Below are 86586 nucleotides of genomic sequence, written 5' to 3'. Positions count from 1 at the left end.
CGGCCCCCGGCGGGGGGGCGGGGGGGGGGGGGGGGGGGGGCGGGGGGCGCGGGCCGGGGGGGGGGGGGGGGGGGGGGGGGGGGGGGGGGGGGGGGGGGCCCGGGGCCCCAGAGCCGCCCGGCCCAGCCCCCCGCCCCCACGCCACCCGGTCCCACCCCGGCCGGCCCCGCCCCGGCCGCGTCCCGGCCCCCGGCCCCGCCCTGCCCCCCACCTCCCCTCCCCCGCCTCCCGTCCCATCGGGGAGAATGGACGTCGTCACGTACGGCTTACGGCAGGAGAGCGTCCGCGGTGTCCCAGAAGCAGGAAGTCCCGTCGGCCGGCGGCGACCGTCTCGACCTCCAGGCCGACTGCGGCAGCTGCTTCGGGCTGTGCTGCGTCGCGCTGCCCTTCGCCGCCTCGGCCGACTTCGCCGTCGACAAGCCCGCCGGCAAGCCGTGCGGCAACCTCCAGCAGGATTTCAGCTGCGGCATCCACGCCCGTCTCCGCGACAAGGGCTTCTCCGGCTGTACGGTCTTCGACTGCTTCGGTGCCGGGCAGAAGGTCTCCCAGGTCACGTTCGGCGGCCGGGACTGGCGCGGCGCGCCGGGTTCCGCGCGGCAGATGTTCGACGTGTTCCCCGTCATGCGGCAGCTCCACGAACTGCTCTGGTACCTGACCGAGGCGCTGTCCCTGCCGCCCGCCCGCCCCATCCACAAGGATCTCCGGCGTGCGCTCAAGGAGACCGACCGGCTCACCCGCGGCAGCGCGGAGGCGCTCGCCGAGGTGGACGTCGCGGCCGTACGGCAGGACGTCAACGCCCTGCTGCTGCGTACCAGCGAGCTGGTCAGGGCTGGCGTTCCCGGCCGTAAGAAGAACCACCGGGGGGCCGACCTGATGGGCGCCCGGCTCAAGGGGGCCGACCTGCGGGGCGCGAATCTGCGCGGGGCCTATCTGATCGCCGCCGACCTCAAGGGCGCCGACCTGCGTGCCGCCGACCTGATCGGGGTGGACTTCCGCGACGCCGACCTGAGCGGCGCCGACCTGACCGGCAGCATCTTCCTCACCCAGGCCCAGCTGAACGCGGCCAAGGGCGACGCGGCGACGAAGCTGCCGCCGACGCTGAGCCGCCCCACTCACTGGTAGCGGCTGGTAGCGGCAGGTAGTGGCTGGTGGCGGCTGACAGCGACCGGTAGCGGGGTGGGGGCTCAGGGCTGCGATACGGACCGGCCCGCGGTCCCTGCTTCTTCTTCCCCTCGGGCCCCGTCCGTCTCCGTCTCCTTCTCCTTCTCCATCCCCTTCTCCGTCTCCTCCTCCGGAACCAGCCCCAGCGCCACGTCGCGTGCCGCCTCCGCCTCGCGGCGGAAGAGCCGGAACCACATGAAGAGGACGAACCCGGCGAAGACGAACCATTCGCCGGTGTAGCCGAGGTTCTGGAACGCCTTCAAGTCCAGCCCGCTGCCCTCCGCAGCCGCCGGCGGCACGGCCCGCAGCGGGGCCTGCGCGTCGGTGACGGTGACCCAGGCGTCGTAGACCTCGTACGGCACGATGTTGACCAGCGACGCCGCGCTGATCATGCCGAGCTGCCCCTGCGGCAGGCCGCCGCCCGCGTGGACCCCGTCCGTGCCCTGATTCTCGGACGCCTGCAGGGCACCGGTGACGGTCACCTCGCCGCTCGGCGGCGCGGGCACCTTGGCCCGTGCCTCCCGCGCGTCCGCGTCGCCCGGCAGCCAGCCCCGTACGACCGGGAGGGCCTTGCCGCCGTCCGTACGCAGCAGCGTCAGGACGTAGAAGCCACGCTTCTCGTCCAGGGTGCGGTCCGGTACGAGCAGCTGGTGCGCGGTGTCGTAGCGGCCGGTCGCGGTGGCCTGGCGGCCGGAGGTGACCTTGTCCACCGGCAGCAGCTCGTCCAGCGGCCTGGGCGTCGCGGCCTTCGCCTCGGCGGACCGGTCCTCCTGCTGGTGGTGCGTGTCGACACGGTCCTCGAAGCGGCCCAGCTGCCAGCTGCCCATGAAGACGCAGAAAGGAATCGCCAGTACGGCGAACACGTTGATTCCCCACCACCGCGGGGTCAGCAGGAATCGGTACACATCGCCAACGGTACGGGGAGCGCCACCGGGCCCGGACGGCGGGGCCGTTCCGCTCCCGCCACAGCCCGGCCCGCCACAGCCCGGTCCGCTACGGCCCGGTCCGCTACGGCACGCCAGGGTCCGGCCCACCACGGCACGGTCCGCTACCGCCCGCCGGCGCGGCCCGGCCGCCCGGGCAGTGGGCCGCCGGTGGGCCGCCAATGGGCCGCCGGGCGCTACTGGGCCGGCAGCGCCCCGGTCCGGTAGACCGTTCCGGCGCAGGCGTCCGGGATCTTGACGTCGGCCGCCGCGGGCTCCCCGGCCTCCGGGGTGTGGTTGAGGACCACGCCGCCGCCCGACGGCTTGGAGCCGCCGTTGCCGGGCGACCCTTCGTTGCCGCCGGCCTGGCCGCCGCCCGTGGTGCTCGCGACGCCCTCGCCGGAGGACGACGAGGAGGAGCCGGGGGACTCGCCGGGGTTCTTCGGCGGGGCCGGTGTCGGCGTGGTGCCGGGTCCGGCGCAGCCGGAGGCACCGCCGCCCGCCGCCGGGACCCACGCGAACTTGACCTCGTACGCCTGGCCCGGCTTGAGCACCAGGTTCTCCGGCGTGGTGATCGGGTCGGGCAGGCCGGGGGCGTCGTCGCCTGCCGTGTGGTCGACGACGGGGACCTTCGAGCTGCTCGTGCCGCCCTGGGGGACCACGCCCACCTCGCCACCACCCTCGACCGAACACGCGGTGTCGGAGGTGTTCACCACCCGGAACGAGCCGTAGACGCGGCCCTTGGAGTCGGCGGGGCCGACCGAGCTGACACCGTTGCCAAGCTGTGCGCGCGAGCAGGCGGGCGAGGTGACGTCCATCGTCCCGGACGGGTCGGGGGTGGTGCCCCCGGCGCCCGGCGGCTTGCCGTTCTTGCCCGGTTCCTTGCCCGGCCCTGCGGTCTTGCCCTCGTCGGACTTCTTGCCGCCGTGGCCGGACGGCGGCTTGCCGCTGCGCTCCGTGCCCTCGCCGTGCTCGCCCGAGGTGCCGCCCGGTGTGCGCTGCGTACTGGCGGCGTTGGCGGGCCGGTCCTCGGGGCCGTCGGCGAAGTCGGCCACCTGCACCATCGCGGGGATGGAGGTGCCGCCGAGCAGGACGGCCGCGATCGCGCCGACCACGGCGTGCCGACGCCGGCGGCGCCGGGCCGGTACCGCGCGGCGCAGCTGGTCGAGCGAGTCGGGGGCGGGTTCCAGGTCGCCGACGGCGGACCTGAGCAGCCGCCGCAGCTCGTCCTCGCCCACGCCGGAGCCGCTCGCGCCGGAGCCACCCATACCGGAGCCACCCATGCCGGGACCGCCGAAGCCGGGGCCGGCGTGGCCGAGGCCGTCGTCGCCCTGGCCGGCGTTGCGGCGTTCCTCCGGGTTTTGCTGTTCTCCCTGCTGGTGCGGTCGCTGCGGGTTCTCGGCGTTACGTGGGGCCTGCGGGTCGTGCGGGTCCTGCGGGTCGTACGGGCCGAACTGCTTGCCACTCATGCGGGAGCCTCCATGGCGACGCGCAGCGCCGCGATACCCCGAGAGCCGTACGCCTTCACCGAACCGAGCGATATCCCCAACGTCTCGGCGACCTGGGCCTCTGTCATGTCCGCGAAGTAGCGCAGCACCAGGACCTCGCGCTGCCGGCGCTGCAGCCCCCGCATCGCCTTGATCAGCTGATCGCGCTCCAGCAGGTCGTACGCGCCTTCCTCGGCGCTCGCCATGTCGGGCATCGGCTTGGAGAGCAGCTTGAGCCCGAGGATGCGGCGGCGCAGGGCGGAACGGGAGAGATTGACGACTGTCTGGCGCAGATAGGCGAGGGTCTTTTCGGGATCACGCACCCGCCCGCGGGCGGAGTGCACCCGGATGAAGGCTTCCTGGACGACGTCCTCGCACGAGGCGGTGTCGTCGAGGAGCAGCGCGGCCAGTCCCAGGAGCGAACGGTAGTGCGCGCGGTAGGTCTCGGTGAGATGGTCGACAGTCGTGCCCGCAGCCATCGCGTCGTCAGTATCCCCACGCTGGGAGGAGATCTGCGCGGGCTGCGCGGCGGGCCACGGGGCGATCACCGGCATGCCTCCGGGCATGCGGGGCCGCAACGGGCGCACCGCTGCGCCACCGGAGCCCCCTGGGGCGATCGTGATCCCGAGTACCTCTGCCACGCCTGTTGGACACGTTTCCCCCCATCAGGGTTGTACGCGTAAGACACCGCTTTTGATGGCGAGTCGAATGCCCTCATGCGTACCAGCTCTTCCCCAATACCCCATTTGTCCCGCAGGTCCATGGATGCCCTTGAGGGGCGGCCACAGAGACGCCCCCCACCCAACTGCCGGTTGCAGCAAGGGGGGAGCGAATAGTCGAACACACCGTCGGACCAGTTCAAGTGGTTTGGACCAACGATCCGCTCACAGGACCTTCACACTCCACTCAAGGTATCTCCTGTGCGGATCAGCGACAGCACCAATCGGGGCAGAGCCCGTCGTGAAATGCAACATCGCCGCGGGGAACGACGCTTCCCGGCCACCGGGCGGCGACTACCGGCCACGGCGCCCCGCCGCCGGTTACGCCGCCATGTCCGCCGCGATCACTTCGGCGATCTGCGCGGTGTTCAACGCCGCGCCCTTGCGCAGGTTGTCCCCGCACACGAAGAGCTCCAGCGCCCTGGGATCGTCCAGGGACCGCCGCACCCGCCCGACCCACGTCGGGTCCGTACCGACCACGTCGGCAGGCGTGGGGAACTCGCCCGCCTCCGGATCGTCGCAGACCACGACGCCCGGCGCGGACGCCAGGATCTCGTGCGCCCCGGCAACCGTGACCTCGTTCTCGAAGCGCGCGTGCACGGCCAGCGAGTGCGCCGTGATCACCGGCACCCGTACGCAGGTCACGCTGACCCGCAAGGCGGGCAGCCCCAGGATCTTGCGCGACTCGTTGCGTACCTTGAGCTCCTCCGAGGACCAGCCGTCCTCCTGGAGGGACCCGGCCCACGGCACGACGTTGAGCGCGACCGGCGCCGGGAACGGCCCGAGCGTGTCGCCCATGGCCCGCCGCACGTCGCCGGGCGTGGTGCCCAGTTCCGTACCGGAGACCGCGGCGAGCTGGGACCGCAGCGTGTCGACGCCCGCCGTGCCCGCCTCCGAGGCGGCCTGGTACGAGGAGACGACCAGTTCGCTCAGCCCGTACTCGGCGTGCAGCGCGCCCAGCGCGACGATCATCGACAGGGTGGTGCAGTTCGGGTTGGCGACGATGCCGCGCGGGCGCACCCGCGCCGCGTGCGCGTTGACCTCGGGGACCACCAGCGGCACGTCCGGGTCCAGCCGGAACGCGGCGGAGTTGTCCACGACCACCACGCCCTTGGCCGCGGCGACCGGCGCCCACTGCACGGCGACCTCGTCCGGTACGTCGAACATCGCGATGTCGATGCCGTCGAAGACCTCCTCGCTCAGCGCGAGGACCTCGACCTCCTCGCCCCGCACGGTCAGCTTGCGGCCGGCCGAACGGGAGTGGGAGTCCCCCCTGCCCGAACGCAGCTGAGAGCTCGGGGCGGCGATGAGCCGGATCTCGCCCCAGACGTCGGCCCGCTCGGAGAGGATGCCGAGCAGGACCGAGCCGACCGCGCCGGTGGCGCCGACGACGGCCAGATGCGGCTTACGGGCCGCGCGGTCACCCGCGCGGCCCGTAGCCGTACCCGAGAAGGGGGTCGTCATCGACCGGTGCCGCCGTACACCACGGCCTCGTCGCTCTCGCTGTCGAGACCGAAGGCGCTGTGTACGGCCTGCACGGCCTCCTTGACGTCGTCCGCACGGGTGACAACCGAGATGCGGATCTCGGATGTCGAGATCAGCTCGATGTTCACGCCCGCGTTGGACAGCGCCTCGAAGAAGGTCGCCGTCACGCCGGGGTTGGTCTTCATGCCCGCGCCGACCAGCGAGATCTTGGCGATCTGGTCGTCGTAACGCAGCGAGTCGAAGCCGACCGACGGCTTGGTCTTCTCCAGCGCCGCGATGGCCTTGCGGCCCTCGTCCTTCGGCAGCGTGAAGGAGATGTCGGTCAGCCCCGTCGCGGCGGCCGACACGTTCTGCACGACCATGTCGATGTTGACTTCGGAGTCCGCGATGGCGCGGAAGATCGTCGCCGCCTCGCCCGGCTTGTCCGGGACGCCGACGACCGTGACCTTCGCCTCGGAGGTGTCGTGCGCGACGCCCGAGATGATCGCCTGCTCCATGGGCTGGTCCCCTTGCGGTTCGTTGCTGACCCAGGTGCCGCGCAGTCCGGAGAAGGACGAGCGGACGTGGATCGGGATGTTGTAACGACGTGCGTACTCGACGCAGCGGTGCAGCAGCACCTTGGAACCGGAGCTGGCCAGCTCCAGCATGTCCTCGAACGAGATCCAATCGATCTTCCGGGCCTTCTTCACGACCCGGGGGTCGGCGGTGAAGACGCCGTCCACGTCGGTGTAGATCTCGCAGACATCCGCGTCCAGCGCCGCGGCCAGCGCGACGGCGGTGGTGTCCGAGCCGCCCCGGCCCAGCGTGGTGATGTCCTTCTTGTCCTGCGAGACGCCCTGGAAGCCGGCGACGATGGCGATGTTGCCCTCGTCCACGGACGTCTTGATGCGGCCCGGCGTCACATCGATGATCCGTGCCTTGTTGTGCACGGAGTCGGTGATGACACCGGCCTGGCTACCGGTGAAGGACTGCGCCTCGTGACCGAGGTTTTTGATCGCCATCGCCAGCAAGGCCATGGAGATCCGCTCTCCGGCGGTCAGCAGCATGTCGAACTCGCGCCCCGACGGCATCGGGGACACTTCCTGCGCGAGATCGATCAGCTCGTCCGTCGTGTCGCCCATCGCGGAGACCACCACAACCACCTGGTTGCCGTTCTTCTTGGCCTCGACGATTCGCTTGGCAACGCGCTTGATGCCCTCGGCATCCGCAACGGATGAGCCGCCGTACTTCTGCACGACAAGGCCCACGTGCGCTCCTCGCAACTGTCTCTTCGGGAGTTTCCTCCCGGACCCCCGGATATGGGGGTACTGCGGTCGGCTCAGTCTAACGAGCAGGCGGAATCCGCCTCGCCAATACCACATGGTGAGACATAGCGCTCACGTCACGATCGTCGTGGACCGGCGTGGGCGCGCCGTTGCGCCCGCTCGGCCAGCACATGCCCGCTTCTCACAAGGGCACACGGAAAGGTAAGCCAGGTCACACGGGACCCGGCGCCCCCTCGTACGGCCCCGGTGGGCCCCGCCTCAGACCTCGTACGGCCACGCTGGACCCCGTCGAGCCCCGCCTCAGACCTCGCGCAGCCCCAGCGGCCCGGCGATCTCCGCCGCCATGACCTTGCCGGCCTCCTCGGCGAGCCGCTCCTCGTCGCCGTCCACCGCGCCGCTGTCCGTGTCCAGGCCGTCCAGCTCGTCCAGCGGCTGGTCGAGGCGTACGTGGGCGACCAGCGACTGCAACGCGCGGAGCGCGGCGCTCGCCGTCGGCCCCCAGTTCGACAGGTACGAGAACTGCCACCACCACAGCGCCTCGCTGACCCGGCCGGCGCGGTAGTGCGCCAGGCCGTGCCGCAGGTCCGTGATGAGGTCCGCGAGGTCGTCGGAGATCCGGCACGCGACGGGCGCGCTGCGCGGCACATACGGGTCGAAGACCTCGGAGTACACGTCCACCGGGTCCAGCAGCCGCGCGAAGCGCTCGCGCAGCTCGTCGACGTCCGGCTCCGGGCCGACGTCGGGCTCGTACCGCTCGTCCGGCACGATGTCCTCGTGCGCGCCCAGGCGGCCGCCGGTCAGCAGCAGCTGGGAGACCTCCAGCAGCAGGAACGGCACCGCGCTGTCCGGCTCGTCGCCCTTGGCGACCTCGGTGACCGCGACGATGAAGCTCTCGATCGAGTCGGAGATCTGTACGGCGAAAGAGTCCGGGTCCTGCGTTGCGTTGTGGAGCGTGGCATCAGACATCGAGAAGTCTCCTCCCTTCGAAGGCCCGCCCGAGCGTGACCTCGTCGGCATACTCCAGATCACCCCCGACGGGCAGACCGCTGGCCAGCCGCGTCACCCGCAGGCCCATCGGCTTGACCATGCGCGCGAGGTACGTGGCCGTGGCCTCGCCCTCCAGGTTCGGGTCGGTGGCCAGGATCAGCTCGGTGATCGTGCCGTCCGCGAGCCTGGCCAGGAGTTCCCGTATCCGCAGATCGTCGGGGCCCACGCCCTCGATGGGGCTGATCGCCCCGCCGAGCACGTGGTAGCGGCCGCGGAACTCCCGCGTCCGCTCGATCGCCACGACGTCCTTGGGCTCCTCCACGACGCAGATGACCGCCGGGTCGCGGCGCGGGTCCTGGCAGACCCGGCACTGCTCGTCCTGCGCGACATTGCCGCACACACTGCAGAACCGGACCTTCGCCTTGACCTCCATCAGCGCGTTCGCGAGCCGGCGTACGTCGGTCGGCTCGGCCTGAAGAATGTGGAAAGCGATCCGCTGCGCGCTCTTGGGACCGACGCCGGGCAGCCTGCCCAGCTCGTCAATCAGATCCTGGACCACGCCTTCATACACGGAACGTCTTCTCTCTCTTCTGCCGTGCTGCGTACGCTAGTTGGCTCCTCCCCGAAATGGGAGACCAATCCCTCTAAGTCTTCGGCCCCGAAACCACGGAACCGCGGTCCCGGACACGGGGCCGGAGCCGTTCCCGGAGCCGGCGCCGGAGCCGTTGCCGGCTCTGCCGCCGGCTCCGCGGCCCCTCCGGCTCAGAACGGGAGGCCGGGGATGCCTCCGCCGCCGCCCAGCCCCTGGGCGAGCGGGCCGAGCTTCTGCTGCTGGAGCTGCTGAGCGCTGGCGTTCGCGTCCCGTACGGCGGCCAGGACGAGGTCCGCGAGGGTCTCGGCGTTCTCCTCGGCGGTGCCCGCCTCGGGGTCCACCGCCTTCGGGTCGATGACCAGCCCCTGGAGCTCGCCCGATCCGTTCACGGTCGCCTTGACCAGGCCCCCTCCCGCCGAACCCTCGACGGGGGTTTCGGCCAGCTCCTGCTGGGCCGCCGCGAGATCCTGCTGCATCTTCTGGGCCTGCTGGAGCAGCTGCTGCATGTTGGGCTGACCACCGGGGATCACTACGTGACTCCTGCCGTACGACAACGATTGGTGCGGTAGCCCGAGCCTACGTGCTCGAACGGCGCTACGCCCTACGCCGTACGGAGGAGCACGAGTGTGCGCCGGGTCACCGGCGCGGCGCCACCCGCTCAGTGCTCGTTGTTGAACTCCTCGACCACCGTCGCCCCCAGCTCGCGGACGATCAGGTCGTGGCCGCTCAGCGCGGAATCGACCAGGTCAGGGTCGTCCTCGGCCGGCATGTCGTCCTCTATCGACACCGACGAGGGCTCCGGCTCCCGGTACCCGGCCCCCGCCGCCGCGCCGCCCGGGCCACCCGAAGCACCGGATCCGTACGATCCGCCGCTCCCGCTGCCTCCGGCGCTCCCGGAGCCCGCGTAGCCGCCACCGGAGGCCGCGTAGCCGCCGCTGGAGGACCCTGCCGGCGCCACCGCCTGCCGCGCCGCCTGTGCGCCCTGGCCGCCGCCACCCGTAGCGCCGCCACCGGCTTCGTACCCGGAACCGCCGTCGTACCCGCCGGCGCCTCCGGAGGGGCCGCCCTGGGCCCCCTGGCCACCGGCCGCACCGCCGGCCTGCGACGGAGCCCCGGAGGCACCGCCGAAACCACCGCCGCCGCTGTTGCCAGCGAAGCCGCCGCCGAAGCCGCCCTGCGGCGCGCCGCCGCCGGAACCGCCACCGCCGGGAGGATTGGCGCCCCCGGACGGGTCGACGATCGCCTCGACCTTCCACTGCACGTTGAACTTCTCGGCCAGCGCCTGCCGCAGCACGTCCTCACTGCCGCCGTTGGCGAAGCTGTCCCGCGCCCCGGCGTTCGGGAAACCGATTTGCAGCGTCGTGCCGTCGAACCCGGCGACCTGCGCATTCTGGCTGAGCAGGATCCAGGTGAAGCGGCGCCGCCCCTTCACGGCCTCAAGGATCTCCGGCCACATCTGCCGCACCTGAGCGGCCCCCTGCGCCATTCCGCCGCCCTGCTGGGGCTGCTGCGACTGCTGAGGCTGCTGCTGCGACTGCTGGGGCTGCTGTACGGGTACGGACTGCGCCGGCGCGGACGGCGCCCCGCCACCGCCACCGCCACCACCAGGGGCGCCCTGCCCCGGGGCCGCAGCCGAAGGCCACCCACCGGGCTGGCGCGCGGCCGCACCGCCCTGGGTCTCCTGCCCCGGCCAGGCCCCCGGCCGCTGTCCGGCGCCGCCGCCCTGCCCAGGCCAAGCCCCAGGCTGCGACTGCCCCGCACCAGCACCGGCACCGGCACCGGCACCGGCATTCGTACCCATGCCCGGTCCGGCTGCCGGCCAGGCGCCAGGCGCGGAGGCGGCCTCGGGAGCACCCGCAGGCGCCGACTCCCGCGGCCCTGCCGACTCCCGCTGTCCTGCGGAAGGGGCAGGCGCGGCCGGCGCGACCGGCGCGGCAGCCTCGGAAGGCGCCCCCGCACCCGCCCCGGCTACCGCTCCGGCTCCGGAACTCGTCCCCCGCACCGCGGCACGCGCCGCGGCGGGGCCTGCCGGGCCCGCCGGCGGCCCGGCCGGCGGCGCGACCGCATGGCTCCCCGGCCCCGGTACGTACTCGACCGCGGGCCCGCCGACCCCGCTGGTCGCCACCGGCCCGCCGAGGCCCAGCCCGGCCGTGCTCGCGCCGCGCTCCAGACGGTCCAGGCGTGCCTGAACCGAGCGCTCGTCGTCGTACGCCGCAGGCAGCAGCACCCGCGCACAGATCAGCTCCAGCTGGAGCCGCGGCGATGTGGCCCCCCGCATCTCCGTCAGCCCCGCATTGACCAGATCGGCGGCCCGCGCCAGTTCAGCTCCCCCGAACACCGAAGCCTGGGCCTGCATCCGCTCCACCACGTCGGCGGGCGCGTCGATCAGGCCCTTCTCCGCCGCGTCCGGCACCGCCGCCAGGATCACCAGGTCCCGCAGCCGCTCCAGCAGGTCGGCGACGAACCGCCGCGGGTCGTTGCCGCCCTCGATGACCTGGTCCACGACCTCGAAGGCCGCCGCGCCGTCCCCCGCCGCGAACGCCTCCACGATCGAGTCCAGCAGCGACCCGTCGGTGTACCCGAGCAGAGCCGTGGCCATGGCATATGTCACACCGGCGTCGCCCGCCCCGGCGAGCAGCTGGTCCATCACCGACATCGAGTCCCGCACGGACCCGGCCCCGGCCCGCACGACCAGCGGCAGCACGCCCTCGTCGACCGGAATGTCCTCCTGCCCGCACACCTCGCCCAGGTACTCGCGCAGGGTCCCCGGCGGCACCAGCCGGAACGGATAGTGGTGCGTACGCGACCGAATCGTCCCGATGACCTTCTCGGGCTCGGTCGTCGCGAAAATGAACTTCAGATGCTCCGGCGGCTCCTCGACCACCTTGAGCAGCGCGTTGAAGCCCGCCGACGTGACCATGTGGGCCTCGTCGATGATGTAGATCTTGTACCGGCTGCTGGCCGGCCCGAAGAACGCCTTCTCCCGCAGCTCACGCGCGTCGTCCACACCACCGTGCGAGGCGGCGTCGATCTCGATCACATCGATGCTCCCCCGCCCGTTCCGGGCGAGATCCACGCACGACTGGCACTCCCCGCACGGGTCGGGAGTGGGACCTTGCTCACAGTTCAGACAGCGCGCCAGGATCCGCGCACTGGTCGTCTTGCCGCAGCCACGCGGGCCACTGAACAGATACGCGTGGTTGACCCTGTTGTTACGCAGGGCCTGCTGCAGCGGATCGGTCACGTGCTCTTGCCCGATGACCTGAGCGAAGGTCTCGGGACGGTAGCGGCGGTACAGCGCAAGGGACGACACGCATACGACGATATCGGCCCCCACTGACAACCGGGCCGCCCCCGATCCCCGAAACGCAAACGCCCCCCACGCACCCGCCAGAGCTCACTTACCCTTGCTGCCTTCCGGCCCTGGGGGAGTTCGGTGAGATAGCGCCACGTGAGGGGCTGCGCCCAACACTAGCGGATCCCCCGCCCAACACACGACCCCGCCCCACCCCAAGATCACTCCCCCACCCCCGCCACCCGACCGTGTTCGCGAGCACCCCTCAACGTCTTGTATTGTTTGCGGCGGAGGATTCGCCTAGTGGCCTAGGGCGCACGCTTGGAAAGCGTGTTGGGGGCAACCCCTCACGAGTTCGAATCTCGTATCCTCCGCCAGTGCCTCACCGGGCACTACGTCGAAGGCCCCTACCGTCCGCGGTGGGGGCCTTCGTCGCGTTCCGCCTCAGTTTCCGTCTCAGTTGACCGCTGAGGCGCCTCCCGAGCGGCCGTCTCTCCCGCCACCCTCGCGCTCCGACCCGGGCCCGCCCCAGAGCGCATCCCCGACCTGATTGGCGACCTGCTTCAGGAGCGGGCCCGTCACGTACATGTACCGAGCCCGCATCCGGGCCGAGCCGCCCGGCTCCCAGCTCATGATCGCGTCAACGATCACGTCCGGGACTCCCAGCAGAAGGAGGACGATGCCGGCCGCGTGACGAGCGTCATGAAGCCGTCCATCCCGTACACCCGCGTCCTCCAGCAGTCGCTTCCACCAGTGGAAATCAGTGTTCGGATTGAGCGGCCCACCGGCCGGCTGGGCAGAGACATACCCCTTGCCCTCCCACCCCTCCCCTTCACCTGGCGCTCGCGCTCCTGCTCCTCCTACTGCTTCCGAAGCGCAAATATCGGACGCTTCCTTCGACCCCCTTTCACGGAGATCTCCGGGCGCGCACTGCGGGTTTGCGCAGTTCTGCCGGTGCAAGCAGGCATGGGCGAGCGACACAACAGGCTTTTAAGGCCTCTTGCCCTCCACATGTCGTCAACTCCTCTTGAGGACTTATGCTGAAACCGTCCAACGATCAGGGACGGTGAGCACCACATGGCCAAGAAGTACGAGCGGATCGCTGACGAACTGCGTCAGCACATCCGCGCAGGCCAGCTGAAGCCGGGAGAGCGTCTGCCGGCGGAGACCACACTCGCGAAGCAGTACAAGACCAGCGTGCCGACGATGCGCGACGCGCTGGGTGAACTGCTGGCCGAGGGGTTGATCGACAAGCGGCACGGGGTCGGCAACTTCGTCCGTAAGCCGCCGCCGCGTGTGGAGCGCACCAACGAGCGTCACCAGTGGGAGAAGGACCGGGCGCGCGCGGCGCGGAACGAGCGCGAGCAGACCGGCGCCACCGAGCACGACACTGGACTCACCGTCTCCGATCTCGTCTTCAAGGCCCAGTACCGCGAAACGAAGGCCGACGAGGACCTGGCCGCCGCCTTCGCCGTCCCCGTAGGCACCCGGCTGCTCGAACGCGTCTACCGCACCTACCCCCGCGACGAAGACGCGGCCTTCAGCCTCGTGTGCTCGCACCTCGTCCACGACGTGGTGGCGGCCAACCCGGACCTCCTCGACGAGTCCAACGAGCCGTGGCCGGGTGGCACGCAGAGCCAACTGCACACCATCGGCATCGAGGTCGACCACATCGTCGAGCGGATAACGGCCCGGCCTCCGACAGCAGAGGAGGCCGAGGAGCTCGGCCTCCAGAAGGGCGTCTCCGTGATCGTGCTCCGCAAGATCTCCATCGACACCGAGGGACGGGTGGTGGACGTCTCCGACGTGATCATGCCCGGCGACCGCACCGAGCTGGTGTTCACGACCCGACTGGACCGGTGGTGACGATGACGAACCTCATCACAGTGATCACGGCCGTCCACCCGCCGGCCGCGAAGTACCTGGCCGACGCGTACAAGTCGCTGACCGAGCAGCAGCTGCCGGACGGCTGGGACTGGCAGTGGGTGATCCAGGAAGACGGCGAGACCGATGCCGTAACGCCCCACCTGCCCGACGACCAGCGCATCTCCTTCGGCCAGGGCCGACAGGGCCGCGCCGCGGTCGCACGCACTCTGGGCCTGTCCCGCGCCGAGGGCGAGTACGTCAAGGTCCTGGACGCCGACGACATGCTGACCCCGGGCGCCCTGGCACGCGACCTCCAGGCCCTCACGTCCGACTCGACGCTCGGCTGGGCCACCTCCCGCGTACTGGACCTCCTCCCCGACGGCTCCACCGTCGGCTTCGACCAGGACCCGCCAAAGGGGCCGATCGAACGCGGCGCAGTCCTCCAGCACTGGAAGGCCCACAACTACCGCGCCCAGGTCCACCCGGCGACCCTCTTCATGCGCCGTGACTTGCTCCTGGCGCTGGGCGGCTGGATGGCCCTGCCGGCGAGCGAGGACACGGGCCTGCTGATGGCGCTGAGCGCGGTCAGCCGCGGGCACTTCTCCGCTGAGACGGGCCTGCTGTACCGGAAGTGGCCGGGGCAGGCTACTAACCAGGCAGCTCACGTTCATGAGGGGGAGCGGGAGGCGCGGTTCGCGGTTGTGGAGGCTCGGGCTCGGGTTCTGGCAACTATGGGCGATTGGCGCTACTGAACCGCATAGTTACGACCGTGGAGCGGCTGTTGGGGTGAAGCTCACCCTAACAGCCGCTCTTCGTTATTCCGCTCCGCCACGTCCTGATGTCGGCACGACAATGCCATGTCGCGGTGGCCATTTGGCTTTGCCTGGGGCCAGGCTGGTGGTAGGCCCATGGCCTCCTGGCCCTTGTTTCCGGTGCCGCCCGGCGTTATGGCCACGCCCCCATCGTGCCGCTGTCCCTGTTAAGGCGGGGTAATGGTTCCACCCTCTCCGCCGGGCCGGGATCTTGTCACTGTTAGGCTGCTGAGCCCGTATGGCAGGTAGGTGCAGGAGAAAAAGGGAGGGCTCTCTTGCCGGGGACTTTCAAAGTCGATGTGCATGAACTCGGCTCCATCTCGCGGAAGCTCGACGAGAGCGTCACCGGAATGCAGGCCGTGACGCGCAAGATGGATCAGGCTACCGCAGGGCAGCTAGGGCATGACTCTTTGGACTCCGCCTGTTCAGACTTCCAGTCGAAGTGGAAGTACGGCATCGGTCAGATCGCGGATCTGGCGAACTCCATACGCGGATCAATAGATGCAACTGCAGAATCCTACCGGGCGTGCGAGACGGGAATTCAGCAGGCGCTCTCAAAGGGAAGTGAGGGAATTGTTTCCCCTGCTCCGTCCCCGACGCATTCGACATCCACTTCTGCATCGCGAGTCTTCGGGTAAGGGAATCCATGAGCGGCGGCGGCAAGATACCTTCCGAGGCGGCAGGGTTTCCAGGACTCGGGTTCGATCCAGCCCCCGGCAGCCTATCGGCGGTGCGAGCACTCGCGGATCAGTCGTTTGAGGCGCACCGAAACTTGAGTTCGGTCTGGCAGACCCTGAATTCCATTACTCGTGGCGGAGACAAGTGGAGCGGACTTGCCGCGGACGCATTTTCCGCTAAGGTGAAAGAACTGCCGAAGCTCGTCGACTCTGCGACTCAAAGCTTCTATGACTGCGGTTACCAGCTCAATGAGTGGTCCGCGAAGCTGTCGAGCATGAAGTCCCGGTCAGCGGACCTGGAGGCCCGTGCGGTAACCGCCCGTTCGCATGTGCGGGACGCAGAGGAGAACCCGAGCCTGGGGCTGGCAGGGCAGACATTCGACACCGATGAAGAGCTGCACAGTGCCGAGCGGCGGCTGAACCAGGCGGTAAAAGAGCTTGATGCTGCCAGGAGCGCTCTCAACACGCTCATCGAGGACGCGAAGCGGCTCAAGCACCAGCATGACGAGGCTGGGGAAAAGATCGCAGAGGCCGTCCGCAAAGCCTCCGAAGCAGCCCCCGACGAACCAGGCTTGCTGGACCGAATCGGCGACGCCGTAAAATCACTGGCCGAGGCCAATTCCCTTCTCGCCCATCAGGCGTGGGATTGGGTGAAGAACCACGCCAATGCCATCGCCGCTGTCGGTGACGTCCTGTCTACGGTCAGTGCCGTCATCGGCGCCGCCGGAGTAGGCATCGCTGCTCTCGGCCTCGTCTTCCCTCCCTCCGAGATCGTTCTCGTACCGCTGACTGCCGGCATGGAGGTCGTATCGTCCGGTTTCGCGGCAGGGGCGCTCGTGCTGCACGGCACCGCTCGTATGGCGGGCGGCGAAGACGTGGTGTCGAACCGGACGTTGATACAAGACGGGTTGGGCACGATCCCGTTCGGTGGCGCCGTTCGCGTCGGAGGAAAACTGGGCACCGCAATCTTCAAGAGTCGTGCGGCGGACGCAGCCTCCAACTTCGGACTGGTTGACTCCTGGGCAGGGCTGTTCGGAGATCCATCCGTGTTCGAGAACTTCAAGCCGACAAACCGTCGTCAGGCCATGGAGCTGGGGCTTCCCGGTGGTGGCGGACTCATGTTGGTTGCTCTGGAGAACGCGTGGAAAAAGGGAAGCACGAAAGACCAGGACAGCACCGGTGGCGGGTGAGGTACGAGCATGAATGACGAGACGGCAGCAGCACGTTTCGACGGACGCCAGGCTGTCGAAGTCGTCTTCACCGGATTCGGAGCGATGCGTGCTGATCGAGTCACCTGGATCGGCTCGGAGCTGGGCTATGCCCTCAGTGCCGATGAGCCGTACGGACGAGGACAGCGTCGTCTTCTCTTCACCCGTGACGACAGTCCGGCAGCCCGGCAACGTGCCCAAGCGACACTGGATCGCGTGCGGGCGGCCGGCTCGTGGAGCGCCGTCACTCATCCTTGGTCAGGGCCAGGGAGCGTTCCTCATATTCCGTCCGCCGCCAACCCGCCGCTGATCCACCCGGAGCAAGCTGCGCGTGCGCAGAGGCAGGTCAAGGCTTACGAGGGATGGCACCCGGCTCAGCTGATCACCGTGTGTTGCGTCTTCGCCGCCGGGTTTTTCGCACTGGCGTGGGCCGTTCGTGAGACGGTGCCGGTCGCAATAGGCTCCTGCATCCTGGGCATTCTGTGCCTGGCCGGGACCGCTCTCGGACCGCGGTACACGAGAAACTGGCACCAAAGGAATCTGCGTCTGCTTGACCGTTTCCGTCGTCAGCAGGCAGCCCAGTTCCCAGTCCCGCCCCCTTCCCCTGCTCCTGCGAGTCCGCGCCATGACCAGATGGGAAGCTAGAGTTGGAATTCATCGCACCTGCCGGTTTCACGGAAATTCCTATAGGGATGACTCCTGAGGAAGCGCGAGAGGAACTCATCTCGCGCGTGTCACGGGAAGCGCTCGAAGCGAGGCCCGTAGCCTACGAGAACCTTGTGAGCAACCTGCAGAAGGTATCGCAGGCACTCGAAGAGTCCGGGACGCTGTATGCAGGCACCTGCCTGCGCGCCTACGAAGGCGAACTGTCCCTCGGCACCTTGCTTGTTACGGTAACGCCCTTCGCGTTCGGAGATGCGGCAGTGGCGGCAGACGGTATGGTGCGATCCCTGATCGCCGCACGAGGAGATGGCTGGGCCGGAACCGTACTCGATACGCCTGTCGGCCCAGCTGCTGTACTGACTGGCGTAAACGGCTTCGTAATCCCCGCTGAGACATCAGAATCGGGAGAAGAGCTGAACCTGCCGATGGCAGAAATGCAGGTGTACCTTCCCGTACCAGAGGGCGTAGAGAGCCAGGAGCAGTGTCTCGTCTCCTTCAATTTCACGACGCCGTGTGAGGGCCACTGGGAAGCATACTGCTCCGACATCGTGGCATTGCTGAACAGCGTGACGTTCGACGAGCCGGACCACACTCTGCCCGAGGGAGGCCCGCAGCCCACCTCTCCGAGTTCGTCTGTGCCCTCACCGCCGGCGCAGCCCTTGCCCGGTGCGACACACGCTGATGGCAAGGCACCCGCGACGCCCTTCGGCTGAAGCCTTGGTGAAGTCGGGTTGATGATGTGCTGGGGCCATCGGAGCGGCTATCGTCCCGAAACTACGGCAAGTATTCGGCGTCAACGCGGGAGAAGAGCAACTCGCTCTCCTCGGTGATCGGCTCCCGCCACCGGACCGGCACCGCTGCTTCGCGTCGCAAGGCTGCCGGATAACGGCTGGCGGTGTAGTCGTTCGGAAGGCGGTACATGTGGAACCCGTTCGCCCGCAGCGCGCCCAGCAGTTCCTCGGCCGATTCCCCGAGTTCGAGCATCCGCTGCGGCGTCACCTCGATGGCCAGCTCCGCGTCGGGCCGAAGCTGGTCGAGCAGCGGGACCAGCCCCCGTACAACGGAGCCCTCAGCCCCCTCCACATCGATCTTGATCACCCGCGCTCGCGCGAGCTCATCAGCGCTGAGGACATCCGACAGCGGCTGAGCTGCTACTTCGAAGGTGGACTCGGCCTCGCCGGCATACGGCACGATGCTGTTGGCACCCATGTTGTGGGAGCTCGCGAGGATGAAGGTGAGCATCTCCTCGCGGTCCGAGATCGCGGCATTCACCGCACGAACGTTTCCGCACCCGTTGAGCGCCACCTGCTTGCGCAGCACGCGATGGAAGTCGGGGGACGCCTCCAGAGCAACCACAGCCCCCTTCTCGCCGACCAGCCGCGAGGCGAGCAGGCTGTAGTAACCGATGTTCGCGCCCACATCCACGAAGACGTCGCCCGGCCGGAGACGACGCTCCAGCCATCGCGTCAGGTGCGGCTCCCAGACCCCGAAGAGGTAGATGTACCGCTGGATCAGGTCCTGGGTGTCGGTGACGAAGGTGGCGCCGAAGCGCGTACGGGCTCGGCGGATGCGCGGATGGTCACGCAGACCGGCGTTCAGGTAGGACTCCACGATGCCGGCCTTGCCGAGCGTGCCGGGGGCGTAGCGCACGTACCAGCGGGAGAGGTCCAGCTTGAACTGCGTGAGGAGAGAAGTCACCTGAGCCCCCGAAGAAGTTGAGCCGGCCGAGCGGATCCGGATCACCCTACGTACGGTGCTCGATCGGGATCTCGTAAACGATCTCGCAGTACGCGTCCGGCACGATGATGTCCGCCGTTTCGACCGGCCGGCCGTCCTCCGAGATGTAGGTACGCCGGATGTGCGTGACCAGCGCGCTCTTCGGGATGCCCAGAAGGTTCGCCTCCGCGGCAGTGGCTTGCCGGGGCTCCGGCCGCTCGACGGCGTGAGTGATCACCACGCCGATGGCGGCCATCCGCTCGATAACGCCTCGGCCGGCGTACGGTCCGCCCTCGGGCAGCACCACGATCGTGCCCTCGGTGATGCTGTACGGCTCCCAGCTGGTCGACAGCTGCACCGGCTTCCCGTCGGCCAGGAACTCGTAAGCCGTGCGGACGCACAGGTCGCCCTCGGCGATGCCGAGCCGCGAGGCGATCTCACGCGGGGCGGGCACCTTTGCTTCGGTGCTGTGCTCCCACGTACCGTGCTTCCCGAGCCCCGCCATGTCGGCGCGGAACGGCGATCCGCCGCGCTGCTCCCGCGACGAGGACCTGACCATGCGCAACCGCTGACGCGGCTCAGCAACGTAGGTGCCGGAACCGGCGCGACCCTCCAGCAAACCCTGCGCGATCAGCAGCTCCTGCGCGCGCCGGATGACGTTGTCGCCCACCCCGTACTCGCCGGCGAGCTGCGCGCGCGACGGCAGCCGGTCACCGGGGGACCAGTCGCCGTTGGCGATGCTCTGCCGGAGCCGGTCAGCGACGGCGAGGTACGGAGGCTGCTCAGGCATGTAGCAAATCTAGTCCACTAGCTCTATTCTAGTTAACTAGCTTCATAGTGAGTGATCCATCTGCAACGGAGAACCCGCCGTGCCTGCACCTGCATCCCGAGCGCAGGACATCGCGGCACGGCTCACCGCCGCCGGCTACGAGCCCCACGTACACCGGCGCCTCACCCGGATCCACGTCGTGACCAAGGTGCTCGGCGAGCCGTCCCCGACCCGCTGGCAGGCCCTCCTTGCCACATTAGACCGCGCTGATCGATTCGGCCTTCGGGGGAACGAGCACGGGCTCACCGCCTGGGCCCTCGTCTGAACGATGCCGTGTCGACAGCCCCCAACAGACGCAGAGGACGGCACTCTTCCAGCCGCTGCACGGTTGCTTTTCGAGAGCGCCCCCGCCCTGCAGCATCGCGTCCGCTTGCCGACCGTGCGGCACGCGCTGAACGTTCTGCAGGTGGAGGGGCTGATCGAGAAGCGCCACGGGCGAGGCAATTTCGTCCGAGCCAGTGGGCCAAAGGATCGAGTACGCGAACGACCGAAACCATCGGACCGCTCAGCCTCCCCGCCCCACCGGCTCTTCCCTGGAACGTGCGCTCCGCGACTCCCCAGAGGTCACCGTCAGCTGCTGCGAGGTGCGGGCCAACGACGAGCTGGCGTCGCGGATGAACGTACAGGTCGAGACGCGACTGCTTGAGCTCGTCTACCGCGGCCGGCGCCCGAAGGAAGAAGCTCCGTACAGCATCGTGCGCTCCTACCTGCTGTACGCGATGGCGCCCCCGGCGCCGGCGGAACTCGGCATCTCTCCCGGCGTGGCGGTGATCGCGATTCAGCGCACGTCGTACGACGCGCGCGGCACGGTGGTGGAGACGGCTGACCTGGTGATGTCGGGGGACCGCGTGGCGGCGGTGTACTCCACGCCGTGCGCGCGTACGCGTCAGCCCTGCTGAGGTATCACCGTTCCGGCGGCCGTACCGGGATCAGCCCCCGGTACGGCCGCTCTGACGATCAGCGGCCCCGGTCCGGGGGCCTATAGCGGTGCCGCCAGGGCGAACCGAGGCACACCCCTCGGTCGTCAACGCGTCCTGTCGAGGTCCAGGTCGAGCATCCGGATCGCGTTCCCGCGGAGGACCTTGTAAGCCACGTCCGGCGGCATCCCGGCGACGTGCTCCGCGGCCACCTTCTTGGTGTGCGGCCACGTCGAGTCGACATGCGGATAGTCGGTCTCGAAGGTGGCGTTGTCGACGCCGACCGTTTCGATCGACGCGACGCCGTGCTTGTCGCGGAAGAAGCAGCAGAAGATCTGCCGGTAGTAGTAGGTGGAGGGCGGCTCGGGGATCAGGTCACGCACGCCGCCCCACGCGCGGTGCTCCTCCCACACGTCGTCCGCGCGCTCCAGGGCGTACGGGATCCACCCCATCTGCCCTTCCGCGTACGCCAACTTCAGCCTGGGGAACTTCACCAGGACGCCACTGAAGAGGAAGTCCATCATCGACGCCATGGCGTTGTTGAAGGACAGCGAAGCTTGCACGGCAGGGGGAGCGTCCGGCGAGGCGGCCGGCATCTGCGACGACGAGCCGATGTGCATGCACACCACCGTTCCCGTCGCCTCGCACTCCGCGAAGAACGGATCCCAGTAGCCCGAGTGGATACTCGGCAGCCCCAGGTAGGTGGGGATCTCGCTGGAGGTCACGGCGCGTACCCCTCGGGCAGCGTTACGCCGAATCTCCTGCACTGCCAGGTCGACGTCCCACAAGGGGATCAGACACAGAGGAATCAGCCGCCCGCCGCTGTCTCCGCACCATTCCTCCACCATCCAGTCGTTGTACGCGCGGACGCACGCCAGGCCGACTTCCTTGTCCTGGGCCTCGGCGAAGGTCTGGCCGCAGAAGCGGGGGAAGGTAGGGAAGCACAGCGACGCTTCGACGTGGTTGAAGTCCATGTCCGCGAGGCGTGCCTTCGGGTCCCAGCAGCCGCGCCGCATCTGCTCCCGGGTGATGCCGTCGAGTGTCATCTCGTCCCGGGAGAACCCGACGGCCGCGATGATCCGCTTGTACGGGAAGAGGTCTCCCTCGTACCGCCACCAGTCCGTCAGCTGGCCGGCCGGATCCGTCGTGAACTTGTACTTGCCTCCGATGTACGCCAGCTCGCCGATACCGGCGGTGAACGGCTTCGGCCCGAGATCACGGTACTTCGCGGGCAGCCAGGTCTCGAAGAGGTGAGCCGGTTCGATCACGTGGTCGTCCACGCTGATCACGCGGGGGATGTCGATGGTCTCGGTGGTGCTGTTCGTGTCCTTCAAGCCGTTCGTCTGGCCAGTCATGAGGCCCCTCTCAGCGGTCGCCGCGTCGGCGACGTACCTGACGACCCGTCAGTTCGAGGGTATAGACGTCCTCGCCGACCAACAAGCCGCCGCCAGCCCCACCTTCACGGCGACGGCGCGCCGCTGAGCACCACTGCGCGGGCACCCGATGCCCCGACGAAGGTGCAGCCGGCCGCGGAGAGTGAAATCTCAAAGAGGAGTGGCAGAAGCGCCGCCACCACCCATGCAAGTTAACTAGCTTCACATTACGTGATTGATCTGCGATGAAGCTGCCGCCTGTCACCACCGAGCACCCACGTAAACCTGCGGCGAGCAGCGCTCTCGGATCACTCAAGCCGCAAGCTCCACGGCACCTGATCACAGAGGCCCCCGCGGCCGCGGCGAACGGCCCGGGGGCGTGGCCAACCTGAGAGTGCAGGTCAACATGCCGCACCGTGCCGCTCACTTCATCAAGTCGCTTTTTCAGCGGCTGCTCCCCAGCCAAGGGCGCCATCGCGCCGACGCCACCTGACGCCTCCAAGCCGCAGATCCCGCGCCGACCAGCCGCCACCCGTCAGACCCACCAATCATGTCCCGCTACTACGCGACGAAGACGTGGCCCTCTTCCGCCCGTACCTGATCGCGTACGAGGAACAGGAAGAAGAGCGACACCAGCGGCAACGTCGACGAGCCCTGTGGCTGGCCGTGCACGGCATCGACGTCGGCCCGTATTGGATCCGTGGTGTGCAGGTGGCGACATGAGCACCGCATCAGGGCTGCGCCTGCTCCCGTGGTCCGGCCCGAACGGACAACGCTGCTACGTAGCGACGGACGGCACCCCCGGCTTCGTATCGCGCCTGGCAGACAGCTACGAGTCACAGACAGCCGCGGCGAACGGATCCCCGATCGGGACGATGACGACGAGCCCGACGACGACCTTGAGGACTCCGCGCGGTCGATTGGGGAGCCGGCATGAGGTCGACCTACCGCTTCACCGAGTGGACGTTGAGCGCTGTCCCGGGCGCCGAGATCCGGTAATACGGGAAGTGCCTGGAATGCTTCGCCCAGTCCACCGACACCGAAGCATCGGACGATGCACAGCTCTGGTGCCTGAAGCACGCCGGCCTCTCCAGATGCACCAGGTACGAGGTCGTCGCCTTCCAGCACTTCGACGCCCACCCCGCTGACAGCCCCTCCACCGCACAACCCAACTGAGGGCCGACCGGGGGCCGCCGTGCCAGCACGGGCCTGGCCACCCCCCGGGTCTCCAAACCTCTCGGCGCGCCTGCTCGGCGGCCCACCCGCTGAGCGTCGTCACCGAGACACCACCGGCCGAGGGGCGGCGTCGGCCCAGCCCGGCGACGGCAGCCCGGTTTCCATCTGTGTCCCCACTGGAAACCGGGCTGCATCACGTTGAGCCCCGCCCACATACCTCGACCACCTTCCCCTCCCCAGCCGCAGGCTTACGTCGCCCGACCCCCGCGCGACCCGCCGCACTCATAAACTCCTCAACACGACAACACAAGTTCCGTGTCTGGGGGATGGCTTGGGGACCACTGAGCAGTTCGTGACGATCGCTGCCGTACTCCTGGGTGCGATGAGTTCGTACGTGGCGAACTTCCTCATGGAGCGGAGCCGCAACAGGTACCAGCTCAAGACCCGCTGGGACGACAAGAAGCTCAGCGCCTACGAGACCTACATCGACCGCATGCGAGCCTGCATCTTCCTGGCCGCCCAGCTCTACGAACAACGCGAGGGCATGCGCGAAGCAGAGAAGCCGGAGCAGGAACTGCTCGCCGACGTAGCGGAGGCAGGACGCCTCCGAGGCAGAGCCTTCGAACGCGTCATGCTGCTGGGCGGCGACGACGTCGTAGAGGCAGCCCACGAACTCAACGCCGCAGCCCTAGAGGTCGACTGGCAAGCCGCAGGCAAGACGGCCGGCACCTTGCAGCAGTGGCGAGACCGAAACCGAGCGGTCTTCCGCGCCATCAACGACTTCCACGAAGCAGCTCGGGAAGACCTCGGTGTCCAAGGCAGCGTCAGCGGCAGCAAGCATCCGGAACGCGATCTCCTCCTTCCACCTCCCCGACCGGAGCGAGGCAGCACCGGGACGTAGCCGGCATTGACGGCCTTGGTTTCATCCTTCGTCGCGAATGCAAGGTGCCTGGCTTCGCAATCACACGTAGCTCGACTCCAGTCGGCCTTGCACTCCTACTAGCGCCCCACTCGGGACCGACCGACATCCGTGACGCGCTCAGCAAGCAGCCACTTACGCAGTCGAACGCGTAGGTCGTGGCTGGAGTGAAGAAGTTGGCCAACCATGCCGGTGGTGCATCTAGCCTCCTGGGTAAAGGGCGAGGCTTTCGCACAACTACGGGATGTACCGTGGCAGAGGGAGTGGACCAGGTGATCCGAAGTATCTACAACGCGGGACGCCGGTCGAGTCGGCTGAACACCTGGGGGCCTCCAGTTGCCCGGTCTGCCAGCAGCGGAGAGCAGTTGATGCCCGTGTGATCGTCTCAGTTTCCGTCTCATTCAGCTCCGTACGGCGGTGTTCACGGACGTGCGGAGCTGTTGGGCTCCCGAGAACTGCGAACGCCTAAGGATACAGATGGAGGCTCCCGTAAGCGGTCTATCTCCTGCCACCAGACTTGGAAAGCGTGTTGGGGGAAACCCCTCACGAGTTCGAAGCTCGTATCCTCCGCCAGTGCCTCACCGGGCACTACGTCGAAGGCCCCCACCGCCCGCGGTGGGGGCCTTCGTCGCGTTTCGGCTGGTTGTCCGCGTCCCGCGCGGCAGGGCGTCTTCCGGTCCTCGGTGGGTTTTCGCTGCCTCGCGTGCGTGTTAGTTGGGCGTTAGCGGGGCGGCAGTCTGGCGGTAGTGGCTCCGATCAGGGTGGGTGTCGTACGCAGGAGAGAGCGACACCGACTTCCCCAGGGGGACCCGACATGAGCGCCAACACCACTGCCCGCGCCACTCGCCGCCGTACCCTGCGTGTGGCCGCCGCGGCTCTGACCGCAGCTGCCGCGCTGTCCCTGACCGCGTGCTCCGGCTCGGATGCCGCCGCCTCCAAGTCCGCCGGCCAGTCGGGGGCGGGCGCTGCCGCGGAGGCCGGTGGCGCGAACCCCGCTTCCGGAGCGCAGGGCACCGAGGCCCAGCCGGACAACGCCAAGCCGGGTTCCGGCGAGGGCACCTCGTCCCGCGCCGGCTCCGGCAGCTCCGGGGGATCCGGCGGCTCCGCCCCGTCCCGTGCCGGCTCCGGGGGTGGTGCGGCGAAGAGCGCAGGGAAGAGCAAGTTCTGCCGGACGAGCGAGCTGAACATGGAGGCCGTGGACAGCTCGCCGGACCACGAGACTGGTGACGTCACCGTTCAGATGACGAACAAGGGCGGGAGGACCTGCTCGGTGACGGGTTTCGCGGGCGTCGACCTGAAGGACGCCGACGGCACCTCCGCCCCGGTCCACCGCGGCGGTGAGCAGCCTCGCATCACCGACCTGAAGGTCGGCGACACCGCCACCTTCAGCATCTCGTACAAGGTCGACTCCAGTGGCGACAGCCTCGCGTCCCCGACCAACATCATCGTGACGCCGCCGAACGAGACCCACAGCGTGTCGCTGAAGTGGCCCGCGGAGGCGCTCAAGCTGGCCGGCCCGTACGACGAGAAGATCAAGGTCCACCCGGTCGGCATCGCCAACTGACCACCGCGAGGAACACGGCACGTCTCTTGCGGGCAGCACGAGGCCCCCGCGCGGTGCCGGGGGCTGTGCCTGGCGACGATCCGCCCGGCTTCGGGCCTCCACGGTCGCCGTACGCGCGAGGGCCGGCGGTGCGGCCCGGTGCGCCGGTTGCCTGGGGTTGGCGGCGAAGTTTCTGTCTTAGGCTGGTTTCGCTGGGGGCGTGTGCGACGTGTACGACTCGTCGGTGCCCCTCGCCCCCCCTCTCTCACTGGTCAGGGCAGTTTCGGCGGGCGGTGGGCGGGTGGGAGGCGGTCCAGTAGGGCCCATAGTGGGTGCGGTCCCGCGGCCCACTGGCTGAGCAAGTGGCGGTCGACCAGGTGGATACGGTGCTGCCGTCCCCAGGGGGTGGCCTTCGAGGAGAAGCGGCCGTTGGTCAGGACGACCGCGATGTCCGCCCCGTGGATCTGCCGGGCGGTGCCGTTGACCTGTTGCAGCACGCCGACGCCGACGGCGGAGCCTCGTTCTCCGTCCCGGCGGTGCTTGCACTGGATGGCCCAGACCCGGCCGGCGGGGTCGACCGCGCGTACGTCGCAGGCGTTGTCGCCAGCGCCGCCGAGCCGCTCGGCCGTGCAGCCGTCCCGGCGCATCAAATCCCGTATCGCGAACTCGAACACACGGTGATCCAAAGCGTCGATCTCGGCGATGCGCAGCCGCAATGCCCGGGCGCGGATGCGTGCCCACTCGGTCCGCCGACGTGCCTGCCGTAACCAGAGGCCGCCTGTGCCGAAGGTCAGTAGGACAGCGAGGAGCAGTACCCACCAGTGCGCTAGCAGCCACTGCCCGACAGCGACGACCAAGCCCACCGCCGCGGTCGCGACGACCGCGGCCGCGAGCGCAACGGCTGGCTGGTCCTGCTTCCTTGGGCGGCGGCGAGCCGGGCGACGATGTGCGGTGGCCCGTACTGGGCGGCGGCGGCTCGTCATGTCGTACCTCCCCTTTTGGTAGCGATGCTCGGCACGGGGATCGCGCCCCCAGTCGTGGTGCGACCATGGATGATCTCTTTCGGTGATTACTCCGTCGCCGGTGGCGGCGGTCAGAACTGGTCGCGACGAGACGGGGCTCTCCATGACACTGCCACTCGCCTTCACCCGCCATCCGGACGCCAAGCGTTACGAGTTGCGTCCTCGGGGGGCCGCTGTCGTTCATGTGCGGCGGGGCGTGCCAGGTGGGTGGGCGCTTCCTGGAGGGTGTAAGCCTCGGTTCTTTCTTGCCGCCGACCCTGCTGGTGCCTCGCCGCTCGCCGTGGTCGTCCGGCAAGGCGGTGGGGATGGGGGTGGGGATGGGGGCGGGGGTAGGAGTGGGGGTGGGGGTGGGGGGCTTCTTGTGCTTTCGCCGGAGTGTGAGCTCTTGGCTGAGTTGCGGTTGCCGGCCAGGAAGAAGCGGTGGCGGGCTGCTTGCGAGATACGCCTGCCCGACGGGACGGTGTTGCGTGGGCGGGAGGGGACGGTTCCGTCGCTGATTTTGTATGCGTTGTTGTTGCCGTTTGTCCTGGCTTATCTGGTGGCCCTGACGCTTTCTGATTCTCCCGCCGATGCCGTCAACGCTCCGTTGCGTACGGCCTGGAAGCGGCCGGGTGAGGTGTTCGGGCGGGCGGCTTTGACCGAGTCCGCGCGTGGCCGGTTCCGGGTCCGGGGTGGTGGGGCGGGGCTCGATCACCGGGTGGCGTATGCGCAGGCGGTGGCGAAGTATTGGGAAAGGTGAGCAGGAAGTACGCATAAGAGACAGCAACCCCCGTGTCACGGGTGGCGCCCGTGACACGTACCGTTGTCCGCACCTTTCAAGGGATGCCGCTTGACCACGTCTTGACCTTGCCTTGACTAAGCCATGACAACGGATCGGGGGAGATCTGTGCCTGAGCAATTCACCGCTGCTCAAGAAGCCCTGCACAAATTCGCGAAGAGTTCCGACAAGCGCGCGGAGAAGCTGCGGGAGATTCGCAGCAAGCTGGCCTCCCACTCGCTGAACCAGGAGGCGTTCGGCAAGCTGCCGGAGGCCGGCGAGCTCTACACGGCCTACTCGGAGCAGAGCGAGGACTGCCTGGAGATTCTCCAAGCGGCGGCGACGCTGGAGGAGAAGGTCAGCGAAGGCGTGACCGAGACGGCGCGTGCGTACCAGTCCGACGAGGACGAGACCGTACGGACGATGGAGCACGTCCAGGGCGGGGCCGGGGGTGCCCGATGAGTGGGGTGGCGTCGGGGGCGCTGGGTGCCTACAACAAGGTCAACGACTGGATGAGCGGGTTCGACTCCGCCGTGGACGCCATCATGCGTCCGCTCGTCGAACCGCTTGCCGAGCACCTGGAAGCCGTCACCGGTGACGACGAGGGCATCGCGGAGGCCGCCAAGCTCTGGCGCGACCAGGCTTCCGAGCTCCGCGACCTGATCGCCGACCAGCGCCGGGACCGCGCTGACCTCGCCCACGAGTGGACCGGCCAGGCGGCCGAGGCGTTCCAGGGGCACCTGGCGGAGATGGAAGCGGGCCTGGAGCAGGAAGCCGCCGACATGGACGCCGTCGCCGACGTCCTGGAGCAGGCCGGTGCGCAGGCCAAGCTGGCCGAGCAGGTCGTCGAGACGCTGATCCGCGAGCTGATCGAGTGGGCGATCATCGAGCTCGCGGTGGCGCTGGCCACCTCGATCATCACGGTCGGCGCCTCGGCCGCTGCCGCCGCGGCCACTGCCGTGGCCCAGGCCGGCATCGTTTCGTCCCGTATCGCCAGAATCCTGCATGAACTGGCATCGGAACTCAAGGCTTTCGTCAACATCATCAAGTTGCTGAAAAAAGCCAAGAAGATGTCGAAGGTCAAGAAGATCAAGCCTTGGACGTGGCACCACCTCAGGGACCCGCTCGAAGCCGAGAAGTTCTTGAAGGCAACGGTTGCCAAGAAAGCGCTGAAGCCATTGAAGGGGGCCGTCCGTATCGGCATGGGCGGCCTGGGCTTCTCGGGCGATCCGACGCAGGCCCTCGGGCCGATCGCCCAGGCAGGCGCCGAAAAGCTCGACGACATGATCGACGGTGACGGTGGCGGGGGCGGCAAGTCCGGTGGCGGGGCGCAGCGGCACGGGGACGTGCACCTGCCGCCGGCGTCCGACTTCGACCCGTCGCCCACCGGGCGGATACCGGCCGGGCACCCCGAGCCGGGCGTCAGCGGGCATCTGAGCCCGCCGCCGCGGGCTGGGGTGCCCACCAACCCGATTCCCGCCAGCCCGGACCCGCTCGATCGTTACCAGGAGCCGGCGCCGGAGCCGATACCGGCGGCCGACCAGGACATCCGGTTGGTCTCCCGCCCCGCGTCCGCCCAGCAGCCGCGCGACCCCGGCAACCCCTTCGGCTGAGCCGGGACCGGAGGATCAGGGCGCACGGCCGGGGGGCGTACGGCCGGGACGTACGGCCGGGGCGCACGCGCGCCGTGCGTCCCCGCCCCCGCCCCGCCTCCGGACCCGCCCCGCCTCCGCCCCCGCATCGGCCCCGCACAGAAGGAGAATGGCCGCGTGATCGACCACGAGACGCCCTGCCGGAAGTTCCTCCAGCCCGGCGAGGTGCTGCTACAGAGCGAGCAGTACGAGGTGTACCCGAATCTGCCGCTGGTCCCCGCGCATCTGCGGCTGCCGGCGAAGCAGTCGGCCTTGGAAAAGCGGATACGGGGTGTGCTGGGCAACGTCCTGAACAAGGCGTCCCGGCCCATCGAAGCGATCAGCGACAACCGGTTCACCAACCACCGGGTGACCCGCGTCGTCGGAAACGTCGCGGAGGGGATCAGCGAGGCGCAGGAGAACTTCGACGACGCCGTGGGCGACGCGGCCGAGCGCATGATGTACGGCAAGCCCATGGAAGGCGACTGGACGAGCATGGCCGGGCGCTTCCACGTCCAGGTCACCAACGCGGGCGGTTCCCCCAGGCACCAGGCGATCACCGACCGGCGGCTGTTCGTGCTCACCGACCACGCCCACGGCTGGCGGGCGCGGGAGCCCGAGCTGACGCTCGCCGTGGAAGTGCCGCGCCAGGACATCGCCGAGCTGCGGCCCAGGCCGCGCGCGACCCTTCCCCGCGGCCGTTTCGACCTGGTCTTCGTGGACGGGTCCTGGATCGCGCTCTGCTGCTCGTTCCAGAAGAGCATGGAGTCGCTGGTGAATGCCTTCTACGGCAGACACTGATCCACGGCAGGCGCTGACCCCGGGCCCGTCATCGTCATCGCTGCCCCATGACGGGGTATCCGCCCAGCCATGGGTGAGATTCTGGTCGGTACGTGTTCCTGGACGGATTCCGCTCTGGTTTCCAGTGGGTGGTATCCGTCGGGGCAGCGGGACGCGGAGGGGCGGCTGCGGTATTACGCGGGCCGGTTTCCGGTCGTGGAGGTCGATGCCTCGTATTACGCGTTGCCCAGTGTGCGTAACAGCCGGCTGTGGGCCGAGCGGACTCCGGACGGGTTCCGGTTCGACGTGAAGGCGTTCTCGTTGCTCACCGGGCATCCGACGCGGCCCGGGGCGCTCCCCGCCGACCTGCGGGACGGCGTATCGGGGACGGAGCTGCTGGACGAGGTGTGGCAGCGGTTCCGCGGGGCGGTGGAGCCGTTGCGGGAAGCCGGGCGGCTCGGCACCCTGCTGTTCCAGTTTCCGCCCTGGTTCGGGCCGGGCGCGCGGGCCGAGGCGTTCCTTGAGGCGTGCCGGGCGCGTACCCGGGGGTGGCCGGTGGCCGTGGAGTTCCGGCATCCCGGGTGGTGGCGGGACGATCAGCAGGGGTGGACGTCCGCGTTGCTGGCGGATCTGGGGATGTCGGCCGTCGCCGTCGACATGGTGCAGACGCTGCCGGTTTCGATACGTCCGGTCACTCCCGTGACGGACGGGCAGCTGGCGGTGGTGCGCTTTCACGGGCGTAACCCCGCGTGGGGGTCCGGGAGTAAAGAGGAACGGTTCCGCCACACCTATGCGCGGGAGGAACTGGCGGAGTGGGTGCCGCGGTTGCGCGGCATGGCCGAGAAGGCCGACGAAGTGCACGTCCTGTTCAACAACTGCTGTGCCGACGCGGCCGTACGCGCCGCCGAGTCGATGGGGGAACTGCTGGCAGCGCCGTCCGGGACGGCGTGACGGGGGGCGGGGGTAGCGCGCGAATGCCCCGGTCGTCCCCGGCGGGCGGGGGATTTCGGGATGGCGGGCGGGAAAAGTGGGAAATCTTCCTCCACTACCTCTTCCCCCCACATTCCCCCCACCGAGGAGCCCGTCATGCTGCATGGTGTCGACGTTTCCGCCCACAACTCCTCTTACGAAGCGAAGGGCTTGGACTTCGTCTTCATCAAGGCGACCGAAGGCCGTTCCTACGCCAGCCCGCACCGCGCGGACCAGGCCGCCAAGGCCCGGGACGCCGGGTGCGTGGTCGGCTTCTACCACTTCCTGTGGCCCGGGAACATCGAGGCGCAGGCGGAGTACTTCGTCGGGAAGTGCGGCGCCAAGGAGGGTGATCTCCTCGCCGCCGACTGGGAATCGACGAGTTCCGGTACGCATGCCAGCGGCGCGCAGAAGGACCAGTTCCTGCGCGCCGTGAAGAAGTTGCGCCCGCACCACCGCGTGCTGCTGTACACCAACGTGTCCTTCTGGACAGGGCACGACACCACGTCGTACGCCGGGGACGGGCTGTGGATCGCCGACTACGTCAGCCCGGGAAAGCCGCGCATCAAGGGGAAGTGGCTCATCCACCAGCACACCGACCGCCCGCTGGACAAGAACGTCGCGCGGTTCGAGAACCGGGCGGCGCTGAAGAAATGGGCCGCCGGGGGGAAGGAGTGAGGGCGGCAGCCTGGCCGACCGCAGGCGTACGTGGTCACATACACGTGATCACGTGTATGTGACCAGGCGCATGTGATCAAGCATGTGTGATCAGGTGTACGTAGTCGCGTGATCAGGCGCACGTAACGACGGGGGCATACCGATGAAAGCCGCGATCTATCTCGCGCATCCGCGTCCTGGCAGCTTCAACCACGCGGTGGCCGATGCCGTCGCGGCGGAGCTGGGCAGCCGTGGCTGCCGGGTCGTCGTGCACGACCTGTACGCCGAGGGGTACGACCCGCTGCTGCCGGCGGACGGTACGGAAACGGTGCGGGAGGCCGGGGAGCCGGACGACGCGTGGACGGCGCGGCACCGTGCCGAGGTGGCGACGCTCGACGCCATGGTGTTCGTCCACCCGAACTGGTGGGGCATGCCGCCCGCCGTCCTGACGGGCTGGGTCCAGCGCGTGCTCGTACCCGGCGTCGCCTACAAGTTGGGGACGGCGGACGGCGAGCCCGTCGGCCTGCTGCGGGCCGGGCGGGCGCTGGTCCTCAACACGTCCGACACTCCGGCCTGGCGTGAGGAGAGCGAGTTCGGCGATCCGCTGGAGCGGATCTGGGCCGCGTGTGTCCTGCCGTACGTGGGAGTGACGGACGTACGGCGGCACGTCTTCCGTACCGTCTCCGGTTCCACCGACGCACAACGCGCAGCCTGGCTGGCGGAGGCGCGGGAGCAGGCTGCCGGGTTGCTGTCCTGAGGGGACCCGCGCGTCCGTAGATCAGGCGTGTGGGCCGTGAACCGGTCGGGGTCCCCGGGGCGATAGACGGGACGTGAGACTGTTCCGCCCCGTGGGGGGAGACCGAGACGACGACGGCGGCGGTGCCGGCGAGGATGACGCCGTGCTGCTGCGCGCCGTCGCCCGCGGTGACCAGGGCGCGCTGGCCGCCTACTACGACCGGCACGCCGGCTGGCTGCACGCGCGGCTGACGCGGCGCTGCGCGGACCCGGAGACGGTGCGCGAAGTGCTTCAGGACACCTTCGTGACCGTGTGGCGGTCGGCGGGTTCGTATCGGAGCGGTGCGCGGCGGGGCGGTGAGTCCGGCGGCTGGCTGTGGGTGATCGCGGCACGGCGGCTGGTGGACGCGCAGCGGGCGTACGCCAGGGCGGACCGCGTCGGACAGGAGCCGCCGGCACCGGCGCCGTCCGCCGAGGAGCACGCGTTGGCCGGGCTGGAGTACGGGGATGTGGGCACCGCCCTGCACCGGATCTCCCCCGAGCTGCGCGAGGTACTGCGCGCCACGGTCATCGACGGGCTGACCACCCGCGAGGCCGCGCGCCTTCTCGGCATACCGGAGGGCACGGTCAAGACCCGCGCCATGCGCGCACGGCGCGAACTGCGCGCCGCCCTGGCCCAGTTGGACGGCTTCGAGGTCCCGTTTGGAGGGCTCGCATGACGCGTACGCGAAATGACCACCGAAGGGACCCAACCGGTTCCGCTTGGCATGTGGATGCGGTGACGAGCGCCCGGTACGCCGACGGGACGCTCTCCGAGCCGGTCGCGTGGTCCCTGGAGAAGCATGTGGAGGGCTGCTCCCGGTGCGCGGCCACAGTGTCGGCTGCGGTCCGCGCTACAGCACCCACGGGGGTGGTGCTGGACGAGGTCCGGGACGTGCTGCTGGCCGGGGTGGGGAGCAGCGGTAAGGCTGCTGCTGGGGGGCGTTCTTCGGTGCTGCCCCAGCGCTTCGCCCGCGTCCTGTGGGCCGCCGGGCCCGCGCTCCGGGGATCGTGGCTGGTCGCGCTGCTGGTGGTGTGCGCGGGGGCCTTCGGGCTCGCGTTCGGGGCCGGGTTCGCGGGGGCGCGGCCGCTGCTGCTAGCGCTGGCGCCCGTGCTGCCGGTGGCGGGGGTGGCGTTCTCGTACGGGCCGTACGCCGACCCGATGTACGAGATCTGCGCCGCGTCACCGTCCGGCGGGCTGCGGCTGCTGCTGACCAGGACAGCGGCCGTGCTCGGTGTGTGCCTGCCGCTGCTGACCACGGCGGGTGCCTTTCTGCCGGGGGCGCCCGGACTGCCGGGCGTGGCGGCCTGGCTGCTGCCGGGCCTGGCACTGACGCTGGGCGCGCTCGTCCTCGGGTCGTACGTCGGGTGCCGTACCGCCGCCGGGGTCGTCGCGGCGGGCTGGGTGTCCGCCGTGTCGCTTCCGGTGATCGCGGCGCAGCCGGGGGAAGGCGGCGCCGGCAGGTTCCCGGTGGCGGCGCTCGCGGAGCAGCTGGCCCGGTACCTCTCGGGGGGTGCCGCGCAGGGCGCTTGGGCCGCGGCGGCCGCACTGTGCGCGGGGTTGCTCCTGCTGCGCCGTAACCGGCTGGAAAACCTATGAGTACGGAGAGCCTTTGTGAGTACGGAGAACCTGTGAGTACGGAGCCCATCGTGGACGTCGCCGGGCTGTCCGTCCGGCACCGCGGGACCGTCGCACTCGACCGTGTCGACCTCGGCCTCGGCCCGGGGGTGCACGGCCTCCTCGGCCCGAACGGCGCGGGCAAGACCTCCCTGATCCGGGTCCTGGCGACGGTTTCCCGGCCCACCGCCGGACGCGTCAGGATTCTGGGCCACGCGTTGTCCGGCCACCGCGAGCTGACCGCCGTGCGGCGCCGGATCGGTTATCTGCCGCAGGACTTCGGGTTCTATCCGGGGTTCACCGTGCGGGAGTTCGTCGCCTATGTGGCGTGGTTGAAGGAGGTACCCGCCGCCGAGGCCGGGGCGGCGGTCGAGCGGGCCGTGGCGCGGGCCGGGCTGGCGGACCGTATCGACGCCAGGATGAGGTCCCTGTCGGGCGGGATGGTGCGGCGGGCCGGTATCGCGCAGGCGATCGTGAACGATCCGGACGTGCTGCTGCTGGACGAGCCGACCGCCGGTCTCGATCCAGAGCAGCGCGTCGAGTTTCGGGCGCTGCTGCGGGAGTTGGGGGAATCCGGGACGGTGGTCGTCTCTACCCACCTGGTGGAGGACGTGGCCGTGGCGTGCACCGGGGTCACGCTCGTCGAGGGTGGCCGGGTGGTCTATCGCGGCACGCCGGCGTCGCTCGCGGAGCGGGGCGCCGAGGGCGGCCCCGGAGGGCCGGAAGGGGCGGCTGAGCTGGGCGGCAGCCCGGCCGAGCGCGGGTACACCGCGATCCTCCGCGCCCACCGCGCCGCGTCCGCCACGTCCCCGGGAGCAGGCCGATGACCGCTCCCGCCAGCCCTTCACCAGGTCGAGGCGCCCGCCGCCCGCACCATCCCCTCGCCTCCGAGGCGCGGCACGGCAGCGCCCCCTGGGCCGCGCTCGCCGTCTTCGTCGCTCTCGCCGTCACCATGGCGTCGAAGGCGAAGTGGTGGCAGGGCAGTTGGAACGAAGCGCAGTTCACGCTGCACACTGCGGCCACACTGCTCGGCGGGCCCCTCGCCGCCGCCATCGGGTGCCGGCACGGCGGGCGGGAGCGCCGGGCGCGCATGGACGGCCTGCGCGACTCCGCCGTACGGAGCCCGCTCGCCCAGTTCGCGGTGTCCGTGCTGCCCGTGACCGTGGCTGTGGCCCTGGGTTACGCGCTCGCCGCTGCCGGGACGCTGCTGGCGACGTGGCCGTATACGTCGGCGGGCCGCCCCCGCGTGCTGTTGCTGGTGGGGGACGCGTTGTTCCTGGCCGCCGCGACGGCGGGGGCCGTGGTCGTCGGGCGGCTCGTACGGTGGCGGCCGGCTGCCGTCGTACTGGCCGGTCTCACCTACGTGGCGCTCGCCCTTCCCGACTATCACGGCTCGGCGGTCCGGTTTCTCAGCCCGGCCGTGAACGGCGGGGTCGGTGAGGCGCTGCCGGTCTGGTGGCAGCCGTTGGCGATGGCCGGGTGGGCGGGCGGGGTCGCCGTGGCGGCGGTCCTCGCGTACGCCGCTCGCCGGCCGTCGCACCGCTGTTTCGCGCTCCTCCCGCTGGCCGTCGCGCTCTCGGCCGCCGTGCTCCTCGTACAAGCGGGCGGCCGCGCCTGGCAGCACGACCCGGCCGCCGGGCGCCAGGTCTGCGACGACTCGACCCCGCGCGTGTGCGTCAACGCCCTGGACCAGGGCCTGCTGCCGCAGGTGTCACGGGCCCTGTCCGGTGTCACGGGCCGTCTGGCCGGAGTACGGAACGCTGCGGTCCGCTTCGAGGATCTGCCGCGTGCGACGCGCCCCGACGAGGCTCAGCTGCCGCAGCTCTTCCTGGGCCAGAGCGTCGTACGGGGCGAGCTGACCGATCCGGAACGCTTCGCCTGGGAGGCCGCCGCCGGAATGACGTCGCGCCGCCTCGACGTCTGCGGAGACGCCGACCTCGCCCGGTTCGGCCGGATCGACGACGCCGTACGTGACTGGCTGGCCTCCAACGGGTACAGCGAGCGCCGGCGCGCGTACTGGGCGCGGGCAGCCCGGGAAAGCGGCGACGGCCGGCGTATCGCGTCCGTGGAGGCGGACGCGCGGGCCTTCGGCCACCTGGCTTCCATGGACGACGAGCGGCGGCGGGACTGGCTGAGCCGGTACTTCGCCTCGGTGGGGAGCTGCGACGCGCGGAAGGTGCCGCAGCTGTAAGAGGCGCGGGCCCTCACCCGGTGGCGAACGGGGTGGCCGCGTCCCGGTCGTAGGCGAGCCGGCCCGCCGTGTAGGTGGCCCGTACGGCACGGTCGTCGCCGAGGACGAGGAGGGCGAAGAGGAGGTCTTCGACGTCCTCGGCACGGGCGGCGCGGTCGGCCAGGAGCGGCGTGGCGCGCGGGTCGAGGACGGTGAAGTCGGCCTCCTGGCCCGGGGTGAGCGAGCCGATCGTGTCACCCAGGCCCATGGCCTCCGCGCCGCCGCGCGTGGCGAGGTAGCACGCCTTGACGGCGTCGAGGGGGTGGCCGCGCAGCTTGGCGGCCTTGTGGGCGTCGTGCATGGTCCGCAGCAGGGCGAAGCTGGTGCCGGCGCCGATGTCGGTGCCCAGGCCGACCGTGAGCGGGTGGTCGCCCTCCTTGGCCTCGCGGAGGGGGAAGAGGCCGCTGCCCAGGAAGAGGTTGGAGGACGGGCAGTGGGCGACGGCCGTCCCGGTGCGGGCGCAGCGGTCGCGTTCGGCGGGGGTGAGGTGGATGCCGTGCGCGAGGACGGTACGGGGGCCGAGCAGGCCGTAGTGGTCGTAGACGTCCAGGTAGCCGTCGCGGTCGGGGAACAGGGAGCGGACCCAGGGGGTCTCGTCGCGGTGTTCGGAAACGTGGGTGTGTACGAGGGTGGTGGGGTGGGCGGCGTGCAGGGCGTGGGCGGCTTCCAGCTGTTCCGGCGTGCTGGTGGGGGCGAAGCGCGGGGTGACGGCGTACAGGTTGCGGCCCGTGCCGTGCCAGCGCTCGATGAGGGCGAGGGACTCCTCGTACCCGCGCTGCGCGGTGTCGAGGAGGCCGTCGGGGGCGTTGCGGTCCATCAGGACCTTGCCGGCGGCGATGCGCAGGTCGCGCCGGGTCGCCTCTTCGAACAGCGCGTCCGCCGAGCCGGGGTGTACGGAGGCGAAGGCGAGGGCCGTGGTGGTGCCGTTGCGCAGCAGCTCGTCGCAGAAGGAGGAGGCGACGCGGCGGGCGTGACCATCGTCGGCGAACCGCTGTTCGACGGTGAAGGTGTGGTCCAGCCAGTCGGGCAGCTGGTTGCCGAAAGTGGCGACGGCCTCCTTCTGCACGTAGTGCGTATGGGTGTCGACGAAGCCGGCGGTGACGAGGTGGCCGGGGTAGTGGACCGGCTCGATGCCGGCGGGCAGCCGGTCGCGGAGGGCGGCGTACGCGCCTGCGGCGGTGACCCGGCCGCCCTCGCAGATCAGCAGGCCGTCGGGGTCGTGGGCGAGGGCTGATGCGTTGCCGGTGCGGAAGGGGTCGGCGCGGAAGCGGACGAGGGGGCCGCGGACGGCGGAGGCGGTGGGCGGGGTCGTGGTCATGGCCGGTCGCGTACCCGTTCCGGCGGGGGCGGATTCGGTACGGACGGTCCGGTACGGGGCCGGGGCGCGTCAGCGGCGGGGGCTCCGGTACAGCCGAACGGGTCGGGTATCGGCCGGGGACGACAGAGGCGGGGGTCGCGGCGGAAACACTGTGACCGGACGGTGCCGGGCGGGACCGGGCCGGTGCCGGGCCCTGGGCCGGTCCGGCGGCCGGCCGCGACAGCCGAGGAGCAGAGGGACAGGGGCCGCATGGGTGGGCGTACGGGACAGGGAACGGGCCGCCGGTCGGGGTGGTACGCGGTGCGGGCCGCCGTGGCGCTGCTGATCCTGGCGGGGCTCGCGGCGGGCGGTGCCGCCGACGCGAAGTCGGCGGGCATGCCGGTACGGGCGGGGCAGTTGGAGGCTTACCGCGCCGCGCAGGCCGTCCGTACGGCCGAGACGACCAGGGCCACCGTCATCCGGCTGGTCAACCGGGAGCGCGCGAAGGCCGGCTGCCGTCCGGTACGGGCCCACCGTACGGTCACGAGGGCCGCCCAGCGGCACAGTGACCACATGGCGCGCGAGGGCTCGCTGTCCCATCGGGAACGCGGCGGTTCCGGGCCCGGCAGCCGGCTCTCGGCGGTCGGGTACGACTGGCGGCGCGCGGGCGAGAACATCGCGCGCGGCCAGCGCGGCGCCGCCGCGGTGACGCGGGCGTGGATCCGCAGCCCGGAGCACCGGGAGGTGCTGGCCGACTGCTCGTTCCGGCACGCGGGCGTGGGCGTCAACGGCGGCACCGGCGGGCGCGGCCCGTGGTGGACGCTGCTGCTCGCCGCCCCGGCCTGAGGGGCTGAGGAGCTGAGGAGCTGAGGGGCTGTTTGCGAGCCCGCTGGAAGGGAGCGCTACCTCAACACTTTGAGGAAATCTGCTTGCCCGCCCCCGGGATACCTGGTGTCACCGGGGGATTGGTTGGCCATGTATTCGATGCCGGGGTCATCATCCGGGGCTTCATTGCCCTGTCGGTTGCCGGGAATATCGGCCCCGCCGCAGTGGTTCAGCGCGGCGATGAACGGAACCTCCCCGAGATTGTTGCTCACAGGCCCGTTCCCGGCCGTGGTGGCTCCGCTCGTGCGCGCGTCCGGCTGGTTGGCGCACAGCGTGCCGAATGCCGGCGACAGGAGGACACCAAGCCCGCCGGCTGACGCGCAGGGCACGGTGGCCATGCTCACGCCCGTCACTGCGGCTGTAAGGGCGAACGCGGACATGGCCTTGTGTGCGGTCATGGCTCCTTAACGATTCCTTCACCATGAGGACACCACCGGCGACACCGGGTTTCGATCCCGATTGGGCCTTTTGCCACGCATTCGGAATGAAGCACGCGAGAAGACTCCCTCTCCCCTGTTTCGCTTGCTTGGAGTGCACTCCAAGGCCATAGCGTCGAGGGCCTGCCCGTATCTATCCCAGGAGCATTTCTCATGCGACAACGCAAACTAGGGCAAGACCTCGAAGTCTCGGCTCTCGGACTCGGCTGCATGGGCATGAGTTTCTTCTACGGTCAGCCCCAAGACACAGCCGAGATGACGAAGCTGCTGCGGACGGCCGTCGACCACGGCGTGACTTTCTTCGACACTGCCGAAGTCTACGGCCCGTTCACCAATGAGGTCCTGGTCGGCCAGGCACTGGCACCGGTCCGCGACCAGGTGGTGATCGCCACCAAGTTCGGAATCAGGCACGGCGAGCACGGGCCGACCCCGATGTCCGGGGTCGACAGCAGACCCGAGCAGATCCGCCGGGTGACCGAAGCCTCGCTCAAGCGCCTGCAAACCGAAAGCATCGACCTGCTCTACCAACACCGCGTCGACCCCGACGTGCCCATCGAAGACGTGGCCGGCACGGTCAAGGAGCTGATCGCCGAAGGCAAGGTGAAGCACTTCGGCTTGTCCGAGGCCGGTGCCGCGACGATTCGTCGCGCCCACGCCGTGCAGCCGGTAACGGCACTTCAAAGCGAGTACTCGCTCTGGATGCGCGAGCACGAAACCGAAATAATTCCGACCTTGGAGGAACTGGGCATCGGTCTGGTGCCCTACAGCCCGCTCGGCAAAGGTTTTTTGACCGGCAAGATAGATTCCAGTACGACGCTGGCCGACAACGACCTCCGCCGCCTGCTTCCGCGCTTCAGCCCTGAAGCACGGAAAGCCAACCAGGTGCTGGTCGACCTGTTGCAGCAGATTGCCGACGACAAAGGAGCCACGCCGGCCCAGATCGCGCTCGCCTGGGTGCTGGCGCAGAAGCCGTGGTTCGTGCCGATCCCCGGCACCACCAAGCTGCACCGCCTGGAAGAGAATGCGGGCGCACTCGACGTCGAGTTGACCACCGGCGACCTGCACCGGATCGAAGAGGCCGCGGCCCGCATCCGGATTCAGGGCGAACGTCTCCCTGAGCAATTGCAGTCACGGTTCGGCCGCTGAAATCCGGACCGGGCCAGGAAGACAAGCCGAGAGCCCGAGCGTCCTGGGTCGCCGCCCCGGCCGGAGCGGCGACCCAGGCCCTCAGTTGGGGGTCGGCGCCGCGGTGCCGTCCGTGTTGCGCGGCGATGCGGCCGCCGCGGCGGTCTGGCGCGGCCGGGTGGCCCGTTCCGCCAGTTCGCCGAAGAGCAGGCCGAAGACGGTCCACAGGACGAGCTGGACGGCGAGCGCGGAGACCCGGAACTTCCACAGCAGCAGGGCGGGGAAGTCGGCGGGCAGTTCGTTGACGGCCGGCAGGAACGCGTAGGCGAGGCCGACGGCCACGGCGAAGGCGGCCAGCGCCGCGACCGTCGCGTACCAGGCGCCCAGGCGCGGAGCGAGCCGCTTGCCGAGGATCACCGCGGCGATCGTCAGCAGCACGCTGAGGGCGATCATCAGGAAGTACAGCGCGGTGCGCTTGCCGATGGAGTCGGGGTCGCCGACCGACGGCGGGTTGGCCGGGTATTTCAGGAACGGTACGAGGTAGACGGCGGCGAACGCGGCGCCCGAGAGCAGCAGCGCGGTGGCGCGGGGCCCGAAGCGGCCGGCGCGTCCCAGCGCGAAGCAGTAGGCCAGGGCGGCGATCCCGCCCAGCGCGACGCCGTACACCAGGACGCCGGTCGCCAGGCCCGCGGTGGACTGCACCGCGCGGCTGACGACTTCGGCCTCGTGTTCGTGGGCGTGCGCGTCCTCGAACGCGATGGCGGCGTCGACCTGGGGCTCGCCCAGCAGGTAGGCGACGAGCAGGGCGAGCAGGCCGGCGGCGAGGCCGGCCAGCATGCCGCGCACCAGGAGGGATCTGACGGTGGCGGAGTTCATCTGCGGGCTCCCGGTCAGTGGCAGGGGAAGCCGAGCAGGTGGCGTCCGTCGTGGACCCACTCGTGCACGTCGGTACCGGAGAGCAGGGAGGTGGCGCCCTGTTCGGCGCCGACGAAGTAGAGCAGGACGAGCATGAGGATGCCGCCGAAGACCGCCCAGGGCAGTACCGTCCTGACCGGCAGGGTGGCGGGCGCGGCGGACGGGGCGGTTGCGGCGGGGCCGGTGGTGGGCGGTACGGCGGACTGGGCCATGTCGAAGCCTCCTGGGGGAACTCGCGTCCCGGTCGGTGGGAGTCGTAACGACAGGACGGGTCTGGCTCACCCGGCGTCCCCGTACTCCGTACGGGACCGGTCCGGGCTCACAGTGGCGCGACCGCGCCGGAATTCCACCGGCTTCCGTCATGTCATCGTCAATATCATCGGGAACGTACCGCGTGGCGGCGGCGGGGAAAAGGCCCCGCGGGTCGGCGTACGGATGCATGGTGGCGGTCGCGCGCCCCACTGTTGCCCTGGTGCGCCACCGGGATTTCCGCATTGGAAGAGGTGCCCATGACAACTCGGGTGATGTTGCTCTCACCCTCCTTCGACGACGCCCTGCGCACGGTGCGCTTCCCGGCCGGCGAACCGCTGACGCCGGACGGGCTGCGCCGCGCCCGCGCCGTACGCGCCGCGGCCGCCGCCCTGCCCGCCGACCGGGCCCTGACCTCCCCTTCCGCGCGCTGCCGGGAGACGGCCGAGGCGCTCGGCCTGCGGGCGGTGCCCGACCCCGGCGCGGCCGGGTGCGCGATGGGCCGCTGGCGGGGGCGCGCCCTGGAGGACGTGATGGCCGCCGAGCCCGCGGCGGTCGCGGCCTGGCTGTCCGACCCGGACAGTGCGGCACACGGCGGCGAGACGCTGACGCGGCTGCTCGGCCGGGTGGCGGACTGGCTGGCGGGCCTCGCGGCGGAGGGCGGCCGGGTCGTGGCGGTAGTGGAGCCGGACGTCGTACGTGCGGCCGTGGTCGGCGCTCTGGGGGCCCCGCCGTCGTCCTTCTGGCGGGTGGACGTACCGCCGCTGACCGTGACGGAGCTGAGCGGGCGTGACGGGCGGTGGAACGTCCGCGTGGCGGGAGACCTCGGGCACGGAGCGGCGCCCCAGGCGCCCCAGCAGACCCAGCCTCCCCAGGCGCCCTAAGAGAGCGCACCGGCCGCCGTATCCTGGACGGAACCGGTTATTGCACATCACTCGCAATAACGGGTCCGGCGGGAATCGGGAACGAAGGAGCGGTGCGGTGGCATCTCCAGGCTCTCCAGTGGTGCTGGGGATCGAGTCGTCCTGTGACGAGACCGGGGCCGGTCTGGTCCGGGACGGGAAGCTGCTCGGGCACGCCGTGGCGTCGAGCATGGACGAGCACGCGCGCTACGGCGGCGTCGTACCCGAGATCGCGGCCCGCGCGCACGTCCACTCCCTGACGCCCGTCGTGCGCCGCGCGCTCGACGACGCGGGCCTGACCATGGCCGACATCGGCGCGGTCGCCGTGACCACCGGCCCCGGCCTCTCCGGCGCCCTCCAGGTCGGCCTGGCCGGCGCGAAGGGCCTGGCCTACGGGCTGGGCGTGCCCCTGTACGGGGTGCACCACCTCGCCGGCCACGTGGCCGCCGACACGTTGGAGCACGGCCCGCTCCCCGACCCCTGCATGGTCCTCATCGTCTCCGGCGGCCACACGTCCCTCCTCCTCGTACGGGACCTCGCACGCGACCCGATCGTGCACCTCGGCGACACCCTCGACGATGCCGCCGGGGAGTGCTTCGACAAGGTGGCGCGGGTCTTCGGCCTGCCGTATCCGGGCGGTCCGGCGATCGACCGGGCAGCGCGCGAGGGCGACCCGAAGGCCGTCGCGTTCCCGCGCCCGCTGACCGGGCCGCGCGACGACCCGTACGGCTTCTCCTTCTCCGGCTTGAAGACGGCCGCCGCGCGCTGGGCCGAACGGCACGCCGGCCAGGAACTGCCCGTGGCGGACGGCGCGGCCTCCCTCCAAGAGGCAGTAGCCGACGTGCTGACCCGCAAGGCCGTCGCGGCCTGCAATGAGCACGGCGTGGGCACTCTGGTGGTGGTGGGCGGCGTGGCCGCCAACTCGCGCGTGCGGTCTCTCGCCGAGGAGCGCTGCCACGCGGCGGGCATTACGTTGCGGGTACCGCCCCTGCGGCTGTGCACGGACAACGGCGCGATGATCGCCGCCGTCGGTGACCTCCTCGTACGGGCGGGCGCCGAGCCGGCTCCGCTGGACCTCTCGATCGACCCGTCGGCGCCGCTGGAGTACGCGGTCCTGCACCCGGTCGCCAGGGCGGCGCAAGCCGCCGCGTAACGGCCGCAGCGTCCGCCACCCCTCCCCCGACCGCCCCGGAGCCCCCTTTGCGTACCGCCGAGATCCGCACCCGCTTCCTCGACTTCTTCGCCGAGCGCGGCCACACCGTCGTCCCCAGCGCCCCGCTGCCGACGCCGGACCCGACGCTGCTGTTCGTCAACGCGGGCATGGTCCCCTTCAAGCCGTACCTGACCGGCGAGATGGCGGCGCCCTGGCCACGGGCGACCAGCGTGCAGAAGTGCGTGCGCACCCTGGACATCGAAGAGGTCGGCCGCACCACCCGGCACGGCTCGTTCTTCCAGATGAACGGCAACTTCTCCTTCGGCGACTACTTCAAGGAAGACGCCATCCGCTTCGCCTGGGAGCTGTCCACCACCCCCGTAGCCGACGGCGGCTACGGCCTCGACCCCGACCGCATCTGGGTCACCGTGCACCACACCGACGACGAGGCACGCGACCTGTGGCGGCGGATCGCCGGCCTGCCCGAGGAGCGCATCGTCTCGCGCGGTGACGAGGACAACTTCTGGTCGATGGGCGTGCCGGGACCGTGCGGCCCCTGCTCGGAGCTGTACTACGACCGGGGCCCGAAGTACGGCCGGGCGGGCGGCCCGGAGGTGGACGAGGACCGGTACATGGAGTTCTGGAACCTCGTCTTCATGCAGTACGAGCGCGGCGAGGGCACCGGCAAGTCCGGCTACCCGATCCTCGGCGAACTCCCCCGCCGCAACATCGACACCGGCATGGGCCTGGAGCGGATGGCCACCCTCCTCCAGGGCGTCGACAACCTCTACGAGATCGACGAGACCCGGCCCGTCCTGGACCGCGCCGCCGCGCTCGCCGGCGTCCGCTACGGCGACGACGAGCAGAACGACGTACGGCTGCGCGTCGTCGCCGACCACGTCCGTACGGCCCTCATGCTGCTCGCCGACGGCACCACGCCCGGCAACGAGGGCCGCGGCTACGTGCTGCGCCGCATCCTGCGCCGCGCCGTCCGCTCGATGCGCCAGCTCGGCTACGAGGACCGGGCCCTGCCGGAACTCCTCGCGGTCGCCCGCGACTGCATGGCGCCCAGCTACCCGGAGGTCGCCGAGTCCTACGACCGGATCGCCGACCAGGCCGCCGGGGAGGAGGACGCCTTCCGCGCGACGCTGCGCCAGGGCACCGCGGTCCTGGACACCGCAGTCACCAAGGTCAAGGCCGAGGGAGGCCGCTCCCTCCCCGGCAAACAAGCCTTCCTCCTCCACGACACCTACGGCTTCCCCATCGACCTCACGCTGGAGATGGCCGCCGAACAGGGCGTACAGGTGGACCGCGAGGGCTTCGCGGCCCTCATGCGCGAACAGCGCGAACGGGCCCGCGCCGACGCCCGCGCCCGCAAGTCCGGCGGCGCGGTGGACACGTCGGCCCTCCGTACGGTCCTGGACGAACACGGCCCCACCGACTGGCGGGCCTGGGACACCCTGGAAACCGACTCCAAGGTGCTGGCCGTCCTGGGCGCCCAAGGGCCGGTCCCCGTGGCCCGCGAGGGTGACATCGCCACCGTCATCCTCGACCGCACCCCCTTCTACGCCGAATCCGGCGGCCAGGACAGCGACGCGGGCCGCCTCTCCGGCACCTCGGTCGAGGCGGAAGTCCTCGACGTGCAGCGCCCCCTCCCCGGCCTGGTCGCCCACCAGGTACGCATCACAGCGGGCGAACTCGCCCTCGGCGACTCCCTCCACGCCGCCGTGGACCCCGAATGGCGGCTCGGCGCCCGCCAGGCCCACTCCGGCACCCACGTACTCCACGCGGCCCTCCGCGAAATCCTCGGTCCGACAGCCCTCCAGTCCGGCTCGTACAACCGCCCCGGCTACCTGCGCCTGGACTTCCCGTGGCGCGGCGGCCTCTCCGCCACCACCCGCAGCGAGATCGAGGAGGCCGCCAACCAGGCGCTGCGCCGCGACCTCCCGGTGGGCGTGAAATGGATGACGCTCCCGGAGGCCAAGAAGCTGGGCGCACTCGCGCTCTTCGACGAGACATACGGCGAAAAGGTACGGGTCGTCGAAATCGGCGGCGCCTGGTCGCGCGAGCTGTGCGGCGGTACGCACGTCAGCCACGCGTCCCAGGTGGGCGTCGTCGCCCTCACCGCCGAATCCTCCGTCGGCGCCGGCATGCGACGCCTGGAAGCCTCCGTCGGCATCGAGGGCTTCGGCTACCTCGCCCGCGAACGCGACCTGGTCACCCAGCTCGCCGACCAGCTCCAGGGCCCGCGCGCCGAACTCCCGGACCGGGTGGCCGCTTTGCTGGAGCGCCTGAAGGCGAGCGACCGCGAGAACCAGCGCCTGCGCCAACAGGCCACCGCGGCGCACGCTGCCTCTCTGGCCGACTCCGCCGTCCAGGCGGGCGGCTTCCGGGTGGTCACGGCCACCGCCGACGGCGGCGCCGACGAGGCCCGCGCGCTGGCCATGGCCGTACGCGACCGGATGCCGGCCGGACAGCCCGCCGCGGTGGCCGTCGGCTCGGCCACGGACGGCAAGGCGGCCCTGGTAGTAGCCCTGAACAAGCCCGCCCGCCAGGCTGGCAGCTCCGCCTCCGACCTGGTCAAGCGCCTGCTGAACGGGCGCGGCGGCGGCTCCCCGGAACTGGCCCAGGGCGGCGGCCTGCCGGCCGATCAGCTGCCGGAGACGCTGGCTGCGCTGCCGGGGCTGCTCGGGGGCCAGTGACGGGGGTGGGCGGTTCCGGCCTGGGACCGCCCACCACACACCCGGCTAGGGAACGTCCCCGTCCCGCCCCTCCCTGTCGAGCACGAACCACACGCCCTTACGGGAGCGGGTTTCGGTGTTGGGCCGGTAGATGCCCCAGCGCGTCGCCAGGCACTCGACAAGGAACAGCCCCCGCCCCGAATCCCCCTCGGAAAAGACGGGCAGGCCGAGGAGCCGACTGCGCGGGGCGTCGTCCCACACGGCCACGCGTACGTAATCGGGGTTCACGGCCACATCGATGCGTACGACGGCCGTCCGGGTGTGCCGGTACACGTTCGTGACCAGCTCGCTGACCAACACCCGGGCGTCATGGGCCAGTCCGCCGTTGCCGGCAAGGTCAACAGGTCGGCCACCACGCCCCGGGCGATTATCGGCGCGGTGACACCGTTGGGCAGCTCGAACCGGAACGAGCGACGTACGGCTGGCCGTTCAGGGGATGCGAGAGTCATGGCTACGTCTCCCAACGCGGTGTGACGCGCTGCGCGCCGCCGTGGCTCTGACCGCACAGGCGTGGTCGAACTGGCGCCTGAACGGCTGCACTTCGGTGGCCCGGCGTGCGGCGCGATGCTGCTTGGACCATAGGGTGCAATCCTGTACCGGTACAGCCCTGTAACTCGAAAGAGTTCTTGTAGGTGGACCTCCGCCGCCGTTCCCGGCACACTCAGGGATGACAAGGGGAAGGGACACATGCCACCGAGGGACAACCCGACCGCCCGACAGATTCGACTCGGTGTCGAGCTTCGGAAGCTGCGCGAGCGAGCCGGAAAGACGGCGCGCGAGTCCGGTGGCCTGCTTTCCACTGACGCGGCCCGCATCAGCAACATCGAGGCCGGGCGGCTCGGAATCAGCGAAGAACGCATTCGCCGCCTGGCCACCTTCTACCAGTGCGACGACAAGGCCCTCATCAACGCCTTGTGCGAAATTTCGGCCGAACGCAGGGGAACGCACTGGTTCGACGATTACCGGGGCGTCCTGGCCCCCGGGTGGCTGGACATCGCCGAACTGGAATTGCATGCGACGGCGATCCGCTCATTGCAGTCGACCACCATGCCCGGCCCGTTCCAGACCGAGACCTACGCGCGAGCGCTGTTCGAAGGCGTGACGCCGACGTTGCCACCGGACGAGGTGGAGACCCGCGTCGAGCATCGGCTCAAGCGGCGAGCGACTTTCGAGGGGCCGACACCGACCCCATACACGGCAATCCTGCACGAGGCCGCCCTGCGCATGAGGTTCGGCGGGCGCAAGGTCGCACGCGATCAGCTTGAGTACCTCATAGAGGTCTCACACTCGACCACGGTGACCGTACGGGTAATCCCGTTCACGAACGAGAGGTTCATCGAGGTCACTCAGCCGGTCATGTACGCACACGGAACCGTTCCGCAACTCGACACCGTGCAGATCGATGCGGCGTTCGGCGGCAGGTTCCTCGACGCAGAGGCCGACTTGAAGAAATACGACGACTTGCTCGACATTGCCCACCGCGCGTCTCTCGACGAAGCAGAGTCGAGACGGCTTACCCACCGCATCGCAAAAGAAATGTGAGGCAGACGGACGTGAACACAACCGCCGCGATCAATTGGCAGAAGTCCTCCTTCTCCGGGGGTGGAGGGGAAAACTGTGTCGAGGTCGCGCTGTACGAGGGCAACGTCATGATGCGGGAAAGCGACGAGCCCGACAGCACGATATCGACCACTCGTACGAAGATGGCCGCGTTCATCGCGAGCGTGAAGAACGGGGAGTTCGACAACTCCGGCAACTAGCTTCACCCCTCGCACACCAGTACGCCGCGAGCACGCCCCCGCCCAGCCAGGTGGGGGTTTTTGCTTACACCGGTCTGCATGTTTGTACCGGTACACCCTTGCAGGTTGATTTCGGGTGGCGCTACGTTCGCCATACGTCGCCGCCCCTGAGGGAGCGGGCAACGTCATTCAGACGAAAGGCAATACCGTGACTCAAGAGCTGGTAACGCCATGGGGAATGTCACGACTCGCCCCGTACCCGAACACGACACAACTCCCGTACAGCAGCGTGGATATCAACCCTGCCTCGCAGACCAGTCGATACTTCACCGTCGACGGTCTCCGGCTCGACATGCCCAAGCACGGCACGGGCACGGACACCGCGCCCCAGACGCAGACCGGCGCCGACGGCGGAGGGAAGAACCCTCCGGCTCCCCTGGACGAGGACCTGGTCCACGACACCGACTCCGACTGACGTGGGTACGGCACCCGTACTCGTCGTCACCGCCCTCGGTGCTGTCACCGCGGACCTGGTGATCTCCGAACTGCACGGGCGCGGCACCGGTGTTGTGCGGCTCGACCCGAGCGTCGACTTCCCCGCCGGCGCCCACATGGCCGCCGCCTATAGCGGCACAGGCGTCGGCGGCGGCCTCCACGGCACCATCTGCACGTCCACGCGGCGACTGGACCTGGCAGCCGTGCGGTCCGTCTACTGGCGGCGACCGACTCCGTACGGCAGCACCAGCTCTCACGTACCCGCCGCGACGCGGTTCTCCAACTCGCAGGCCGGGGCCGGATACACCGGCGTCCTCGCCTCACTCCCCTCGGCTTCGTACGTCAACCACCCTTGGCGGAATCGCGCCGCCGAATACAAGCCCGCCCAGCTCGCCGCCGCCGCGCGGACCGGCCTCACCGCCCCGCCCACCCTGGTCACCAACGACCCGCGCGCCGCACGCCGTTTTGTCGACGAGCACTCCCCCGCCGTCTACAAACCCGTACGCGGCGTCCACCTCGCCGCGGAGGACGGCACCGGCCGGACCATCTGGGTCAAGACCGTCTCCCCGGACGAGATCGACGACCGGGTGAGCGCCTGCCCGCACCTCTTCCAAGCGCGCGTACCGAAGGTCGCCGACATCAGACTCGCCGCCGTCGGCGACGAAGTCTTCGCCACCCGCATCGACAACGCCGGCGAGCACCTCGACTGGCGCCAACGCCAAGACCTGCTGACCTTCACACCCGTACCCACGCCCCCAGTCATCCGTAAGGCCGTACACGCCTACCTCGACGTCTTCGGCCTGTCCTTCGGCGCCTTCGACTTCGCCCTGACCGCGGACGGGCAATGGGTCTGGCTGGAGACCAACCCGAACGGCCAATGGGCCTTCGTCGATCCCCCCACCTGCGCGGCCATCACGGCCGCGCTCGCCGACTGCCTGCAGAAAGGCACCACCCCATGACCGACCCCGGCGCCCGGCGGCGCGCCCTCGCCGAGCGGCTCGTCGCCGACGAGTGGCTGCGTACGCCCGCGTGGCGCACGGCAGTTGAGGCCGTACCGCGCGAGGCGTTCCTCGGGCCTGCCATCTACCGGCCCAGTCAGCCCCCGGGCCCGACCACATGGATCCCGGTCCGCCGGGACCAGGCCGGCCCCGACCAGTGGTCGTGCTGGGCGAACCAGAACACCACATGGGTAACGCAGATCGACGGCGTGCTCGCCGAAGACGCCTCGGCTCCCACGCAGGGCGCGCCGACGTCGTCCTCGACCCTGCCCGGGCTCGTCGTGCAGATGATCGAGCAGGTCGGCGCCGAGCCCGGCGACCGGGTGCTGGAAATCGGCACCGGCACCGGTTACTCCACGGCCCTCCTGTGTGCCGTGCTCGGCGCACAGGACGTGACGTCCATCGAGGTCGACCCCCGCGTCGCCGAGCGGGCCCGCAAAGCCCTCGCCACCCTCGACCAGCATCCGCACCTCATCGTCGGCGACGGCCTGCTCGGCCACCCCGGGGACGGCCCGTACGACAGACTCGTAGCGGCCTGCTCGGTCCGCCACATCCCCCACCGCTGGCTACAGCAGGTACGACCCGGCGGCACCGTCCTGGTCACCTTGGGCGGCTGGATGAGCGGGCACGGTCTGGTGCGGCTCACCGTGGACGACGAGGGCGGCGCGTCCGGCAGGTTCCTGCCCGGCTACACCTCCTTCATGATCGCGCGCCCGCACGATCACCCACCGCACGGCACCATCGAGCTGCTGCCCGGCAGCAAACGCGAGACCCGCGTCTCCCCCGCGCTGCTCGACGACTGGACCGGACGGTTCGTCGCACAGCTCGCCGCCCCCTCCGCACACCGTCTCGGGGCCGGCGATGAGCAGCTTCTGATCGACGTGGCCACCGGATCGCAGGCGCGCACCCGGCGCAGTCCCGACGGCGAGGGGTGGACCGTCACCCAACGTGGCCCGCTCGCCTTGTGGGACCTGGTCGAGGCCGCCGTCGAACTGTGGCAGGCCGCCGGCGCTCCGCATCAGTCCGGCTTCGGTATCACCATCACCCCGGACCGCCAACGGGTCTGGCTCGGCGCCCCGGAGGGGCCGGGGTGGAGGCTTCCCGTCTGAGAACACGCCCCCGTCTCCTAACGGTTCGGCTCACGCACGGTGCGGCTCACGCCCGATGTGAACGCTGCGGCCCCCACACCCCACCCTCGCCACTGTAACTACTGGTATGTACAGTCGGCGTGATACATCGCCGAACCCCCTGGAGGTCCCATGCCACTCGTCCGTATCGACGCCATGGGATGTGACGCCCAACGGCTCAAGGCACTGGGACGGGCCGTCCAAGAGGCCCTGGGTGAGGCGATGGGGTTTCCGGCAGATGATCGCTTTCAGATTCTGACCGGGCACGACGGGGAGCGCGGCGTACTGCGGCACGGCACCTATCTCGGCGTGCAGCGGGACGACGGCATCGTGTACGTGGCGATCACCTTGCGGGGTGGCCGGCCGGCCGCGCAGAAGCGGGTGCTGTACCGGCGTATCGCCGAGCTGGCCCAGGAGTACGCGGGCACGGAACCGCGCAACGTGTTCGTCGTCCTGACCGAGAACGCCGACGCCGACTGGTCGCTCGGTAACGGCGAGGCCCAGTACCTCGACTGACCGGGCGGTTTCTTGGCCCGTGGTTCTTTTCGGAGATCAGGGTGGTAAACCGGCCCGTGGGCCCTGTATGTCTTGTCCGTATCTTTCGGCGCAGTTCGACAGAGGGGGACCCACCATGCCCGCAATGCCCACACCCAGCAGACGCACCCTGCTGGCCGCCGCGACGGCTACCGCTGCGGCGCCCTTTCTCGGCGGGCTCGCCGTGCCGGGCGCGTACGCCGCGCCGGCCGCCGCGACGGAAGAGATCAAGTCCAATACCGTCCTGTACGCGGACCCCTCGTTCGTCGAGGGCACGCACTACGCCCGCCGTCACCGCCGCCACGCGATGTTCGACGACAGCCAGGCCGAGCGCCAGGGCTTCGCCAAGTCGGTGATCATCGCCCCGCATGGTGGCGGCATCGAGATCGGCACCTCCGAACTGTGCCTCGCCATCGCCGGGTACGACCCCAACGGGATCGCGCCCAAGCCGGCCGAGGGCCCGGTCTACGACTACTGGATGTTCGAGGGACTTCTCAAAGAGGACAACGGCAAGCTCCACATCACCTCCACCAACTGCGACGACCACGTCGCCCGCTCGCTGTGCGCCGGGAGCCTGAACGCCCTGAGCCTGCACGGTTGCAAGCCCGAGCAGGCCGGGCTGCCGAGCGATACGCCGGCCGTGCTCGTCGGCGGCCTCAACGCCACGTTGCGTAAGTACCTGGTCGACGAGTTCAAGGCGGTGGGCATTCGCGCCCAGGACGCCACCGGCATCCCCGCCCTCGCGGGCATCGACCCGGAGAACATCGCCAACCGCACGATGCTCGGCAAGGGCGCCCAGCTGGAGATCACCACACCGCTGCGCAAGTCGATGTTCGGGACCAACACCCCGGCCGGGCGCAAGGAAACCCCGACGCCGATCTTTTGGAACTTCGTCGATGCCGCCCGTGCCGCCCTCCAGCGCATGGAAGCGGGGCAGAAGGTTCTCTGAGGGCGGCAGCCCGATAGCGCGGCAGCCTGGCGCGTGAGGCGCTGCGGCTCGGACGTCAGTCCGTCACCGTAAGCGGCCCGTACGCGTCCGGGCGTCGCGTGGACAGGAACGGGAACAGCTCCAGCCAGTCGCGGCGGGCGTCGAGGTCGAGGTCGGCGACCAGGACGGCGGGTTCGTCGCGGGGGGCCTGGGCCAGGACGCGGCCGTACGGATCGACGATGAAGGAGCTGCCGTAGAAGGTGAGCGGGCCCTCGGTGCCGATGCGGTTGGGGACGATCATGAAGGTGGCGTTGGCGATGGCATTGCCGGTGATCACCTTCTGCCACAGCGGCTGGGTGTCGAAGCCGGGGTGGCCGGGCTCCGAGCCGATGGCCGTGGGGTAGACCAGGACGTCCGCGCCGGCCAGCGAGTAGGCGCGCGCCAGCTCGGGGAACCACTGGTCCCAGCAAGTGGGCAGGCCGAAGGTGGCGTTCTCGACCGGGACGGTGGGGAAGGCGTCGGGTCCTGCGGGGCCGGGGCGGAACCAGTGGTCCTCGTAGTAGCCCTCGGAGACGGGGATGTGGGTTTTGCGCGTGCGGGCCGCGAGGGTGCCGTCCGGGGCGACGAGGACGGCGGTGTTGTAGCCGAGGCCGTCGGGCGCCACCTTGCCGTCGGGGCCGGGGGTGGAGCCGGGGGCGGCGTCCGCCCGTTCGTACAGGGAGGCGTGTACGTATACGCCGTACTCGCGGGCGGCCTCGGCGGCGAAGGTGACGGTCGGGCCGGTGCGCAGGTCTTCCGGCTCGGCGGGCGCCGGGTGGTCGGCCTTGCGGAGCACCGCGAAGTACGGGGAGAGGGTCAGCTCCTGGAGGCAGACGACGCGGGCGCCTTCGGCGGCGGCCAGGCGGATGCCTTCCTTGAGGGCGGCGCGGTGCTCGCCGGGGTCGCGGTGCCAGCGCTGCTGGACGAGGGCGACCCGTAGCGCGGCACGTTCGGCCGGGCGGGTGCGGGTCGGCGAGGGGGGTGGGGCGAGGGCCGTGATCACGCGCATGGGGGCTCCCGGGGAGAGGTGCTGAAACGTCTGCCGGAACGTTCCGGCAGCAGGCAATGTACGACTGCCGGAACGTTCCGGCAAGGGGTCGGACGCGCCCGCTCCGCCCTGTCGCCGGAACGATCCGGCACAGCGGCCGTCCCGAAGGGCACCGTCTAGACTCTGGCCCCGTGACCAGCCCCCGCACCGTGACCCTGCTCGACGTCGCACGGGCCGCCGGCGTCTCCAAGAGCACCGTCTCCGACGCGCTCCAGGGCTCCGGCCGGGTCGCGGAGGACACCCGCCGCCGGGTCCGCGACACCGCCGAGCGGCTGGGCTACCGGCCCAACAGCGCCGCCCGGCGGCTGCGCCGGGCCAGCACCGGCGCGATCGGCCTGCACCTGCCGCGCACCGCGACCCGGCTGGACTACTACATGACCCTCGCCTTCGGGGTGGTGAACCGCGCCCAGGAAGACGGCCTGGACGTGGTGCTGCTGGCTCCGGACGGTGGCGCCGCCGGGCGGCTCGCCTCGCGCGTGGACGGCCTGCTCGTGATCGACCCCGAGGCCGCCGACGCGGCCGTGCCCGGCCTGCTCGACACGGGCGTCCCCGTCGTCACCGGCGAGCGCTACCCCGGACCGGCGTCCGCCCCGGCGGGCGCGGTGGTCTGCGACAACGCCGCCTCGCTGACCGCGCTGCTGGACCACGTGCACGAGAACGGCGCCCGGCGCCCGGCCCTCCTCGCGCCCGCCGGCACCTCCGCGTGGGCCACCGCGCTACGGGAGGCGGCGGACGCCTGGGGACGTGCGCACGGGCCCGGCGTCACCGTACGGACCGTGCCGTTCGCCGCGACCGCCGACGAGGCGGCGCAGGCCACGGCCGACCTGCTGGCGGCCGACCCGGCCATCGACGCGGTGCTCTGCGCGCCCGACGGCGCCGCCGCCGGGGTCCTGCGGGCCGCCGCCGCGCGCGGCCTGGCGCCCGGCCGCGACCTGCTCGTCGCCTCCTGCGTGGACGGCGCGGCCCTGCGCGCCTGCACGCCGCCCGTGACGGCGATCGACCTGCGCCCCGACGCGTACGGGCGGGCCTGTGCCGCCCTGCTCTGCGACATCCTGGCCGGGCGCGCCGCGGCGCACACCGTCCGCCTTCACGACTGGTCGCTGCGGGTACGGGCGTCGACCCGGGGGTAGAACGGGATTCGCGGACGCGAAGAGCGGACGCGAAGGACGGACGCGACGAGCGGGCGCGACGAGCGGGCGCGGGTCTGGCCGGCGCTACGCGACGGGGCCGTCCGGCCATCCGTCGGCGGCGAGTTGCCGCAGCCGGGCCATGACCGTCTGCGTCGCGGGGGTGGCCCAGCGGTTGCGGTGCCGCAGCATCTGGACGGGGACGCCGGGAAAGTCCCGTACGGCACGTAGCCGGCCGGATGCCAGGTCGGCCGCCACGCTGACCACCGGCAGCAGCGCCAGGCCAAGGCCCGCCTCCACACAAGCACGGACGGCCTCGATGCTGCCGAAGCGTGTCATGCGCGGTGGCTTCCCGGGCAGGGCGAGCAGTTGCCGGGTGAAGGCGTCACTGTAGGAGCAGCCTTCTTCGAGCAGGAAGAAGGCTTGTTCGCCGAGTTGCTCCAGCGATGTATCGGTGTCGGCGGTCTGTGCGAGGGGGTGACCGGGGGCTGCCACCAGCGCCAACCGCTCCCGCCCGATGGCTTCCGCTTCCATCTGCGGCAATGCGATGCCCGATTCGAGGAGCAGCGCGAAATCCACGCGCCCTGCCTTGAGTTGTTCCGCCGCTTCGGCAGGGGTCACTACGGCCCGCATGTGGATGTCGACGGCAGGCAGGCTCTGGCTCAGCGCGGCCACGGCGAGCGGCAGGCGGTATGCGCACAGGGACTCGCTGGCGCCGATGGTGACGCTGCCCGCGACCGGGGCCGCGCTGTGCGCCTCGTGACGCAGGCGGTCTTCCGCGTCCAACACGTCCTGCGCGCGCTCCAGAAGGCGGGCGCCGTCGCCGGTGAGCGCAGCCCCTGAGGGCAGGCGGTCGAAGAGGCGGACGCGCAGGTCCTTCTCCAGGGCGCGGATCTGTACGGTGACCGTCGACTGGGCCAGGTGCAGTTCGGTGGCGGCCGCGGTGAAGCTCCCGGTGCGGGCCAAGGTGGTGAAGGTTCGTAGTACGCGTGTGTCCATGGTCCGCCCCCGACTTCCCATCGGCTTTACCGATAGCCGACTTCAATACCAATCATTGGACGCCATAATGCCGGGTGGGGATCCTTGAGTCATGGAGATTCTGCGCTACAGCGCCTTCACCGACCGGCCCGACGGAGGCAACCCCGCCGGAGTCGTCCTCGACGCCCAGGAACTCGACGCAGCGGAGATGCTCCGCATCGCCGCCGAGGTGGGCTTCTCGGAGACGGCCTTCGTGTCCGCCACGGAGGCTCCCGGCAGCACCCACCGCATCCGGTATTTCAGCCCCCGCGCCGAAGTCGACTTCTGCGGTCACGCCACGGTCGCCACGGCCGTCGCCCTCGCCGAACGCACCGCCCCCGGCACGCTGGTCTTCGAGACCAACGCCGGGCCCGTCGGCGTCACGACGGCGGCCGAAGGGCAGGCGCTCCGGGCCACGCTGACCAGCGTCCCCGCGTCCTCGGAGCCTGTCGCGCCGCAGCTCCTGGAGGCCACGCTCAAAGCCCTCGACTGGTCCGAGGACGACTTGGACCCCGCCTTCCCGGCCCACGTGGCCTTCGCCGGCAACCACCACCTGATGCTGGCCGCCGGGTCCCGGCAGCGCCTGGCCGAACTGGACTACGACTTCGCCGCGTTGGAGGCCGTCTCACGCGATCAGAACTGGACCACCGTCCACCTCTTCCACCAGCAGACCGGCACCCTCTTTCACGCACGCGACCCGTTCCCGCTCGGCGGCGTGGTCGAGGACCCGGCGACCGGAGCCGCGGCCGCGGCCTTCGGCGGCTACCTGCGCGCCATCGGGCGGGCGCCCGCCGGTGCCCCCATCACGGTGTTGCAGGGCTACGACATGGGCCGGCCGAGCCGGCTGACCGTCACCACCGACCCGTCGGACCCGCGCGTCAGGGTGAGCGGCCAAGCCGTCCCCATGCTCCCCTGAGCCCACGCGCCCGTCGCGATCACCGCTTGGCGTACGGGGCGCTCACCGCTTGGCGTACGGGGCGAGCGCGGCCTGCACGGTGGCTTCGAGGGCGTCGGGGTCGGCGCCCGTACGGGAGCGCAGGTTCACGCCGTACGCGAGGAGGGCCAGCATTTCGGCCGCGGCGTCCGGGTCGGTGCCCGGCGCGAGTTGCCCGCGTGCGGCGGCGGTTCCGAGCGCCGCGCGCAGGGCCGCGCACAGCAACTGGTGGTGCTCCTCCAGGAGTTCGCGTACGCCGGGCTCGGCGCTCGACGGGCCCGTGTGCGCGTTGGCGACGAAGCAGCCCCAGCGCGCGTACGTGCCGCGGCAGCGCAGGCGGATCAGCTCGGCGAAGAACCCGGTGACGGCGGGCAGGCCGCGCGGATCGTCCGCCAGCTGCGCGAAGGCGGGCCGCGACCACTGCTCGACGTACCGGCGCAGGGCGGCGAGGTAGAGGTCCTGTTTGCCGCCGAACGTCGCGTACAGGCTGGAGCGGCTGACGCCGGTGCGGTCCACCACGTCCTGGATGCCGGTCGCGGCGACGCCCCGCTCCCAGAACAGGCCCACGACGGCCCCCAGGGCCGCGTCCGGGTCGAAGTGTTTGATGTCCGGCATGCCGGGGTTCGCCGCCTTTCCTCTCACGTACCCACGTTCTTGTATCAACCGTTCCAAGATAATGCCGCACACCCCTTGGCAAGGACACCGCTCCACCCGTAACTTGAAACGACCGTTCCAAGTTACGGGTGGAGTGAACACATGTCTCTTGCAGCCGAGTTGCACGCCTTCTTCACGTCCCGCTACCCGGACATACCGGCCGCCGACCGGGCCGTCATGGAGCGCGCCGGGCGCGAACTGGCCGAGTCCGGTCTCGCCGAAGCGGCCCTCGGGCCCGGCGCCCCGGCCCCCGACTTCGCCCTCCCCGCCGCGGACGGCCGGACCGTGACCCTGAGCGGCCTCCTCGCCGAGGGGCCGGTCGTGCTCACCTTCTACCGCGGCGCCTGGTGCCCGTACTGCAACCTCGCGCTGCGGGCCCTCCAGCAGCACCACGACGCGATCACCGCGCGAGGTGCCCGCCTGGTGGCCGTCTCGCCGCAGGTCCCCGACGAGTCCCTGACCCTCACCCAGAAGCACGAGCTGGCCTTCGACGTGCTCAGCGACGTGGGCTCCGAGGTCGCCGGGCGGTACGGCATCGCCTTCGACCTGCCCGAGAACCTGGCCGCCGTCTACGACTCGTTCGGCTTCGAGATGCAGCGCGTGAACGGCGGGCACCCGCGCACCCTGCCGCTTCCCGCCACCTACGTCATCGACCGCACGGGCACGGTCCGCTGGGCCTTCGCCGACCCCGACTACGTCAGGCGCGCCGAACCGGCGGACATCCTGGCGGCCCTCGACTCCCTCGACTCCCTCGACTCCCCCAACGCCATCGACGCCACCGACAATCCACGCCAATAGGGATAATTGCTGGCAATTCTCCTCATTCGCCTGAGACGATTCCCCCATGACCCCACGCACCTTCGACGACCTGGTGGCCGAGGCGGAATCCGTATCCGTGGACGGCTGGGACTTCTCCTGGCTCGACGGACGGGCCAACGAACAGCGGCCCTCCTGGGGGTATCAGCGGTCCCTCGGCGACCGGCTGGCGCGCGCGAGCGCCGCGCTGGACATCCAGACCGGCGGTGGCGAAGTCCTGGCCGGCGCCGGGCCGTTGCCGCCGGTCATGGCGGCCACCGAGTCCTGGCCCCCGAACGTCGCGAAGGCGACCCGGCTGCTGCACCCGCTCGGCGCGGTCGTCGTCGCCGACCCGGACGAGCCGCCGCTGCCCTTCGCCGACGGCGCCTTCGACCTCGTCACCAGCCGCCACCCGGCCACCGTGTGGTGGGCGGAGATCGCCCGCGTACTGCGCCCCGGCGGCACGTACTTCGCCCAGCACGTCGGCCCGGCCAGCGTCTTCGAGCTGGTCGAGTACTTCCTCGGGCCGCAGCCCGAGGAAGTACGGCGCAAGCGCCATCCCGACGACGAGAGCCGGGCGGCCGAGGCCGCCGGGCTGGAGGTCGTCGACCTGCGCGCGGAGTCCCTGCGTACCGAGTTCTCCGACGTCGGCGCGGTGATCTACTTCCTGCGGAAGGTGATCTGGATGGTGCCGGGCTTCACGGTGGACCGGTACCGCGACCGGCTGCGCGAGCTGGACGCGAAGATCCGGGCGGAGGGGCCGTTCGTGGCCCACTCCACCCGTTTCCTCATCGAGGCCCGCAAGCGCGGCTGACGCCGGGGCGCCCGCCCCCGCCCCGGCCTCACGCCAGGTCGACCAGCTCCGCGTACTGCCGCCCCCACAGGTCCTCCGTACCGTCCGGGAGCACCAGCACCCGGTCGGGCCGGAGCGCCGCCACAGCGCCCCGGTCGTGGGTGACCATCACGATCGCGCCGGGGTAGGTGCCGACCGCGGCCAGCACCTCGTCCCGGGAGGCCGGGTCGAGGTTGTTGGTCGGCTCGTCCAGGAGCAGGACGTTGGCGCGCGAGTGGACCAGGCCGGCCAGCGCCAGCCGGGTCTTCTCGCCACCGGAGAGCACCCGCGCCGGCTTCTCCGCGTCGTCCCCCGAGAAGAGGAACGAGCCGAGGACGTGCCGGGCCTCGCCGTCGCTGAGGTGCGGCGCAGCGGCGGCCAGGTTCTCCCGTACCGTACGGGCCGGGTCCAGCGTGTCGTGCTCCTGCGCGAAGTAGCCCAGCCGCAGCCCGTGCCCGGCCACGACACGGCCCGCGTCCGGCGCCTCCCGGCCGGCCAGCAGCCGCAGCAAGGTCGTCTTGCCCGCGCCGTTGAGGCCCAGTACGACCAGCCGGCTCCCCCGGTCGACGGCCAGGTCCACCCCGCGCAGCACCTGCTGCTCCCCGTACGCCTTGGCCAGGCTCACGGCCCCCAGCGGCACCCGGCCGCACGGCGCGGGTTCGGGCAGCCGGATGCGCGCGGTCTTCTCGGTCCGCCGTACCGGTTCCAGCTCCGCGAGCATGCGGTCCGCGCGGCGCGCCATGTTCTTCGCGCCGACGGCCGTCGCGACGTTCGCGCGCATCTTGTCCGCCTGGCTGTGCAGGGCCGCCGCCTTCCGCTCGGCGTTGGCGCGCTCCCGCGCCCTGCGCCGCTCGTCCGCCGCGCGCTGGGCGAGGTAGGCGTGCCAGCCGGTGTTGTGTACGTCGATGGCGGCCCGCGCCGGGTCGAGGTGGAAGACCCGGTTGACGGTGTCGGCGAGCAGCCCGGTGTCGTGGCTGACCAGCACCAGGCCGCCCCGGTGGGCGGCGAGGAAACCGCGCAGCCAGGCAACCGAATCGGCGTCGAGGTGGTTCGTCGGCTCGTCCAGCAGCAGGGTGCCGTACCCGGCGAACAGCACGCGCGCCAGCTCCACCCGGCGCCGCTGCCCGCCCGACAGCGCGCCGACGGGCCGGCTCATCACGCGGTCCGGCAGCCCCACCCCGGCCGCGACCCGCGCCGCCTCGGCCTCGGCCGCGTACCCGCCGCCCGCCTGGAAGGCGTCCTCGGCCCGCGCGTACGCGGCCATCGCCTTCTCCTGCGCGGCCGCCCCCACGGCCGCTGCCAGCGCGTCGGCGGCCCGGTGCAGGCCGCGCGCCGCCCGGTCCAGCCCGCGCGCGGACAGAATCCGGTCGGTGACCGTAACGGCCGGGTCGGCCGCCCGGGAGTCCTGCGGCAGGTACCCCACACTCCCCGTACGGACCACGTCCCCGGCAGCGGGCCGCACCCGCCCGGCCAGGGTGTCGAGCAACGTCGTCTTCCCCGCCCCGTTACGGCCCACCAGGCCGACCCGGTCCCCGGGGGCCACGTGAAAGGACACGTCGGACAGCAGCATTCGGGCGCCGACACGCACGTCGGCACCGCGCACGGTGATCATAAAATTACGCTCCGGAACAGCTCAAGGACACACCTATGACGCGAAGGCGGGTATCCGAGCTAAGAAATCCGGGGCGTAGACATGAGCCCGAGGATAGGCGCCGGGGCTGCGGGAAGCACGGGGTTTTTCGGGTGGGGGTTCGCGCCTGGTTCGGCGCACGACACCGGCCCCCGCGACGGGCACCGTGGGGGCCGGTGGGTGGTGGGGCCGCCGGGGGTGGTCAGGTTTCGGCGGCGATCCAGGCGATGTGCCAGCCGTTCTTGGCGGCGTACTCGGGGTCGATGGGCTGGCGGTCGACCCGGCGGACGTAGATGCGGAAACCGGTGGGGGTGGCGTTGTAGACGGCGTTTCCGCCGGTGGTCATCCACATGCGGTCGTCGCCGGTGAGCGCGGCGATATAGGCGGGGGTCTCGGTGAATCCGCCCGCGCTGGTGTCGACGTCGATGTAAACGCCGTCGCCATTGCGGTCGGGATAGTTCTGCCAGCCTTCGCCGGGGGCGGTCCTGCCGGAAAGGAACGTGCCGTTCTGCATGCTTGCTCCCGTCGCGTCCTCGTAGGAATGCGGACCGGCGATCCACTGATCGGCGGCCATAGCATTTTGTGCCGGGTTCCCTTTGCCAGCAAGGGTGTTCGACAGGGTTGGCCGGATGTGGGGAGTGGGCCGCAGGGCCGGGGCCGGTGGCCGGAATGGTGGGTTGACCGGGGCGCGGTACGGGCGTAACCGGGCGCGGTGGGGAGGCTGCATGATTCTTTTTTCGGGAGGGTTGACAGGCTCCGGGCGGCTCACAAACCTGGTACGCAGCCTTTGGCGGCCCCGGCACGATCGACGCAGAGAATTCGCGATCCGGGCCTCGCGACAGGGATCTCTCCGGCCTTGCGGCCCACACCGCCGCACCGGAGCAGCCGAAACGGCCTCCGCGTCGAACGCCGACGGTATTCCGCGCCGCGCTCGCCGCACCCCGTCCACGGAACGAGGCCAATGACAGGCTTTGGAGAGGGATGTGGGATCACCGAGAGATTCGGGAGCGGGCCCGGGTACGGGTACGGGTACGGGCTCCGGTGCGAGGGTGCCACCGGGATTAGCCGGTGGCCGGGCCGCGGGGTATGAATTCCGCGCCGCGGCGGATTGGGCGGAATTCGGTGCGGTGCTCGATCTCGCCTACGGCGGATATCCGCACTCGGCGGCCCACAGCGCCGTGGCCGGCGCGGTCTTCGAACCCAAACGCTCGCTGGTCGCGTGCCGCGGCGGCCGGGTGTGCGCCACCCTCGCCGGCTACGCGCTGGAGATGACGCTGCCGGGCGGCCCGGCCCCGGTCGCCGGGATCGGTTATGTGGCGGTCGCGCCGCAGCACCGGCGCCGCGGGCTGATGCGGGAGCTGGTCCGGCGGGCGCTCACCGCGCTGCACGAGGAGCGGGCCGAGCCGGTCGCGGTGCTGCACTCCACCGAGCCGGGGATCTACGGGCGCTTCGGGTTCGGGCCGGCCTCGCAGGTGGTCGGCGTGTCCGTGCCGCCCGAGGCGCGGGGGTTCGCGGCCGGGCCGGAGACCGGTGGGCTGGTGTCGGATGTGGGGTCGCCGGTGGACGCGCGGGCGGCCGTCGCGGAGGTGTACGACGCCTGTCTGGCCCAGCGGCCCGGTCTGGTGCGCCGGGACGACGCCTGGCTGCGCCGGGCCTTCGAGGACCGGCCCGAGGAGCGGCACGGCGCCGGGCGGCTGCTGTGCATGGTGGCGTCGGGGGCGGGCGGCGATGCTCGCGGGTATGCGTTGTACCGGTTGCGGGCCAACTGGGAGCGTTGCGCGCCGCGTTACGCCCTGTCCGTGCGGGAGGTGTTCGCGCGGGATCCCGCCGCGTACGCCTTCCTGTGGCGGTCGCTGCTGGACACCGACCTGGCCGGGGCCGTCGGCGCGGCGGCCCGGCCGGTCGACGATCCGCTGCTGGCGCTGCTCGACGACCCGCGCAGTGCCGCGCCGACCGTGCGCGATCAGCTGTACGCCCGTGCCGTGGACCTGGACCGGGCGCTCGCCGCCCGTACGTACAGCGCTCCGGTCGAGGTGGTGATGGAGGTGCGGGACGCCATGTGCCCGTGGAATGCCGGGCGTTGGAGGCTGGCGGGTGGCGTGGACGGGGCTGTGTGTGTGCGTACGGGGGCGGCTGCCGATCTCGCCCTCACGGCCCGGGAGCTCGGTGCCGTACTGCTCGGCGGCGGCTCGCTGGTCCAGCTCGGGCACGCGGGCCTGGTCACGGAACTGCGGCCCGGCGCGCTGCGCGCCGCCTCCGCCGCCTTCCGCCACGATCCGGCGCCGTTCTGTTCGGTGGCGTTCTAGGGCGGATGCCGCGGGCGCCACGGACGCCGCGTAGGCGGTTCTGCCAACTTTCGCTTGCGTAAGGAGATTGTGATGCCTGGTCCCGGCTATGCCTTCTTCGGTGACGAGGAGCGCGAGAACGTCCAGCAGGTGCTGGACGTGTGGTCGCGTACGACCGCCGCGCACTCCTACCCGCTGGGCGACCTCACGCAGACCCGGCGGTTCGAGCAGGCCGCCGCGCACCGGCTGGGCAGCCCGTACTGCCTGTCGGTCAACAGCGGCACGTCCGCCCTGCTCGCGGCCCTCGCCGCGCTCGGCGTCGGGCCGGGCGACGAGGTCGTCGTGCCGGGGTACATGTACGGCGCGTGCATCGCCGCCGTGGTCTACAGCGGCGCCACGCCGGTGCCGGCCGAGGTGGACGCCTCGCTCACGCTCGATCCCGAGGACGTGCGGGAGCGGATCACGCCACGCACGAAAGCGCTGATGCCGGTGCACATGCTCGGCGCGGCGTGCGACATGGACGCCCTGCGCAACCTCGCGGAGGAGCACGGGCTGCTGGTGCTGGAGGACGCCGCCCAGGCGTGCGGGGGGACGTACCGGGGGCAGGCGCTGGGCACGTTCGGGGACGTGGGGGCCTTCTCCCTCAACATGTTCAAGGTGATCACGGGCGGGGACGGCGGTTTCCTGCTCACCGCCGACGAGCGGATCTTCCAGCGGGCGTACGGCTTCCACGACCACGGCTGGTTCCCGTACCGGCGCGAGGACGGGCCCGGCGACCGCCTGTGGGGCCTCAACCTGCGGATGACGGAGCTGACGGCGGCCGTGGCGCGGGCCCAGCTGGCGCGCCTGGACGCCGTGCTGGCCCGTACCCGGGGGCTGCGGGACGAGTTGCTGGCGCAGATCCCGGCGCGGGACGGCATGGTGTGCCGCCCCCTGCACGACGCGGCGGGGGACTGCGCCACCGTCCTCGTGTACGTCTTCGACGAGCGGGCCGACGCCGAGGCCGTCGCCAAGCGGCTCGGCACCAAGACGCTGCTGCACTCGCCCAAGCACTACTACGGCGGGCTGCCCGAACTCGCCGCGCTGGCCGCGCCGGACGGCTCGTCCTGCCCGTTCCGGCCGCCCGCGGAAGCCTGGCGGCGGGACGGCTGGCGGGCGGGCGCGCTGCCCCGTACCGACGACGTGCTGGGTCGGGCGCTGGCGCTGACCGTGGGAACGACCGACACGTACCTGGGCGCCGACTTCGGGGTGAACGTGTTCAGCGGCACGGACGAGGTCGCCGAGGTCGCCGAGCGGTTCCGGGAGACGGCCGACGAAGTGCTCGGCTGACCGGCCGCAGCACCGCCGTACGAGTTTCCGCAGCCCGCCGCGCACGCCCCGAGGAAAGGACCGCCATGTCCGCGACCCGACCGTCCGCGCACCTGTCCGCCGGGGCCGGCCGCCCCCTGGTCAGCGTCGTGGTGCCGTGCTTCGACGAAGAGGCCGTCATCGGGGACACCCACCGCCGGCTCAGCGCCGTGCTGCGCGGCCTGCCGGAGTGCGAGTACGAGGTGGTGTACGTGGACGACGGCAGCCGGGACGGGACCTGGGACCGGCTCACGGCGCTCGCCGGGACCGACGCACGGGTCCGGCTGGTGCGGCTGACCCGCAACTTCGGGCACCAGCCCGCCGTCCTGGCGGGGCTGCGCGAGGCGGCGGGCGACGCGGTGGTGACCATCGACGCCGACCTCCAGGACCCGCCGGAGCTCATCGCCGACATGGTCGGACGCTGGCGCGCCGGCTGGCCGGTGGTCACCGCGCGGCGCACCGGACGGCAGGGGGAGAGCCGCTTCAAGACCACCACCGCGCTCGTCTTCTACCGGCTGCTGGCCGCGGTCGCCGACCATCCGGTGAGCGTGGACACCGGGGACTTCCGGCTGCTGGACCGCGAGGTCGTGCGCACCCTCGCGCTGCTCCCCGAGTGCGAGCTGTACCTGCGCGGCTCGGTGTGCTGGACGGGCTTTCCCGAGACGTGCCTGGAGTACGGGCGGCTGCCGCGGCCCGCGGGCCGGACGAAGTACACGCTGCGCAAGATGGCCGGCCTGTCCCGGCGCGGGCTGCTGGCCTGTTCCTCGGCCCCCGCGCGGGTGCCCGCCGTCGTCGGCCTGACCTGGCTCGGCGGTACGGCCATGACCTCCGCGGTGCGCCGCAGGCCGCTGCCGCTGGCCGCGTGGACGTTCGGCTGCGAGGCGGTGCTGCTCGGGGTGCTGGGCGAGTACTTGCTGCTGGTGCACCGCGAGGTGCGCGGCCGGCCGCCGTACGTGGTCCTCCAGCGGACGGGGGCGGGCGGGGGCGCGGTACCGGCCGAGCTGGTGCCCAGTGAGGCGGCCGGGAGCGCGCGGTGACGGCCGTGAACGGCGAACCGCCGGCCCGTTGGGACGTCGTGGTCGTCGGTGCCGGCTTCACCGGCCTCGCCGCCGCGCACGAACTGGGCCGCGCGGGGCTGCGCTGCCTGGTCCTGGAGGCCGACGACCGGGTCGGCGGCCTCGCGGGCACGTTCACCGTCGGCGGCCGGCAGCTGGAGCGCTTCTACCACCACTGGTTCGCCTCCGACACGGACGTCTTCCGGCTCTGCGCCGACCTCGGGCGCGCTGGCCTGGTGCAGCGCCACCACGGCCGTACCGGCTTCTACTACGCGGGCGGCATCCACCGCCTGTCCTCCCCGCTCGACGTGCTGCGCTTCGCGCCGCTGCCACCGGCCGACCGGCTGCGCCTGGGCCGGTCGGTGCTGCGTGCCGGGCGGGTCCGGCACTGGCGGGAGCTGGAGGCGCTGACCGCCGAGGAGTGGCTGGTCGGGCTGGGCGGGCGGCGGGTCTACGACCGGGTGTGGCGGCCGCTGCTGGAGGGCAAGTTCGGCCCGTACGCGTCCGAGGTCGGCGCCACCTGGATGTGGACCAAACTGCACCTGCGGGGCGGCAGCCGCAGCCGGTCGGGCCGCGAGGTGCTCTACTACCTGCGCGGTGGCTGCGGCGCCCTGCTGGACGCCTGGCTGCCGCGGCTGGCCGCACTGGGTGTGCGGATACGGACCGGCAGCCCGGTGGCGGAGGTGCTCACCGGCCCCGGGGGCGTGACCGGCGTCCGGTGCGGCGGCGAGGTGATCGCGGCTTCGCGGGTGCTGGTGACGTGCGCGCCGGGGCCCGCCGCCGCGCTGCTCGCCCGGTCGGCGCACCCCGCCGTACCGGCGCTGCGCCGCCGGCTCGGCGCGATCCCGTACCTGGCCAACCTCTGCCTGGTGCTGGAGAACGACCGGCCGCTGTCCGGCACGTACTGGCTCAACGTCACCGACCCGCACTTCCCGTACGTCGGCGTCATCGAGCACACCAACCTCGACGCGCCCGCGCACTACGGCGGACGGCACCTGGTCTACCTCTCCACCTACCTGCCGGCGGACGCGGCCCTGTACCGGATGGGCGACGCGCAGGTCTACCGGCACAGCCTCCCGCATCTGCGGCGGATGTTCCCGGCCTTCCGCGAGGACTGGGTGCGTGCCCACCACGTGTGGCGCGCGCCGTACGCGCAACCGGTGATCACCCGGCACTACTCCCGGGCCGTGCCCGGCGTCGAGAACGCCGTGCCGGGGCTCTACCTGTCCGGGATGGCCCAGGTCTTCCCCGAGGACCGGGGCACCAACTACGCGCTGCGGGGCGGGCGGCGCGCCGGGCGGCTGATCGCCGACCGCGCCCGTACGGCACCCCGCCGCTCGAACGGCACCGCCTCGGCCGCCGCCGTACGGATAGGAGCAGACCGTGACTGACCACCGCGCCCAGCGGGCCCTGTTCACCGCGGACGACTGCGAGCACATGCCCGCGCACCAGGTCCACGACCTCTACCGGCGCTACGTCAGCCGCGCCCAGGTCTCGCTGCTCGGCTCCTTCGGCTTCGGCCGGGACCTGGTCGAGCACGCCGAGGGCTGCTGGATCACCTTGCGCGACGGGCGGCGCATCCTCGACTTCACCGGCGGGATCGGCGTACTCAACCACGGGCACAACCACCCCAGGCTGCTCGCGGCCCGCCGCCGCTTCGCCGAGCGGCGCGCCATGGAGGTCCACAAGAACTTCCTGTCGCCTTACGTGGCCGCGCTCAGCCACAACCTGGCCCGGCTGCTCCCGGGCGACCTGAACGTCAGTTACTTCCCCAACTCCGGTGCGGAGGCCGTGGAAGGCGCCGTGAAGCTCGCGTACAAGTACCACCGCGGGCACCGGGGCACGGTGCTCCACAGTGACATCTCCTTCCACGGCAAGCTCCTCGGCGCGGGCAGCCTCACCGCCTCCCCCGAGGTGGGTTTCCCGTACCCGGGCCTGCCCGGCACCGACCACTTCGCCTACGACGACCTGGACTCCTTCGCCCTCGCCCTGGAACGGCACCGGTCAGGAGACGGCAGCAGCGACGTGTACGCGGTGGTGCTGGAGCCGTTCAGCGCTTCGAGCGTGCGCGAGTGCTCGGCGGAGTTCCTGTACGAGGTGCGGCGGCTGTGCACGGAACGGGACATCGTGCTGGTCTTCGACGAGGTGTACACAGGCTGGGGACGGACCGGGACGCTCTTCCACTTCATGCGGCACCCCGGCCTGGTGCCCGACGTGCTGACCACCTCCAAGTCCTTCGGCGGCGGCAAGGCGTCCATCTCCGGCTACGTCGCGCGCGAGCCGGTCTTCCGGACCGCGTACGACAACCTCGCCGACGCGACGCTGCACAGCACCACCTACTACGGCTTCGGCGAGGAGACCGTGACCGCGCTGGAGGCCGTCGCCATCGCGGTGGAGGACGACTACCCGGCGCGCGCCGTGCGGATCGGCGAGCGCTTGGGCGGCGGCCTGGCCGACCTCGCAGCACGCCACCGCGCGCTGGTGGCCGGCACCTTCGGCCGGGGCGCGCTGCACGGCGTGTTCCTCACCGAAGGCAGTCCCGCCCTGGACCGGCTGCTGCGCCTGGTGCCCTCCTCCTTCGCTCGGGACCCGCAGGCCCGCCGCAAGCTGGTCACCGCCGCCGTCATCGCGTCCCTCTACCGCGACTACGGCGTGCTGGCCTACTACGGCTCCAACCACGGCTTGCCGCTCATGGCCACTCCTCCGCTGGTGGCCGGGGAGACGGAAGTCGAGGTGTTCCTCCAAGCGCTGGACTCGGTGCTGGAGCAGGGCGCTGCGCGCTTGCTGGCCCGGTTCGCCAAGGACGTACTGGCTCAGCATGTGCCCGTACGGGCCAAGGAGGGGGCGGTGGTGGCCCCGTGAGCGGGCTGGAGGGCGACCGGAGCGGCCGGATCGGGCGAGCGCTGCGCGCCAGCGGCCTGCCTGCCCTGTGGGCGGCCCGCTATCCGGCGCTTGCCGATCCGCAGGTGGGTGCGCGCGCCGGCGAGCATGTCTCCGGCTCGCTGGGTGCGCTGCCCGGGACGTACCGCCTGGCCGCCATAGTGGGCCTACGGGTGGCTGGTCTGGCTCTGCGTGTGACGGCAGCCGGGCGCCCTGGCTCCGCCGCCGGGTACGACCGGCTGGCCCGGCTGCCCTTCGCCGCCCGCCTCCTGGCCGTCACCGATTCCCTCGCGCTGTACGGCGGTCTGGACGGTGAACCGGACACATGACCCGACACCCCTGCCCGCCCCACGCCGTCCCGTGCGACGCCCTGGTCATCGGCTCCGGCGCCGGTGGCGCGGTCGCCGCCCTGGAACTGGCGCGGGCCGGCCTCCACACCATCGTTCTGGAAGAAGGCCCGCGCACGACCACCGCGGAACTGGCCGCGACGGCGCCCGCCGAGAACCTTCGCCGCCTCTACCGCGACGCCGGACTGTCACCCATCCTCGGCAACCCGGTCATCCCATACGGCGAGGGACGCTGTGTGGGCGGCAGCACGGTCGTCAACGGCGGCCTTCTGTGGGCGCCACCGGACGCGCTGCTGGAGCGGTGGGCACGGGTGATGGGCACCACCGATTACCGCTCCGACCGGCTGGCAGGCCACATGCGTACGGTGTCCGACCGGCTCGGCGTCGGCGAGCAGCCGCACGGCTCCGGCAACGCGGACTCCAAGCTGCTGGCCGACGCCGCCGACGCCCTGGGCTGGAGCTGGTCCGCCGCCCGGCGCGCAGCCCCCGGCTGCGCGCACCGCAACCGCTGCCCCACCGGCTGCCCCAGCGGCGCCAAGCGCAGCATGCTCGTCAGCTATCTACCGGAGGCCGAGCGGTACGGCGCGCGGATCGAGCCCGCGACACGCGCTGTGCTGCTGCGGCACGACGACCGCACCGTCCACAGTGTGTGCGCCCTGGGCGGGCCGGGCGGGCGTACGCGCGTCAACTACCGGCCGCGTACGGTCTTCCTCGCCGCCGGAGCCGTCGGCAGCGCCCTCCTGCTCCAGCGCAGCGGCATCCACCCCCGCACCGCCGGGCGCGCGATGGGCTTCCACGTCAACTTCCGCCTGGCGGCCCGCTTCGCCGACCCCGTGCACGCCGCGCAGGGCACGATCTTCACCGCGCAGCTACGGGAGTTCGCGGGCCTGGGCATCCACGTGATGGCCGCCAACCTCACCGCCGGAGCACTGGCGGCAGCGCTCGCGGTACACGGCCCGGCGGTCGTGAACACGCTGCTCGGTGACCTGGGGAGGGTCGCCGTCTACACCGTGCAGGTGCGGATGAGCGGGCGCGTCACCGTACGCCGCCTGCCGCGCGCCGGCCGCCTGCTGCGGCACCGGATCACCGCCTACGACCACGGCCTGCTGCGCTTCGCGCTCGGCCGGGCGGCACGGGTGCTGTTCCGGGCGGGAGCCGTGGAGCTGTACCCGCCGTGCCCCGGGGTGCTGCGTTCGGACCGGGCGGCGCAGGAATTCGCCGCCCGCTCCGACCCGCGCGGCTGGAGCCTGGTGTCCGTACACGCCATGGCCTCCTGCCCGATGGGGCGGCCCGCGCCCGGCGGGGTGTGCGACCAGGACGGCCGCCCGTACGGTTTCGCCAATCTCCGGCTGTGCGACGCCTCGGTGCTGCCGGGGCCGACCGGCGTCAGCCCCCAGGGCACGGTCATGGCCTTCGCCCACGAGATCGCCGCCCGCCACCTCTGCGCACCGCCACAGTCCCCCCTGAGGAGGCACGGTGACCGCGACACCACCCCCTGACGCCGCGGGCCGCCCGCCGGGGCTGGTCCGCCCCGACGGGCCCGTCCTGGACTGCGACATCGCCGTCATCGGCTCCGGCATGGGCGGCGCGACGCTGGCGTACGCGCTGCGCGCCACCGGCGCGCGCATCCTGGTCGTGGAGCGCGGCGACCACCTCCCCCGCGAGTGGCAGAACTGGTCGGCGCCCGCGGTCTTCACCGCCGGGCGCTACCGCAACGCAGAGCCCTGGTACGACGCCCGGGCGGGACGTTTCTTCTCGCCCGGCGTGCACTACTACGTCGGCGGCAACACCAAGGTCTTCGGCGCGACCCTGCCGCGCTTCCGGGAGGCCGACTTCGGACCGCTGGAGCACGCGGAAGGCGTCTCGCGCGGCTGGCCGTTCCCGTACGGGGTGCTCGAACCGCACTACGCGCGGGCCGAACGCCTCTACCGGGTGCACGGCACCCGCGCGGCCGACCCCACCGACCCCTGGCGCTCCGGCGACTACCCCTGGCCGGCCGTGCCCCACGAGCCCCCGGTCGCCGCGCTGGCCGAGGCGCTGCGCGCACAGGGCCTGACGCCGTACGCGCTGCCCACCGGCGTGGACCTGCGGGACGGCGGGACGTGCCTGCGCTGCGCCACCTGCGACGGCTTCCCGTGCCTGGTCGGCGCCAAGAGCGACGCCGACCTGTGCGCGCTGCGGCCCGCACTGGCCGCCGGCAACGTCTCGCTGCTCACCCGGGCCACGGCGACCCGGCTGGTGACCGGCGCCGGGGGGCGGCGGGTGAACGAGGCACTGGTCCGGTACGGGAGCGGTGAGCTGCGCGTGCGGGCCGACCGTTTCGTGGTGGCGTGCGGGGCGGTCAACACTGCCGCGCTGCTGCTGCGTTCGGATTCCGGCCCGTCCGTACCCACGAGCCCGGTCCGGACCACGGGGCTGGCCAACCGGTCCGGCCAGGTCGGCCGCAACTACATGGTGCACAACAGCACCTTCCTGGTCGCCGTCGACCCACGCCGCCCCAACGACGTGGTGTTCCAGAAGACTCTGGGCGTCAACGACTGGTACCTGGCCAACGGATCGCGCGGCCCGCTCGGCAACGTCCAGGCGCTCGGCAAGCTACAGGCCCCCTCGGCAGGCGGCCTGTGGCCCCGCGCGCCGCGCCCGCTGCTCGCCGCCGCCACCCGGCGCAGCACCGACCTGTACCTGACCAGCGAGGACCTGCCGGTGCCGGAGAACCGGGTGACCGTCGGCAGCGGCGCCCGGGTCGAGGTGCACTGGCGCCCGGTCAACCTCCCGCCGCACCGCGAACTGGTACGCCGCGCCGCGCGGATGATGCGCCGCGCCGGCTACCCCCTGGTCGTCACCCGGCGGATGGGCATCGCCGTCAACTCGCACCAGTGCGGCACCGCTGTGGCCAGCGACGACCCGGCGGACGGCGTCGTGGACGCGGGGTGCAAGGCGCACGGTCTTGACAACCTGTGGATCGCGGACAGCTCCTGGTTCCCGTCGTCGGCCGCGGTCAACCCGGCCCTGACCATCGCCGCCAACGCGCTGCGGATCGCGCCGGGCGTGGCGGGGACGGCGGTCCCGTGATCGTCGAGCACGCCTACGACCTGGTCACCGACGACGTCTTCCTGCGCCTGGACGGCCTGCTGCCGCACGGCGAGCTGTTCCTCAAGCTGGAGGGCCTCAACCCGGCCGGCTCCGTCAAGCTCAAGACCGCCGCCGGGCTGGTCGAGGACGCCGAACGCCGCGGCCTGCTGCGCCCCGGCGGCGCCCTGATCGAGTCCTCCTCCGGCAACCTCGGCATCGCCCTGAGCATGGTCTGCGCGGCCAAGGGCTACACCTTCACCTGCGTCACCGACCCGCACGTACCGGCGCAGAGCGTCGCGCTGATGCACGCGTACGGCGCCCACGTCTGCGTCGTGGACACCCCCGACGCCAACGGCGGCTACCTCGGCAGCCGGATCGCCCTGATCCGCAGCGCCCTCGACCTCGACCCCTCGCTGACCTGGCCCAACCAGTACGCCAACGCCGCCAACCCGGCCGTGCACGCGGCCCGCACCGCGGCCGCCGTGCTGCGCGAGATCCGCCGCGTCGACTACCTCTTCGTCGGCGCCGGCACCACGGGCACCGTCATGGGCTGCGCCGCCCACTTCCGCCGCCGCTCGCCGCGCACCACCGTCGTCGCCGTCGACGCGGAGGGCTCGGTGACCTTCGGCGGCCCGCCGGGGCCCCGGCTCGTGCCCGGCCTGGGCACCAGCAGAACACCGGAGATCTGCCGCCCGCGCGACGTGCACCACGTGGTGTCCGTACCCGAACGGGACGCCGTCCTGATGTGCCGCGGGATCGCCCGCAGCCACGGCCTGGCCGTCGGCGGCTCCACGGGGTCCGTGCTCTGCGCCGTGCTGCGGCTGCGGTCCCGCATCCCGGCGGGCGCCCGCGTGGTGGCGCTCTCCGCCGACCTCGGGGACCGCTACCTGGACACCGTGTACGACGACGCCTGGGTCGCCGAGCACTTCGGCACTCACGCGGCCGGGCCGCCCGGCCGCTCCCGGCTCCCCGGCGCCGCTCCGGCGCCCACCGAGGAGGTGCGTTGAATGACCCCGCCCGCCGGCGGCCTCCAGGACCTGTACTGGCCGCCCGTCCACCCCTTCGACACCCTGGACCCCGCCCTCGTCCGCTTCCTGGCGGCGCCGCCGCCCGCCCAGGCCGCGCTGCTCGCCCGGCTGCGCACCGACCCCGAGGCCCACGGCCGCTTCCTCCACGACCACCTGGCCACCCTCTTCGCCCAGTCCTTCGGCTACCGCGACGGCCCGGCCGCGCACGCCACCGACGACGAGCTGGAGATCGCGCTGTACGCCGCGCGGACGCGGCTGGAGCACGAGTTCCTGACGTACGGGACCTCCCCGGCGCCCCTACCGGACCTGCACGGGCAGGAAGCGGCGGCCGACCACCTGGAAGCACTCGCGGCCGGCAACCCCGGCGCCTCCCACCCCCTCTTCCGCTTCCTCGCCACCGAGGCCACCCGCCAGCAGATCGAGTACTTCCTGCGCTGCGAGTTGATCCGTAACGAAGTCGTGGACGACGAGGTCGCCCTGCTCGTCGTCGGCCTCCAGGGCCACCAGAAGGCGGTCGCTGCCTCCAACCTGTGGGACGAGTGCGGGCGGGGACGGCTGGAGAACTTCCACACGTACTGGCTGCGCCGCCAGCTCGGCTCGTACGCGGGCTGGGAAGCACTGGCCCGGTACCGCCGCGACCACCCCTGGTTCGCCAAGCCGACGTCCAACCTGTTCACCGCGCTGCTGCTGCGGCCCGCGCACGTCCAGGCCGCGTACGGCTGCTTCCTCGTCTTCGAAAGCTGGGTCGAACCGCACTTCACCCTCCTCCTGGAGGGCATGACGCGGGTGGGCATCCACGACGACGACATGCGCGTCTACTACACCGCCCACACCCGCATCGACCCCCGTCACAGCCACGAACTGTGCGAGGGCCTGCGCGCCCAGCGCCCCCGGCTGACGCCCCCGCAAGTGCGCGCCGCACTGTACGGGGCGCACCTCGCGGTCGACACGGGTGTCCGGCAGTACGACCGCATCCGGCGCCACTTGGAGACCATGGGCCCGCGGGGTGCGCGCGCCCCGCGGCCCCAGGACCACTGAGGCCGGCCGCGATCGGAGGAACCATGACGGACCTGGACCGGGCAGCCCACCAGCAAGCGGGCTCGGCCGACACCGTACTGACCCTGCGCGACCGGCCCGGCGGCCTGGTCCTCGGGCTCGACGTCGGCGGCACCGTCGTCAAGTCCGCGCTGGTCGCCCCCGACGGCACGGCCACCTCCGAGAGCCGCTGCGCCACCCGCCCCCAGGACGGTCCGGACGCCGTGCTGCGCACCGTCCTCGACCACGCGGCGGGCGCCCTGGCCGCGGCCCGCGCCGCGGGCGAGGACGTGCGCGCGGTGGGCGTCGCCTCGTGCGGGCTGGTGGACGAGGAAGCGGGCACCGTCGTGTTCTCGGCCAGCATCCAGTGGCGCGACCTGCCGCTGCGGCGGCTCGTGTCCGAGCACCTGGGCCTGCCCGCGGCGCTCGGCCACGACGTGCGCTCCGGCGGCCTCGCCGAAGCGCGCCTGGGCGCGGGCCGCGGGCACCGCGTCGTCTTCTTCGTCCCGGTCGGCACGGGGGTGGGCGGCGCGTTGCTGCTGGACGGGAAGCCGTACCCGGGCAGCCACTGGCGCTCCGCGGAGATCGGGCACGTCGTCACGCAGGCGGACGGCGAGGCGTGCCCGTGCGGCCAGCGCGGCTGCCTGGACACCATCGCGGGCGGCGCCGCCGTCGCACGCCGCTACAACGAGCGGTGCGGCGCGCGACCGCCCGTGACCGGCGCCGAGGAGGTGGCGCGCCGGGCGGCGGCCGGGGACCCGGTGGCCGTACGGGTGTGGGACGAGGCGGCCGACGCGATGGCGCAGACGCTCCTGACGGGCATCACGCTCTTCGACCCGGCCGTCCTGGTGCTGGGCGGCGGCCTCAGCCAGGCGGGCGAGCAGCTGCGCGTACCGCTGCGGCGCGGCCTCGAACGGCGGGCCGCCTTCCAGGCCCTGCCCGACATCGTCTTCGCCCGGCTGGGCGAGCGGGCCGGGCGGATCGGCGCCGGGCTGCTGGCCTGGGACCTGCTGCACGCCCGAGCGGGCGAGCGGTCATGAGCGCGCACGTACGGGCAGGAACGGTCACCACCCCGCCCGTACGCGGACCCGACCCGCCCCAGCCGCACACCCTGACCGGCTGCCGACCCGGCCCTGACCGGCCGCGCGGCCACCGCTGACCGGGTCTGCCCGCGGAGCGGCGGGGGTGGGGGAAACGGGCATGTACACCGCAGTGGGCGCGGCGGACCGGCTCTGGAGGCCCGTCGTCGGGTTCGCTGTCCAGGAGCCGGGTTCTCCACCCCTCCCGAAGGGAGCCCCGACCATGAACCACCCCGCCACCGCGCCCCGAGGCCGGCAGCGGCACCTCGTCGAAGGCCGCACCATCGACGCCGTACCGGAAAGCGAACGGCACGGCCGTCCCCGCGACCTGTTCGCCGTGTGGTTCGCCGCCAACATCAGCCCGCTGACCATCGTCTCCGGCACCATCGCCCCGCTCGTCTTCGGCCTGGGCCTGTGGCCCGGCATCGCCGCGGTGCTCCTGGGCAACATGCTCGGCGGCTTCCTGATGGCCCTGCACGCGGCGCAGGGCCCCCGGCTGGGCGTCCCCCAGATGATCCAGAGCCGCGGCCAGTTCGGCAGCCACGGCTCCCTGCTCGTCACCCTCGTCGTCGTCTTCATGTACGCGGGCTGGTTCGCCTCCAACCTGGTGATCGCCGGGCAGGCGCTGCACCGGTCGGTGCCCGCCCTCGGCACGTCCGGCTGGCTGGTGCTGTGCGCGCTGGCCGGGCTGGTCGTCGCCACCGTCGGGTACGACCTGATCCACCGGGTGGGCCGCTGGGCCACCGTGATCACCGTCGCGCTGCTGGCACTGTGCGCGGTACGCGTCTTCACGACCCCCGGCGTCGTCGAACGCGCCGCCAACGCCACCGGCTGCACCCTCTCCGGCTTCGTCGGCATGACCGCGCTCGGCATCCTGCTCCAGATCACCTACGCGCCCTACGTCTCCGACTACACCCGCTACATGCCCGCACACGCCGCGGCCCGCCGCTCCACCCTCTGGTTCACCTACTGGGGCAGCGTCCTCGGCAGCGTGCTGCCGATGTTCCTCGGCATCGTGATGGGCATCGCGGTGGCCGACGACGCGATCGCCGGCCTCGACACGGTGCTGGGCGGCCCGCTCTCCGCCGTGGTCCTGTGCTCCTTCGCCGTCATCGTCGTCCACGTCAACTCGATGAACCTGTACGGCACCTCGCTGTGCCTGGTCACCGCCGCGCAGACCTTCCGCAACACCTGGCTGCCCGGACGCCTGGCCCGTACGGCGCTGATCGCCGGCCCGCTTGCCCTCGGCCTGACGCTCGCCCTGGCCTTCCAGGACACCTTCCTCGCCTCGTACACCGACTTCCTGGCGATCCTCCAGTACGTCCTGATCCCCTGGACCGCCATCAACCTCGTCGACTACTACCTGATCAGGCGCGGGCGGTACGACGTCCCGTCGTTCTTCGCCCCCGGCGGTGGCGTCTACGGCCGCGTCAACGGCCCCGCGGTCCTGGTCTACGCGGTCAGCTTCGCGCTGGAGATCCCCTTCATGCACACCTCGGCCTACACAGGCGCGGTGGCCATCGCCCTCGACGGCATAGACCTCTCCTGGGCCGTCGGCCTCCTCGTCCCCACCGTCGCGTACTGGGCCATCGCCCGCCACCGCGTCCAAGCCGCCCTCCCGGCCACCACACCGGTACCCCCGTCCCCCGCCCTCCCCCAGGAAGGCTCCTGACCATGCCCACCCCCGACTTACGCGCCCAGGCGGCCCGCCTCCTCCACACCAACCGCTACCTGACCCTCGGCACCGCGTCCCCCGAAGGCGCCCCCTGGGCCGTCCCCGTCACCTTCGCCTGGGACGACGCCGACCACTTCTACTGGTGGTCGGCGCGCGACGCGCGGCACTCCCGCAACATCGCCGCCAACCCCGTCGTATCCCTCCTGGTCTACGACTCCCGGACGACCGACGCCGAAGCCCAGGGCCTCTACGGCGAAGGCACCGCCCACGCCCTCCCGCCGTCCGACCTGGCGGCGGCCCTCGCGGTCTTCTACGCGCGCCGCTATCCCGACCCCGCCGTGCGCGCCCAGAAGGCCCGCCATCCCGGCGAATTCCAGGGCGACTCCCCCAAACGCGTCTACCGCGCCACCGTCCACACCTACTCCATGCTCACCGCCGACCCCCACCCGCTGCACGGCAACGCAGTCCCGCACCGGACCGCCTTTCCGTTCAGCACGGGGGCGGTCCAGGGATACACACCCTGAAAAGGGCCGCTGAACTGAGTAGTTGGCGCTGTTGCAAGCTCCGTTGCAAGCCTGCCGTACAGCGGTTCGCAAGACGGCGTTCCCACAATCGTGGCTCAGCGTTGCGCTGAACAGACCTTCTCCGATCCGGACGGCCCGGGGCGGGCCTGGGCGTACTCATTCAGAGGAGGGCCACTGTGGTACCTCTCGATGAGAGGAGAAAGCCATGTCCGAAGGAGTCGTCTTCGTCGTTGGTGACAATCTGGCGGGCAGTTCTCCCTCCGCACACCTGCTGTCCCTCTCCGAACTTCTCTCCGGGTTGCGGGACGGACTGGTGCGCGAGCCATGGCCGGTACTGGTGCCGGGGCAGGGAGTGGAACGCTACGAACGCGACCTCGTACGCGACCGGTTGCGCCGGCTGGGGCTCCCGGAATCGATCCTCCAGGACCCGCCGATCCCCGAAGTGCTCGGCTGCGCCGAGGTGCACAAGCACAACCCCGACAACGTGCTCATCGCCGGGCTGCACAAGGTCGAAGAGGACCTGTTCCACGCCTCCTTGCGGGTTTCCGACCGGCAGGAGATGGTCCTCGACCACGCCTCCAGCGCCCATGTGACCGCCATGGTCATCACCGAAATGGTCCGGCAGATGTCGCTGGCCATCGGCGAGCGCTACCTGCTGGGCACGACGGGAGTCCCCCGCCGCTTCATCATCAACTCTCTCGAAACGTCGTTCAGCAAGTTCCTCCTGCCCCTGCCGGCCCGCATCGAATACCGCCTGGAAAAGCTGAGCGCGAAAGGCCCGGACCGTATTCGGTTCCAGGGCCGGTGCGACGTGGTGCAGGCAGGCATCACCGCCGCCTCGGGCTCGATGGACATGGTGGTGATGGAGGAGACCCGGTCGGCCCAGATCGAGGAAAGGCAATTCCTGGAGGCACTGCCGCTGCTCGCCGAGGACCGGCAGTGCGAGACGCTGCCGGCCGGCTGACTTCCCCGCTGTGACGTCGTAGCGGCGGCTCACCATTCTCGGAAGGCGTTCATGCACTGGATTCTGCGCAAGTATCCGCTGTTCATTCTTGCCGTCTGCGTGGCAGCGACCGCGACCGCGGTGCTACGCGGGGCTCTCGACTGGTCCGACCCCTGGCAGCGCGTGGCCGCGGTGCTCGCCGGGCTGCATCTGCTGTGGCTGCTGCTGGAAACCTGGACGACCGTCCGCAGTTCGACGTCCACGGAGAACGCCACCGACCGCGGCACCATCTATGTCTACGCCACCGCCCGCGCCGCCACCGTCGCCACCGCCTGCCTGATCCCCGCCGACCAGCAGACCTATCACCCGTGGATGCTCGCGGTGCCGGTCGTCTTCGCGGCGTCGGTGGCCGTACGGCTCGTCGCGATCCGCACCCTCGGGCGCTTCTACTCGCACCGGGTACGCGCCCTCGACGACCACCAGATCGTCCAGACCGGGCCTTACCGGTGGGTGCGGCATCCGGCTTATCTCGGCATGGCACTGGCTCATGTGGTGTTCGTGCTCTTCTTTATCAATCCCTTCAGCGCCGCGGCCTTGATGATTCTGCTTCCGACGCTCGTGGTCCGCATTCTCGTCGAGGAGCGGATGCTTCTCTCGCTTCCCGGCTATTCCGACTACGCGGCGTCCCACCGCCGCCTCATTCCCTGGGTGTGGTGAAACGCTCCGTGAATCCCCTCCGATTTCGACCCGGCGCGCCCTCCCGGCCCGTGGTGCGCGGCCGTGCGCTGCTGAACACGGCGGCGGTCGGCCCCAAGTTCGCGCGGCAGGCGCGGATGGCCGAGGCCGGCCTGCCCGTACCCCGCTTCTTCTGCCTGTCGGCCGCGGTGTTCACCCGCGTACTGCGCCCGGTGCGCGCCGAGATCGACGCCCTGCTGCGCAGGCTCGACCCGGCGGACCCGGCGTCCGTCGAGGAACAGGCCGCGGCGATCAGGGAACTGATCCTGCGGGCCCCGGTGCCGGCTGACGTGGAGCGCCTCCTGTACCTGGCCTTCGACCAGGAGTTCGGCGACGACGCGGTCGTCTCGGTGCGCTCCTCGGTCGTCGGCACGGCCGGCCAGCAGGGCGAGGACTCAGCGGACGACGCGTTCGCCGGCATCAGCGACAGCTTCCTCTACGTCACCCGCGACGAGCTGCTGGACAAGGTGAAGCAGTGCTGGGCCTCGGGCTTCGGCTCGCAGGCGCTGTTGTACCGGTCCGCACGCGGCAGCACCCAGCACGGGTTCGCGGTGGCCGTCGGCGTGCAGCGGATGCGGTTCGGACAGGCGTCCTTCGTGCTGTTCACCTGCGATCCGCTGACCGGCGCCCGCGACCGGGTGCTCGCCGCCGGCCTGGGCATCGGCGAGGGCGTCGTCCAGGAGAAGGTCCCCGTGGACCACTACTTCATCTCCCGCCGCAACGACACCGTACGCTCGGTGCTCGCCCACAAAGCGGAGCGCATGGTCGAGAACCCGGACCGGCTCGCCGACGGCCCGCAGCTGTCGCCGGTGCCCGAAGAGCTGCGCGACGCGCCGGCGCTCACCGACGAGCAGCTCCGGCAGGTGGTGGCGGCAGGAGACCGGATCGAGAAGCTGTTCGGCTGCCCGCAGGACATCGAGGGGACGTTCACCGCCGACGGCACCCTGCACATCCTCCAGGCCCGCCCGGTGGTGCTGGACCTGGACCGCCAGCGGCTGTGGAGCAACGCCAACATCACCGAGAGCTACCCCGGCGTCACCACCGCGCTGACCTACTCCTTCGCCCAGCACTTCTACCGCGAGGACTTCCACGACTTCTACCGCAAGCTGGGCGTCCCGCGCGACCTGCTCGACCGGCACGAGAACGAACTGCGGGGCATGATCGGGCTGCTGCGCGGCCGGGTCTACTACTCGCTCAGCGTCTGGTACGTCCTGCACGGCCTCAGCAGGACCTTCCCGCTGTGGCGCAACAGCTTCGAGCGCATGATGGGCATGTCGCCGTCGGTCTACCACGTCCGGCCCACCCCCCTGCTGAAACCGGCCGACCAGCTGCCCGCCACCGCGGCGGCCCTGCTTCGCCTGACGGCACGCTGGGCCATCCACGTCCCGGCGGCCCGGCACTTCGGCCAGTGGTGGCAGCAGACCGTCACCGAGCACCGGGAAGCGGCCGCCACCGCCGACCCGCTGCAACTGGCGCAGCTGATGCGCTCGTTGTGGCGCGAGGCGGGCAGCCACTGGGGCATCACCCTCGTCAACGACATCCTGCTCCAGATCCACGAGACCATGGCCATGCGCCTGTTCGACCGCTGGCTGCCCGACGCCGACCCCGGCCTCCACAGCGACCTGCTGTGCGGCGGCGAGGAGAACCGCAGCGTCGTCATCCTGATGTCGGTCATCGACATCGCCGAACGGATGCGCACCCTTCCGAAGCTGATGGACGCCCTCGCCACCAAGCCCCCCGAGGAGGTCTGGGACGAGGTCGCCGACGGCGCCTACGGCACCGACATCGCCGACCGGCTCCGCTCCCACGCGGAGTTGCACGGCGACCGCGGGCTCCAGGAACTGAAGCTCGAAGTCCGGGTGCCGCGTGACGACCCCGCGCAGCTGCTGCGCATGGCCGCGGAGTACGCACGCGGCGACGTCACCCAGGAGATGCTGCGCGCACGCGAGAACGACACCCGCGACGCCGGCGAAGAGCGGCTGCGCACACTGCTCGCGGGCCACCCGCTGCGGCGCCGGGTGCTGCGCTCCCTGGTCGCCGGGCAGCGCCGGTACGTCAACATCCGCGAGAACACCCGCTACAACCGCAGCGAACTGTTCGGCTTCGCCCGCTCCGTGTACCGCAGGCTCGGCGCCGACCTGGCGGCCCGCGGCCTCCTGGACACCGCGGACGACGTGGTCCACCTGACCGAGGACGAGATCCTCGGCACGTACGACGGCACCGCGGTCACCGACGACCTGCGCGGCCTGGTGGCCGTACGCCGGGCCGAGTACGAGGCCAGGGGCGCCGAGCTGCCGATGGACTTCGTCACCATGGGCCCGGTACGGGACGGCCTGCCGGACCCGACCTCCGGCACGGTCGGCGAGGGCACCCTGTACGGGCTGGGGTCCAGCGGCGGCGTCGTACGGGGCACCGCGCGCGTGGTCGTCGACCCGCACGAGATGGGCGAGCCCAGCGACGACATGATCCTGGTGGCCCGGGAGACCGACCCCGGCTGGCTGTTCCTGATGCTGTCGTCCCGCGGCATCGTGGTGGAGCGCGGCACCCTGCTGTCCCACACCGCCATCAGCGGCCGCAAGTTCGGCATACCGACCATCGTCGCGCTCCAGCACGCGACGACCCGCATCCCGGACGGCGCCCGCGTCGAGATCGACGGCGCGGCCGGCACCGTGACGATCCTTGACGAGGACAGCGCATGACCGCCCCCGCTTCCGGGCCGACGCTCCACCCGCCCACGCACCGGCCCCGCTCCTGGACGGACAGCGTCCCGCGGCTGCGCGCCTTCTTCGCCGAGCGGGCGCCGTCCCGGGTCTACGTCACCTACGCGGTGCTGTGGGTACTGGCCCTCCAAGGCACGCTGGCGGTGCTCAGCCCGGCGGCCGACTGGCGGCTCGGGCTGCGGCTCCTCACGGAGATCGTCAGCGTGTACCTGGCGCTGCTGTTCGTCCGGGTCGTGGACGAGCAGAAGGACCTTGAGTACGACCGGCAGCACAACCCGGACCGCCCGCTGCCCCGGGGCGCGATCGACGTCGGGGAACTGCGCGCCGCCATGGCCCTGATCGTCGTCGCGGAACTGGCGCTCAACACCTGGCTCTCGGCGCCGCTCACCGCCGTGATGATGCTGGACCTCGCCTACATCTGCTTCCTCGTCCAGCTGGAGCGCTGGTCGGCGACGGTACGGGACCGTATCTTCGTCAACCTGCTGGTGAGCTACCCGGTGCAGATCATCCTCAGCGTGCACATCTGGCTGTCCTTCCGGGAGGCCACCGGCACCGGTCCCGCCACCCACCTGCTGCTCGCGGCGGTGCTGTGCGCCTGCACCTTCATGCACTTCGAGTTCGCCCGGAAGACCAGCGCACGGAAGGTGCCCGGCGCCACCCTGTACTCGAACACCGTCGGCCTGCGCGGCTCGGTGGGCCTCACCGTCGGCTGCGCGGTGGCGGCCGTCGGCATCGCGCTCGCCGTCGTCCGGCCCTGGGAACTGCACGGTCCCGCCACCCTCGCGGGCTGGCTGCCGCTGACCGCGCTCGCCTTCGTCTGGGGCGGCGGCGAACGGTTCACCAGCCAACGCACCCCGACCTGGCCGCCGGGCCCGGCCATGGGATTCCTGGCGTGGTGCTACCTCGGCCTGATCGTCGCCGCGCTCGCGGTGGTACGGCCCGGCCTGGGAGGCTGACTCCGTTGCCACCCTCGACGTACCGCGAGGTCAGGCTCGCCACCCGGCCCGGCCGCGACCTGCGGCCGGAACACTTCGAGATCGCCGAGGTGCCGTTACGGGCCCCGGCGGCCGGTGAGGTGCTGGTACGCAACCTGGTGCTGCGCATCGGAGCCGTCACCCGCACCCTGATGGCCGACGCGCACGGACTGCCGATGGCCTCCTACGAGCCGGGGCGGCCGCTGCGCGGCAGCGCCCTCGGCGAGGTCGTCGCGGCCCCCGGCACCGCCCTGCGCCCCGGCGACCAGGTCCGGCACGATCTCGGCTGGCAGCAGTACGCCACGCTGCCGGCCGCGAACGTCCGGCGGATCGACCCGGCCCGCTGGCCCGACCCGGCGGCCAGCCTCTCCCAGGGGTTCGCCGGGTGGCTGGCGGTGGACCGGGTCGCCCGGATCAGGTGCGGCGACACCGTGCTGGTGACCGGCGCGGCCGGCGGAGTCGGCTGCGTGGCCGCGCAGTTCGCCCGCCTGCGCGGCGCCGGCCGGCTCGTCGGCACCACCGGGTCCCGCTGGAAGGCCGACTTCCTACGGCGCGAACTGGGCTTCGACGCCGTGCTGGTACGCGGTGAAGGGCCGATGGAGGAGCAGTTGCGCGCGGCGGCCCCGGAGGGGATCGACGTCCTGGTGGACACGGTGGGCGGCGACCAGTTCCAGGCCGCGCTGGCGCTGGCCCGCAGACACGCCAGGCTCGTGGTGGTGGGTGCCCTCTCGGGCCAGGCCGCCGGCGGCACCCGGTCCCACGTGGCCCTCGACACCCTGGCGCTCTGCTCCCGCGGCATCACGGTCAGCGGCCTGTCGGCCACCGACCACCGCGCGTCGGCCGAGCGCTGGGAGGAGGAGTTCAGCGCCGGGCTGCGCGACGGCACGCTCACCTTCCCGCACGTCCGCCTCTCCGGTATCGACCAAGCCCCCGGCGCCCTGCTTGACTTGCTGGCCGGCCGCCACCTCGGCACGGTCCTCGTGGAACCCACCTGAGACGCGGGCCGCCCACCAGGCGAGGAAAGGGAACATGGAACCAACCGCCGAAGAGATCGTCGCCCTCTACGCCCAGGACGAGGTGCCCGGCCGGGTGGTCGGCACCTCGGCCAGGAGCAGGATGCGAGCGGAGAACCTGCCCCACGCGGCGACCAAGATCCTGCTGCGCGACGCCGCCGGGCGGGTGTACGTGCACCGGCGCACCGAGAGCAAGGACCTCTACCCCGGCCTGACAGACGTCTGGGTCGGCGGGGTGATCGCCGCGGGCGAGGAGCCGCTCGCCGCCGCCGAGCGCGAGTTGGCCGAGGAAGTGGGCCTGCGCGGCTGTGTGCTGGAGCCGGTCACGTGCCGCTGGTTCACCGACGCGCACACCAACTACCTGGCCTACATGTACGAGACGCGCTACGACCCGGACGTGCACGGGCCGATCGTCCACCAGGAATCCGAGGTCGCCGACGGCTGGTGGCTCCCCTGGGAGCAGCTGACGGCCCGGCTCGACGGCGACCCCGACTGGCCGTTCGTACCCGACGGGCGGTCACACCTGGTCCACTACCGCGCACTGCTGGAGCAGCCACGCGCGGGCGCACCGCGGCAACCCACCGGCCGCTAGCGGCACTTCCGCATCCAGGTGAGGAGGGCCACGAGCGCAATCGGCGCCCCGATGGCCGCTTTGACGGCCAGCTTCGTGGACAGCCAGGCGTAGGCCGGGTTCCACCATTGCATCCACCGGGCCAGCATCAGGGCCGTGAGCGCCACCAGGATGGCGCATGCCACGGACACCGCTATGCGGACGGCCCGGCTGCCGAGCTGCTCGTTCTCCCCCTCGCTCATGAGCGCGATTGTAGGAGGGAAAGATCAGCCACGGGCGGTGCCGGCTGCCGGTCGCGCCGGGAATGGCCGGGTGACGACGGCCGTGGCCGGTTTACCGGGGCTGACGCTCGACCCTGAGCCGTCCACGAGAGCACCGATCACGTTCCTGGCTTGCGCCACGGCCCGCCGGTCGCCGTGCCGGACGCCGCGTTCCATCACCCCGGCCGCGTCCAGTGCGGCGAGCACCGGCAGCGCGTACCGCTCCGCGTCGGTCAGCTCACGCCCGTACCCGCGCAGGAAGGCCGCGCGCAGCGCCGGGTCCTGCCGCGCCGCGCCGCACACGACCCGTACGAGGTCCTCGGCCGCGCAGCCGCGGCGCGCCCGTGCGAAACCGACGAGCGCCAGGCGGCGGCCCGCCGCGTCCCACAGGAAGTGGTGCTCGCGGACGTCGCCGTGCAGGAAGGCGGCCGGCAGCGGCGGCAGGAGACGGAGCGTCGCGGCCCGCTCGCGGAGCATCCGGCACTCCGCCGCGCCCAGTTCGCCCGCCGCCGACAGCGCGGCCGCCCGCTCCTCGGCTGCCGCGTGGTGGACGTCCGCCCACGCGTCGGCGCCACCCGCAGGGCCCGCCTCGCACGCGTCGTGGAGGCGGCGGAGCAGGCGCCCCGCCTGCCGGTACAGCTCGGTACGGTCCTCATGGCCCGGCGCGAGGGCCGCGGCGCTGCCGCCCGGCACGGCGGTGAGCAGCAGCGCGAGCCGCCCGGGGTCGCTGTCGACGAGGACCGGCGCGTGCGCGTGGCCGAGGGCGGGGACGGCATGGCGGTACGCGCGGGTCTCTCGCGTGTAGCCCGCCGGCTCCGCCGCGACCTTGAGGAAGAACCGGGCGGCGTCGGCGCGCGTCAGCTCCCACACCCGGGGGCCGCCCGGCCGCCCCGCGACGGGCCGCACCGCGGCGATCTCCCCGCCGACCCGGCGGCGGGCCCAGGCCCGTATGACGGCGGACGGCTCGTCGGCACCGGCGGCGTTCTGGACGGTGTGCACAGCTCCTCCTCGGTTGGCGCCGGTGATACCGGCCCCGGGCTCGCGGATTGGGCCGAATGGCTGGAAGTCGGCAGCACCGCCACCGTACGACGGCAGCGAGTTATACAGTTGCGCAATCCAGCAAGTTAAGTCAGCACATTGAGCGGTACGCACCGCCAGGGGGACACACATGCCCGACACCGGCTCCCTACGGGCCGAGGAGGCCTCCGCCTTCGCGCAGGTCCTCGGCCAGGCGCTCGGCTCACCCGAGGTCAGGGAGGCGCTGCGCAACGGCCCGGGAACCCCCGGCGCCGAGCGGCTGCGCGGCCAGGCGTACCGGTCCCGCGCCGCCCTCCTCGCCACGGTGGCGACCGAGTACCGGGCCTACGCCCGGCTGCGCGCCGAGGAGGCGCGGCTGACCGCGCCGCCCGCCGAGGACGTCCGGCCCTCCGGCGGCCTGCTGCCCGCACTGGCCGTCCTCGTACCGAGCCTGGGCGCGGTGGCCGCCGTCATCTTCCTGGCGATCGGCTTCGGGCTGCGGCTCGTCGGCGTCCACCGGCAGTTCTCCGACGAACTGGTGTACGCGGGCTGGCTCGCCGCGGCCATCGCGGCGGCGGCGACGGTGGCCGACCTGGTCTGGCTGCTGGTGACGGCGGCCCGCAACCGCTCGGCGCCGCCCGCGGACGGCGAAGCGGCGCCGGGCGCCGACGCCGGTTCGGGCTCCGAGGTGGCGCGGGCCCGCGAGGCGTGGCGGCTGGCGCTGCTGGAGCGCGGCATCCTGCCGTTCCTGCTGGGCCGCATCCAGGAGGAGCAGTCGCGCACCACGGCGGACCGCGCCCGCCCCGGCTACTCGGCCCCCGAGTACGCCAGCCCCGAGTACGCCAGTCCGGAGTACGCCAGTCCGGAGTACGCGAGCCCCGAGTACGCCAGCCCGGCCTACGGAAGCCCGCAGTTCGGCAGCCCCGGGTACGGCAGCCCGGAGTTCGCCGGACCCACCGCCACGCCGGCCCGCTCCACCCCCTCGTAACCCGGCACTTGTTGTGAGCCACGCCACCCGCGCACTATGGCTGCATGAGGAGGGCCGCCGGTCCGGCGTCACCGGGGCCGCCGCAGCCGTCGCCGCGGCGGCGCAACGCGGTGCTCGGGCTGTACGACGCGCCGCTGCACCGGGACTGGGCGTTCTGGCTCACCTCCGGCCTCGCCGTCCTGACCGCCGTCAGCATCGGCACGAGCCCCGAGCAGGCGAGCGGCCTGCCGCGCTGGCTGGACACGCTGCTCGCGGTGATCACCTTCGCGCTCCTCTTCGGGGCGCTGCCCGCCTGGATCCGGCTGGTCACCCGCAGACGGCAGTGGCGTAACCAGCGCACCGCCCCGCCGCCACCCCGCACCACACCACCACCCCACAGGGCGCCCCCGCCCCGTACCGCACCGCAGCCCCGCGCCGCCCCGCCGCCACCCCGCAGGACACCGCCCCAGACCCCCGCGCCCGGCCAAGACCCCCTGGCCACCGCCCGCCGCACCCTCCCGCACCCCGTGGCCCGCACCGTCCACGAGATGCAGCGGGCGTACACCCACAAGGACCGTTACGAGGCGCTGCTCGAAGCGGGCGAGACGCTCGCCGCCACCGTCGCCGTGACGGCGGCCGGACTGCTCCAGGCGCACGGCATCGGCGCGCGCAACCTGTCGGCGCTGCGCTCCGCCCTCGCCTCCGGCGGCGGCATCACCTTCGGCGTCTGGACGGACTGGCTCCACAACCTGTGCCCGCTCGTACGGGACCGCACGGACGTGGTTCCCGGCCTCGCGGAGGCCCTGCGGGACGCGGCCGACATGGCCGCCAGGCCGGACGACCCCGGCCTCGTCCAGTTCCTCGACCGCCTCAGGGACGAGCGCAACCGCACCGCCCACAACGACAAGCCGCGCACCCAGGAGGAAGCCGCCCTGCGCGTCGCCGGACTCCAGCCGTCCTTCGAACGCGCCCTGTGGCACGCCCAGTTCCTCGGCGGCCTGCCCTGGCTGCTCACCGTCTCGTGCGCCTACCAGCGCGGGACGGGCTCCTTCGTGGTCGTGGCCCAGCACCTGATGGGCGACCACCCGGACTTCGACCGGCTGACCTTCCCCTGCCAGGAACCGGTGGCCGACGACACCGTCTACGTGCTCAGCCCGGCCGGTCCGGTCGCCCTGTCGCCCTTCGCCGCCAGCCGGTACTGCGCGGAGTGCGGGCAGCGCGAGGTCTGCTACGCCGCCCGCGCGGGGCACCGGACCCGGCCGGCGGCCTACAAGAGCTTCGGCCGCGGGCACTCCATCCCGTGCCCCGAACTGGACGAGGAGATCGCCGCGCTGCCCGGCCGCCGGCCACCGCCCCGCACCCCTCGCTAGAAATGGAATTCATTTTCATATAGCCTCTCCCCAGCCC

82 protein-coding genes, 1 tRNA gene, 1 other RNA gene and 1 riboswitch are annotated in these 86586 nt (G+C 71.4%); of the genes, 57 read left to right on the top strand and 27 right to left on the bottom strand.

Annotated features, from left to right (window positions below; all coding sequences use genetic code 11):
* The first annotated feature begins 288 nt into the window (after positions 1-288).
* Entirely contained in the window at positions 289-1122 is an 834-nt protein-coding gene (locus ACH4OW_RS08475; RefSeq protein WP_398025962.1) for a pentapeptide repeat-containing protein, read from the top strand.
* 62 nt (positions 1123-1184) lie between these two features.
* On the opposite strand, the gene ACH4OW_RS08470 is transcribed toward ACH4OW_RS08475, so the two are convergent.
* From ACH4OW_RS08470 to ffs, 10 genes are all read right to left on the bottom strand, one after another.
* Positions 1185-2066 (bottom strand): SURF1 family protein, encoded by an 882-nt coding sequence (locus ACH4OW_RS08470; RefSeq protein WP_398025960.1) that lies wholly within the window; start codon positions 2064-2066, stop codon positions 1185-1187.
* A 215-nt stretch (positions 2067-2281) separates the two neighbouring features.
* A complete protein-coding gene (locus ACH4OW_RS08465; protein ID WP_398025958.1) occupies positions 2282-3553 on the bottom strand; it encodes a DUF4232 domain-containing protein in 1272 nt (423 codons plus the stop codon).
* Positions 3550-4125, bottom strand: coding sequence for a SigE family RNA polymerase sigma factor (locus ACH4OW_RS08460; RefSeq protein ID WP_338015960.1), 576 nt, complete (start codon positions 4123-4125; stop codon positions 3550-3552). The genes ACH4OW_RS08465 and ACH4OW_RS08460 overlap by 4 nt, the downstream gene beginning before the upstream one ends.
* Before the next feature lie 486 nt (positions 4126-4611).
* On the bottom strand, positions 4612-5754 hold the full coding sequence (locus tag ACH4OW_RS08455; RefSeq protein WP_398025955.1) for an aspartate-semialdehyde dehydrogenase: 1143 nt from the start codon (positions 5752-5754) through the stop codon (positions 4612-4614).
* Positions 5751-7022, bottom strand: a complete 1272-nt coding sequence (locus ACH4OW_RS08450) for an aspartate kinase (protein ID WP_360140404.1) — start codon at positions 7020-7022, stop codon at positions 5751-5753. Before ACH4OW_RS08450 ends, ACH4OW_RS08455 begins: the two co-directional genes overlap by 4 nt.
* A gap of 318 nt (positions 7023-7340) precedes the next feature.
* Complete coding sequence (locus tag ACH4OW_RS08445) at positions 7341-8006, bottom strand: DUF5063 domain-containing protein (RefSeq protein ID WP_360140407.1); 666 nt, start codon at positions 8004-8006, stop codon at positions 7341-7343.
* On the bottom strand, positions 7999-8598 hold the full coding sequence (gene recR / locus ACH4OW_RS08440; RefSeq protein ID WP_360140410.1) for a recombination mediator RecR: 600 nt from the start codon (positions 8596-8598) through the stop codon (positions 7999-8001). Before recR ends, ACH4OW_RS08445 begins: the two co-directional genes overlap by 8 nt.
* A 191-nt stretch (positions 8599-8789) precedes the next feature.
* A complete protein-coding gene (locus ACH4OW_RS08435) occupies positions 8790-9149 on the bottom strand; it encodes a YbaB/EbfC family nucleoid-associated protein (protein ID WP_360140413.1) in 360 nt (119 codons plus the stop codon).
* A 128-nt stretch (positions 9150-9277) separates the two neighbouring features.
* Complete coding sequence (locus tag ACH4OW_RS08430) at positions 9278-11932, bottom strand: DNA polymerase III subunit gamma and tau (protein WP_398025952.1); 2655 nt, start codon at positions 11930-11932, stop codon at positions 9278-9280.
* Between the two features lie 52 nt (positions 11933-11984).
* Positions 11985-12083: signal recognition particle sRNA small type (gene ffs / locus ACH4OW_RS08425), an RNA gene on the bottom strand.
* 120 nt (positions 12084-12203) lie between these two features.
* Between ffs and ACH4OW_RS08420 the strand changes: the two genes are divergently transcribed.
* From ACH4OW_RS08420 to ACH4OW_RS08400, 5 genes are all read left to right on the top strand, one after another.
* Positions 12204-12291 (top strand) — tRNA-Ser (locus ACH4OW_RS08420).
* Positions 12292-12991: 700 nt separating this feature from the next.
* Positions 12992-13780: a GntR family transcriptional regulator gene (locus ACH4OW_RS08415; protein ID WP_398025950.1), complete on the top strand. Its 789-nt coding sequence runs from the start codon at positions 12992-12994 to the stop codon at positions 13778-13780.
* Positions 13781-13782: 2 nt separating this feature from the next.
* Positions 13783-14532: a glycosyltransferase family 2 protein gene (locus tag ACH4OW_RS08410; protein WP_398025948.1), complete on the top strand. Its 750-nt coding sequence runs from the start codon at positions 13783-13785 to the stop codon at positions 14530-14532.
* Between the two features lie 706 nt (positions 14533-15238).
* The gene (locus ACH4OW_RS08405) at positions 15239-16459 is read left to right on the top strand and encodes a putative T7SS-secreted protein (RefSeq protein ID WP_398025946.1); all 1221 of its coding nucleotides are present in this window, start codon (positions 15239-15241) and stop codon (positions 16457-16459) included.
* Positions 16460-17124: 665 nt separating this feature from the next.
* Positions 17125-17853, top strand: coding sequence for a hypothetical protein (locus ACH4OW_RS08400; RefSeq protein WP_398025944.1), 729 nt, complete (start codon positions 17125-17127; stop codon positions 17851-17853).
* Positions 17854-17914: 61 nt separating this feature from the next.
* Here ACH4OW_RS08400 and ACH4OW_RS08395 read toward each other — a convergent pair whose 3' ends face one another.
* Both ACH4OW_RS08395 and ACH4OW_RS08390 read right to left on the bottom strand, forming a co-directional pair.
* Positions 17915-18790 (bottom strand): FkbM family methyltransferase, encoded by an 876-nt coding sequence (locus ACH4OW_RS08395; protein WP_398026018.1) that lies wholly within the window; start codon positions 18788-18790, stop codon positions 17915-17917.
* Between the two features lie 94 nt (positions 18791-18884).
* A complete protein-coding gene (locus ACH4OW_RS08390; RefSeq protein ID WP_398025942.1) occupies positions 18885-19646 on the bottom strand; it encodes a GntR family transcriptional regulator in 762 nt (253 codons plus the stop codon).
* Positions 19647-20269: 623 nt separating this feature from the next.
* Here ACH4OW_RS08390 and ACH4OW_RS08385 point away from each other — a divergent pair.
* Positions 20270-20584, top strand: a complete 315-nt coding sequence (locus ACH4OW_RS08385; protein WP_398025940.1) for a UTRA domain-containing protein — start codon at positions 20270-20272, stop codon at positions 20582-20584.
* A 125-nt stretch (positions 20585-20709) separates the two neighbouring features.
* On the opposite strand, the gene ACH4OW_RS08380 is transcribed toward ACH4OW_RS08385, so the two are convergent.
* Both ACH4OW_RS08380 and ACH4OW_RS08375 read right to left on the bottom strand, forming a co-directional pair.
* Positions 20710-21957, bottom strand: a complete 1248-nt coding sequence (locus tag ACH4OW_RS08380; protein WP_398025938.1) for an amidohydrolase family protein — start codon at positions 21955-21957, stop codon at positions 20710-20712.
* Between the two features lie 579 nt (positions 21958-22536).
* Positions 22537-22707 carry a hypothetical protein gene (locus ACH4OW_RS08375; protein ID WP_398025936.1) on the bottom strand — a complete coding sequence of 57 codons (171 nt, stop codon included), beginning with the start codon at positions 22705-22707 and terminating at the stop codon, positions 22537-22539.
* 796 nt (positions 22708-23503) lie between these two features.
* On the opposite strand from ACH4OW_RS08375, the gene ACH4OW_RS08370 reads away from it, so the two are divergent.
* Both ACH4OW_RS08370 and ACH4OW_RS08365 read left to right on the top strand, forming a co-directional pair.
* On the top strand, positions 23504-24052 hold the full coding sequence (locus tag ACH4OW_RS08370; protein WP_398025934.1) for a hypothetical protein: 549 nt from the start codon (positions 23504-23506) through the stop codon (positions 24050-24052).
* Positions 24053-24884: 832 nt separating this feature from the next.
* Complete coding sequence (locus ACH4OW_RS08365) at positions 24885-25634, top strand: DUF4232 domain-containing protein (protein WP_398025932.1); 750 nt, start codon at positions 24885-24887, stop codon at positions 25632-25634.
* Between the two features lie 251 nt (positions 25635-25885).
* Here ACH4OW_RS08365 and ACH4OW_RS08360 read toward each other — a convergent pair whose 3' ends face one another.
* Positions 25886-26287, bottom strand: a complete 402-nt coding sequence (locus ACH4OW_RS08360) for a restriction endonuclease (protein ID WP_398025931.1) — start codon at positions 26285-26287, stop codon at positions 25886-25888.
* Positions 26288-27020: 733 nt separating this feature from the next.
* On the opposite strand from ACH4OW_RS08360, the gene ACH4OW_RS08355 reads away from it, so the two are divergent.
* The 11 genes from ACH4OW_RS08355 to ACH4OW_RS08305 all read left to right on the top strand — a co-directional run bounded on the left by ACH4OW_RS08355 (position 27021) and on the right by ACH4OW_RS08305 (position 36012).
* Positions 27021-27374, top strand: a complete 354-nt coding sequence (locus ACH4OW_RS08355) for a hypothetical protein (RefSeq protein WP_398025929.1) — start codon at positions 27021-27023, stop codon at positions 27372-27374.
* A gap of 147 nt (positions 27375-27521) precedes the next feature.
* The gene (locus ACH4OW_RS08350; RefSeq protein WP_360140428.1) at positions 27522-27854 is read left to right on the top strand and encodes a hypothetical protein; all 333 of its coding nucleotides are present in this window, start codon (positions 27522-27524) and stop codon (positions 27852-27854) included.
* Positions 27851-29005, top strand: a complete 1155-nt coding sequence (locus ACH4OW_RS08345; RefSeq protein ID WP_398025927.1) for a WXG100 family type VII secretion target — start codon at positions 27851-27853, stop codon at positions 29003-29005. Before ACH4OW_RS08350 ends, ACH4OW_RS08345 begins: the two co-directional genes overlap by 4 nt.
* Positions 29006-29161: 156 nt before the next feature.
* Positions 29162-29824 carry a hypothetical protein gene (locus tag ACH4OW_RS08340; RefSeq protein ID WP_360140434.1) on the top strand — a complete coding sequence of 221 codons (663 nt, stop codon included), beginning with the start codon at positions 29162-29164 and terminating at the stop codon, positions 29822-29824.
* Positions 29825-29893: 69 nt separating this feature from the next.
* Positions 29894-30754, top strand: a complete 861-nt coding sequence (locus ACH4OW_RS08335; RefSeq protein ID WP_398025925.1) for a DUF72 domain-containing protein — start codon at positions 29894-29896, stop codon at positions 30752-30754.
* Between the two features lie 135 nt (positions 30755-30889).
* Positions 30890-31450 carry a GH25 family lysozyme gene (locus tag ACH4OW_RS08330; protein WP_360140440.1) on the top strand — a complete coding sequence of 187 codons (561 nt, stop codon included), beginning with the start codon at positions 30890-30892 and terminating at the stop codon, positions 31448-31450.
* A gap of 142 nt (positions 31451-31592) precedes the next feature.
* The gene (locus tag ACH4OW_RS08325; protein ID WP_398025923.1) at positions 31593-32186 is read left to right on the top strand and encodes an NAD(P)H-dependent oxidoreductase; all 594 of its coding nucleotides are present in this window, start codon (positions 31593-31595) and stop codon (positions 32184-32186) included.
* 73 nt (positions 32187-32259) lie between these two features.
* On the top strand, positions 32260-32883 hold the full coding sequence (locus ACH4OW_RS08320; RefSeq protein WP_398025921.1) for an RNA polymerase sigma factor: 624 nt from the start codon (positions 32260-32262) through the stop codon (positions 32881-32883).
* A complete protein-coding gene (locus ACH4OW_RS08315; RefSeq protein WP_398025919.1) occupies positions 32880-33803 on the top strand; it encodes a zf-HC2 domain-containing protein in 924 nt (307 codons plus the stop codon). Before ACH4OW_RS08320 ends, ACH4OW_RS08315 begins: the two co-directional genes overlap by 4 nt.
* A 32-nt stretch (positions 33804-33835) precedes the next feature.
* The gene (locus ACH4OW_RS08310; protein WP_398025917.1) at positions 33836-34648 is read left to right on the top strand and encodes an ATP-binding cassette domain-containing protein; all 813 of its coding nucleotides are present in this window, start codon (positions 33836-33838) and stop codon (positions 34646-34648) included.
* Positions 34645-36012, top strand: coding sequence for a hypothetical protein (locus ACH4OW_RS08305; protein WP_398025915.1), 1368 nt, complete (start codon positions 34645-34647; stop codon positions 36010-36012). Before ACH4OW_RS08310 ends, ACH4OW_RS08305 begins: the two co-directional genes overlap by 4 nt.
* Before the next feature lie 13 nt (positions 36013-36025).
* Here the strand turns inward: ACH4OW_RS08305 and guaD are convergent, their stop codons facing one another.
* Positions 36026-37369: a guanine deaminase gene (gene guaD / locus ACH4OW_RS08300; RefSeq protein WP_398025913.1), complete on the bottom strand. Its 1344-nt coding sequence runs from the start codon at positions 37367-37369 to the stop codon at positions 36026-36028.
* Positions 37370-37618: 249 nt separating this feature from the next.
* Between guaD and ACH4OW_RS08295 the strand changes: the two genes are divergently transcribed.
* Positions 37619-38194, top strand: a complete 576-nt coding sequence (locus ACH4OW_RS08295; protein WP_398025912.1) for a CAP domain-containing protein — start codon at positions 37619-37621, stop codon at positions 38192-38194.
* A gap of 56 nt (positions 38195-38250) precedes the next feature.
* Here ACH4OW_RS08295 and ACH4OW_RS08290 read toward each other — a convergent pair whose 3' ends face one another.
* Positions 38251-38631, bottom strand: coding sequence for a hypothetical protein (locus ACH4OW_RS08290; protein ID WP_398025910.1), 381 nt, complete (start codon positions 38629-38631; stop codon positions 38251-38253).
* Positions 38632-38823: 192 nt separating this feature from the next.
* Here ACH4OW_RS08290 and ACH4OW_RS08285 point away from each other — a divergent pair, with 192 nt between their 5' ends.
* Positions 38824-39816: an aldo/keto reductase gene (locus ACH4OW_RS08285; RefSeq protein ID WP_398025908.1), complete on the top strand. Its 993-nt coding sequence runs from the start codon at positions 38824-38826 to the stop codon at positions 39814-39816.
* A gap of 81 nt (positions 39817-39897) precedes the next feature.
* Here ACH4OW_RS08285 and ACH4OW_RS08280 read toward each other — a convergent pair whose 3' ends face one another.
* Positions 39898-40671 carry a CbtA family protein gene (locus tag ACH4OW_RS08280; protein ID WP_398025906.1) on the bottom strand — a complete coding sequence of 258 codons (774 nt, stop codon included), beginning with the start codon at positions 40669-40671 and terminating at the stop codon, positions 39898-39900.
* A 14-nt stretch (positions 40672-40685) separates the two neighbouring features.
* Positions 40686-40922, bottom strand: coding sequence for a CbtB domain-containing protein (locus ACH4OW_RS08275; RefSeq protein ID WP_360139370.1), 237 nt, complete (start codon positions 40920-40922; stop codon positions 40686-40688).
* Positions 40923-40958: 36 nt separating this feature from the next.
* A riboswitch (cobalamin riboswitch) is annotated at positions 40959-41109 on the bottom strand.
* Between the two features lie 110 nt (positions 41110-41219).
* On the opposite strand from ACH4OW_RS08275, the gene ACH4OW_RS08270 reads away from it, so the two are divergent.
* From ACH4OW_RS08270 to alaS, 3 genes are all read left to right on the top strand, one after another.
* Positions 41220-41843 carry a histidine phosphatase family protein gene (locus tag ACH4OW_RS08270; RefSeq protein WP_398025904.1) on the top strand — a complete coding sequence of 208 codons (624 nt, stop codon included), beginning with the start codon at positions 41220-41222 and terminating at the stop codon, positions 41841-41843.
* 118 nt (positions 41844-41961) lie between these two features.
* Positions 41962-43014 carry a tRNA (adenosine(37)-N6)-threonylcarbamoyltransferase complex transferase subunit TsaD gene (gene tsaD, locus ACH4OW_RS08265; RefSeq protein ID WP_398026016.1) on the top strand — a complete coding sequence of 351 codons (1053 nt, stop codon included), beginning with the start codon at positions 41962-41964 and terminating at the stop codon, positions 43012-43014.
* A gap of 47 nt (positions 43015-43061) precedes the next feature.
* Complete coding sequence (gene alaS / locus ACH4OW_RS08260; protein WP_398025903.1) at positions 43062-45716, top strand: alanine--tRNA ligase; 2655 nt, start codon at positions 43062-43064, stop codon at positions 45714-45716.
* Positions 45717-45761: 45 nt separating this feature from the next.
* Here alaS and ACH4OW_RS08255 read toward each other — a convergent pair whose 3' ends face one another.
* Entirely contained in the window at positions 45762-46073 is a 312-nt protein-coding gene (locus ACH4OW_RS08255; protein ID WP_398026014.1) for an ATP-binding protein, read from the bottom strand.
* A gap of 369 nt (positions 46074-46442) precedes the next feature.
* Here ACH4OW_RS08255 and ACH4OW_RS08250 point away from each other — a divergent pair, with 369 nt between their 5' ends.
* The 7 genes from ACH4OW_RS08250 (at position 46443) to ACH4OW_RS08220 (ending at position 51597) form a co-directional block, all read left to right on the top strand.
* On the top strand, positions 46443-47297 hold the full coding sequence (locus ACH4OW_RS08250) for a helix-turn-helix domain-containing protein (protein WP_398025902.1): 855 nt from the start codon (positions 46443-46445) through the stop codon (positions 47295-47297).
* Positions 47298-47308: 11 nt separating this feature from the next.
* On the top strand, positions 47309-47515 hold the full coding sequence (locus tag ACH4OW_RS08245) for a DUF397 domain-containing protein (protein WP_398025900.1): 207 nt from the start codon (positions 47309-47311) through the stop codon (positions 47513-47515).
* A 217-nt stretch (positions 47516-47732) separates the two neighbouring features.
* Complete coding sequence (tgmA, locus tag ACH4OW_RS08240; RefSeq protein ID WP_398025898.1) at positions 47733-47969, top strand: putative ATP-grasp-modified RiPP; 237 nt, start codon at positions 47733-47735, stop codon at positions 47967-47969.
* 1 nt (position 47970) lies between these two features.
* Positions 47971-48948 carry an ATP-grasp ribosomal peptide maturase gene (gene tgmB / locus ACH4OW_RS08235; protein WP_398025896.1) on the top strand — a complete coding sequence of 326 codons (978 nt, stop codon included), beginning with the start codon at positions 47971-47973 and terminating at the stop codon, positions 48946-48948.
* On the top strand, positions 48945-50096 hold the full coding sequence (gene tgmC / locus ACH4OW_RS08230) for an ATP-grasp peptide maturase system methyltransferase (RefSeq protein WP_398025894.1): 1152 nt from the start codon (positions 48945-48947) through the stop codon (positions 50094-50096). The genes tgmB and tgmC overlap by 4 nt, the downstream gene beginning before the upstream one ends.
* Before the next feature lie 150 nt (positions 50097-50246).
* Complete coding sequence (locus ACH4OW_RS08225) at positions 50247-50630, top strand: tautomerase family protein (RefSeq protein ID WP_398025892.1); 384 nt, start codon at positions 50247-50249, stop codon at positions 50628-50630.
* A gap of 124 nt (positions 50631-50754) precedes the next feature.
* Positions 50755-51597 carry a poly-gamma-glutamate hydrolase family protein gene (locus ACH4OW_RS08220; protein WP_398025890.1) on the top strand — a complete coding sequence of 281 codons (843 nt, stop codon included), beginning with the start codon at positions 50755-50757 and terminating at the stop codon, positions 51595-51597.
* 55 nt (positions 51598-51652) lie between these two features.
* Here the strand turns inward: ACH4OW_RS08220 and ACH4OW_RS08215 are convergent, their stop codons facing one another.
* Positions 51653-52624 carry a carbon-nitrogen hydrolase gene (locus ACH4OW_RS08215; RefSeq protein ID WP_398025888.1) on the bottom strand — a complete coding sequence of 324 codons (972 nt, stop codon included), beginning with the start codon at positions 52622-52624 and terminating at the stop codon, positions 51653-51655.
* A 170-nt stretch (positions 52625-52794) separates the two neighbouring features.
* On the opposite strand from ACH4OW_RS08215, the gene ACH4OW_RS08210 reads away from it, so the two are divergent.
* Positions 52795-53793 carry a LacI family DNA-binding transcriptional regulator gene (locus tag ACH4OW_RS08210; RefSeq protein WP_398025886.1) on the top strand — a complete coding sequence of 333 codons (999 nt, stop codon included), beginning with the start codon at positions 52795-52797 and terminating at the stop codon, positions 53791-53793.
* An 84-nt stretch (positions 53794-53877) separates the two neighbouring features.
* On the opposite strand, the gene ACH4OW_RS08205 is transcribed toward ACH4OW_RS08210, so the two are convergent.
* The gene (locus tag ACH4OW_RS08205; protein ID WP_398025884.1) at positions 53878-54789 is read right to left on the bottom strand and encodes a LysR family transcriptional regulator; all 912 of its coding nucleotides are present in this window, start codon (positions 54787-54789) and stop codon (positions 53878-53880) included.
* Between the two features lie 91 nt (positions 54790-54880).
* Between ACH4OW_RS08205 and ACH4OW_RS08200 the strand changes: the two genes are divergently transcribed.
* On the top strand, positions 54881-55723 hold the full coding sequence (locus ACH4OW_RS08200) for a PhzF family phenazine biosynthesis protein (protein ID WP_398025882.1): 843 nt from the start codon (positions 54881-54883) through the stop codon (positions 55721-55723).
* A gap of 42 nt (positions 55724-55765) precedes the next feature.
* Here the strand turns inward: ACH4OW_RS08200 and ACH4OW_RS08195 are convergent, their stop codons facing one another.
* Positions 55766-56356 carry a TetR/AcrR family transcriptional regulator gene (locus tag ACH4OW_RS08195; protein WP_398025880.1) on the bottom strand — a complete coding sequence of 197 codons (591 nt, stop codon included), beginning with the start codon at positions 56354-56356 and terminating at the stop codon, positions 55766-55768.
* A gap of 141 nt (positions 56357-56497) precedes the next feature.
* Between ACH4OW_RS08195 and ACH4OW_RS08190 the strand changes: the two genes are divergently transcribed.
* Complete coding sequence (locus ACH4OW_RS08190; RefSeq protein WP_398025878.1) at positions 56498-57193, top strand: peroxiredoxin-like family protein; 696 nt, start codon at positions 56498-56500, stop codon at positions 57191-57193.
* 46 nt (positions 57194-57239) lie between these two features.
* A complete protein-coding gene (locus ACH4OW_RS08185; RefSeq protein ID WP_398025876.1) occupies positions 57240-58004 on the top strand; it encodes a class I SAM-dependent methyltransferase in 765 nt (254 codons plus the stop codon).
* A gap of 28 nt (positions 58005-58032) precedes the next feature.
* Here ACH4OW_RS08185 and ACH4OW_RS08180 read toward each other — a convergent pair whose 3' ends face one another.
* Complete coding sequence (locus tag ACH4OW_RS08180; protein ID WP_398025874.1) at positions 58033-59634, bottom strand: ABC-F family ATP-binding cassette domain-containing protein; 1602 nt, start codon at positions 59632-59634, stop codon at positions 58033-58035.
* A 220-nt stretch (positions 59635-59854) separates the two neighbouring features.
* The gene (locus ACH4OW_RS08175; RefSeq protein ID WP_360139322.1) at positions 59855-60226 is read right to left on the bottom strand and encodes a hypothetical protein; all 372 of its coding nucleotides are present in this window, start codon (positions 60224-60226) and stop codon (positions 59855-59857) included.
* Between the two features lie 409 nt (positions 60227-60635).
* Between ACH4OW_RS08175 and ACH4OW_RS08170 the strand changes: the two genes are divergently transcribed.
* The 19 genes from ACH4OW_RS08170 (at position 60636) to ACH4OW_RS08080 (ending at position 82956) form a co-directional block, all read left to right on the top strand.
* The gene (locus tag ACH4OW_RS08170) at positions 60636-61958 is read left to right on the top strand and encodes a GNAT family N-acetyltransferase (protein ID WP_398025872.1); all 1323 of its coding nucleotides are present in this window, start codon (positions 60636-60638) and stop codon (positions 61956-61958) included.
* A 72-nt stretch (positions 61959-62030) separates the two neighbouring features.
* Entirely contained in the window at positions 62031-63266 is a 1236-nt protein-coding gene (locus ACH4OW_RS08165; RefSeq protein WP_398025870.1) for a DegT/DnrJ/EryC1/StrS family aminotransferase, read from the top strand.
* 65 nt (positions 63267-63331) lie between these two features.
* Positions 63332-64321, top strand: coding sequence for a glycosyltransferase family 2 protein (locus tag ACH4OW_RS08160; RefSeq protein ID WP_360139313.1), 990 nt, complete (start codon positions 63332-63334; stop codon positions 64319-64321).
* On the top strand, positions 64318-65730 hold the full coding sequence (locus ACH4OW_RS08155; protein ID WP_398025869.1) for an NAD(P)/FAD-dependent oxidoreductase: 1413 nt from the start codon (positions 64318-64320) through the stop codon (positions 65728-65730). The genes ACH4OW_RS08160 and ACH4OW_RS08155 overlap by 4 nt, the downstream gene beginning before the upstream one ends.
* 46 nt (positions 65731-65776) lie before the next feature.
* A complete protein-coding gene (locus ACH4OW_RS08150; RefSeq protein ID WP_398026012.1) occupies positions 65777-67201 on the top strand; it encodes an aspartate aminotransferase family protein in 1425 nt (474 codons plus the stop codon).
* Positions 67198-67548 (top strand): hypothetical protein, encoded by a 351-nt coding sequence (locus ACH4OW_RS08145; RefSeq protein ID WP_398025867.1) that lies wholly within the window; start codon positions 67198-67200, stop codon positions 67546-67548. The genes ACH4OW_RS08150 and ACH4OW_RS08145 overlap by 4 nt, the downstream gene beginning before the upstream one ends.
* Entirely contained in the window at positions 67545-69065 is a 1521-nt protein-coding gene (locus ACH4OW_RS08140) for a GMC family oxidoreductase N-terminal domain-containing protein (RefSeq protein WP_398025865.1), read from the top strand. The genes ACH4OW_RS08145 and ACH4OW_RS08140 overlap by 4 nt, the downstream gene beginning before the upstream one ends.
* Positions 69043-70638 carry a GMC oxidoreductase gene (locus ACH4OW_RS08135; RefSeq protein WP_398025863.1) on the top strand — a complete coding sequence of 532 codons (1596 nt, stop codon included), beginning with the start codon at positions 69043-69045 and terminating at the stop codon, positions 70636-70638. Before ACH4OW_RS08140 ends, ACH4OW_RS08135 begins: the two co-directional genes overlap by 23 nt.
* Positions 70635-71645 carry a 2,3-diaminopropionate biosynthesis protein SbnA gene (sbnA, locus tag ACH4OW_RS08130; protein WP_360139298.1) on the top strand — a complete coding sequence of 337 codons (1011 nt, stop codon included), beginning with the start codon at positions 70635-70637 and terminating at the stop codon, positions 71643-71645. The genes ACH4OW_RS08135 and sbnA overlap by 4 nt, the downstream gene beginning before the upstream one ends.
* Positions 71646-72704, top strand: coding sequence for an iron-containing redox enzyme family protein (locus ACH4OW_RS08125; RefSeq protein WP_398025861.1), 1059 nt, complete (start codon positions 71646-71648; stop codon positions 72702-72704).
* A 23-nt stretch (positions 72705-72727) separates the two neighbouring features.
* Positions 72728-73741 (top strand): ROK family protein, encoded by a 1014-nt coding sequence (locus ACH4OW_RS08120; protein WP_398025860.1) that lies wholly within the window; start codon positions 72728-72730, stop codon positions 73739-73741.
* A 262-nt stretch (positions 73742-74003) separates the two neighbouring features.
* On the top strand, positions 74004-75452 hold the full coding sequence (locus tag ACH4OW_RS08115; RefSeq protein WP_398025859.1) for a purine-cytosine permease family protein: 1449 nt from the start codon (positions 74004-74006) through the stop codon (positions 75450-75452).
* Between the two features lie 2 nt (positions 75453-75454).
* The gene (locus ACH4OW_RS08110) at positions 75455-75979 is read left to right on the top strand and encodes a pyridoxamine 5'-phosphate oxidase family protein (protein ID WP_360139286.1); all 525 of its coding nucleotides are present in this window, start codon (positions 75455-75457) and stop codon (positions 75977-75979) included.
* Positions 75980-76184: 205 nt separating this feature from the next.
* Positions 76185-76943 carry an AfsA-related hotdog domain-containing protein gene (locus ACH4OW_RS08105; RefSeq protein ID WP_398025856.1) on the top strand — a complete coding sequence of 253 codons (759 nt, stop codon included), beginning with the start codon at positions 76185-76187 and terminating at the stop codon, positions 76941-76943.
* Between the two features lie 51 nt (positions 76944-76994).
* A complete protein-coding gene (locus ACH4OW_RS08100) occupies positions 76995-77639 on the top strand; it encodes a methyltransferase family protein (RefSeq protein ID WP_398025854.1) in 645 nt (214 codons plus the stop codon).
* Between the two features lie 50 nt (positions 77640-77689).
* Positions 77690-80356, top strand: coding sequence for a PEP/pyruvate-binding domain-containing protein (locus tag ACH4OW_RS08095; protein WP_398025852.1), 2667 nt, complete (start codon positions 77690-77692; stop codon positions 80354-80356).
* Positions 80353-81333, top strand: a complete 981-nt coding sequence (locus ACH4OW_RS08090) for a hypothetical protein (RefSeq protein ID WP_398025850.1) — start codon at positions 80353-80355, stop codon at positions 81331-81333. Before ACH4OW_RS08095 ends, ACH4OW_RS08090 begins: the two co-directional genes overlap by 4 nt.
* 5 nt (positions 81334-81338) lie before the next feature.
* Positions 81339-82346, top strand: coding sequence for an MDR family NADP-dependent oxidoreductase (locus tag ACH4OW_RS08085; RefSeq protein ID WP_398025848.1), 1008 nt, complete (start codon positions 81339-81341; stop codon positions 82344-82346).
* 34 nt (positions 82347-82380) lie between these two features.
* Complete coding sequence (locus ACH4OW_RS08080; protein ID WP_398025846.1) at positions 82381-82956, top strand: NUDIX domain-containing protein; 576 nt, start codon at positions 82381-82383, stop codon at positions 82954-82956.
* Here the strand turns inward: ACH4OW_RS08080 and ACH4OW_RS08075 are convergent.
* Together ACH4OW_RS08075 and ACH4OW_RS08070 are read right to left on the bottom strand one after the other, a co-directional pair.
* Positions 82953-83177: a hypothetical protein gene (locus ACH4OW_RS08075; RefSeq protein WP_360125031.1), complete on the bottom strand. Its 225-nt coding sequence runs from the start codon at positions 83175-83177 to the stop codon at positions 82953-82955. The two genes, ACH4OW_RS08080 and ACH4OW_RS08075, sit on opposite strands and share 4 nt — an antisense overlap.
* A gap of 24 nt (positions 83178-83201) precedes the next feature.
* Positions 83202-84194: a phosphotransferase enzyme family protein gene (locus tag ACH4OW_RS08070; protein ID WP_398025844.1), complete on the bottom strand. Its 993-nt coding sequence runs from the start codon at positions 84192-84194 to the stop codon at positions 83202-83204.
* A gap of 169 nt (positions 84195-84363) precedes the next feature.
* Between ACH4OW_RS08070 and ACH4OW_RS08065 the strand changes: the two genes are divergently transcribed.
* The gene (locus ACH4OW_RS08065) at positions 84364-85200 is read left to right on the top strand and encodes a hypothetical protein (protein WP_398025842.1); all 837 of its coding nucleotides are present in this window, start codon (positions 84364-84366) and stop codon (positions 85198-85200) included.
* A gap of 44 nt (positions 85201-85244) precedes the next feature.
* Entirely contained in the window at positions 85245-86549 is a 1305-nt protein-coding gene (locus tag ACH4OW_RS08060; protein ID WP_398025840.1) for a hypothetical protein, read from the top strand.
* The last annotated feature ends 37 nt before the right edge of the window (positions 86550-86586 follow it).

Origin of the sequence: Streptomyces sp. NPDC017056, from assembly GCF_044332485.1 — a bacterium.
GTDB lineage: Bacteria > Actinomycetota > Actinomycetes > Streptomycetales > Streptomycetaceae > Streptomyces.
This window is presented reverse-complemented; position numbering and strand designations above follow the sequence as displayed.

Coding starts and splice junctions, on each gene's coding strand:
- ACH4OW_RS08220 (WP_398025890.1), top strand. CDS start 50,755: ATGCCCACACCCAGCAGACGCACCCTGCTGGCCGCCGCGACGGCTACC.
- ACH4OW_RS08380 (WP_398025938.1), bottom strand. CDS start 21,957: ATGACTGGCCAGACGAACGGCTTGAAGGACACGAACAGCACCACCGAG.
- ACH4OW_RS08415 (WP_398025950.1), top strand. CDS start 12,992: ATGGCCAAGAAGTACGAGCGGATCGCTGACGAACTGCGTCAGCACATC.
- ACH4OW_RS08270 (WP_398025904.1), top strand. CDS start 41,220: ATGACAACTCGGGTGATGTTGCTCTCACCCTCCTTCGACGACGCCCTG.
- ACH4OW_RS08345 (WP_398025927.1), top strand. CDS start 27,851: ATGAGTGGGGTGGCGTCGGGGGCGCTGGGTGCCTACAACAAGGTCAAC.
- ACH4OW_RS08060 (WP_398025840.1), top strand. CDS start 85,245: ATGAGGAGGGCCGCCGGTCCGGCGTCACCGGGGCCGCCGCAGCCGTCG.
- ACH4OW_RS08165 (WP_398025870.1), top strand. CDS start 62,031: ATGCCTGGTCCCGGCTATGCCTTCTTCGGTGACGAGGAGCGCGAGAAC.
- ACH4OW_RS08455 (WP_398025955.1), bottom strand. CDS start 5,754: ATGACGACCCCCTTCTCGGGTACGGCTACGGGCCGCGCGGGTGACCGC.
- ACH4OW_RS08445 (WP_360140407.1), bottom strand. CDS start 8,006: ATGTCTGATGCCACGCTCCACAACGCAACGCAGGACCCGGACTCTTTC.
- ACH4OW_RS08285 (WP_398025908.1), top strand. CDS start 38,824: ATGCGACAACGCAAACTAGGGCAAGACCTCGAAGTCTCGGCTCTCGGA.
- ACH4OW_RS08110 (WP_360139286.1), top strand. CDS start 75,455: ATGCCCACCCCCGACTTACGCGCCCAGGCGGCCCGCCTCCTCCACACC.
- ACH4OW_RS08335 (WP_398025925.1), top strand. CDS start 29,894: ATGGGTGAGATTCTGGTCGGTACGTGTTCCTGGACGGATTCCGCTCTG.
- ACH4OW_RS08175 (WP_360139322.1), bottom strand. CDS start 60,226: ATGGCCGCCGATCAGTGGATCGCCGGTCCGCATTCCTACGAGGACGCG.
- ACH4OW_RS08410 (WP_398025948.1), top strand. CDS start 13,783: ATGACGAACCTCATCACAGTGATCACGGCCGTCCACCCGCCGGCCGCG.
- tgmA (WP_398025898.1), top strand. CDS start 47,733: ATGTCACGACTCGCCCCGTACCCGAACACGACACAACTCCCGTACAGC.
- ACH4OW_RS08075 (WP_360125031.1), bottom strand. CDS start 83,177: ATGAGCGAGGGGGAGAACGAGCAGCTCGGCAGCCGGGCCGTCCGCATA.
- ACH4OW_RS08330 (WP_360140440.1), top strand. CDS start 30,890: ATGCTGCATGGTGTCGACGTTTCCGCCCACAACTCCTCTTACGAAGCG.
- ACH4OW_RS08465 (WP_398025958.1), bottom strand. CDS start 3,553: ATGAGTGGCAAGCAGTTCGGCCCGTACGACCCGCAGGACCCGCACGAC.
- ACH4OW_RS08365 (WP_398025932.1), top strand. CDS start 24,885: ATGAGCGCCAACACCACTGCCCGCGCCACTCGCCGCCGTACCCTGCGT.
- ACH4OW_RS08180 (WP_398025874.1), bottom strand. CDS start 59,634: ATGATCACCGTGCGCGGTGCCGACGTGCGTGTCGGCGCCCGAATGCTG.
- ACH4OW_RS08250 (WP_398025902.1), top strand. CDS start 46,443: ATGCCACCGAGGGACAACCCGACCGCCCGACAGATTCGACTCGGTGTC.
- ACH4OW_RS08160 (WP_360139313.1), top strand. CDS start 63,332: ATGTCCGCGACCCGACCGTCCGCGCACCTGTCCGCCGGGGCCGGCCGC.
- ACH4OW_RS08115 (WP_398025859.1), top strand. CDS start 74,004: ATGAACCACCCCGCCACCGCGCCCCGAGGCCGGCAGCGGCACCTCGTC.
- ACH4OW_RS08065 (WP_398025842.1), top strand. CDS start 84,364: ATGCCCGACACCGGCTCCCTACGGGCCGAGGAGGCCTCCGCCTTCGCG.
- ACH4OW_RS08325 (WP_398025923.1), top strand. CDS start 31,593: ATGAAAGCCGCGATCTATCTCGCGCATCCGCGTCCTGGCAGCTTCAAC.
- ACH4OW_RS08375 (WP_398025936.1), bottom strand. CDS start 22,707: ATGCGGTGCTCATGTCGCCACCTGCACACCACGGATCCAATACGGGCC.
- ACH4OW_RS08305 (WP_398025915.1), top strand. CDS start 34,645: ATGACCGCTCCCGCCAGCCCTTCACCAGGTCGAGGCGCCCGCCGCCCG.
- ACH4OW_RS08390 (WP_398025942.1), bottom strand. CDS start 19,646: ATGCCTGAGCAGCCTCCGTACCTCGCCGTCGCTGACCGGCTCCGGCAG.
- tgmC (WP_398025894.1), top strand. CDS start 48,945: ATGACCGACCCCGGCGCCCGGCGGCGCGCCCTCGCCGAGCGGCTCGTC.
- ACH4OW_RS08290 (WP_398025910.1), bottom strand. CDS start 38,631: ATGACCGCACACAAGGCCATGTCCGCGTTCGCCCTTACAGCCGCAGTG.
- ACH4OW_RS08080 (WP_398025846.1), top strand. CDS start 82,381: ATGGAACCAACCGCCGAAGAGATCGTCGCCCTCTACGCCCAGGACGAG.
- ACH4OW_RS08205 (WP_398025884.1), bottom strand. CDS start 54,789: ATGGACACACGCGTACTACGAACCTTCACCACCTTGGCCCGCACCGGG.
- ACH4OW_RS08090 (WP_398025850.1), top strand. CDS start 80,353: ATGACCGCCCCCGCTTCCGGGCCGACGCTCCACCCGCCCACGCACCGG.
- ACH4OW_RS08150 (WP_398026012.1), top strand. CDS start 65,777: ATGCCCGCGCACCAGGTCCACGACCTCTACCGGCGCTACGTCAGCCGC.
- guaD (WP_398025913.1), bottom strand. CDS start 37,369: ATGACCACGACCCCGCCCACCGCCTCCGCCGTCCGCGGCCCCCTCGTC.
- ACH4OW_RS08200 (WP_398025882.1), top strand. CDS start 54,881: ATGGAGATTCTGCGCTACAGCGCCTTCACCGACCGGCCCGACGGAGGC.
- ACH4OW_RS08215 (WP_398025888.1), bottom strand. CDS start 52,624: ATGCGCGTGATCACGGCCCTCGCCCCACCCCCCTCGCCGACCCGCACC.
- ACH4OW_RS08195 (WP_398025880.1), bottom strand. CDS start 56,356: ATGCCGGACATCAAACACTTCGACCCGGACGCGGCCCTGGGGGCCGTC.
- ACH4OW_RS08295 (WP_398025912.1), top strand. CDS start 37,619: ATGGGTGGGCGTACGGGACAGGGAACGGGCCGCCGGTCGGGGTGGTAC.
- ACH4OW_RS08125 (WP_398025861.1), top strand. CDS start 71,646: ATGACCCCGCCCGCCGGCGGCCTCCAGGACCTGTACTGGCCGCCCGTC.
- ACH4OW_RS08105 (WP_398025856.1), top strand. CDS start 76,185: ATGTCCGAAGGAGTCGTCTTCGTCGTTGGTGACAATCTGGCGGGCAGT.
- ACH4OW_RS08225 (WP_398025892.1), top strand. CDS start 50,247: ATGCCACTCGTCCGTATCGACGCCATGGGATGTGACGCCCAACGGCTC.
- ACH4OW_RS08190 (WP_398025878.1), top strand. CDS start 56,498: ATGTCTCTTGCAGCCGAGTTGCACGCCTTCTTCACGTCCCGCTACCCG.
- ACH4OW_RS08100 (WP_398025854.1), top strand. CDS start 76,995: ATGCACTGGATTCTGCGCAAGTATCCGCTGTTCATTCTTGCCGTCTGC.
- ACH4OW_RS08280 (WP_398025906.1), bottom strand. CDS start 40,671: ATGAACTCCGCCACCGTCAGATCCCTCCTGGTGCGCGGCATGCTGGCC.
- ACH4OW_RS08460 (WP_338015960.1), bottom strand. CDS start 4,125: ATGCCGGTGATCGCCCCGTGGCCCGCCGCGCAGCCCGCGCAGATCTCC.
- ACH4OW_RS08275 (WP_360139370.1), bottom strand. CDS start 40,922: ATGGCCCAGTCCGCCGTACCGCCCACCACCGGCCCCGCCGCAACCGCC.
- ACH4OW_RS08185 (WP_398025876.1), top strand. CDS start 57,240: ATGACCCCACGCACCTTCGACGACCTGGTGGCCGAGGCGGAATCCGTA.
- ACH4OW_RS08405 (WP_398025946.1), top strand. CDS start 15,239: ATGAGCGGCGGCGGCAAGATACCTTCCGAGGCGGCAGGGTTTCCAGGA.
- ACH4OW_RS08120 (WP_398025860.1), top strand. CDS start 72,728: ATGACGGACCTGGACCGGGCAGCCCACCAGCAAGCGGGCTCGGCCGAC.
- ACH4OW_RS08315 (WP_398025919.1), top strand. CDS start 32,880: ATGACGCGTACGCGAAATGACCACCGAAGGGACCCAACCGGTTCCGCT.
- ACH4OW_RS08140 (WP_398025865.1), top strand. CDS start 67,545: ATGACCCGACACCCCTGCCCGCCCCACGCCGTCCCGTGCGACGCCCTG.